Origin of the sequence: Bradyrhizobium sp. G127 (assembly GCF_021502575.1) — a bacterium.
In the GTDB taxonomy this organism is placed as follows: domain Bacteria; phylum Pseudomonadota; class Alphaproteobacteria; order Rhizobiales; family Xanthobacteraceae; genus Afipia.
This window is the reverse complement of sequence record NZ_JAKFGN010000003.1, coordinates 490,172-604,578: the sequence shown is the minus strand read 5'-3', so window position 1 is coordinate 604,578 and position 114,407 is coordinate 490,172. Positions and strand designations below refer to the sequence as shown.

The window sequence follows — 114,407 nt, the reverse complement described above, 5'->3', positions numbered from 1 at the left end:
CCGCCGGCGTCCGCACCCGGGAACTGTCCTACTTCTCAAAGCGTGGGAAACCGATCTGGACCGAGCCGCGGGGGCTCGATGCCGGATACAAGTGGCCGCAGGTCTCGATCCATCGCGGCGTGCTGCAACAGATTCTGCTCGACGCGGTGATCGAGCGTCTCGGCCGTGACAGCCTGCTGAACAGCCATCACCTTGCCAACTACACCGATACACCGGACGGCGTGTCCGCGCGCTTTGTCGACAAGGCAACCGGTGACGACGCTGGCACCTACGACGGCACCCTGCTGATCGCCGCCGACGGCATTCATTCCGCGGTACGCAACAAGCTCTATCCCCACGAAGGCGCGCCAATCTGGAACGGGCGCATTCTCTGGCGTGGCATCTCCGAGAGCGACGCGTTTCTTTCTGGCCGCACCATGATCATGGCGGGCCACGAAAGCCTGAAGTTCGTCTGCTATCCGATCTCGGCTCAGCTGCCGAACGGAAAATTCCGCATCAACTGGATCGCCGAACGCTACTTTCCGCCGAACCACCAGTGGCGGCGCGAGGATTATAATCGGGCGGCGAAACTCGACGAATTCCTGCCATGGTTCGAGGACTGGCGCTTCGACTGGCTGGACGTGCCCAGGCTGATCCGCAATTGCGATCATGCCTACGAGTATCCACTGGTGGATCGCGACCCGCTCGACCGCTGGACCTTCGGCAACGTGACGCTGCTCGGCGATGCCGCCCATCCGATGTACCCGATCGGGTCCAACGGCGCATCGCAGGCGATCCTCGACGCGCGGGTGCTGACGCGGGAAATTCTCGCCCACGGCGAAACGCCCGCAGCGCTTGCCGCCTATGAGGCCGAACGCCGCCCGGCGACAACTGAACTTGTGAAGCTCAACCGCCGCAACGGTCCCGAGCAGGTGATGCAGTTGGTCGAGGAGCGTGCGCCGAACGGTTTCAACGTCGTCACCGACGTTCTCTCGCATCAGGAACTGCAGGACGTCGCCAATAACTACAAGCGCGTCGCCGGTTTCCAGGTGGAGGCCCTGAACGCCAAGCCGCCGATCGTGCCTCGGCCGGAAAACGCGATGCTGTCGAGCGCGGGTTAGTCGCCCAGCCCGTGCGCGATCACCTTGCGCATGACGTTGGGCAACGCTTCGTCTTTCAACGTGGCAATCGGCACCCAGCGCATGCCGTCGGGCGCACGCGTCCGAGCGGCAACAATCGCGGTATAGACCACAAGCTCGAGCGGGAAATGCGTGAATACATGCGTCACGACTCCCGCCTTGCGATGCCAGCGCGACACCTTCAGCGCGGGCGATTGTTTCAGTGCAGCCTTGTCGTCATGGCCCGCGAGCCATTCGGAAGTCGGCACCTCCGTCATGCCCCCGAGCAGGCCTTTCTCGGTGCGGGTGCGAACCAGCAAATCGCCGCCGCGCGTAACGACAAAGGCAGCGCCGCGCCGCAGCGCCCCCGTCTTTTTCGGTGCCTTGCGAGGAAACGTCTCCTGATCGCCCCGGGTGCGCGCTGCGCAATTGTCGTTGAGCGGACACAGCCCGCAGGCCGGCTTCTTCGGCGTGCAGATCGTCGCGCCGAGATCCATAAGCGCCTGTGCGCTGTCGCCCGCACGCGATAAACCGAGCAATGTCGTGGCCAGTTGCCGGATTAGCGGCTTTGATTTCGGCAGCCGCTCTTCCACCGCGAACAACCGCGACACCACGCGCTCGATATTGCCGTCCACCGGCATGGTCTGCCGGCTGAACGCAATGGCGGCGATTGCCGCTGCGGTATAAGGACCAATGCCCGGCAGCGCGCGCAGGCCGTCTTCGCTGTCGGGAAATGCGCCCCCATGGTCGCGCAGCACCGCAACGGCACAGGCGTGAAGGTTGCGCGCCCGCGAATAGTAGCCGAGCCCCGCCCACATTCTCAAGACGTCGTCGAGCGAGGCCGAGCCGAGCGCCGTAACCGTCGGCCATCGCGCGGTGAACTTCTCGAAATACGGGCCGACCGCCTTCACTGTGGTCTGCTGCAGCATGATTTCCGACAGCCAGACGCGATACGGGTCGCTGACATGGCCCGGCAGCGCGCGCCACGGCAACCGGCGGCGGTAGCGATCGTACCAATCGAGCAGCGCAGAGGCGCGATCGGCTTCGACATGATCGGGAGATTTCTTTCGCCGCGCCGCGGCGCCTGATAGGGTCATGGGACACTATGTACCGACGACAACCACCCATGAACAAGCCCGGGCCCATCTCCGCGAAGCCGTTATCCGCATTGCTCGGCAGTGCGATCAACGACGTGTTCGCGAAGCAGGGCTTTGCCTCGCGCGAACTGGTGACGCGATGGGCCGAGATCGTCGGGGCCAATGTGGCGGCCCATTCGGAACCGCTCAAGATCCAGTGGCCGCGCCCGGTCGAAAACCAGCCGATCGAACCGGCGACCCTGGTGCTGCGGGTCGAGGGACCGATGGCGCTGGAAATCCAGCATACGTCGGACGTCATTCTGGAGCGGGTCAACCGCTTCCTGGGCTGGAAGGCGGTCGGCCGGATTGCGCTGCGCCAGGCGCCGCTGTCGCGAAGGCCGACGCCCAAACCCCGAAAAAAGCTGGACGCTGCGGAGGTTGCCAGGATCGAAGCCGATCTGACCACCGTGGAAGACAGCGATCTGCGTGCCGCATTGGCGCGGCTGGGTGCGTCGATCAAGCGAAATTGACGGTCCCGCAAGGCAGAGCTTGCGGCCCGGCATTGCCACAATTGTCGTTTCAAGCTAGCGAAACCCCTCGACAGGCGTGACCGACGCCATCTCGCACGTATTCCGGAGCAGACCGTTGAACATCACGCGCCGCGCCTTTAATGCCGCCCTCTCCCTTGCCGGCCTTGCCGCAGTTGCCGGCGTCTCGCCGTGGCAACTCATTGGCGACGCGAACGCCCAGACCCTCGAAGAAATCAACCAGGCCGGCGCGCTCGGCGATATGGCGCTGGGCTCCAAGGATGCGTCCGTCACCATTATCGAATACGCTTCGATGACCTGCCCGCATTGTGCGGCGTTCACCAAGGACGTCTTCCCGGAACTCAAGAAGACATACATCGATACCGGCAAGGTGCGCTTCATCTTCCGCGAGTTTCCGCTCGATCAGGTGGCGCTGGCCGCCTCCGCGCTTGCGCGCTGCGTCGCCAAGGACGATGCGCCGAAGTTCTTCGCCATCATCGACATCCTGTTCAAGCAGCAGAACGATCTTGCTTCCGATGCGCTCGGCACCATCAACCGGGTCGGCAAGCAGGCCGGGTTCAGCGAGCAGATGATCAAGGATTGCGTGCAGGGCGATCCGGCGATCCAGAAGGGCATCCTGGACGTGCGCGAGCACGCCTATAAAACCCTCAAGGTCAACTCGACGCCGTTCTTCTTCGTCAACGGAACGCCGGTGAAGGGCGAGACCTCGTTCGACGCCTTCGAGAAGCTCATCAAGCCGCTGCTCAAGAGCTGAGACTATCAGCTCACCTCCGAATCCGGGAACTTTTGGCTGAAACACACTGAGATTCCTCGGAAATCTCGTCTAAATCCCTTGGGAAAAGCCCAGCAGGCCGGTTGCCCTCGTGGGCGTGCCTCGCCATTGTGCGAACAGTCTGAGGCGCATCCCGCGACTCAGCTATACTGGCACAGGGCCGCTATGACCTTGCCCCGGCTTGATAATTTCGGCCCGGCCAACAGAGCACCGATTGCATGAAACTCACGCGTCTTCGCCTTCACGGATTCAAATCGTTCGTCGAGCCGACCGATTTCCTGATCGAGCCGGGCCTGACCGGCGTTGTCGGTCCGAACGGCTGCGGTAAATCCAATCTGGTCGAAGCGCTGCGCTGGGCGATGGGCGAAACCTCGCACAAGTCGCTGCGCGCCGCCGATATGGACGCGGTGATCTTCGCGGGCTCTGGCAACCGCCCCGCGCGCAACCACGCCGAAGTGGCGATGACCATCGACAATTCCGATCGTTCGGCTCCCGCCGCCGTGAACGATCAGGAGGTTCTGGAAATCTCGCGCCGGATCGAGCGCGAAGCGGGCTCGGTCTATCGCATCAACGGCAAGGATGTGCGCGCACGCGACGTCCAGATTCTGTTCGCGGATGCCGCCACCGGCGCACGGTCGCCTGCCCTCGTCCACCAGGGCAAGATCGGCGAAATTATTCAGGCGCGTCCCGACCAGCGCCGCCGCGTGCTGGAAGATGCCGCCGGCGTCGCAGGACTTCACGCGCGCCGTCACGAAGCTGAATTGCGCCTCAAGGCTGCCGAAACCAACCTCACCCGCGTCGAGGACGTGATCGGCCAGTTGGCCGGGCAGATCGACGGCCTAAAGAAACAAGCGCGGCAGGCAATCCGCTATCGCGAAGTCGCGGCCAAAGTGCGCAAGGCAGAAGCACTGCTGTTTCACCTGCGCTGGCTGCAGGCCCATGCCGACGTCGCCGAGGCCGGCCAGACCCACGACCTGAACGTCCGCGAGCAGGCCGAACGTGTTCAGCAGCAGGCGGAAGCGGCGCGCATTCAGGCGATCCGCGCCTCCGAACTGCCGGGCCTGCGCGAGGCCGAAGCCCGCGCCGCCGCCGGATTGCAGCGGCTGACCAACGCCCGCGAAATGCTCGACCGCGAGGAAGCCCGCGCCAGGGATCGCGTCACCGAACTCGACCGCCGCCTCACCCAGTTCGCCGCCGACATCGAGCGCGAGCAGCGGCAACTGTCGGACGCCAACGTCGCGCTGGCGCGGCTGGAATCCGAAGACGCCGAGCTAAAAGAAGAGATCAAGTCGCGCGTCGAGAAGCGCAGCGGCGCGGACGAACGCGTGGCCGAAGCGGAAGCGACGCTCGCCGCCGCCGAGCGCACCTTCTCCGAACTGACCACGGCGCTGGCCGATCTCACCGCCAAGCGCAACCAGTTCGAAGCCAATGTCCGCACCCATCGCGACCGCCTCGCACGGCTCGATCAGGACATCGCCAATGTCCAGGGCGAAGTCGCAAAACTTACGGCGGAGACCAGCGGCCTTGGCGATCTCAGCGAACTCGTTGAGAGCATGGAAACCGCGCAGGGCATGCTGCTCGAATCCGAGATGAACACTCAGGCCAGCGAGGAGGCGCATCTCGCCGCCCGCGCCAGGCTGGAAGCCTCTCGCTCGCCTCTCGCCGATGCCGACAAGCGCGTGCAGCGGCTGGAGACCGAAGCCAAGACCATTTCCAAGCTCGTGAACGGCGAGACCAAGAACCTCTGGCCGCCGATCATTGACGGCGTCAATGTCGCCAAGGGTTTCGAGAAGGCGCTGGGCGCAGCACTTGGCGACGATCTCGATGCGCCGGTCGATCCGACGGCGCCGATGCGCTGGTCGAATCTCGGCGTCATCGAAGGCGACCCGGCACTACCGCAAGGAATCGAAGCGCTGGCGGCGCATGTCACCGCACCGCCGGAACTGGCGCGGCGTCTGGCGCAGATCGGCGTTGTCAGCCGTGAACGCGGCGCGCAGTTCGCCTCGCAGTTGAAGACCGGCCAGCGGCTGGTGTCGCGCGAAGGCGATCTCTGGCGCTGGGACGGCTTCGTCGCCGCAGCTCATGCGCCGACCGGCGCCGCACGGCGGCTGGCCGAGCGCGCGCGTCTCGTCGACATTGAAGCCGAACTGGAACAGGCGCGCGCCGATGCCGTCGCCAAGCGCCAGGCGCTGGAGACGGCCGAAACCGAGTTGAAGGCGGCATCAGCCGCGGAAAGCGCAGCGCGCGAAGCCGCGCGTAACGCCCAGCGTGAAGCCAACGCGGCGCGTGAACGCCATGCCGCCGCAGAACGCGAAATCAATCGCCACGCCTCACACCGGTCCGCGCTTGACGAACGCGGCACTCGTCTTGCCGCCGACCGCACCGAAGCCCAGAGCGCGCATGAAAGTGCCGTCGCGGCCTTGAACGAACTGCCGGGCAGCGCGGAGAACGAGGAACGTCTCGCCGCCGTGCGCGCCGACATGGACGGTCATCGCCGTCTCGCCGCGCAGGTCCGCGCCGAAGCGCAGGCGCTGGCTCGCGAAGCTGAGCTCGCCGACCGCCGCGTGCAGGCGATCGTCGCCGAACGCAACGAATGGCAGAGCCGCAAGCAGAACGCGGCATCGCAGGTCGCCACCGTCGAAACCCGTATCGTCGAAGTGAAGACCGAACGCGCCGAGCTTGAAAATGCTCCGGAGGTCTTTGCCGAGAAGCGCAGCGCGCTAATCAGCGAGATCGAGTTTTCGGAGGCCGAGCGGCGCACGGCAGCCGATGCGCTGGCCGCCGCCGAGGCTGCCATGGCGGAAACCGACCGCGCGGCGCGCGCCTCGCTCGATGCGCTGTCTGCGTCTCGTGAAGCCTGTGCCCGCTCCGAGGAGCGCATGGAAGGCACCAGACGGCGTCTGGACGACATCGAACGCGAAATCCGCGACATGCTCGAGGTCGAACCGCATGGGGTCGCCGCGCTCGCGGAGATCACGCCGGAAACCGAACTTCCGGCGGTCACGGACATCGAAACCGATCTGGAAAAGCTGCGGCGTGATCGCGAACGTCTCGGCGCGGTCAATCTGCGCGCCGAGGAAGAACTGCGCGAGGTCGAAGCCCAGCACCTCAACCTCACCACCGAGCGCGACGATCTGGTGGAAGCCATCAAGAAGCTGCGCACCGGCATCCAGAGCCTCAACAAGGAAGCCCGCGAACGTCTGCTGACCTCGTTCGAGACAGTGAACGCGCACTTCAAGCGGCTGTTCACCGAGCTGTTCGGTGGCGGTCAGGCCGAACTTCACCTGATCGAAAGCGACGATCCGCTCGAAGCCGGCCTTGAAATCATCGCCAAGCCCCCCGGCAAGAAGCCGCAGACGCTCTCGCTGCTGTCCGGCGGCGAGCAGGCGCTGACCGCGCTGGCGCTGATCTTCGCGGTGTTCCTGACCAACCCGTCGCCGATCTGCGTGCTGGACGAAGTCGACGCACCGCTCGACGACCACAATGTCGAACGGTTCTGCAACCTGCTGCATGAAATGACGGCCACCACCGAGACGCGCTTCATCATCATCACCCACAATCCGATCACCATGGCGCGCATGAACCGGCTGTTCGGCGTCACCATGGCGGAACGCGGCGTGTCGCAGCTTGTCTCCGTCGATCTCGACGGCGCGATGAAGGTGCTCGACCAGAACGTGGCGTGATGTTTCCTTACCCCCTCCCCGTTTGGGAGGCGTCATCCAGAGCTGCGAGCCACATTGATGGCGAGCCTCGAAGGATGGGCAGCACGTCACGCCGTCACCCTTCGAGGCTCGCAAGCGCTCGCACCTCAGGATGATGGGAAGCCGGGTCGAGAGGCCACACCCAAGCCATGATTCCTAACCTCCCCGCCGAGCTACAGGCCGCGCTCGCACGCAAGGCCGAAGGCCTGTCGCGCAACGATGCCGCGCAGCGGGCGGCTGCGATCTCGCAGACCTATCGCAGCGGCGGCGGCTCGGGCCGCATCAGGACCGGCGATGACGCGCTGACCTATGCGCTGGCGCGGATGCCCGCGACCTATGCCGCCATCGCGGCGAGCCTGAATGCGCTCACGGAAATCAACCCGGGTTTTGCGCCGCAGAGCCTGCTCGATATCGGCGCGGGACCGGGGACGGCGACATGGGCGGCGGCGGAGACTTTTGCATCGCTCGGCAGTTTCAACCTTCTCGATGCCAACACGGCGCTGCGCGATCTCGCCCTCGCGCTCGCCCAGTCGAACCCGCGCCTCACCCCGATCCACTATCAGTCCGGCGACGCACGCAAACTGCTCGCCACCGCGCCGGAAGCGGATCTCGTGGTCGCAAGTTACGTCATCAATGAACTAAGCGAGAGCGAACGCGCGGCATTCGCTGACGCGATGTGGGCCAGGACGCGCGATACATTGCTCGTCGTCGATCCGGGTACGCCGGCCGGATATGCGCGGATCATCGACCTGCGCACGCGACTGCTTGCAGTTGGCGCGCATGTGATCGCGCCCTGCCCCCACGATGCAGCATGTCCGCTGATCGCGCCGGACTGGTGTCATTTTTCCCAGCGCCTGCAACGGTCCCGCGCGCATAAACACCTCAAGGACGCCGAACTTCCCTATGAGGATGAAAAATTCAGTTACATCATCCTGTCGCGCAAACCAGCCTCGCAACGCGCTGTTCGCGTACTGGCCCAGCCGCAGACCACCAAGATTGCCGTGACCGCTAAACTCTGCACCGCCAAGGGTGTCCAGACGGAGAGCGTGCCGCACCGGGACAAGGCCGCATATAAGCGCGCAAAGAAATGGAACTGGGGCGATGCGGTTTTCAATGGCGAACGCATAGTCCCGGAATAATTCTCCCGCGCCGGAGTTTGTCCTGATGACGCGTTTGCGTCCGACGCAGAATTCATCAGGAGTACAACAGCGATGTCCAAAACATTCGCCGCGATGGCGGCTTTGACTCTCATGCTCGCTTCAAGCGCCGCGTTCGCCCAGGCCGCGAAGGTCGCCGATACGCCGAAGGGCAAGGCTTACGTCGATGCCAAAGGCATGACGCTCTACACATTCGACAAGGACAGCGACGGCAAGTCGGCCTGCAACGGTCCCTGCGCCACCAACTGGCCGCCGCTGATGGCAGCCGGCGATGCCAAGCCCGCGGGCGACTGGACCATCGTCACCCGCGATGACGGCAGCAAGATGTGGGCGCTCAAGGGCAAGCCGGTCTACACCTTCGCCAAGGACACCAAGCCCGGCGACACCACAGGCGACGGCTTCCTGAACGGCGCCTGGCACATCGCCAAGCCCTGAGCGGAGAAATCTGCCATCAAACGCGCTCGTTCATAAATCCCGCCCCCGCATCGGGGCGGGATTTTTCATGAATTTCGTCAAATCATTGAACCCATTCGCCTTGCGGACAATCTAATCGTGACGAAGCCGCCATGTGGCCCTGCCGCGCGCCGGCATTTTCGGCTAGGTTCGGTCATTCGTTGTCCTCAAGGAGCTTTCCCTCATGTCGTCCGGCTGGATTTTACTCGGTGTCATCGTCGTCATCGCCCTGTTCGCGTTCGGCGCCTACAACCGGCTTGTGGCGCTGGCACAGCGCGTCTCGCAGGCCTTCGCCGACATCGACGTGCAGCTCAAGCAGCGCCACGATCTGATCCCGAACCTCGTCGAGACGGTCAAAGGCTACGCCACGCACGAGAAGGGCACGCTGGAAGACGTGGTGAAAGCGCGCAACACGGCGATCTCCGCGCAGGGACCCGCGCAGGTATCTGCGGCCGAAGGCCAGCTCAGCGCCGCGCTCGGCCGGCTGATCGCACTGTCGGAGGCCTATCCAGACCTCAAGGCCAACGCGAATTTCCAGCAGTTGCAGTCCGAACTGTCGGACATCGAAAACAAGATCGCCGCCAGCCGCCGCTTCTTCAACAACGCTGTTCAGGAATACAACACCGGCATCCAGCAATTGCCGGCGGCTTTGTTCGCGGGTGCGCTCGGCTTTACGAAGAAGGATTTCTTCGATCTCGGCGAGCAGCGCGGACAACTCGAACAGGCGCCGTCGGTCAAGTTCTGACCGCCTGAAATTCCGGCAACGGCGAGCAGCGCATCATGGCCGCGTACGGTCTTTACACGCATATCGCATCGAACAAGTTTCGTTCGATGCTGCTGCTCGGCGGCCTGTTCCTGCTCGTCTATGTCATGGTGTTCGCCGGCGCGCTGATCGCGGAAGCGGTCATGAACAGCCAACGGCCGTTCGACGATTACATCGTTCTCGCGACCCGCGACCTGATCCGGGCCTTTCCCTACGCCACCATTGGGTCCGCGCTCTGGATCGTGATCGCCTATTTCTTCAACCAGTCGATCATCGATGCCGTCACCGGCGGCCATGAGGTGACGCGGCAGGAGCAGCCACGGCTCTACAACCTGCTCGAAAATCTCTGCATCTCCCGCGGCATCCCGATGCCGAAACTCAAGATCGTCGATGACAGTGCGCTCAATGCCTTCGCCTCCGGCCTCAACCGCCGCCAGTATTCGATCTCGGTCACCAGCGGCTTGCTGAATGCGCTCAACGACCGGGAGATGGAAGCGGTTCTCGGCCATGAGCTGACCCATATCCGCAACGGCGACGTGCAGCTGATGGTGGTCGCCGTGATCATCGCCGGCGTGATCGGCTTCGTCGCCGAACTGGTTTTCCGGATGGTCTTCAATTCAAACTGGAGATTCAGCGGCGGACGATCCTCGTCGGACAGCGACAGGAAAGGCGGCGGCGCGTTCGGAATTATCCTGCTGGCCATAGCACTGATCGGCCTGGCATGGGGGCTGTCGCTGGTGGTGCGCTTTGCGCTGTCGCGCTCGCGCGAACTGCTGGCGGATGCAGGCTCGGTCGAACTGACCAAGGACCCCGATGCCATGATCATGGCGCTGCGCAAGATCGAGGGCCGCGGCGAACTGCCGGGCGCAACCTCAGCCGTCATGGAAATGTGCATCGACAATCCGCGCGAAGGCTTTGCCGACCTGTTCGCCACCCATCCTTCGGTCGATTCTCGCGTCAAAGCGCTGGTGCAATATGCCGGCGGCCGCGATCCCGGCCCATTGCCGTTGCCCGGCGGGGAAACCATCGATGAGAGCGGTCATGGTGAACCACAATATGACGGGACGCGGCCCCAGGCGCCGCCCGAGGCTCCCCGCAGGGGCCCGTGGGATAGTTCCCCCGCGCCAACTCCGTCGCCCAGCGGCTCCATCCTTGGCCCCTGGGGCCGCCGATAACCCCTCAGCCCAAGAAGCCGGTGGTTATTAAGTATAACCGTCCCGTCAAGAATTGAATTATCTCTCGTTTCTGCCATGTTCCGCCAGAAAGCAGGCTAAGCTGCCGTCGTCAGGCGGGCGTGTTTGGTGCGTAAAAGGGGTCTTATGGCGAAACCGGCAGTGATCGTAGTGGGCGCGGACAAGGGCGGGGTCGGCAAGACCACGGTTTCCCGCACCGTTCTCGACTATTTCAGCGCAAATAACATCCCGACCCGCGCTTTCGATACCGAAGCGCCGCGCGGGACCCTGAAACGGTTTCATCCGGACATCACCGAGATCGTCGATGTGACCTCCACATCCGATCAGATGAAAATCTTCGATACGCTGAACACCTCGGGCACCAGCGTCACCGTGATCGACGTCCGCGCAGGACTTCTATCGCCGACGCTGGCCGCGTTGCGTGACATCGGCTTCCTCGATGCCGCCAAATCCGGCCAGATCACATTCGCCGTGTTCCACATCCTCGGACCGTCCATCGCATCGCTCGATGAAATCGCCGAGACGGCGAATTTCATGGACGGAGCGAAGTACTTTCTGGTGAAAAACTTCATCAACAACACCAGCTTCTTCGAATGGGATCAGGCAACCTACAACTCCTATTTCCACCGCATCAAGAACGCGACCGAACTGACGATCCCGAAACTGAACGAAATGGCCTACGAGCAAGTCGAAGTCGCCTCGGTGCCGTTCCTGAAATTCGTCGCCAATAAGGGCGTGAAAGACGAGCCCGCAAACTATTCGTTCGTGCTGCGCGGCTATGTCCGCCACTGGCTCGGCAACGTCTGGGGCGAATTTGACCGCATCAAGCTGACGGAAATCGTGGGCTCGAAGGACAAGCCGCGGACACATACAGGCGAGATTTGACCGCCGGACATCGCGGATGCGCCGCACGCCCGTTTATATCGTCTGCTCTCCCCGACCTGCGGTCGGCAAGACGCTGATCGCCCGGGTGCTGACGGAGTTTCTGCTGTTGAAGAACGGCGCAGTATCGGCCTTCGACATCAACCTGCGCGAGCCCTCGCTCCTCGACTACCTTCCCGGTGTCACAGAAACCGCCCTCATCAGCGACACGTTCGGCCAGATGGCGCTGATGGACCGGCTGATCGTCAATGACGGTGTGCCCAAAGTCATCGATCTCGGATTTCACGCCTTCGACGAGTTTTTCAAGGTTATCGCGGAAATCGGCTTCATCAAGGAAGCCGAACGCCGCGGCATCGACCCCATCATCCTCTTCATCCCCGACCGCGACCGTGCTTCGACCGTTGCCTGGCAGATGCTGCGCGCGACATTTCCCAATGCCGCGCTGGTGCCGGTCGAAAACGAACATGTCCTTTGGGGCGCGCTGCCTCAGGCTTTCGCAGGCGCTCGGCCGTTCAGGATCGCAGCACTGCCCGCGTTCCTCAAGTCGATCATCGGCCGGCTGAACTTCTCGTTCTCGCACTATCTGCGCGCCAACCACGACCAGTCATCGGAACTGCATCAGTGGGTGCGCAACAATTACACCCGCTTTCGCGAGCTGGAATTGAATCTGATCCTGCACAAGTTGTGAGGGATCAGTAGTAGATGCTGCCGGGGATGCCGCCGCCGGCAGCGATGACGTCGCCGTTGATGGCGATCGACTTCGGCGAGGCGAGAAACGCGACGATATAGCCGATTTCCTCGGCGGTAACGAGGCGGCGGATCGTATTGAGATCGTTCATCGCCTTCTCGACCTCCTCCTTCGTCTTTTTCTGGATGCCGGCGCGCCACTCGATCACGCCCGGCGTTTTCTCCGTTCGCGTGAGACCGGGATGAACACAGGTCACATTGATGCCCTTCGGCCCCAGTTCATCCGCAAGGTTCTTGGTCAGCGCCGCCACGCCGACATTGCGGATGCTGCCGACCGTGGTGCCGGTCTGCCGCGCGCCGAGTCCGCTAATGTTGATAATGCGGCCCCAGCCCTGCGCCGTCATCAAGGGGGCCACCTCACGCGCCATGCGCAAGTATCCCATCACCTTGACGTTAACGTCGCTCCAGAAAATCTCGTCGGTGATTTCGCTCAAGGATGGCGGCTTGGCCTGTCCACTTGGCTGCGCCGCGCTGTTCACCAGCACATCAATCCGGCCGAAGTCGTTGCGGATCGCGGCGACCGCGGCGCGCACCGCGTCATCCTTGCCGGTGTCCGCCGAATAGGCGCGCACGGTCCGGCCGGTTTCGCCGGCAATTTCCGACGCCGTCGCCTTTGCCGCTTCCAGATCACGCCCGACGATGGCGACGTCCATGCCTTCGCCCGCGAGCGAGCGGGCAATGGCCTTGCCGATGCCCCGCGTTCCGCCGGTGACGACGGCGATCTTGCCCTTAAGCTCCAGATCCATTTGCCGCCCTCGTTGTTGTCAGTGCCCGTCGAACGTCATCAGCGTGCGCACCGGCACGTCCATCGCGCGCAGCTTGGCCGCGCCGCCGAGATCCGGGAGATCGATGATGAAACATGCCGCGACAACATTGGCGCCGATCTGGCGCAGCAGCTTGACCGCGCCCTCGGCCGTGCCGCCGGTCGCGATCAGATCGTCGATCAGGATGACGCGCTCGCCGGGCTGGATGGCATCGGCATGCATTTCCATTTCATCAAGGCCGTATTCCAGCGAGTAAGCGATCCGCACCGTGGTGTGCGGCAGCTTGCCCTTCTTGCGGATTGGCACGAAGCCCGCGGAGACCTGATGCGCGACCGCGCCGCCGAGGATGAACCCGCGCGCTTCCATGCCTGCGACCTTGTCGATCTTGGAGCCGGCCCACGGCTGCACCAGTTCATCGACCGCGCGGCGAAAGGCCCATGCATTCCCCAGCAGCGTTGTGATGTCGCGGAAGATGATGCCGGGTTTCGGATAGTCCGGAATGGCGCGGACCGTGGCCTTCAAATCGTCTGCAAGAGTCATATGGCGTCTTTCAAAATCTCAAGAAAATGGCTGCTCAGGCATTGGCCTTCTGGCCAAGGCGAAATGCATTCTCCACGATCCGCAGTCCGACGTTGCCTTCCAGCGACATCAGCGACTCTGGATGAAACTGCACGCCGCCGACCGGCAGCGTCTTGTGCTCGATGGCCATCGCGATTCCATCCTCCGTCGTCGCGGTGACCTGCAGCACGTCCGGCATGCCGTCGCGCTCGACATAGAGCGAGTGATAGCGGCCGATGGTGACTTCGTTCGGCAGGTTACCCATCAGCGTGCCGCCGCGCACCTGAACACGCGAAGGCCGCCCGTGCGCCGGCAACGGCAGTTGTCCGAGCTTGCCGCCGAAATATTCGCCGATCGCCTGCACGCCGAGACAGACACCGAACACCGGCAGCTTCTTCTCAAGCGCCGCGCCGATGAATTTCGAAACGCCGAAATCCTGCGGCCGGCCCGGACCCGGAGACAGCACCAGCAGATCGTATTTTTCCGTCTTCAGCAGTGCGAGCGCGTGATTGTGCCGGGTGACGGTGACGGTGGCGCCGACCTGACGGAAATAATCCGCCAGCATGTGCACGAACGAATCCTCGTGATCGATCAGCAGCACCCGCTTGCCGGATCCTGACGCATCGGGCTGGAAGGCTGACAGCGGCTTCGGCGGATCGCCGCGCAGCGCCTGAAACAGCGCCGCCGCCTTGGTCTGGCATTCCTTCTCCTCGGCGACGGGATCGCTATCGAACAACAGCGTCGCGCCGACGCGCACTTCGGCGAGGCCGTCCTTCATGCGGATGGTGCGGATGGTGAGGCCGGTGTTGATGCTGCCGTCGAAGCCGATGAAGCCGAGAGCGCCGGCATACCAGCGACGCGACGACCGTTCGTGATCTTCCACGAACTGCATCGCCCACAGCTTCGGCGCGCCGGTGACGGTGACAGCCCAGGCGTGGGTGAGGAAACCGTCCAGTGCATCAAACCCCGGACGCAGCATGCCTTCGACATGATCGACGGTGTGAAACAGCTTGGAATAGGTCTCGATCTGCCGCCGCGCCAGCACCTTGATCGACCCCGGCACACAGACCCGCGCCTTGTCGTTGCGATCGACGTCGGTGCACATGTTGAGCTCGAATTCGTCCTTCTGCGAATTGAGCAGCTCCTGAATCTGCTTGGCGTCGCTGATGGCGTCCACGCCGCGCGCGATGGTGCCCGAGATCGGACAGGTCTCGATCCGCCGTCCGTCGGAACGCACGAACATTTCCGGCGACGCCGCCACCAGGAATTCGCCCTCGCCGAGATTGATCAGCGCGCCATAAGGAGAAGGGTTGATCCTGCACAGCCGCTGGAACACTTCGGCCGGGGTGCGCTCGCACGGTTCGGCGAACAACTGTCCCGGCACCGCCTCGAAAAGGTCGCCGCGCGCGAATGCCTTGCGCGCGGTTTCGACGGTTTCCTGATAGACGCCGGGCGCGTGATCGGCAAAGCCCTCGCGCTTGGTCTTGGCGTAAACGCTCTGCGGCGTTTCGCGATCGAGGCCTTTGGTCGATTGCCCGTCCCACGCAAAATCGTAGCTCAGGATCACGCCACGTCCCGTGGCGCGGTCATAGGCCAGAATGCGGTCGGGAATGTAGAGAACGATGTCGCGCTGATCCTTCTCGCGCGTGCGCTTCTGCTTCAGGTCTTCGAACTGGAACACGAGATCGTAGGCGAAGGCGCCGAACAGGCCGAGCAGCCCATCATTCGGCGAACTGAACGCCGCGATGATATCGCGCACCAGCGACACGACGGATGCGCGCCGCGTGCGCTGGTCCTCGTCCACCGGAGCGTCGCCGCGCACGATATGGCCTGCAAGGCGTGTCGCGCTCTTCTCGGTGATGACCGCGCAAGGCTCCTTCAGGGTCTGGCTCAGAAACGCGACCAGCACCTTGCCGCGCGCGTTCAGCGCCTCGATGAAGAAATCCGTTCCGGTGGATTCCAGCCGCAGCGGCGGATCGGCAAAGCCGAGATCGAAGCTCTCATAGCGGCCCGGTACCGTGGTGCCCGACGACAGAACCACGCCGCGGCGGGTGTCGAGTTGCTCGATCAGCCGGTCGAGCGCCGCTCCGCCGGTAAAATGCTCGACGGAACGCGTCACGTCCAGGCCGCGGGCGGCCCGGTATTCACTCTGCGCGGGAAGCGAGAAAACTGTCCTGTTCATCTGGTCCTCTTACGAGACTTGCTGGAGGAACGCCACACAGGACAAACGAAAAAGGCCGTCGCTCTGCGATGACGGCCTCGACGATTGAAATTCACGGGAATCGCACCGGCCACCTTTAGAAGGTGCGCCACCAAAGACGGGCTGGGCAGGATGCGGTGTTCATGGCGGGCAAAACATCATTGGCGCGAGGCGATGTCAAGGGGAGCAATGCAGGATCCAGGCCGCCCCATTCACAATTCGTCATAGCCGGGCGCCATCTCTCTCCATGTCGTCCCCGCGCCATTCCCGAATTCCAGATTCGATTGTCATACAGCCACGCGCCATTATTCCCGCGCCGCGCGCGAGTTTTGCTTTCAGTCTCGCCCCTCAACAACGAGGGGCATGGAGCGCCGCAAGGCGCAAATGTCTTGTTTCGCTTCCTCTGCGAAAAGGAAGCGCGTCGCCTCACGGCGCTCCATTCGCGGCGATTTGTGTCCGGGGGACCGTGCTTCCGGGACAGGACGAGCGCGTATCGCGCCTCCGATCCGGCAGGCTTTCGCCCGCCTTCATCCTGTCCTCGTCCAGCCATTGAAGGCAGAGCCACGTAGTTGGCCCGGACGGTGACCCCCGGCCTCCCGGACGTGTGGGTGCGAATCCACATCGCGCAGGCGCCGCATCCTGTTCCGCTTCAAAAGCGCCCTCGAGAAGCGCCCCTCACGAACAGGACGCTTCGAACTTAAGAGAGGTTTGAAGCGCGGGGATTGGTATCCCCATCACAAAATGTTTCGACTCCTCGTCATTCCGGGGCGCGCGTCTTGGCGCGAACCCGAAATCCACCTTCGCGGTCGCAGCCCATCCCCTCGCGGGACGACATCCGGATTTACCGCGAGCCGTCCGGAACGCGCACGAACACGGTAACTTTCCGCTCCCCGACATTCTCCTCGACCGGGGTCCAGCCTTGGCGAGTGTAGAACCGGCGTCTTTCCTTCGGGGCACAGAGGTAGACCCTCCGGAAATTAAGCGCGAAGGCGCCCTCTGCCGCGCGCCCGACCAGCGCAGAGCCAACCTGCTGCATCCGGTATTTCGGATCGACCCAGACCGCAGCAACCCAGGGCGCGTATTGAGGACGATCCTCAAGGTCGGCAGCGATCACCGACGACGTGCCCATGAACGTGTCGCCGCGATGCGCCACCAGCGCGAACGGAATCGGCGACGGAGACATGTTCTCGCGCAGGCGGCCGACGATATAGTCGGCCGGAAAGCCCCGCTCCTTCCACCATCCCCGCCAGATGCGGTCGGCAACCGCGTCGAAAAACGCCGGTTGCTGACGCAAATCGGAGATGGTGAACGTCACCCCAAATGCTTCTTGAAGAAGTCCGTGGCCCGGCCCCAGGCGAGTTCCGCGGCTTCGCGGTCATGCACCGCCGCCCGCTCCTCGTTGACGAAGGCGTGATCGGCATCATAGCGGAAAAACTCCGCGGTCTTGCCGGCGGCCTTCAGACCCTTCTCGAAAGCGTCCACCACCTGCGGTGTGCACCAGTCGTCGCGGTTTGCGAAATGGCCCTGCAACGGAATCTTGACGTCGGCGGGCTTCGCCGCCTGTTCCGGCGGAATGCCGTAGAAGGCAACGGCCGCGGCCAGTTCTGAAATGCGCGTCGAGCCGATGATCGTCACCGCGCCGCCGAGGCAGAAGCCGGTGAGGCCGACCTTTGCGCCGTTGCGCGCGAGATACTGCGCAGCGCCGCGCACCGTCTGGGTGGTGGCGTCCATGAAATCGAGCGACCCCATCTGCTTGTTGGCTTCGTCGGTGTCGTGATAGGGCACGACCACGCCGTTGTAGAGATCGGGTGCCAGAGCATCGAATCCGGCGAGCGCAAAGCGATCGGTCAGCGCCCTGATGTTTGCCGACAGACCCCACCACTCCTGGATGACGACGACGCCCGGCGCATTGCCGCGCGCGGCATTGGCGAGATAGCCCTTGGCTTCCTTGCCGTCGGGACGCTTGAAAGTGATGGTCGTACCCATGAAGTCCTCCGATAATTCCAGGCTGGTTATACCGCGGGCGAAGGAACGCTCAAGCTCGCGATGGCTTTCTGAAGATCACGTTTGTATTGCAGGAAGTCGACGAAAATACCGTGGTCGCCGCGATCCTTGCCCGGAGGCCGAGCATGAAAGGCGGCGATCTTGTCGCGAAAATCCGCCGTGGTATCGGCGCTTTCCTTTTGCGCCCTGATATAGGCCGCAATCAGATCGGCCTGCAGCGCGCGGCCCGGCCAGCCGACGCCTGCCCCTTCAAGCAAACCCGCGACATAGAGGCCATTCGGACGCGACGGGAAGATATTGAGATAGAGCCGCGGCGCATGGCGCTCCGGCAGCCAGTTCAGTTCGGAGAGATCTTCGAGAAACGGAAACGTGATCTCGTAGCCGGTCGCGAGCAGAACAAGATCGACCTCGTCTTCCTGTCCGTCGGCGAAGACAACGGTATCCCCGCGAAATTCCCGGATCGGCTTGCGCAGGGTCACATCGCCCTGCCCCAGATGCTGCAGCACCAGCGAATTGACGATGGGCGTCCTGTCGTAAAGCCGATGCTGCGGCTTCGGCAGGCCGAAGCGCTCGGGCGGCCCGACCAGAAACCGCAGGATCGGTTCATGCAGCATCGAGCGCAGCCGCTTCGGGATGATAAAACGCCTGGGCTTGTGGTTGCCCTCGTCGGCCGGCTTGCCGGCGAGGAACTTCGGTACGAAATGATTGCCGCCGCGCACGCTCCACAGCACCTTGCTGGCGCGGTGAATCGCATCGACCACGATGTCGCAGCCGGTGTTGCCCATGCCGACCACCAGAACGCGCTTGCCTTCGAAAATGTCGGCGGTTTTGTAATCTTTCGCGTGCATCAGCTTGCCGCTGAACTCGCCCGCAATCTTCGGCGTCAGGGGATCGCTGAGATGGCCATTGGCGAAAATGACGCTCTCGTAATCGTCGCTCGTGCCGTCGCTGAATGTTGCGCGCCAGCTGCCGTCACGCTGCTCGATCTTGTGAACATCGGTATTGAAGCTGATCGAGGGATAGAGATCGAAATGCTTCGCAAACGATTTGAAATATTCCGAGACCTGCGCATGGCCGGGATAGGCCGGCCAGTCCTCCGGCATCGGGAAATCCGCATAGGCCGTGGTGCGCTTCGAGGAAATCAGATGGGTCGAGGCATACACCGCGCTGGCGGGTGAGCCATAGAGCCATTGCCCTCCGACGTCGGCGTTTTTCTCCACGCAGCGCACCGGCAGGCCGGCTTCCTTCAGGCTTTTGACGGCGGCAAGCCCCGCCGGGCCAGCGCCGATGACGAGCGTCGTCATGTCGCGTTCTCCGGACGCCCGTCACGATAGCGCTCGAACACCTCGCGTGCGTTGTAGCGCGGCGCGAATCCGAACTCGGATTTCAGCTTGTCATTGGCCAGCACCGGCCGGTACTGCACGAACTTGACCGCCGCGGGGCCGAGCTTGGTGACGCGGAGGAATTTCAGCAGCCACAGCAGAAATTTCAGCGGACCCGCCGGAATCGCAACATAGAATTTTTGATTGAGCGCCGCGATTTCGCGCAGGCTCAGCACGCCGTCGCCCGAAAGATTATAGGTCCCCGGCCTCGGATCACGAACGGCCTGCACCAGCGCCGCGACCACGTCGCTGTCTGCGATCAGCGAGAACGGCGTCGAGGTGCCACTGAGGCCGACCACCACCGGCCGCTCGAACATCGCCGTGATCTGATTGCTGGTCGTGGGTCCGAGCACCGTGCAGGGACGGAACACGGTCTGCTCCAGATGCGGATGGAGGTCGTGCCATTCGGTCAGCATTTCCTCAACCTCGCGCTTGTTGCGCGCGTAGGGAAAATCCGCGTTGCCGCGCAGCGGATCATCCTCGTGCAACGGCACCGGGTTGTCGGCGTAGTAGCCGTAAGCCGCGCCGCTCGACGTCACGATCAGATGTTCGACAGCGGTCTCGACGCAGCATTGCAGCACGTTCTTGGTGCCGAGCACGTCGATTTCCCAGTCAAGCTGCGGATCGCCGCCGACAGCGACCACCGATGCGAGATGCACGATGGTTTGCGGCCGGTGCTGTTGGAAAATATCCTTCAACGCGGGATCGCGAATGTCGCCGGCAAGATAGATGACGTTTGCCAGCCGCTCCTGTTCGGGGACCTCGCGCAGATCGAGCGCAATGATCTCGGAATTGACATTGCCGCGCGCGAGTTCGGCGATCAGCGAGCGGCCGATGAACCCCGCCGCGCCGGTGACCAGCACACCGCCGTTCCGCGCGTAATGTCCGTGCGCCTCGCTCATGCGGCCACGTCCGTCTGTTGCGCCCGAGCCGCGTCCTGCGGATGCGGGTCGCGGCGCTTCCACCACGCCGCCAGCGCCCAGCCCGACACCAGATGCCAGACGCCCCACCCTGCCGCGACCAGCGCCGCGCCGCCAATGCCATCGAACTGGTTGAGGATCAGCGCCAGGCCAAGCCCCGAATTGTGCATGCTGACTTCGATGGTCATCGCGCGGGTGTCGTAGTTGCTGAGGCGCAGCAGCCGCGCGGTACCCCAGCCGAGCCCGATGGCGATGGCGTTGTGAAGCACGACGAACGGCAGGATCGATTGCACGAAGGTCGTGAGGTAGCGCGCATTGCTGAAAATTGCGCCGCCGATGAACACGATCAGAAAGAGGAACGACAATATCTGCAACGGGCGGCGCAGCAGATGGCCGAGGCGCGGCCAGTAATGCACCGTCGCAAGACCCAGCGCCATCGGGATGCCCAGGATCGCCATGGTCGAACCGAGGAACGACAGCGGCTCGATGCTGACCTGCCGCAGCAGCGCGGCGGTGTCGGGATTGAGCGCGGCCCAGAACAGGATGTTGAGCGGCGTCGTCACGATGGCAAGCAGGCTCGACACGCCGGTCATGCTGATGGACAGCGCGGTGTTGCCGCGCGCCATGTGGGTGATGAGGTTCGAGATGTTGCCGCCCGGGCACGCGGCCACCACCATCATGCCGAGCGCGATACTGGGCTGAGGCTTGAGCAGCATGGTGATCGCCCACGTCACCGCCGGGAGCACCGCGAGCTGCGCCAGCAGTCCCGCCAGCGGCGCGATCGGCCTGCGAAACACTTCGATGAAATCGTCGATCCGCAGATCGAGCGCGACGCCGTAGATAATCAGCGCAAGCACGCCGCCGAGGACCAGTTGTCCCGTCGGATTGATATTCAGCAGAATGTCGTCAATCGGCGCGCCCGTCATTTGCTCCTCAGCATGGAGCGCCAACGTTAGTTGAGCGGACCACAGGACGCCAGCCTTGCGGAAATATGCTGCATCGAAGCATTGGCGCAGCAAAAAGGCCCCGCGCGGGGGCCTTTCGCGGTTCGAATAAGGGGACGCTTAGTGCGCGTCGGCCCAGACCTTCTTCTTGGTGAAATACAGCAGGCCCGACAGCACGATCAGGAAAATGAAGACCTGCAGGCCGGTCCGCTTGCGCGCCTCGAGGTGCGGCTCGGCGGCCCACATCAGGAACGCGGAAACGTCCTTGGCATACTGCTGCACGGTGGCCGGCGAGCCATCGTCGAACGTCACCTGACCGTCGTTGAGCGGCTTCGGCATCTTGATCGAATGGCCGGGGAAATACTTGTTGTAGTAAGATCCCTCCGGCAGCGCGAAGCCGGCCGGTGCCTTCTCCTCATAGCCCTGCATGAGTGCGTCGATGTAGTTCGGTCCCTTCTCCTGGAACTGGATGAAGGCGTCGAACACGAACTGCGGGAAACCACGCTCGTAACCGCGGGCCTTGGCGATCAGCGACAGGTCCGGCGGATAGGCGCCGCCGTTGGCGGCACGCGCGGCCTGCTCGTTCGGGAATGGCGACGGGAAATAGTCGGCCGGACGGCCGGGGCGCTCGAACATATCGCCCGCATCATTCGGCCCATCCTTGACCTTGTAGTCGGAGGCAAAAGCGGCGGCCTGCGCCGGCGAATAGCCCGGTCCACCCGGATCGCTCAGGTTGCGGAACGCCACGTAGGACAGTCCGTGACAGGACGAGCAGACTTCCTTGTAGACCTTGAGGCCACGCTGCAACTGCCCCTGGTCGAACTTGCCAAGAGGACCGGCGAACGACCACTTCAGCGACGGCGGCGTCAGCCCGTGGGAGTCATCGGCCGCACTGGCCTTGCCGGCAGCGCCAAGCATCAGCGCGCCGCCGACCGCAAGCGCGATCATGGTCGAAACCATCGGCGTCTTGGTCGAGCCGGTTTTCCTCAGCACGTCTTCAGCGATCGAGTTCGGCAGCGGACGCGCGGTCTCGATGCGGCTCAGGATCGGCAGCACGATCAGGAAGTACGCGAAGTAGGCAACCGTCAGCACGCGGCCGGCGATCACGTAGATGCCTTCAGGCGGCTGAGCGCCGAGATAACCGAGGCCGATGCACACCACCACGAAGATCCAGAAGAACTGCTTGGCGAGCGGGCGATACTTCGACGAGCGGGTCCGGGCCGAGTCGAGCCACGGCAGGAACGCCAGCACGATGATCGCCGCGAACATCGCAATGACGCCCGCCAGCTTGTTCGGGATCGAACGCAGGATCGCGTAGAACGGCAGGTAATACCATTCCGGCACGATGTGCGCGGGCGTCACGGCCGGATTGGCCGGAATGTAGTTGTCGGGATCGCCGAGATAGTTCGGGATGTAGAAGATGAACCAGGCGAAGAACAGCAGGAAGCAGGACATGCCGAACGCGTCCTTGACGGTCGCGTAAGGCGTGAACGGCACCGTATCCTTCTCGGTCTTCGGCTCGACGCCGGCCGGATTGTTCTGACCGGACACATGCAGCGCCCAGACGTGCAGCACGACGACGCCGGCGATCACGAATGGCAGCAGGTAGTGCAGCGAGAAGAAACGGTTCAGCGTCGGATTGCCGACCGAATAGCCGCCCCACAGCAGCGTCACGATGCTGTCGCCGACGTAAGGAATGGCGCCGAACAGGTTGGTGATGACGGTGGCGCCCCAGAAGCTCATCTGGCCCCACGGCAGCACGTAGCCCATGAAGCCTGTCGCCATCATCAAGAGGTAGATGATGACACCGAGGATCCACAGCACCTCGCGCGGCTCCTTGTACGACCCGTAGTAGAGGCCGCGGAACATATGGATGTAGACGGCGATGAAGAACATCGACGCGCCGTTGGAGTGCAGGTAGCGCAGCAGCCAGCCGTAGTTGACATCGCGGACGATCAGTTCAACCGACTTGAAGGCCAGATCGACATGCGGCGTGTAGTGCATCGCCAGGATGATGCCGGTGATGATCTGCACGCCGAGCATCATCGAAAGGATCGCGCCGAACGTCCACCAGTAGTTCAGGTTGCGCGGCGTCGGATAAGCCACGAATGACGAGTGGATCAGCCCCCCGATCGGGAGACGCCGCTCGACCCATTTCAACACTGGATTTTGCGGGTTGTAGTTGGATGGTCCGCTCATGATGCGATCCTGACAAAGAAGAAGCGACGCAATCGGGTCAGATGAAAATCAGCCGATCTTGATTTTGGTGTCGGAGACGAAGGCGTAGGGCGGCACCGCGAGGTTGAGCGGCGCGGGCCCCTGACGGATGCGGCCGGAGCTGTCGTAGACAGAGCCGTGGCAGGGGCAGAAGAAGCCGTCATACGCGCCTTCATGCGCGATCGGAATGCAGCCGAGATGCGTGCAGATGCCGATCACGACGAGCCACTGGTCATGGCCCTCCTTGACGCGGGACTGGTCGCTCTGCGGATCGGGCAGGCTCGACACCGGCACCGAGCGCGCCTCGTCGATCTGCTTCTTGGTGCGGTTCATGATGTAGATCGGCTTGCCGCGCCAGAACACCTTGATGTCCTGTCCGGTGGCGATGGGAGCCAGATCGACTTCGATCGGAGCGCCGGCCGCGATGGTCGAGGCATCCGGATTCATCTGGGAGATCAGCGGCCAGGCAACGGCCGCAGCGCCTACGGCGCCGACGGCTCCCGTCGCTACATAAAGAAAATCACGGCGTGTCGGCTCGGCCGAGGTGGAAGACGTCACGATTGCAAACCCTTTCCGAACTGCAACCGGCGAAACCATCCCTTTCGACGCAATGCACACGCCGGGACAGAAGCCGGTGCCCGCGGCCCCCCGCGGTGGCAGAATGACCAGTTGTCCTACTCAACCGGGCAGAACACACGATCTAGAATCGATCTATTGGCACCCTTGCCGGGAGAGCGCAAGCCCGCTATCGGCAATTTAGTGCGACGCACTAAAACCGCCCGTCACAAAGAATTTCCTCGAATTGTCCACCGGGTCCAGGGACCGTTTCCGAATGCGCGTCGTCCTTTTCCAACCCGATATTCCGCAAAACACCGGAACGATTCTGCGGCTTTGTGCCTGTCTCGGCGTAGAAGCCCACATTATCGAGCCGGCGGGATTCCCTGTTTCCGACCGGCATTTCCGCCGCGCCGGCATGGATTATCTGGATCAGGTCACCATCGTGCGGCATGATTCCTGGACGGCATTCGAGGCGTGGCGTGCCCAATCCGGCGGCCGGCTGGTGCTTTTTTCGACAAAGGCGGCGACGCCCTATCTCGATCATGGCTACCGGGACGACGACCTCCTGCTGTTCGGCCGTGAATCCGCCGGTGTGCCGGACGACGTGGTAAGCGCCGCCGACGCGCGGCTGGTTATCCCCATCGCGCCGGGAATGCGTTCGCTGAATGTGGCTATGACGGTGGCGATGGCGCTCGGTGAGGCGCTGCGGCAGACACGAGGGTCAAAAGGGTGAGCTACGCGGTCAAGGAAATCTTCCTGACTTTGCAAGGCGAAGGCGCTCATGCCGGGCGCACCGCCGTGTTCTGCCGATTCAGCGGCTGCAACCTGTGGACAGGCCGCGAGCAGGACCGCGCCACCGCGGTCTGCCAGTTCTGCGACACCGATTTCGTCGGCACCGACGGCACGCTCGGCGGCCGCTATGCGAACGCCGACGAGCTGGCCGCAGCCATTGCCGCCCAGTGGCAGGGCCCGCAGAACCACCGCTATACCGTGCTGACCGGCGGTGAGCCGCTGCTGCAAGTGGATACCGCGCTGATCGACGCCCTGCATGCCCACGGTTTCACCATCGCGATCGAGACCAACGGCACCATCGCGCCGCCGCCCGGCCTGGACTGGATCTGCGTCAGTCCCAAAGCCGGATCGGAGCTTGTGGTCCGCAAGGGCCACGAGTTGAAGCTGGTCTATCCGCAGGCGGACAACAGCCCGGAGGATTTCGCGGGTCTGGAATTCGAGCGGTTCTCGTTGCAGCCGCTGGACGGACCTGACATAGCGCAAAGCACGCAGGCGGCGATCGCCTATTGCCTGCGCCATCCGCAGTGGCGGCTCAGCGTCCAGACGCATAAGACGCTCGGGATCAGATAGCTTAACAAGACCGGACAGACCTATGTGGGAATTGACCAAATCGTTCCGTTTCGAGGCCGCGCATTCGCTGTCCGGCACGACGCTGGGCGACGCCAGCGCCGAGATTCACGGCCACTCGTTCCGCGCCGAGGTCACCATCCGCGGCACGCCCGATCCGGCGACCGGAATGGTGATGGATCTGGGTCTGCTCGACCAGCGGATGGCCGAGGTGCAGAAAACGCTCGACCACAAATTCCTCAACAAGATCGAGGCGCTCGGAATACCGACGCTTGAGAACCTCACGCGCTTCATCTGGGAGCAGGTCCAGCATGCCGGCAAGGTGACCCGCGTCAGCGTTCACCGTGACAGTTGCAACGAGAGCTGCACTTACTTCGGCCCGCAGAAATAGACTGAGCCAGACGGAGACCTCGATTGGAAAAGCCCGTCACGACGATCGAACAGCGCAAGCAGCGCGCCCGCGCATGGTTCGAACACCTGCGCGACGATATTTGTCTGGCGCTGGAAAAACTTGAGGCGGACGCCCCGGCGGCGCTCTATGCCGGTGAGGCGACGCGTTTCGTGCGCACCCCTTGGGAGCGCACCGATCATACCGGCAAGCCCGGTGGCGGCGGCGTGATGTCGATCCTGCGCGGACGGCTGTTCGAGAAAGCCGGGGTCCATTGCTCCACGGTGCATGGCGAGTTCGCCCCGGAATTCCGTGCGCAGATTCCCGGCGCGGCTGACGATCCGCGCTTCTGGGCGTCGGGAATTTCGCTGATCATTCATCCACGCAATCCCAGCGTGCCCGCGGTGCACATGAACACCCGCTTCGTGGTGACGACCAAGGAATGGTTCGGGGGCGGCGCGGACCTCACGCCGGTGCTCGACCGCAGGCGTACCCAGGACGACGCCGACACGGTGGCCTTCCACGCCGCCATGAAGGCCGCCTGCGACGCCCACGCGGCGATCGCGCCTTACGACAAGTACAAAAAGTGGTGCGACGAGTACTTCTATCTGCCCCACCGCAAGGAGCCGCGGGGCATCGGCGGCATCTTCTACGACTGGCACGATTCGGGAGACTGGGACGCCGATCTGGCGTTCACCCAGGACGTCGGCCGGGCCTTCGCCGGGATCTATCCGGAACTGGTGCGGCGGAATTTCGCGGAGGCATGGACCGGAAAAGACCGGGAAGAGCAACTCGTCCGCCGTGGCCGCTATGTCGAATTCAACCTGCTCTATGACCGGGGGACGATCTTCGGCCTGAAAACAGGAGGCAACGTCGATTCCATCCTGTCGTCGATGCCTCCCGAGGTGAAATGGCCATAAGTCCCTTCCCTGCGCCGGAATGCGGAAAAAGATTAATAAAAAGGCACTTTTGGGCGCCTTTGACGTGTCACCGAGACAGCACACTCGCCAACTAACGCGGCCCCAAATCGTCCTCCGGGCCGGAAACCATTTGAGCCCACGCCGTACGCAAAGTATTTCTAGGCTCATAGGTGTGGCGGAATCGCGCCGCCATCAAAGTTCTTAAGGGGCTCACATGCGCAAGATTGCTGTTCTTCTTCTCGCTGCCGCAGGCGTCAGCCTGGCAGGCGCGGCGTCCGCTGCCGACCTCGGCACCGCACCGATCTATCGCAAGGCCCCTCCCGTGCAGGTGTTCTCCTGGACCGGCGGTTACATCGGCGGTTACGTCGGCGGTGCCTTCGCAGCCAAGGACACCGTGAGCGGCGTTCCTTTTGACGGCGCTGGCATCCCGGCCTTCGGCGGACCTGCAGCAACCTACAAATACGACTCCAGCTTCATCGGCGGCTACACCGACGGTTACAACTGGCAGGTCTCCCCGAACTGGGTGATCGGCTACGAAGGTGAAACCGGCTACATCGGCCTCAAGGGTTCGGCTGCCTTCGCCGGTTCGCCGACAACTCTCGGAACGGCTCGCACCGACGGTCTCTACAGCCTCTGGAGCGCACGTCTCGGATACGCCTTCGATCGCTCGCTGATTTACGTCAAGGGCGGCGCGGCTCTTGCCCAGTTCAACGTCGGCGTGACCGACGGGGCGGTTGGCACCCACACCGACACCATTCATCGCCGCTACGCTGTCGGTTACGCGGTCGGCGGCGGCTGGGAATACGCTCTCGACAACAAGTGGAGCGTGAAAGCCGAATACCTCTATCTCGGCTTCGACAAGGACATCACCACCACCGGCAACCGCAACGGCGCGCAGGTCTGGACCACGACCTCCATCCCTGGCGTTCACACCGTCAAGGCCGGCGTGAACTACAAGTTCGACCTGCTCGGTTACGTCCTCGGCGCGGTTCGCTAAACAGCCTGAGTTCTCAAAGATAGAAGCCCCGGACATGGTCCGGGGCTTTTTCGTTTTGTCGGCCGCTCTTTGTCGCCCTGTCATGACCTGCAGCTAGGCTGAAAGCTCCTCACACCCTCAAGGAGCGGATCATGGGACTGAAAGCAGGCGACGTCGTTGTTCTGAAATCTGGCGGTCAGGCCCTGACCGTCGCCGAGGTGACCGACGACATGATCTCATGCGTCTGGATCGGCGAAGAAGGCGACCTTTTCCGCGAATCGCTTCCCTCGGCGGTCCTCGAACTCGCCCCCATCGATCTGTCCGATGATGAGGACGAAGAAGATCATCACGAAGACGACAGCGATGACGACGAGGACGAAGATCATCACGAGAAGGAAAAGGCGGAGGTCGCCTGACGTCTTCTCTACATCAAAGCCGATGATCCCGCGTGAACCGCGCGACGGTGTCATCGGCGATGGCTTTCAGCGCCGCTGCATCGAGCGGAAACTGCATGGCCAGCCAGGCGTCCTCGGCCAGCGTCAGGACATGGCCAAGCGCCGGACCTTCCGCGATCCCGCGCGAGATGAAGTCCGCTGCCTTGAGCGGGAAAACCGGCGACGTCCACCGATCCGGCAGCGTCGCAAGCTCGCGCCATTGCGACGAAGAAAAATCGCTCCCTGCGCGCGCCCATGCCAGCATCATCCGGTCGCGATACCGGTCCGCACCCAGCCGATAAAGTCTGCGCTGCGCGGTCGCCTCGTCCATGCCGGTCGCACGCCACCAGCGATGCCCCATCGAATCCAGCCGCTTGGTCTCGGCATTCGACAACCGCCAGCGCTGCGACAATCGCTTCGCATCCTCAGTGACCGCAACCGCCAATGCGCCGAGGCGAAGGATCGCATTCGGCTCAACCCCAAGTTCACGCTCCGCGGCAATCATGTTGGCGAAGGCGCCGTGATAGACGACTCCCGCCGTCAGCCGCAGCAACAGTCCGGCATCGTCCATCGCCACCAATGCCGGCGCTGCGCCCTTCGCGACCATGAGTTTCAGCATTTCCATGCGGATACGTTCGGCGGAAAGTCCGGCCAGGCCCTCGCGCCCGGCGATGCAGGCAATATAGCCGGCGCGATCCGGCGGGCCCTCGCCATAAGCTGCGTGGATGCGGAAAAACCGCAGGATACGCAGGTAATCCTCCGCGATGCGCTGCGCCGGTTCGCCGATGAAGCGTACACGCCGCGCCGCGATGTCCGCGAGGCCGCCGACATCGTCATGAACCACGCCGTCCGGCGTCACGGACAATCCGTTGATGGTGAAATCGCGGCGCAGCGCGTCGCGCTTCCAGTCGCGCCCGAATGCAACTGTCGCCTTGCGCCCGAAGGTCTCGACATCCTCGCGCAGCGTGGTGACTTCAAAAGGCTGCCCCTCGATTACCAGCGTCACCGTGCCGTGATCGATGCCGGTGGGGACCGCCTTGATATGAGCGAGCTTGGCGCGGCGCATCACGTCTTCGGGCAGCGCCGTGGTGGCGATGTCGATCTCGCCCACCGGCAATCCAAACAGCGCGTTGCGCACCGCGCCGCCAACCACGCGGGCTTCCTCGCCGTCCGTATTGAGCAGCCCGAGCACGCGCGCCGTCGGGCCTGATGTCAGCCATGCGGCATCGCGCAGCGAACGCGGTGCGCTCATTTCTCGCTCCCCTGGATCAGCTTGCCATTCTCGATGTGCGCGGGGGTGTAGGTCGAGCCCGGAGGCGCGCCGGAAAACTGCGCCAGCAGCAAGAGACTGACGATCACGAGGACAAACGCGGCCACCGCCAGTTTGCCAATAATGTGCAGCGGCCATGACGACCTGGCCCAGACGCCGGAACGGCTTGCCAGCAGAAACACAGCGTAGACCGCGAAGGGAATCAGGAAGATTCCGATCTCGGTGAGGACTGGACGGATCATGAAAGACAGATCCGCTCGTAGAGCGCGCGCAGCATGCCGGCGGTCGCGCCCCAGATGTAACGCTGCTCGAACGGCATCTCGTAGAAGGAGCGCTGCATGCCGCGAAACTCCTTGCTGCCGAGCTTGTGATTGACCGGGTCCATCAGGAACGCCAGCGGCACTTCGAACGCGTCATCGACTTCATTGCGGCTGATCGCAAGATCGAAACCCGGCCGCACCCGCGCCAGCGTCGGCAGGATCCGGAATCCAAACCCCGTGGCGTAGACATCGAGATAACCGATCGGATCGATGAAGGGACGCTTGAGGCCGATTTCCTCGTCGGCTTCGCGCAGCGCCGCGTCCATCGGCGTTGCATCCGCCGGATCGATCTTGCCACCCGGAAACGAAATTTGCCCGGGGTGCTCGTTGAGATGTTCGGCGCGCTTGGTCAGCAGCACCGTTGGCACTTCACGCTCCACGATCGGAATCAGCACAGCCGCAGGACGCACCGGCCGCTCCTTTGCGATGATCTGCAGCATGGCATCGGTGCCGAAATCGCCCGTCGGCGCCAGCACATTGGGGTCGGTCAATCCCTGCGGCACATCGAAGTTCAGTCGTTGGCGCGCCCGGCGGAAAAATTCGCCGGAACTGATATCGACCGGCGCCGCGATGCCGGCAGATTCCGCGTTCTTTAAAATACTATTCGTCAACCCAAACCTCTTCCGTCAAACAGCTTCTCTGGCCTGCGCCGCATCCGCCATCGCAAAGAATACGCCGCCGGACATGACCCCGAACATCTCGCGGCCATCGACGACTCGAATTTCGCCCATCTCGACCAGATCATAGTAGAGCGCGCGCGTGACCTTTGCCCACAAATCCGCCCGCACGTGAAGATAGGGCGTCAGGCCGCCATCGGCAGCGGCCTCGAACCGCAGCCGGTGATCCCCGTTGCATGGCACCCAGTCGTCCACATTGGTGCGGAAGCGGAGCTTGCGGGCCGCTCCCTCGCCGTCCTGCTCCATTTCGACGGCAAGAAACGGCACGTCGTCGACCCGGATGCCGACCTTCTCCACCGGCGTCACCAGAAAATACTTGCCGTCTTCGCGCTTCAGGATTGTGGAAAACAGCTTCACCAGCGCCGGCCGGCCGATCGGCGTACCGAGATAGAACCATGTGCCGTCGCTTGCGATCCGCATGTCGAGATCGCCGCAGAACGGCGGATTCCACAGATGGACCGGCGGCAGACCTTTTGCCGCAGCGCCGCCCGCCGCCTGGGTCAGGCTGTCGAGACGCTGGGCCGGATTCGGTTCCTGCTTCTGCCCTTGGTTCGCCATTGTTTACCCTGACCGTTGACGCCTGTGTCTGGCACGTTTGCTGCTGTTTGGCACGGATGGTGCAAGCCCGGAAATGACAAGGAATGATGAAGATAACCGGCGAAATCTCAACTCTGACCCGCGGGATTACTCGCCACATCGTGATGAGTTTCAAGCCCCCCAGCCGGTAATGTGGGGACAGCTTGAATCCGGGAATACATAAGAGAATACATGGCCTTTGCGTCGGTTTAGCATGGGTCTTCCCAACAAGGAGCGATCGATATGGCTGGCGCAGACGGTGTCGAGAAACTTGAAGACGTGATCGTGCGCTCGGCCGAGCAGATCGCAGGCAACATTCGCGCCGCCCGGGAAGCGATCTCCACCGTCATCTTCGGACAGGAACGCGTCATCGAGAATGCGCTGGTGACAATCCTGTCCGGCGGACATGCATTGCTGATCGGCGTTCCCGGTCTGGCCAAGACCAAGCTGGTCGAGACGCTGGGAACCACACTTGGCCTCGACGCCAAGCGCGTGCAGTTCACCCCGGACCTGATGCCATCGGATATTCTGGGCGCGGAAGTGCTCGACGAAAGCGCCACCGGCAAACGCTCGTTCCGCTTCATCGCCGGACCCGTATTCGCGCAACTGCTGATGGCGGACGAAATCAACCGCGCCAGCCCGCGCACCCAGTCGGCTCTGTTGCAGGCGATGCAGGAGCAGCACATCACGGTCGCAGGCGCACGGCACGATCTGCCGAAGCCTTTCCATGTGCTCGCCACGCAGAACCCGCTGGAGCAGGAAGGTACCTATCCGCTGCCGGAAGCCCAGCTCGACCGCTTCCTGATGGAAATCGATGTCGAATATCCGGATCGCGACGCCGAGCGCCGCATCCTGTTTGAAACCACCGGCGCAGACGAAGCCATCGCCAAAGCCGCGATGACGGCGGAGACGCTGCTCACCGCACAGCGGCTGGTGCGCCGCCTGCCGGTCGGGGATTCCGTGGTCGAAGCCATCCTGTCTCTGGTGCGCTCCGCACGTCCGGGTGACGACAGCGGAGAGATCGGCAAATCGATCGCATGGGGCCCCGGCCCGCGCGCCAGCCAATCATTGATGCTCGCCGTTCGCGCCCGCGCGCTGCTCGACGGACGGCTCGCGCCGTCGATCGATGACGTGCTGGATCTGGCGGAGCCTGTATTGAAGCACCGCATGGCGCTGACCTTCGCGGCGCGCGCCGAAGGCCGCACCATCCCCGACATCATCAAGCAGTTGAAGTCACGGATCGGCTGATGGCAGCACGGCCGCAACCCGCACTCCAGGAGATCGAAGCAGTCCGACGCGCCGATGGTGAAAGCCGTTCGCTCGCCGCGTCGCTGCCGCGTCTCGTGCTGGAAGCGCGGCGCATCGCGGCCAACGTCATTCACGGCCTGCACGGTCGACGCCGCGCCGGCACCGGCGAGAACTTCTGGCAGTATCGCCGCTTCGTCTCCGGCGAGGCCTCGCAGAATATCGACTGGCGGCGTTCGGCGCGCGACGATCATCTCTATGTCCGCGAGCAGGAATGGGAAGCCGCGCACACCATATGGCTGTGGCCGGACCGTTCCAAATCGATGGCGTTCGCCTCGAAAACCGCGCGCGACAGCAAGCTCGAACGCGCGCTGGTGGTGACATTTGCCTTGGCTGATCTGCTGGTTGCCGGCGGCGAGCGCGTCGGCGTTCCCGGCCTGCTGAATCCGAGTTCGAGCCGCAACATCGTCGACAAGATGGCGCAGGCGGTTCTGCATGACACGGTGACACGGTCGAGCCTGCCTCCGGCGTTCGTTCCTTCGCCGTTGTCGGAGATCGTGGTGCTGTCGGATTTCTGGTCGCCGCTCGGCGAGATCCGCACCATGCTCGGCGGCCTCTCCTCGTCGGGCGCGCACGGCACGCTGCTGCAGATCGTCGATCCCGCCGAGGAGACATTCCCCTATTCCGGCCGCATCGAATTCGTCGAGCCCGAAGGCGGTGAGGTCATCACCGCGGGCCGCGCCGAAACCTGGGCGAAGGATTACACCGCGCGCCTCGCCGCGCATCGCGACGCCATTCGCGAGGAAACCAACAAGCTCGGCTGGCTGTTCTCGACCCACACCACGGATCGCTCGGCCGCCGAACTGCTGCTCTATCTCCACAGCGGCATGATGGTGTCGAAAGGCGGCGCGGGACGCGTCGCCGCAGGACGCAGCTCATGATGGGACTGCCGCTCTCCTTCGCCGAACCGTGGCTGCTGATGGGTCTGCTGAGCCTTCCGGCGCTGTGGTGGCTGCTGCGCGTGATGCCGCCACGCCCGCGCCGCGTCGATTTTCCGCCGACCCGGCTGCTGTTCGAGATCGCACCGAAGGAAGAGACACCCTCGCGCACGCCGTGGTGGCTGACGCTGCTGCGCCTGCTGGCCGCGGCGCTGGTGATCCTTGCCGCCGCCGGTCCGATCTGGAATCCGAGCGAAGGCATCACCCGCTCCAGCGCGCCACTGGTGCTGCTGCTCGATGACGGCTGGAGCGCCGCCTCAAGCTGGGAAGCGCGCATTCGGACTGCCGACGAACTGATCGCCAACGCGGACTCCGATCGCCGCGCCGTCGCCATCGTGCCGCTGTCGGAAAACACCCGCGACCTCACGCTGGTGCCGGCCGGCACCGCGCGCGTCGCGGTGCGCCAGTTGGCGCCGAAACCCTATGCGGTCGAGCGCGTCGAAACCCTGCCGGCGCTGGCGCGCTTCCTCGCCAAGACCGGCGATGCCGAGATCGCGTGGCTCAGCGACGGCATCGATACCGGCCGCGGCGGCGAATTTGTCGAAGGACTGACCAGAACCATTCAGGATCGCACCCTGACGATCTTCGAAGGCGGCACCGCACCGGCGCACGCGCTGGTCGCCGCCGAGAATGCCGCGGCAAAGATGACGGTGAAGGTGCTGCGCGCCAATGGCGGCGGCGCGGACGTTGGCTTGGTGCGCGCGCTCGACCAGAAGGGCTCGCCCATCGGCGAAGCGAAGTTTGCCTTCGGCGCGCAGGACCGCGAGGTGGATGCAAGCTTCGAGCTGCCGGTGGAATTGCGCAACGACATCGCTCGCCTTGAAGTGAGCGGCGAACGCTCGGCCGGCGCGGTGCAGCTGCTCGACAAGCGCTGGCGCCGTCGCGCCATCGGCATCGTTTCCGGTGCCACCAGCGACACCGCGCAGCCGCTGCTGGCTTCGACATTCTATCTCACCCGCGCGCTGGCGCCGTTCGCCGACGTGCGGCTCGGCGAGCGTGGCGCGCCTGCGGTCGCGATCGGACAGTTCCTCGACCAGAAACTGCCGATGATCGTGCTCGCGGATGTCGGCACGCTGTCGCCGGAGATTCGCGACCGGCTCAACACATGGATTGCGCAGGGCGGCGTGCTGGTGCGTTTCGCCGGGCCGCGTCTTGCCGCCGGAGACGACGATCTGGTGCCGGTGAAACTGCGCCGCGGCGGACGCAGCCTCGGCGGCAGCCTGACCTGGGAGAAGCCCCAACCGCTGGCCTCTTTCGCAGCGGACGGGCCGTTCGCCGGTCTCGCCGTGCCGAAGGACATCACCGTCACCCGTCAGGTGCTGGCCGAACCCGATCCCGCGCTCGCATCGCGAAGCTGGGTCTCGCTGGCCGACGGCACGCCGCTGGTCACGGGCGAACACCGCGACAAGGGCATGGTGGTGCTGTTCCACATCAGCGCGGATATGCGGTGGTCGGACCTGCCGATGTCTGGCACCTTTGTCGAAATGCTGCGGCGAGTCGTCGATATGTCCGGCTATACAGCCAACGCGGGCGCAGGTGTCGCCGCCGAGGCCGGTGTGGAGACTGTTGCGCCGATCCGCACCCTCGACGGTTTCGGCGCATTCGGGCCGCCACCGTCGACCGCGAAGCCGCTGCGCGCGGACTATCGCGACCGCGCTACCATCGATCATCCGCCCGGGCTTTATGGACCTGCCGACGGCCCGCTCGCGGTGAATGCGCTCGCCGCCGCCGACCGGCTTGCGCCGCTCGACACGTCAGGACTGAGGGCGCAGCGCGCGACCTATACCAATGCCGAGCCGCGCGACCTGCGCGGCATCCTGCTCTCGACCGCGCTGGCGCTGTTCCTGATCGACGCCATCATCGTTGCCATTCTCGGCGGCGGACTGGCGGCGCTGCTGAGACGCCGCGCCGCGACCGCAGCCCTCGCGCTTGTCGTCGCATTGGCTTCCCTCGCTGGCGAGCCTTCGCCGTCGTATGCGCAGGCTCCGAAAGCGCCAGCCAAAAGCGCACCTGCGGCGCCGCCTGTCAGCAATCCCGCGGCGGACGACTTCGCGATCAAGGCGGTCTCGCAGACGCGTCTCGCCTATGTGCTCACCGGCAACTCCGACGTGGACTCCATCGTCAAGGCCGGCCTGTCGGGACTGACACTATTTCTCGCGCAACGCACCGCGCTGGAAGCCGGCGAGCCCGTGGGCGTCGATCCCGCCCGCGACGAGCTCGCTTTCTTCCCGCTGATCTACTGGCCGGTGATCTCCGGTTCGGCGAAGCCGTCGCAGGACGCGATCAACAAGCTCGACGCCTATATGAAGCAGGGCGGCACCGTGCTGTTCGACACCCGCGACGCCGTCGAAGCACCCCCCGGTCCCGGCGGTGAATCGCAGACGCCCGGGATGCTGACGCTGCGCGAGATTCTGTCGTCGCTCGATATTCCCGAACTCGAGCCGGTGCCGCGCGAACACGTTCTGACCAAGACGTTTTATCTGCTCCGCGACTTCCCCGGCCGCTTCAACTCGGGTCAGACCTGGGTCGAGACACTGCCGCGCGTCGACGACGAAGACGCAGCCGACCGGCCCGCGCGCGGCGGCGACGGTGTGTCGCCGATCATCATCACCTCGAACGATCTTGCCGGCGCTTGGGCCATGCGCACCGACGGCCAGCCGATGCTGCCGCTGACGCCCGGCGATCCGCGCCAGCGCGAACTCGCGTTCCGCGCCGGCGTCAACATCGTGATGTACACGCTGACGGGCAACTACAAGGCCGACCAGGTGCATGCCCCTGCGCTGATCGAACGGCTGGGGCAGTAACATGCAATACGGCATCGCATTCGCACCGCTTGTTCCCACCCTCGTGCTGTGGCTCGGCCTCGCCGCGATCATCGTGATCGCGGCGGTGCTGCTGTTCGCGCGGGCGCGGGGCGCTGCGGTACGTGTCGCAGCGCTGGCGCTGATCCTGCTGGCGCTGGCCAATCCATCCTTCACCCGCGAGGAGCGTGAGCCGCTTTCCTCGGTTGCCGCCGTCGTTATCGACAAAAGCCCGAGCCAGAATTTCGGCGAACGCACGCGCGAGACCAATGAGGCACGCGATGCGCTGGTGGCCCGCCTGAAGGACATCAAGGGCCTTGAGGTGCGGGTGGTCGAGGCCGGACAGGCCGACGGTGAGACCGACGGCACCAAACTGTTCTCTGCTGTCACGTCGGCGCTGTCCGACGTGCCGACCGACCGCGTCGCAGGTGCATTTCTGATTACCGACGGCCGTGTCCACGACATTCCCGCCAACGCAGGAGCCATCGGCTTCAATGCGCCGGTGCATGCGCTGATCACCGGGCGCAGCAACGAGCGCGACCGCCGCATCGCCATCGTTGCCGCTCCGCGCTTCGGCATTGTCGGCCAGAACCAGACCATCACCTATCGTCTCGACGACCAGGGCGTCACCAACGAGAGCGCCCGCGTGACCGTGCGCCGCGACGGCGACGTGCTCAGCGAACGCGCGGTGCGCAGCGGCGAACAGGTCAGCGTGACGCTCGACATTCCCCATGCCGGTCCGAACATCATCGAGATCGAAGCCTCGAAGCTGGACGGCGAACTGACGCCGGTGAACAACCGCGCCGTGGTTTCCATCGACGGCGTGCGTGACAAGCTGCGCGTGCTGCTGGTCTCCGGCGAACCGCATTCCGGCGAGCGCACCTGGCGTAACCTGTTGAAGTCGGATGCCAGCGTCGATCTGGTGCATTTCACCATTCTGCGCCCGCCTGAGAAGCAGGACGGCACGCCGATCAATGAACTGTCGCTGATCGCATTCCCTACCCGCGAACTGTTCCAGCAGAAGATCCATGAGTTCCAGCTCATCATCTTCGACCGCTACGCGCGGCAAGGCGTGCTGCCGATTTCCTACTTCGACAACATCACGCGCTATGTGCGCGCCGGCGGCGCGGTGCTGGTCTCTGCGGGACCTGACTACGCCAGCCCGACCAGCATCTGGCGGACGCCGCTGGATGCGATCCTTCCAGCCGAGCCAACCGGCGTGAGCGAAAAGGCGTTCACGGCGCGGCTGAGCGACCTCGGCAAGCGCCATCCGGTAACGCGGGGACTGGAAGGCGCGAACAGCGAGCCGCCGCACTGGAGCCGTTTTTTCCGCCTCGTCGACACCCGCAATCCGACCAATCCGCCGATCATGGAAGGCGCCGACGGCAAGCCGCTGCTGCTGCTGTCGCGGCAGGGCGAAGGACGCGTCGCGCTGCTGCTCTCCGATCACATCTGGCTGTGGGCGCGCGGCTATGAAGGCGGCGGCCCGCATCTCGACCTGTTGCGACGCATGTCGCACTGGCTGATGAAGCAGCCCGACCTCGACGAGGAAGCGCTACGTCTCAAGGTCGAAGGCCACGATCTCGTCGTGACACGGCAGACCATGGCCGACACGGTGCAGCCCGTCACGATTACATCGCCCTCAGGCACGACGCGCCAGGTGACGCTGACGGCGAGCGAGCCCGGCGAATGGCGCGCCTCGACGGGCGCCGATGAACTCGGCCTATGGCAGGCCACCGACGGCGACCTCAAGGCGCTGATCAATGTCGGCCCGATCAATCCGAAGGAATTCGCGGAAGTCACATCAACCACGGAAGCATTGCGCCCGCTGTTGCAGACAACCGGCGGCGACGTGCGCCGCGTGGCGGATGGCGGCAGCATCGATCTGCCGCGCGTGCTGCCGGTCCGCGCCTCCACGGTGTTCCGCGGCGAAGGCTGGCTCGGCGTCAAGATGCGCGACGCCAGCGTGGTGCGCGGCATCGGTGTGCTGCCGATCTTCGCAGGACTGATCGGCCTGCTGCTGCTGCTCGGCGCGTTCGCCAGCACATGGCTGCGCGAAGGCCGTTGATAGCCTCGATCGGCGCGGCGAACGGGACGCGGCGAGCCACAAGCCGGAACAATACGCAGGCTTTCGTCCTCCCGAGGTGCGAGCGCTTGCGAGCCTCGCAGGATGACGGCTGTGATGCGCCGTCGCCCTTCGAGGCTCGCTGAACCGGCCGACGTGTCGATCGGGCCACACCGGCGCAGCAACTCGGCACCAGCCGTTGGTCCCGTGTTGACACCCTCGCCCCGACCGGCAATGTTACATTATAACATCCGGAACCAGCCTCGTTGCGGGACCGGATGGATGTGGGGCGTACCCGGCAATGAACTGGCTGCGATCGAAGGCAAAAAGGCTGTCGCTGCTGGCGCTGTTCGCGCTGGCGTTGCAGCTCGGCCTGTCGTTCGGGCATTTCCACAACGATCTGGCCGGTGCCAGCATCTCGGCCGGCCATCCGCAAGCTTCCACACCCGACAGCGGCGACACTCACGGCGCCCATCACGATCTCTGCGCCATCTGCTCCAGCGCGGCGATGACGAGCCATGCCGTTGCGGCGGACGCTCCGTCCCTGCTGCTGCCGCTGACCTTCGGTACCTTTCAAGCCGCCCTCGATCTTGAGTCCGTCGCACCGGACAGCCGGCGCGGCTCATTCCAGTCCCGCGCCCCTCCGCAATCCTGACTCGAACTGTTGTCCGATCCCGGTTTTTGCCGCCTGCGGCGATGACGGGACATTCGAGGTGAACCGCCCGCTCCCGCACCAGGGAATCGGCGCGGTGTCAGGATCAAAGCATCATGTCGTACAAACTTCTTCGCGCTTCACTTGCCGGTGGCTCCGCCGTCGCGATGGCGCTTCTCGTCAGCGCCGCCGCACGCTCGCAACAGGCCGATCAGCCTGCAGCGGCCGAGACCGCATTGCCGGAAATCGTGGTTCAGGCTCCGAGCCCGATCCAGCGGCCGCATCGGCATCGGGGCGAACCCGGTCGCACCACGGCCGCAGCGCCGTCCGCCGCCCCCGCGCCGAATCCGGACACCTATCCGGGTACGCTGCCGATCGTCACGGACCAGTTCGCCACCGTTACCGTGGTCCCGAACGAGGAGATCCGCCGCAGCGGCGCTGCCACCCTCGGCGACCTGCTGAACAACAAGCCCGGGATCACCGGTTCATCCTTCGCGCCCGGCGCATCAAGCCGCCCGATCATCCGCGGCCTTGATGTGAATCGCGTCGGCATTGTCGAGAACGGCATCGGCAGCAATGGCGCGTCAGATCTGGGCGAAGACCATTTCGTGCCGATCGATCCGCTGGCGACCAGTCAGGTGGAGGTCATTCGGGGACCGGCAACGTTGCGCTACGGATCGCAATCGATCGGCGGCGTGGTCAGCGCCAGCAACAACCGCATTCCGGAAACGTTGCCGTGCAGCGCGGTGCCGTCGATCCAGACCTATGGCTACAACGTCAAGGCACCGGTGCTTTCGCCCTCCAATCCCTGCGCCAGTTTCGAGACACGGAGCGCCCTGTCGAGCGTGGATCTCGGCCGCGAAGGCGGTGTGCTGCTCGATGCCGCGGGCAACAACGTCGCCATCCACGCCGACGCCTACGCCCGCAAGACCGAGGACTACAGCACACCTCACGGCATCCAGAGGAATACGGCGACGCAATCGATCGGCGGATCGGTCGGCGGCTCCTACTTCTTCGAGGGCGGCTTCATTGGCGCGGCGGTGACACAGACCAACAGCCTCTACCGAATCCCGGGCACCGAAGGCGAAGAGGTCGGTACCCGCATCGATGCGAAGCAGACCAAGGTTTCGCTGAAGGGTGACTATCATCCGGATTCCGCGGCCATCGAGGTGATCCGGTTCTGGGCCGGCGTGACCGACTACAAGCACAACGAACTCGGCCGCACCGATCCGGCGGATTTCTCCACCGATGGCGTGCGGCAGACCTTCACCAACAAGGAGCAGGAAGGCCGCGTCGAGGTGCAGTTCGCGCCGCTCGATGTCCGCTTCGCGGCGTTGACCACCGCCGTCGGCGTCCAGGCGTCGCACCAGGAACTGACGGCGCCGAGTCCCGACGATCCAGGCAGTCCGCTGAACGGATTGTGGGACCCGAACAAGAACACCAAGGTCGCCGGATATGTCTTCAACGAATTCAAATTCAGCGACGTAACCAAGGCGCAGATCGCGGGACGTATCGAGCATGTCGATCTCAGCGGCACCACGCCGGCATTCGTGCCGGACCTGTTCGATCTCAATGTCGATCCGACCGCCATCGGCGCACCCACCGCGCGCAATCTCAACTTCACGCCAAAGAGCGGAAGCATCGGCCTGATTCAGAACCTGCCGTGGAATCTGGCGGCGAGTATTACCGGGCAGTACACCGAACGCGCGCCCAAGCCGGCCGAACTGTTTTCACGCGGCGGCCACGACGCCACGACGACGTTCGATATCGGCAATCCGAATCTCGGAATCGAATCCGCGAAGTCGGTCGAAGCCGGGCTGCGTCGCGCCACCGGGCCGTTCCGCTTCGAACTGACCGGTTACTACACACGCTTCAATGGCTTCATCTACCGGCGGCTGACCGGCAATACCTGCGAGGACGTCACTTGCCAGTTCGGCGGCGGCCTCGAACTCAACCAAGCGATCTACTCCCAGCGCGACGCGATCTTCCGCGGCGGTGAATTCCAGTTCCAATACGACGTGTTGCCGGTCTGGGCCGGGCAATTCGGCGTCGAGGGACAATATGACATCGTCCGCGCCACCTTCACCGACGGCACCAACGTGCCGCGCATTCCGCCGCAGCGCCTCGGCGGCGGCATCTACTACCGGGACGCCAATTGGCTCGCGCGCGTCAACCTGTTGCATGCCTTCGCACAGAACGACGTCAGCGGAGTCGAAACGCCCACAGCCGGCTACAACAACCTGCGGGCGGAGGTGAGTTACACCACGAAACTCGCAAAGGACAGCTGGCTCGGACCGAGAGAGTTCACCTTCGGTCTGGTCGGCAACAACCTGCTCAATGACGATATTCGCAATGCCGTCGCTTACAACAAGGATCAGGTGTTGCAGCCCGGCCTCGGCGTGCGCATGTTCGCGAACGTGAAGTATTGATCTCTCTTCGCAATCCGACCTCTCCCCGCGTGCGGGGAGAGGGAGAGAAGATGTCTCCTTAGTCGGTCGTCCGCGCGAAGGTCCAGTCCGGACGGATCGCGCCGCTGACACCTGCAAACGCGTCATCGGTCAGTTCGCAAACCAGCAGCCGCGCGGGATCGACAGGCCCCGGCATGGTCGCGTGTCCCTTAGGAATGCGCTTGAAGCCGGCGCGGCTGTAATACGCTTCATCTCCGACCAGCAGCACCAGACCATGGCCCCTCGCCTTGGCATCCTTCAGCGCACGGTCGAGCAGCGCCCGTCCGACGCCCCGGTCGCGGAACGGCGGCTCCACCGTGAGCGGCCCGAGCAGCAATGCGGGCGTATTGCCGATGCAGATCGGCAGTTGCCGCACCGAGCCGACCAGCAGCGTGCCGATCCGCGCGGTGAACGACAGATCGAGCAGATGATCGACATGCTCGCGCAGCCGATAGGCGCTGAGCGCGTAGCGGCCCGGTCCGAAGGTGCGTTCGTGCAGGCGCTCGATGGCCTGCGCGTCATTGGCCGTTTCGGCCAGTATGGTCAGGGAAAGGTCGGACATGATGGACCGCAAATTAGCATCTGGCGCGGGCATGGTCCATCGGCATGAGGCGGCAATCGCGCCCGGTTGCAGGCCTTTCCGAGAACAATCTTAAAACCAGTCCTCCGTGAGCGGCCTGTTTTCCAGCACTTCCGCAATTCGTTGTCGAGTCCCCCGGGTGGTGTCCGGCGGAAGCTCCGCAATGCCGAAGAAGCCGCAGGCGACAATCTCGCGGTTCGGGTCGGGCATCCGGTCCTGCCGATACTGGCGCACGACATAGACCGCAACGTGGTCGCGCCGCGATATCCGGCGGTTGAAAAACAGGCCGTGCAGAAGAGGCTCGCCGATCATCTCGATCCGGCCTTCCTCGATGAGTTCGCGCCTGAGCGACTCCAGGAAGGTCTCGCCGGTTTCGACGCCGCCGCCGGGCAGGTGCCAGCCGGACACGTAGCTGTGCTTGACCAGAAACACGCGGTTCTCGCTGTCGAGGACGACCGCGCGTACACCAAGCGTCATGCCCCGGGCAAAGCGCCAATAGACATGAAAAACGCGCCGCAGCGCGGGCTCGAACCTCATCCGGAGACTCTGAGTGTTCATCGTGCGAGATTCCGTGCGGCCATTGTGCTATGCAGTCGCCCCACCAAAAGAAGCGATGAAAGCGTGATAACATTCCAGCCACCGACGGTCACGTTTCGATGACAGCCTTTGTGCTTGCCCACCTGTCCGATCCGCACCTCGGCCCCCTGCCGCGCCCGCGTCTGCGCGAACTCGCAGGCAAGCGCGCGATCGGTTATCTCAACTGGGAGCGCAAGCGGCACATGATTCATCGCCGCGACGTGCTCGGCGAACTGGTCGCCGACATGCACGCACAGCGGCCCGACCACATCGCCGTGACCGGCGACCTCGTCAACATCGCGCTGCCGCTGGAATTCACCGAGGCGCGCGTGTGGCTGGAAAGCGTCGGCGCTCCGGAGAACGTGTCGCTGGTGCCGGGCAATCACGACGCCTATGTGCGCGGCATCCGGGATCATTTTCCGCAGGCTTGGGCGGAGTATCTGCGCGGCGATGGTGCCGCGTCCGACAGCGACGCAGTGTTTCCCTATCTGCGGCGCAGGGGGCCGCTGGCGCTGATCGGCGTCTCAACCGCCATTCCCACCGCGCCCTTCATGGCGACCGGCCGCCTCGGACGCAAACAGCGCGACGATCTCGAACGGCTGCTGCCGCAACTGGCTGCGGAGAAACTGTTTCGCGTGCTGCTAATTCATCATCCGCCCAAGACGTCGCCCGGACGATGGGCCGCGCGGCTGCACGACTCCAACGCACTGCTGGACCTGATCGCCAGTCACGGCGTTGAACTGATCCTGCACGGCCACGACCATCGTCACGCCACGGTGTGGCTGGACGGGCCACGCGGACGCATTCCGGCGATCGGCGTGCCGTCGGCGTCCGCCATGGCGCACGGGCACAACCATCCCGCGGCGTACAATCTGTTTTCGGTGACGCGCGACGGCGATGCCTGGCGCTGCGATCATCGCGTGCGCGGTTTTGCCGACAGAACGCTCGGCGAGATCAAGGATGAACGATTGATCTAGAGCGGCTCGATCTCATCCTTCGAGGCTTGCAAGTGCTCGCACCTCAGGATGACGTTTCCTGTTTCCGTCACCCTCAGGTTCCGTAGCGAAGCGAAGGCCTCGAAGGGCGGCGGACAGAATTTGCGATCTAGATCTGCCGCAGCGCCATCACCAGCGCGAAGCCGAACAAAGCTGCAAGTCCGGCGGCGAAGCCGAACGCAAACGTCCAAAGCCCGCTATGGCGTTTCACCGGGGCCGGAGCGACAGGGGCGGCAGCCGCAGGCGCCAGCGTCACTGTCATTGCATGCTCGCGCTCGATCATGCGGCGCGCGATATAGTCGGTCACAGCATCGACCATCACCGGCACGTCATGGGATTCGGCCAGCACGATACGGCCGAAGCGGGTGTCCTGCGTGAAGCGATAGATGCGCTTGTCGCGGCCCATAGCGATATGCGCGACCGAATCGATCCACAGCCTCGGCGTGTCGCCCTGGCTGAGACCGCGATCGAACAGATCGACTCCTGCCGGAATTTCGGCGAACAGCGAATCGAGCGCCTCGTTGAGAATTTCGAGCCGGGCGACTTCGGCATCGCGCAGGTCAACTACCACGCCGGTCCGGTCGGCAGCCTCGATACGCGCCTTCCGTAGGGCGTCCCGCAGCCGGACGGTTTTGCCGCCTGATTCGCTCGAAGCGTTGTGTTCCGCCATGACCTGAAGACCTCGGGATCGATACCTTTGTTCGGACGCCCTTAATCTATCAGTAACCCTATCCCCCGCAAGCGGCGGGAAGCCGCCACTCGGCTGCCCGCAAACAAAAAAACGGCCCTGTCCGAAATCGGAACAGAGCCGCGGTAATGGGCGGGCAACGAACCCGTCCGCGAATCGTGAGATGGTCGTCAGGTGCTCGCGCGGTTCGGTTCTTCCACGATGGAGAATCGCACGCCGGCACGATGACGGTTCTCTTCGGAAACCTTCTTCCAGCAGTCCTCGGCTTCCTTGCGGGTCTTGAACGGACCCTGGACCTGGGCCGATCCTTCCACGAGCTTGTGGAAGTTCATGGATCCGAACTCCCCGCCAATGACCCAGAAGTTGCTGCCGCTCATCGTGAAGTCTCCTGCTAATCGGTCGCGCGCCTCGGCGCGGTGCCGTGGTCCTAAGCCATATCTAGTCGTGACGGCGCCGTTTGTAATGCAAATTCTGCAAGAATCCAGTGTCCCCGGTCAGTCGGACGAAAACCCGAACGGAACGTTGAGCCGCCTGTAGTCATCGGGAAGCAGTTCACGGCCGATCGGAAGCTCCGATCGCGCGGCGCATGTCGGACGATGGCAGACGCGGCATGCAACGCCAATCGGCGTCGGCGCATCGGCGCGGGGGCCGGATTCATCACTGGTATAAATCAGCTTTCCGGCATGTTCGGCGGCGCAGCCGATCGCGATGGCGCGCTCCACGCGCACGGCGCGAAACGAGCCTCCGCCTGCGGTAACCGTGCGGGCGATGGAGAAAAACCGCTGGCCGTCAGGCAGTTCCAGCCACTGCGTCACAATCTGGCGCGGGGTTTTGAAGACGCCATGAACCGACCACAGCGGACAGGCTCCGCCATGCTTTGCAAAGGGAAAGCCCGCGCCGTCGAGCAGCTTGGAAATATTGCCGGCCGGATCGACGCGGATCAAAAAGAACGGGACTTTTTCCGATCCCGGTTTCTGCAACGTCGTGATGCGATGCGCCGTCTGCTCGAAGCTCGTACCGAACTGGCGCGCCAGCGCTTCAACGTCGTAACGACGGGCCTCCGCCGCCTTTGCAAATGCGGAATACGGCATGATCAGCGCCGCCGCGGCGTAGTTCGCAAGCGACCGGTGCGCCAGCAGTTTGCCGTTCTTGGTGGTGAAGTGGCCGGCTTTCAGCGCAGCACTGATCTCCTCTTCCAATTCGAGATAAGCGACTTGCTGGGCCAACTGGAAATTGAAACTCGCGGTGTCGAGGGAATCGTCGAACAGGACTTCCTTGCGATGACGATCCAGCCGCCTGACCGAGCCAAGCATGACATCGGGCGGCAGGTGGCGAACGCGAAGATTATGGCGAACGCTGAGCCGTTCGATAAACCAGCCTGGCTCCGTTGAGCCTTGCAGAATACGTTCGGCCGCGTCGTCGATATCCGCGAAGTTGTTTCGGCGGGCGGCCAGAAACCGCCGGACTTCTGCAACCGGATCGTTGACGTCCAGGCCGCCCCGGCCCGAACGCGATGTCGTCCCCGTCAGCCCGGGGCCTTTGCGATCGGCCAGCGCGAGCTGCTCCTCACGGTAGGCCGTGTAGAGCCGCAGAAACGCCTCTGCCAGCCCCGGATAGCCGATTGCGATGTCGCTGATTTCAAGCGACGGGATATCGATGTCGGCAAACATCGGCTCCTTGAGAACCGCTTGCATGCGCGCCGTGTAGTCGGCGCCGCCATCGCCGGCGAGATCCGCCAGATCAATCTTGTACGTGCGGGCCAGACGAAGCAGCATGTCCGCCGTCACCGGCCGCTGATTGCGCTCCAGAAGCGCCACGTAGGGCGCAGAGATGTCCAGATCGGCCGCCATATCGGCCTGCGTCAGCCCGAGATCGCGACGCAATCGCCTCAATCGGGGGCCCATAAAAACCGAGCGGATTGCTGCTGTCGCCATGGCTGTCATCCTGCCAAATCGTCCGGATTTGTAAGATTATTACAGCATTACAACGAATGTTTGTAAAGTCTGACAAGCTATCTTCGTAACCTCTGGCGGTTGGCCCCGCAGTGCGTTCAAACATTGGCAACTTCACAAGGGACCACCACCATGAATTATCAAACGCGCAATATCACCGACCAAGCGATCCTGGGGCCCTCCTCCTATCAGAGCGAGATCGAGGCGGCTGAAGCCCTCCTTAAGGACAAGTCCACCTGGAACGGCGTTTCCGCCGAAGCCGTGGCGCGCATGCGCCTGCAGAACCGCTTCAAGACTGGCCTGGACGTCGCCCGCTACACCGCGGCGCTGATGCGCGCCGACATGGCCGCCTACGATGCGGACCCCACCAAGTACACCCAGTCGCTGGGTTGCTGGCATGGCTTCGTCGCGCAGCAGAAGCTGATCTCGATCAAGAAGCACTTCGGCGGCAAGACCGACCGCCGCTACCTCTATCTGTCGGGCTGGATGATCGCAGCACTGCGCTCCGAGTTCGGTCCGCTTCCGGACCAGTCCATGCACGAGAAGACCTCGGTGCCTGCGCTGATCGAAGAGCTCTATACGTTCCTGCGTCAGGCCGACCAACGCGAACTCAACGACATCTTCCGCGAACTCGACGCCGCGCGTAAGGCCGGCGACAAGGCCAAGGAAACCGCGCTGATCGAGAAGATCGACAATTTCCAGACCCACGTTGTGCCGGTGATCGCCGACATCGACGCAGGCTTCGGTAATGCTGAAGCGACCTATCTGCTCGCCAAGAAGATGATCGAGGCGGGCGCATGCGCCCTGCAGATCGAAAACCAGGTGTCCGACGAAAAGCAGTGCGGCCATCAGGACGGCAAGGTGACTGTGCCGCACGAAGTGTTCCTGGCCAAGATCCGCGCCTGCCGCCACGCGTTCCTCGAACTCGGCGTGGAAGACGGCGTCATCGTGACCCGCACCGATTCGCTCGGCGCCGGCCTCACGCAGCAGATCGCTGTCAGCCATCAGCCGGGCGATCTCGGCGACCAGTACAACAGCTTCCTCGACTGCGACGAAGTCGATGCGTCGAAGATCGGCAACGGTGACGTCATCATCAGCCGCAACGGCAAGCTGCTGCGTCCGAAGCGCCTGGCGAGCAATCTGTATCAGTTCCGCGCTGGCACGGGTGAAGATCGCTGCGTGCTCGACAGCATCACTTCGTTGCAGAACGGCGCCGACCTGCTCTGGATCGAAACCGAGAAGCCGAATATCGCGCAGATCGCCGGAATGGTCGACAGGATCCGCGAGGTGATCCCGAACGCCAAGCTGGCCTACAACAACTCGCCGTCGTTCAACTGGACGCTGAACTTCCGCTGGCAGGTCTATGATGCCTGGAAGGCTGAAGGTAAGGACGTGAGCAAGTACAATCGCGCCGAACTGATGAAGGTGGAATACGACGATACCCCGCTGGCGAAGGAAGCCGACGAGTTGATCCGCACCTTCCAGGCGGATTCGGCCAAGCGCGCCGGCATCTTCCACCACCTGATCACATTGCCGACCTATCACACCGCGGCTTTGTCGACCGACAACCTCGCGCGGGAATACTTCGGCGAACAGGGCATGCTTGGATATGTGAAGAATGTTCAACGCGCGGAAATCCGCCAGGGCATCGCCTGCGTTCGGCATCAGAACATGGCCGGCTCTGACATCGGCGACGATCACAAGGAATACTTCGCCGGCGAGGCAGCGCTGAAGGCGGGCGGCGCTCACAACACGATGAACCAGTTCGGCTAACGAACGGGCACGACACAATCACGAAAACGGAATGCCCGGCCTCAAGCCGGGCATTTTCGTTTGCGGCGGTAAACCTCATGCATCGTTCTGGCGAAAACCGTCCACTTATGTTGGAGTAAGGACGGGGTTATGCCGTCTGTCTTCCGTATGACCTGCTTGCCTTCTCAACACGTGGTCCCGATGCCGCTTTCCTCGCTCCTGCGCTCCGTCTCCGCTCTTTTCATCGCCCTTGGTCTTTTCACAGCGCCGGCCTTTGCCCAAAGTGGCGCGCGCTGCCACGGCGGCCAGAGCTTCGATCAGTTCCTCGCAACGCTGAAGCAGGACGCGGTCGCCGCCGGCGTATCGCAACGCGCCATCGCGGCAGCCTCGCCCTACATGGTCTACGATCAGGGCATCGTGAACCGCGACCGCGGCCAGCGCGTGTTCGGCCAGATCTTCACCGAGTTCTCAGGCCGCATGGCGTCGGAAGGCCGGAGGGTTCGCGGCCAGCAACTCATCCAGACCCACGCGCAGGCTTTCGCGCGCGCCGAGAAGGAGTACGGCGTTCCGCCCGCCGTCATCACTGCGTTCTGGGCGCTGGAAAGCGACTTTGGCGCAGTGCAGGGCAAGCTGCCGACGCTACGCTCGCTGGTATCGCTGGCTTACGACTGCCGGCGCTCGCAGATGTTTCACGACGAGACCATCGCTGCGCTGAAGATCATCGACCGCGGCGACCTGTCCGCCGCAGAGATGATCGGCTCATGGGCCGGTGAACTCGGCCAGACGCAATTTCTGCCGCGGCATTATTACGATTATGCCGTCGACTACGACGGCAACGGGCATCGCGATCTACTTCACAGCGCGCCCGACGTGATCGGCTCGACCGCCAACTACATCGCGACCGGACTGAAATGGCGGCGCGGCGAACCCTGGCTGCAGGAAATTCGCGTGCCGGCAAACCTGCCATGGGACCAGGCCGATCTCACCGTCAAACATCCGCGCTCGAAATGGGCCGCCTGGGGCGTGACCTATGCCGACGGCCGGCCGCTTCCGAACGATAATCTGCCTGCTTCGGTACTTCTGCCGATGGGACGCACCGGACCGGCGTTCCTCGCCTATCCGAACTTTGCGGCTTACACCGAATGGAATAACTCGCTGATCTACTCGACGACGGCTGCGTATCTCGCCACGAGAATCGCAGGCGCCGCTCCGATGCGAAAGCCCGCGGCACCGGTCGCGCAATTGCCGTTCAACGAAATCAAGGAATTGCAGCAACTGCTGGCACGGCAGGGGTTCAACGTCGGCAAGATCGACGGCATTCTCGGCCAGCAAAGCCGCATTGCGGTCAAGACCATGCAGATAAAATACGGCCTGCCCGCCGATTCATGGCCGACCGCCGAACTGCTGGCGCACATGCGCGGCGTGCCGCGCTGATTTTCACGTCCGCTCGTCCTTGCAAGCGGACGGAGAACAGTTACATCGGGCCAGCCTGTTTCACGGCAAGATTTTTCCCTGAAAGGTTACCCATGTCATTTTACGACGGTTCGGCTCCGGTCTTCATCCATACGCTGACGGCACTCTCAGCCATTCTCGCCAAGGCAGAGGCCCACGCAAAAGAAAAAGCGATCGATCCGGACGTGCTGCTGAACGCGCGGCTGTATCCGACGATGTATCCCTTCAAACGGCAGGTGCAGGCCGCCTGCGACGCTGCGGGCCGAGGCTGTGCCCGCTTTGCTCAGCTCGACGTGCCGTCATTTCCCGACACCGAAACGACCTTCGCAGAATTGCATGCCCGGATCGAAAAGGTCGTGAGCAATATCAAGGCTATCGAACCTTCGAAATTCGAAGGCGGGGAAAAGCGCGAGATCACATTTCCCAGTGGCCCGAACCAGACCAAAACCGTCACCGGCCAGCAGTATCTCAACCATATGGCGCTGCCGAATTTCTTTTTTCATTGCACAACCGCCTATGACATCCTGCGTCACAACGGTGTCGAACTGGGCAAGCGTGATTTTCTCGGTGCATGACGCAAGTTGCCCGGCTTCAGTGCAACTGGACGATCGGCAGCAGCCTTCAACTCTCAAGGGTTGGGATGAAAGGCGGTTTGTGCCGTCTTTCATCCAATGCCAAATGAATTATCCTGCGCAGCTTCGTAAAGCCGCCGGACAACCGAGGCATGTCAGCCATTCAGCACGGCTAAATCGGGAACATTCAATCGGCTGTGACTTGCGTTTTCCGGAACGCGGTACTTACATGCATCTGCATTAAAACCGTTTTTCAGGAAAGAGCTGCCATGTCCGCTTCCAAACTTTTCGAGCCGTACAAACTCGGTGCCGTCACGCTGACCAATCGCGCCGTCATGGCCCCGCTGACGCGCAACCGCGCCGTCGCTGGCTTCGTCCCCAATCCGCTCGCCGTCGAATATTACGGCCAGCGTGCGTCGGCCGGCCTTCTCATCACCGAAGCGAGCCAGGTCTCGCAGCAAGGTCAAGGTTATCAGGACACACCCGGCATCTATACCAAGGAACAGATCGCGGGCTGGCGCAAGGTCACGGACCGCGTTCACGAACGCGGCGGCCACATCTACATTCAGCTCTGGCATGTCGGACGCATTTCTCATACGTCGCTGCAGCCCAACGGCGGCGCGCCTGTCGCGCCTTCCGCTATCCGCGCCAACGGCAAGACCTTCGTCGGCGGCACCTTTGCCGATGTGTCCGAACCGCGCGCGCTTGAACTCGGCGAAATTCCCGGCATCATCGACAGCTTCAAGCGTGCATCGGCCAATGCGCTGGAAGCCGGCTTCGACGGCGTCGAAATTCACGGCGCGAACGGCTATCTGCTCGACCAGTTCGCCAAGGACGGCGCCAACAAGCGCACCGATGCCTACGGCGGATCGATCGAGAACCGCGCGCGGCTGATGGTGGAGGTCTCGAAAGCCGTCGTCGCCGAGGCCGGCGCCAACCGCACCGGCATCCGCATTTCGCCGGTGACGCCCGCCAACGATGTGTCAGACAGCAACCCGCAGCCGCTGTTCGATCACATCGTCGATCAGCTCAATGCGCTGAAGCTTGTGTATATCCACGTCATCGAAGGTGCGACCGGCGGCCCGCGCGACAACGCGCCCTTCGATTACGACAGCCTGCGCAAGCGCTTCAGCGGCACCTACATCGCCAACAACGGTTACGACTTCAAGCTTGCCACCGACGTGCTGGAGAAGAACAAGGCCGACCTGATCGCGTTCGGCAAGCTGTTCATCTCCAACCCCGATCTCGTCGAACGGCTGAAGCTCGGCGCACCGCTGAATGCCTTCGACAAGGCGACGTTCTATGGCGGCGGCGCCAAGGGCTATACGGATTATCCGGCGCTCGGCCAACAGGCCGCAGCCGAATAAGAATTTGATCGCTGGAATCAAAAGGCCGGGAGCGATCCCGGCCTTGTTCGTTACGGCGGCTGTTTATGCGGGAAGCGGCTCAAGCTGCCCGGCCAGAAACCGCGTGGCAGCGCGCTCTGCGTCCCGCGCGTTCTTGAAAACCCTGCCATCGAGCGGATTGAACTTGTGCACGGCTGCGAAGAAACGAAAGCCGGACTTCTCACGCACAACGATACCGGCGGCTTCAGAACTGACTTCGATGATGTAGGTGTCCGACATGCTTCTTATCCCGTGCCCGTCCTATGGGTTCCTTACGCGCACTAACTCCGCAAGGCTGAAAAAGTTTCAGCCTGCCTACACCCGTCTCTCTAATTGATATGCACATCCCGGGCCAACGCCGAACGCCTGTATTCCGGTCGAGATGATCCGAAAACGAACGTTCGCTGACTCCTGCATGTGCAACCCGCCGAACCTGTAGGCGCTTCACGCGACAGTTTTATAACCAGAATGGAAATGCTGGAAGACGAGCACCCGCACTCCGGCAAAATAGCAATGCCGGTTGTGCAAAACGCCATAAATCGGGACGAAAGAACTCGCGCAGCCGCCGCGCTTGCGAAAAATAGCCTAGCGGTCTGGAAGAAAAGCAGCGTTCAGGCGCTAACTGGGGGCGAGCCCTGGCCAATTGGCTGTGGGTGACCATGATCATCCACCGCGACATAGGTGTAGTTCCCGTCGGTCACCAAAATCGTCTGTGATTCGTTGCGCCGCTGCACCCAGGCTTCAATATGCACGGTGATCGAGGTGCGGCCGACGCGCACAGTGCTGGCGTAAACCGATACCACATCGCCGACATAGACCGGTTTGCGGAACGTCATCGCGTCGATCGCCACCGTGACGTTGCGGCTTTGCGTCGTCTTGTACGCGAAGATGCTTCCGGCGAGATCCATCTGGCTGAGCAGCCAGCCGCCGAAGATGTCGCCGCTCTGGTTGGTGTCGGCGGGCATCGCCAGTGTGCGGATCGATAGCTCGCCCTGCGGCCCGTCGGGCGCAGGTACAGCGTGAACGGGCGCATCAGCCATCGATAAAGTCCATCAAAAAAATCTTGTTCACGCGAACGTATCCCAACCGGCATCCGATTTGAAGCGGTCGCCGAACTTGGCTTCCAGCGCCTTCAGCGCCGCGACGACATTCGCGGCACCGCGCGTGCGCGCATAGTTCAGCGGCCCGCCGCGAAACGGCGCGTAGCCGGTGCCGAAGATCATGGCCCCGTCGACGACGTCGCCGTTCTCGACAATGCCTTCGCGCAGGCAGGCGACGCAGACATTCGACATCGGCAGCACGAGGCGGTCGATCATCTCGTCGGTCGGCTGCACCGGTGACGGCGTCTTGACGGCACGGCCATCCTTCCATTCGTAGAAACCCTTGCCGGTCTTGCGGCCGAGTTCGCCCTTCTTGACCTTGTCGCGCAGCCAGTCCGGCGCAGGCGGCAGCGCCGCTTCGCCGAATTTCGCGCGCAGCATATCGCCGACGGCCAGGCAAATATCGAGCCCGACCTGATCGGCCAACTCAATTGGTCCCATCGGCATGCCGAATTTCTCGGCGGCGGCGTCGATCACAGCCTTGTCCACCTTCTCGTCCAGCATCACCATCGCTTCAAGCATGTACGGCGTCAGCGCGCGGTTCACGAGGAAACCCGGCGAACTTTTCACCGGCAGCGGCAGGCGGTCGATGGCGCCGACGAATTTCAACGCCGTCGCCAGCGCCTGCGGATCGACGCCATCGTGGCTCACGACCTCGACAAGCTGCAACCGCGACACCGGATTGAAGAAATGCAAGCCCAGCAGCCGCTGCGGATTTTTCAGCGTGGTGCGCAGATCCTGCAAGGGAATGCTGGATGTGTTGGTAGCAAGAATCGCGCCCGGCTTCATGATCGGCTCGAGGCCCGCATAAACCTTCTGCTTGAGTCCGAGATTTTCCGGCACCGCCTCGATGATGAGATCGGCGTTGCGCACGCCGTCGCCGTTCAGGTCCGGGATCAGCCGGTCCAGCGCATCGCGCAAATCGGTCTTCCTGCGAATGATCTTGCCGAACAGATCCGCCGCCCGCTTGATCGCGCCGGCAATCGCCTCCGGCTTCATGTCCGCCAGCGTCACGCGCAGGCCCTGATTGGCGCACCACGCCGCGATGTCGCCACCCATCGCGCCCGCGCCGATGACATGAACCTGTTTCACGGTATTCCGTCCGTCGGCGAGTTTCTTCATCTGCTCGCGCAGAAAGAACACGCGGATCAGGTTCTGCGCCGTCGGCGTCACCATCAGACTGGCGAATGACGGCTTTTCAGCGCTGAGCATCGCCGCGCGGTCGCCGCCGTGATTCTCCCACAGATCGACCAGCGCATAAGGCGCGGGATAATGCTCCTTTGGCGCGGTCTTTGCCGCCTCGCCGCGCATGCGGTTGGCCAGCAGCCCGCGCACCGGGCCGAAGTTCATTGCCTTTGCCAGCAGGCCCTGCTTGTGGCGTCGCAGCCGGCCAAAGATCGCGTCCTTCACAGCACCGCGCACATGGCGTTCCTGCGTCACCGCGTCCACAAGCCCCAGCGACTTCGCCTTGCGGGCATCGATGGTCTTGCCGGTCAGCATCAGGGTCATCGCCTCTAACGGATTGACCAGATGCGTGAAACGCGCGGTGCCACCGAGGCCCGGGTGCAGGCCGAGCATCACTTCAGGGAATCCGAACCGGGCGTTGTCGATGGCGATGCGCGTATTGCAGGCCAACGCAATCTCGAGGCCGCCCCCAAGGCAGAAGCCGTGGATCACGGCAACGCTCGGAATCTTCAGCGCTTCGAGCCGATCTACCACCGCATGGGCCTTGGCCATTTCGGTCTCGACCATCTGCGCGTCGGTCGCGCCGCGAAACTCGTTGACGTCTGCGCCTGCGATGAAGCCGGACTTCTTTGCGGAGCGCACCACGAGACCCGCCGGGCGCTCGATTTCCAGCGTGCCGACGATCTGGCCGAGTTCCTCGATCACATCGCCCGACAGCGTATTGGCGCTGGCTCCTGCACGGTCGAACAGCAGCCACGCGATGCCCTCGGCGTCACGGGTCAGCTTGAAATGCTTGTAAGGCCCAGCGGCGGGCTCCGGCCCGAGTTCGAGCACGCGATCCTTGAGAACGTCCATGATCCGTGAGTCCATGTCCGTTCCCTCACACTGTCTCGATCAGCATCGCGCCGCCAAGCCCGCCGCCGATGCATTCGGTGGCGATGCCGCGCTTGGTGCCGAGCCGTTTCATGGCGTTCACCAGATGCAGCACGATGCGGTTGCCGCTGGTGCCGACCGGGTGGCCGAGACTGATCGCGCCGCCATCGACATTGAGCTTTGTCTGGTCGATTGCGCCCGCCGCGCCGTCAAGACCGAGCACCTCGCGGCAGAACTTGTCGTCGTTCCAGGCGGCAAGGCATCCGAGCAATTGCGAGGCGAAGGCCTCGTTGATTTCCCATGTGTCGATGTCCTGCAAACTGAGCTTGTTGCGTTTCAGCAATTCTGTTGAAGACAGCACCGGCCCAAACCCCATGATGGCGGGATCGAGACCCGCCCACTGGCTGTCGACAATGATCGCCTTCGGCTTGAGGCCATATTTGTTGACGGCATCTTCCGAGGCAAGAATCGTCCAGCACGCGCCATCGGTGATCTGCGACGAGTTGCCCGGCGTCACCTGTCCCCACGGCCGCTCGAATGCCGGCTTCAGTCTGGCGAGCTTGTCCACGGACGAATCCGGCCGCACGCCGTCGTCGTGATCGTAGAATTTGCCGTCGCGGGCAAACGCGGTTTCGACCTCGCCTTTCAGATAGCCGTGCTCCTGTGCGTAAGCCAGCCGCCGATGGCTTTCCACCGAATAGGCATCGGCCTGCTCGCGCGTCACGCCCATCAGATGCGCGACGACCTCTGCCGTCTGCCCCATGTTCAGATCGGTAATCGGATCGGTCAGCCCACGCTCAAGGCCGATGATCGGCTTGAAGTAGGACGGCCGCGCTTTCAGGAATGCCGCAATCCGCGTCAGCGAATCCCTGGCACCGGCGAATTTCGCAAACCAGCGCACACCGGATTGCGGAAACACCAGCGGCGCGTAGCTCAACGCCTCCGCGCCGCCTGCCAATATCATGTCGGCCTTGCCCGCTTCGATATAACGGTAAGCCGTGTCGATCGACTGCATGCCTGAGCCGCAATTGATCTGTACGGTAAACGCCACCATGCGCTCACCCATACCAAGGCGCAGCGCCGCAACGCGCGCCGGATTCATTTCGTCGGCGATGACATTGACGCAGCCGAGGATGACCTGATCGAACGCGCCCGGCGCGAACGGCTGCCGCGCCAATAATGGCCGCCCGGCCTGAACCGCAAGATCGACCGGGGTGAACGGCCCCGGCCCGCCTTGGGCTTTCAGAAACGGCGTGCGCGCTCCGTCGATAATATAAACCGGACGCGCCATCAGCTTGCAGCCCGATCCGGCGAGGTCTGTTTGAGATCAGGCTGCTTGAGGTCTTGCCGCTTCCTGTAGATCGGCGACAGCGCCTCCGGCGCGAAGTCGTCGACCTCGATCACCAAGGCGACCGCCTCGTGCGCCGCCTTGATCTTCTCGCCTTCCTCGGCGGTGATGACGCCCTTCTTCAGGGCCTCGCTCCAGTTTCGGATGCGCGCTGAGTGCATTTTCTTCTCGATCGGGGCATTGGCCGTGACCAGCAGGAACGCCCGCTCCAGCCGCGCCAGCGGACCATCGTCGTTGGCGTGATAGAGTCCTTCCGTCAGACGATCGCGTACCGCGCCCGGCTCAAGGATTAGTTGCGCACAGCGTTGCACCACCTTGTCCGAGGGGCCGAGCGGATTGGCGCCGAGCGGCTGGATCAGGAATTTCAGGATCACGCCGACGAAGCGGTTCGGCAGGTTCGCCATCACTTCGGCCAGCCTGTTCTCGATGGTGCGGATGCCATTCGCCATCACCCACTCAAGTGCGGCAAAATCCGCCTCCTGACGGCCTTCGTCCTCCCAGCGCTTCAGCGCGGCCGAGAGCAGATAAAGTTCGGAGAGAATGTCGCCCAGCCGCGCCGACAGCATTTCCTTGCGCTTCAGCGCGCCGCCCAGCGTCAGCAGCGCCATGTCGGAGCAGAGCGCGAACGCGGCCGAGTAGCGCGACAACTGGCGATAGTAACCGGTCGCGGCCCCGGCATCCGGCGCAGGCGCGAACGCGCCGCCTGTCCAGCTTCGGCCCCAGGCGCGGAAGACGTTGCCGACGGCGTGGCCGACGTGCTTCCAGAATGCGGTATCGAAATCAGCCAGACCCTTCTTCCGGTCAGGTTCGCTGATCGCGTTCATCTCCTGCAACAGATAGGGATGCGCCCGAACCGATCCTTGCCCGAACACGATCAGGTTACGGGTGAGGATGTTCGCACCTTCCACTGTTATCGCCACCGGCACCGATCGATAGAGACTGCCCATGTAGTTCTGCGGGCCGTCGATCACGGCCTTGCCGCCGTGAATGTCCATCGCGTCATCGACCACAATGCGCAGACGCTCGGTGGCATGCAGCTTCATGATTCCGGAAATCACCGCCGGATGGATGTGCTGATTGAGCGCAGCGCAGGTCAGCCGCCGCGCGGCGTCGAGTTGATAAGCCGTGCCGGCGATCCGCGCCAGCGGCTCCTCAATGCCTTCGAACTTCGCAATCGGCACGTGGAATTGCTCGCGGATGCGCGCATAGGCCCCGGTGGCGCGCGCGCAATAGGCCGCGCCTGCCGACGATTGCGACGGCAATGAGATGCCGCGGCCCGCCGCCAGTGCCGTCATCAGCATCTTCCAGCCCTGACCGATGCGCTCCTGTCCGCCGATGATGTAGTCCATCGGAATGAAAACGTCCTTGCCCCAGTTCGGGCCATTCTGGAACACCTGCATCGCGGGAAGATGGCGATGGCCGATGGTGACGCCCGGCAGATCGGTTGGGATCAGCGCGACCGTGATGCCGAGTTCTTCTTCATTGCCGATCAGGTGATCCGGATCGTAGGCCTTGAAGGCGAGGCCAAGCAGTGTCGCCACCGGACCGAGCGTGATGTAACGCTTGTGCCAGTTCAGCCGCAGGCCAAGCGTTTCCCTGCCGTTGAACGTGCCTTTGCAAATGATGCCGGTGTCGATCATCGACGCGGCGTCGGAGCCCGCTTCAGGACTGGTCAGGCCGAAGCACGGAATTTCACGGCCTTCGGCGAGGCCCGGCAGCCACCTGTTGCGCTGCTCGTCAGTGCCAAACTGCATCAGCAGTTCGCCCGGCCCGAGCGAATTTGGCACCATCACTGTGACCGCAGCCGTCACCGAGCGCGACGAGATTTTCCGCACCACTTCGGAATGGGCATACGGCGAGAAGCCGAGACCGCCATAGTCCTTCGGAATAATCATGCCCATGAATTTGTTGCGCTTGATGAAGTCCCAGACGTCCGGCGGCAAATCGCGCCACTCCCAGTTGACCTTCCACTCGTCAACCATGGCGCAGAGCTCTTCAACGGGCCCATTCAGGAACGCCATCTCCTCATCGGTCAGCCTGGCCGGCGCGACCGCCAGCAGCTTTGACCAGTCGGGCGTGCCCGTGAACAGATCGGCGTCCCACCAGACGTCGCCGGCCTCTAGCGCCTCGCGCTCGGTGTCGGACATCGGCGGCAGCGCCTTGTGCGCCCACGCATAGATGGGACGGGTGATGAGGTCGCGGCGGAGGGAAAAGCTCATGAGAGGATCCTTTTGCCGGGTTCAGAACAGCCAGCGATGACAGCAACCAAAATGCTAGCTGTTCGGATTTGGAAAACAACTTCGATGTTATGCCGCGTTTGACGCGAAAGTCCCCGAAAACAATTACGGTTCAATAACCTGAAGCCCGGCGCAACGTTCCCGCCAACTGCCTGAACAACCAGGCGGATCACCGAGACTTGAGGCTGCGACACGCGACCCCACGCCGTTACCGGGGCCGCACCATTTCAAACATCATCTCGGGCGTAACCTGCAAATAGTCGCCCATCCGCCCGGCGCGCAGGATCGGATAGGCTTCGGCGGTCTGGTAGACGCCGTCCTTGATCAGGCTCTTGTCGATGTAGACCGCGACAACCTCGCCAAAGGTCACCCAGGCATCGGCCTTTTTGCCGTCCGCGCCCTGAAGCTGGATCATCTGGGTGAACTTGCACTCGAACGAAACGAGGCTCTCGCCGACTCGCGGCACGCCGACCTTGCGCGATGGCGCCTTGGTCAATCCCGAAAGGGTGAACTCGTCCGTCTCGTGCGGCACGGTCGCCGACGTCATGTTCATCTGCCCGGCGACATGCTTGGTCACCAGATTCCAGGTGAACTCCCCGGTTTCCTGGATATTGGACACGCTGTCCTTCCAGCCGGTCGAGGAAAACCCGATGATCGGCGGTACATAGCAGAACGCGTTGAAGAAGCTGTAGGGAGCGAGATTGACGTGACCCTTGGCGTCTTGGGACGCGATCCAGCCGATCGGCCGGGGGCCAACAATGGCATTGAACGGATCGTGCCTTAGGCCATGGCCCTGGGAAGGTTCGTAATAGTAGAAATCGCCTGAAGAACTATCCAAAGAACTAGTCATGAGTAACTTTGCCCGCACCGCTGTTGTCCGGCACCGTACCGGATGCGCTCAAGGTAAGCGCCGCGAGGACAAAGTCTATCATTTGATCGAGGGTCGGCCCCGGCTTGTTGGCACACTGCTCGATCAACTGAGGGTGAAAGAAACGAATCATCCCGGTGCAGGTGCTTTTCGCCGCGAGTTCGATGTCGGCCACCTTGAACACACCGGTCTTTACCCCTTCCGCGATGACAGCCGCGATGGCCACGGTAATGCGCTCGATATGGGCCTCACAAACATCCCAGCTTTCTTCCATGGCGACGGCGACCATCTCGTGGATCTTGGCATCGCCGACGAAGCGCTCGGCGTTCATCCGGCTGACGGTCGCCAGCAGCTCGCGCATCCGCGTCACCGGATGCGTCGTCTTGCTCGCAATCGCCTCGGCTTCAGCCTCCACTTCACCCATCAGCCGACGGGCGACGCCCTCATGAATCGCCTTCTTTGAATGGAAGAAACGATAGACGTTGGCCGGCGACATCTTCAGCGTCTTGGCGATATCCGCGACCGTGGTCTTGAGATAGCCGATCTCGCGAAACAGCCGTTCGGCTGTCTCGAGAATACACCTTCGCCTTTCCGAATCCGTGTCTTCGTGCAGCAGTGTCATAATCGCGATCTTTGTCTCTTACTCGGCAGCGTGAGCAAGCGGGGGCGCATGTCGAAGCTGCTCCGGCTCGGTGGACGCGGCGGGCTGCGCCTCACCCGGGCCGCGTTCGTCGAGACTCTTTCTGAACCATAGCGCATAGAGGCCGGGCAAGAACAGCAGGGTCAGGAATGTTGCAACGAACAATCCACCCATGATGGTGATGGCCATCGGGCCCCAGAAGGCCGACCGCGACAGCGGAATCATCGCCAGAATCGCCGCCAGCGCGGTCAGAACCACCGGCCGGGCGCGGCGCACCGTGGCCTCGACGATGGCCTCGCGCCGGGTCAGACCGTGGGAGACGTCGGTTTCGATCTGATCAACCAGAATCACCGAATTGCGCATGATCATGCCGGCCAGCGCGATCAGGCCCAGCAGAGCCACGAAACCGAATGGACTGTTGGCGACGTTGAGACCCAGCGACGCACCGACAATGCCGAGCGGCGCCGTCAGGAAAACCAGGACCAGCCGCGAGAAGCTCTGCAGCTGGATCATCAGCAGCGTCAGCATGCCGATCACCATCAGCGGGAACAGCTTGTTGATCGAAGCATTGCCCTTCTCGGATTCCTCGATCGCACCGCCGATCTCGATGCGATAGGCCGGCTGCAGGCTGTTGCGGATGCCTTGCAGCTTCGGCCAGATCGCATTGGTGACGTCGGGTGCCTGCACGCCGTCGACAATATCCGCACGCACGGTGATCGCCATGTCGCGGTTGCGCCGCCACAGGATCGGCTCTTCGTGGGCGTATTCGATCTTGGCGATCTGCGCCAGCGGCACGGCAACGCCGCCCCGCGAATAGATCGTGAGATCGCCGACGCGGCCGAGATCGAGGCGCTCCGATGGAACGGCGCGAGCGACCACGCCGACCTTTTCGATGCCGTCGCGCAGCGTGGTCACCTGCACGCCGGAAATCAGCATCGCCAGCGATTGCGAGATGTCCTGCGGCGTCAGACCCAGCGCTCGCGCGCGGTCCTGATCGACGGCGAGCTTGAGGTAAGGCGTCTGCTCGTTCCAGTCGAGATGCGGATCGACAGCGCGCTTCTCGGTGCGCATGACCTCACGCACCTTGTAGGCGATGTCGCGGACGGTCGTGGTATCGGGACCGACCACACGGAACTGCACCGGGAAGCCGACCGGCGGACCAAAATTGAACCGGTCGACGCGCACTCGCGCTTCGGACAGCGCGCCGTCGGCCACGGCCTTTTCGATCTTGGTCTTGATGCGCTCGCGCGCTGCGACGTCCTTCGACACGATCACCGTTTCCGAGAACGCCTCGTTCGGCAGTTGCGGGTTGAGGCCGAGCCAGAAACGCGGCGAACCCTGGCCGACATAGGTCGTATAGGTCACGATATCCTTGTCGTCCTTGAGCAGCGCTTCCGCCTTCTTCACGCTTTCCTTGGTGACGTTGAACGCGGTGCCTTCCGGCAACCGCAACTGCAGGAACAGTTCAGGCCGCTCCGACAGCGGGAAAAACTGCTGCTGCACATGACCGAAGCCGACGATTGAAATTACGAACACGCCGATGGTCGCCAGCACCACCGTGCCGCGGCGGCGCACACACCATTCGATCACGCGGCGCAGACCGCGGTACATCCGCGTCTCGTAGATCGCATGCGGATCGTGGTTATGCTTGCCCTTGGCGAAGTCCGGCAGCAGCTTGACGCCGATATAGGGCGTGAAAATCACCGCGACGAACCACGACGCCACCAGCGCAATCGCCACCACCCAGAAAATGCCGCCGGCATATTCACCGACGGACGAATTGGCAAAGCCGATGGGGAGGAAGCCAACGGCCGTGACCAGCGTCCCCGTGAGCATCGGAAACGCAGTTGATTCCCAGGCAAAGGATGCCGCCTTCACGCGGTCCCATCCCTGCTCCATCTTCACCACCATCATCTCGACCGCGATAATGGCATCGTCCACCAGAAGGCCGAGCGCGATGATGAGCGCGCCAAGCGTGATGCGATGCAGGTCCATGCCCATCGCGTTCATGACGATGAAGACGATCGCCAGCACCAGCGGCACCGACAGCGCCACCACGATGCCGGTGCGCCAGCCGAGCGCGAGAAAACTCACAAACAGAACGATGGCCAATGCTTCGACAAAAGAGCGAACGAACTCGCCCACTGCATGCTCGACCACCTGCGGCTGATCGGCGATCTGGTCGATGTTGAATCCCTGCGGCACCGCCGCCATGAACTGCGCGGTGGCCTTCTTGATGGATTCGCCAAGCTCCAGAATATTGGCGCCCTTCGCCATCACCACGCCGATGCCGATAGCGGGCTTGCCTTCCTGACGGACCTGATAGTCCGGCGGATCGACGAAACCGTGCGTCACGGTGGCGATGTCGCCGAGGCGGAATACGCGGCCGTTGCCTTCCACCGGCGTTTCCGCCACCGCCTTGACGCTGTCATAGGCGCCGGTGACGCGCAGTGGCACCCGCTGCGACGAGGTCTCGACGGTGCCAGCGGGCACCACGGCATTCTGCTTGGCGAGCGAATCGAACAGCGCCTGCGTGGTGATGCCGAGCGTCGCGAGCTTGGCGTGGGAAAACTCGACGAACACGCGTTCGTCCTGCGTGCCGTAGAGATTGACCTTGGTCACGTCCGGCGTTTTCAAGAGATGCTGGCGCAGGCCCTCAGCCACTTTCTTGAGCTGGGCATAGTCCGCGCCGTCGCCGGTCAGCATATAAAGAATGGAATCGACGTCGCCGTATTCGTCGTTGATATTCGGCCCGATCAGACTTGAAGGCAGGTCGCTACGAATATCGCTCAGCTTCTTGCGCAACTGATAGAAAAGCTGCGGTACTTCCTTCGCGGGCGTGTTGTCCTTGAACGCGAGCTGCATCGCCGTGAATGAAGGCTTGGTGTAGGTCGTCACCTTGTCGAAGTAAGGCAGTTCCTGCAGCTTCTTCTCGATCCGGTCAGCGACCTGCGCCTGCATTTCAGCCGCGGTAGCGCCGGGCCAGATCGCATTGATGATGACGACCTTGATGGTGAAGGACGGGTCTTCCGCGCGGCCGAGCCGCTCATAAGAGAAGAAACCCGCGATGCCGAGCATCACGATGAAGAACAGGATCAGGGTGGGATGCGCCACCGCCCATGCGGAGAGATTGAATCGCTTCATCGGTCTCTCCTCGAAATCAGAATGACAACGACGAGACGACCCGGACCTTCTGGGCCGGATCGAGCTTCTGCACGCCCAGCACGACCACGTTCGCGCCTTCCTCGACGCCGCTGGTGACGAGGACATCCGCGGTCTCGTAGGCCTTGACCGTCACGGGCTTCAGCACAACGTCGCCGGTCTTCGAATCCGCGACATACAGCGACGGCCCGCCGCCCTGACTGAACAGCGCCGACAGCGGCAGCCGCGCCACCCGCTCGGTCGCCGGATCGGCGAGCGTCAATGTGGCGGTCATGCCCAGCGAAACGGCGTCGTCTGCGCCGGGGAGCGAGAATTTCGCAAGATAAGTCCGCGTCGCGGGATCGGCAGCCGGCGCGATCTCGCGCAGCTTTGCCATATATTTCTTGCCCGGCTCCGACCACAGCGTGACGCTGGCTTCGCCGGTCTTGGCAAAGCCGACCAGCGTTTCGGGAATCGCAACTACGGCTTCCTTTTCCGCAGACCGCGCCACCCGGACTGCGGTCTGACCGGAGGCGACCACCTGCCCCGGCTCGACCAATGTCGCCGTGACGACGCCACGCGTGTCGGCGACCAGATTGGCGTAGGACAGGCTGTTCTTGGTCAGTTCGACCGAGCGCTCCGCGCGGTTGAGCCGCGCCCGCGCCTCGTCGCCGGCGGCTTTCACCTGATCGAGTTGTGCTTCGGTGGACCAGCCCTTGGCGCGCAATTCCCTGGCGCGGCCTTCGGCGGCGGTCGCCTGTGCCAGCACGCCGGTCGCGGCGCGGAATTCGGCTTCGGCCTGCTCAGCCTGCAATTTCAGATCGACTTCATCGAGCGTCGCCAGCGGCTGGCCGACATCGACCACCTGCCCGACCTCGACCAGACGCTTGGCCACCTTGCCCGGAACGCGGAAGCCCATATCGGTTTCGATGCGGGGGCGGATGGTGCCGACGAAGCTGCGCTCCGGAGACTGCGAGGTGTAATGGACCGCCGCGACCAGAACCGGGCGGCCCTTCTCACTCTCCGCAGCCTCCTGCTTGCTGCAAGCGCCGAGTGCCAGCGCGGGGAGGATCAGGGCCAAAGCAGCCAACCTATTGCGTTGGCTGATAAATTTCTGAATACGGTGCATCGGACGCTCCCTTCGGATACGCCGAGAGCGTCTTACAACAACTGACGATTGTCAATAATCGTCAGAAGTCAATATGACGCAGTGCAACCGTTTGATCTTCAAGCATGATTCAGTTCCAATCGAACCGCCTCACAGGACTGTGTTTGGCCTAGACCTTCTTTTCCGCCGGGTCGCGGTGGATCGGATCCACCCACAGCACGGTCTCCGGCTTTTCGACCGGCTCGATGTCCAGATTGATCGCGACCGCCTCGCCGTCGCTGCGCACCAGCACGCATTCCAGCACCTCGTCGGGGCTGGCGTTGATTTCCTGATGGGGCACGTAAGGCGGCACGAAGATAAAATCGCCCGGACCGGCTTCGGCAGTGAACTGGAGATGTTCGCCCCAGCGCATGCGCGCCTTGCCGCGCACGACATAAATGACGCTTTCGAGATGGCCGTGATGATGCGCGCCGGTCTTGGCGTCGGGCCGAATCGTCACCGTGCCTGCCCAGAGCTTCTGCGCGCCGACGCGGGCGAAATTGATCGCGGCCTTGCGGTCCATGCCGGCGGTCGACGGCACATTCGGATCGAGCTGGTTGCCCGGAATGACGCGCACGCCATCATGCTTCCAGCGCTCGTCGTCGTGCGCGTGAGAATGATCGTGCGAATGATGAGGGTCGTGCGACATGATTGTTCTCTTGTTGTTGGGGACGGGCTGACATGATCGCAGCGCCGTGTTCGGTCCTACGTCACCAGATATGGATTATGCGGTCAACGCCCGCGGCGTACCACCAGCGCTGCACCGGCCTCAATACGACTTCGGCAATCCAAGCACCTTCTCGCCGATGAAGCTGAGAATGAGTTGCGGGCTGATCGGCGCGATGCGCGGGATCATCACTTCGCGCAGATAACGCTCGACGTGATATTCCTTGGCGTAGCCGAAGCCGCCGTGAGTCATGACCGCCTGCTCGCAGGCATGGAAACCTGCTTCCCCCGCGAGATATTTCGCGGCGTTGGCCGCCGGTCCGCACGGCAATCCCTGATCGTATTGCCACGCCGCCGACAGCGTCATCAGCCACGCCGCTTCGAGATCGATCCAGTTTTTCGCCAGCGGATGCTGGATCGCCTGATTCTGTCCGATCGGACGATTGAACACGATGCGCTGCTTCGCATAGTCCGCCGCGCGCGACAGCGCGAGCTTGCCGAGGCCGACCGCTTCCGCCGCGATCAGCACACGCTCGGGATTCATGCCGTGCAAGATATATTCAAAGCCGCGGCCTTCGTCGCCAATGCGATCCTCCACCGGAATCTCGAAATCGGTGATGAAGAGTTCGTTGGAGTCGACGGCCTTGCGGCCCATCTTCTCGATCTCATGCACCGCGATGCGCGAGCGATCCATATCCGCATAAAAAAGACTGAGGCCGTGGGTCGGGTTCTTCACCTCTTCCAGCGGCGTGGTGCGCGCGAGCAAGAGGATCTTGTGCGCCACCTGCGCGGTGGAGATCCACACCTTCTGGCCGTTGACGACATATCTATCGCCCCTGCGCACGGCGCGGGTCTTCAACTGCGTGGTGTTGAGGCCGGTGTTCGGTTCGGTCACGCCGAAACAGGCCTTCTCGCGGCCCTCAACGATACCCGGCAGCATCCGCGCACGCTGTTCGTCCGTCCCGAATACCACCACCGGATTGAGTCCGAACACGTTCATGTGGACGGCCGACGCGCCCGACATGCCCGCACCGGACTCCGAGATCGCGCGCATCATGATCGCGGCTTCCATGATGCCGAGGCCCGAGCCGCCGAACTGTTCGGGAATGCAGATGCCGAGCCAACCGGCCTGCGCCATAGCCTCATAGAACTCGTGCGGAAAGCCGCCGCCGCGATCTTTCGCCAGCCAGTAATCGTCGCCGAACCGGCTACAGATTTTCAGGATCGCATCGCGGATGGAATCCTGTTGGGCACTGAGAGCGAAGTCCATTGCGATCGATCCGCTTGACTGAGTGTGGCGCAGCTCACGCCGGCACAGATGATAATGACAAAGACATACGTGACCGCGACGGATTCAGCAAAAAGATTGGCGCTCCGTTTTGCAGCGAAACGCACCGACTGGCCAGATCACGCCCGCCGCCAGGTCCCGCGTTCGACCGCGCTCAGAAAGCTCTCCACCTGCGCGTTGAAGGCGGCGGGCTCTTCAAGATTGATGGCGTGGCCGGTGTTGGGACACATCCAGAGGCCGGCGGTCGGAATCGCCGCCTTCAGCATCAGGTTGGTTTCAATGCAGGGCGCGTCCTCGTCGCCGACCGCGAGCAGAACCGGCATCGTCAGCCTGGCGAACTGGTCCTGAAAATCATGCAGCGACGGCCGCAGCGTCTGATAGCGCGCCATCGTGTTCGACATCCCCTGCGCGGAATGCCCACGCAGATGATCCATGAAGTCCTGCCAGCCGCGCGGGTCCTTGTGCTTGAGCTGGATGCGGGTCGGGCTGTGACCCATCTCCTCGGCCATCACCGCCATGCCGCGTTCGAGAAATCCGCGCGCGGTCGCGGGCGCTTCCTTCAGCCAGGCTTCGCGCAGCGACGGCGGCGATCCGGTCCCCGCTCCGGCAGCGACGATCGCTGAGGCTTGTTCTGGATAGCGTAAGCCGAACTGAAGCGCCGCATAGCCGCCCATGCTGAGACCGACGATGTGGGCGCGCGCGATCCCGACACCGCGCATCACCGCAGCGATGTCATCGACAGCAAATTCCCAGCCATATTGGTTGAGATCATCGGGCACGTCGCTAGGCGGATAGCCGCGCGCATTGTAGGCGATGCAGCGATAGGCGCGCGAGAAATAGCGGACCTGGGTTTCCCATTCGCGCAGGTCCGATCCGAACTCGTGAACGAACACGATCGGATAGCCGCTGCCGGTTTCCTCATAGTAGAGCTTCGCGCCGGCCGCATCGACATAAGGCATCAGTGCCCTCCCTGTTTTTGGAGCGCACTATAGGCATTTCGCTCGCAACCTCGCCAGCATGGTCCGCGCGTGACCGCTTGCGCGATACGCATTGCTGACCGCGAACGCCTCAACGCGCCGTGGCGAACTTCGCCTCCATCGCGCGGCGGTAGACGACGGTCTCATCCCTGGCGTCGATCTCCACGTCCGACCACCGCACCACATCGCCATGCGCGATGTCCTTCGTCAACTTGACCCGATGGGCGAGACCGATCGGCAGCGCGCCGACCTTGAGACTGTCGGCCGCAGGCATCAGCTTGCCCCACACCGTATATCCGCCCTCGCCGTCGAGCATCTCGCCCGCACGCAGATTCTTCTTGGCTACGGCGACGGCATCGCCGCGGAAACCATTGGGCTGGCCAGTCGGCTCATTGCGCAGCGCCGCCGACAGCACCGAGATGTTCAGTTCAAGCCCGATCAGGTGATACGGCTTGTACATCGCCGCATAGCGCCCGGACGAGTCGGTCTTCAGGCCATACTGACGGAAGCAATCCGCGGCGTAGTCATTCGGCGCCTCCAGCACGACATAGACACCCCAGCGCAGGTCGCGAAACACCGGACGTCCGTCGCGCTCGAGCGACGAGACCACCTCGACCACGCCGGATTTCTCCAGCACGCCGCCCTTGTCGTGCGGCCGCATGATATGCGGCAGGTCATCGACGCCGCATGGCGGAAACAACAGACCGGCCGAAGGGACATCGAGCCCGGTCGCGTTGGCAATCGCCGCCATCTCGATGGCCGATTTGGTGCCGTCGAGAAAAGAATTGAACATCTGCGGGTTCATGCCGGCGGACTGCGCCTCGGCGGCGGTCAGGCCATAATGACTCCAGACGCCCGCGGGTGTCACATCGTGATAGATCGGCAGATATTTCGTGCCCTTGCCCGCAGCGACAACCTTGAACCCGGTGGCGCGCGCCCAGTCCACCATTTCGGCGGTGAGCGCGGGCTGATCGCCATAGGCCAGCGAATAGACCACGCCCGCCTTGCGCGCCTCGTCCGCCAGCAGCGGGCCGGCCAGTACGTCGGCTTCGACATTGACCATGACGATATGTTTGCCCGCGGCGATCGCCGCGCGCGCATGGCGAATGCCGACGGATGGATTGCCGGTCGCCTCCACGATCACTTCAATGTTGCCGCCGGTGGCAGCGCCGCCATCTTTGGTGAATGTCGTAGCGGCGATCCGCGCGGCGTCCCATCCCACGGTGCGGCAGGCCTCGCGCGCACGATCCGGATCGAGATCGACGATCACCGGCACTTCAAGGCCCGGCGTGTGCGGCACCTGAGACAGGAACATCGAGCCAAACTTGCCGGCGCCGATCAGCGCCACGCGAACCGGCTGGCCCGCCGCGCGGCGCTTTTCGAGAAGGTGATGGAGGTTCATTTCAATCCAGTCTGATAAATTTTATTTGCGAGCTGCCATTCAACATCACGTTCGTCATGGCCGGGCTTGTCCCGGCCATCCACGTTTTGTTTGTCTTCTGATTCTTAAAGACGTGGATGCCCGGGACAAGCCCGGGCATGACACGCTTTGAAGACAATCTTCGCTATTCTGCCGCCTGACGATGGCTGCGGGCGTAACGCACCAGCGCGTCGTCATCGACTGGCACGATCGGTGCGAAGTCCTGATGCGCGATGAACTCCGGCCGGGTCGGCGTGCGGATGTAGTTCGAGACCGCGTTGAGCGTGAGATAGACGATCTTGCGCGGATAGGGCGTGATGTTGCCGGCCGAGCCGTGCACCAGGTTGCCGTGGAACATCAGCATACTTCCTGGCTTGCCGGTGGGCGCGACAATGCCGCCCTCCTTGACCAGCCGGGTCACCGTCTCTTCGTCGAGCGTCCACAAGGGATATGACGTGGTCTGGAGATCGTGGGAGGCCTTGAGGTCGCCGGCGTTGTGGCTCTTCGGCACCAGCATCAGCGGACCGTTGATCGGCATCACTTCGTCGAGAAACACCGAGATGTTCATCGCCCTCGGCTCCGGCATGCCGTCGTCGCGCTTCCAGGTGCCGTAGTCCTGATGCCACTGCCAGACCTCGCCGGTGAAGGCCGACTTGGCGTTGATCTTGTACTGATGCATGTAGACGTGTTCGCCGAACACCTGCTCCACCGGCTCGATCATGCGCGGATGCGCGCCGAGCAGCCGGAACGCTTCGTTATATGTGTGAGCGGCGAAGGCCGTGCGCGGCGCGCCGTTCTTCTCGCGCCACACCTCGGGCCGATGCTGGTCGTAGATCGCCACGGCCTCGCGGCGCAGCACATCGACCTCCTCGGGCGTGAACAACTCGGGCAGCAGCAGCCAGCCTTCGGTCCGGAATTGCTCCATCTGCTCGGCGGTGAGACGCATAACATATCCTCCCGTTTTGATTTCTTGATTGCCGAAGTCAGGCCGCGTGTTCGCGTGCCCTCGTCGCCGCGGCACTCCATTCTTGCATTCTGAATTCAGTATTCTAAGATTGCTTTGCAAGATAATTCCTGTCAAGCACCAACGATATTGCTCTGCGGCATGCATCTGGAGGAACCGTGCTGGAATCCCTTGCCCCGCCCAAAAGCCTGGTCGATCAGGTGTACGAGGTGATCCTCGACGCGCTGTGTGATGGCACATTCAAACCCGGCGAGCGTCTCACCCAGGAAGACATCGCCGCGCGGCTGAATGTGTCGCGGCAGCCGGTCACTCATGCGCTCGCAATCTTGAAGGCGCAGGGCTTTCTCGCGCAGGGCCGTCAGGGATTGACCGTCACTCCGGTCGATCCTGCTTTTTTTGAGGCGATCTACCAGATCCGCTCCGCGGTCGAACCGTTGGCGGTAACGCTCGCGACGCCGCGTCTCACCAAAGACGCCATCGCAAAGGGCCGCGCGCTGGTCGAACACGGCCGCGAGCTGGTCGATACCGGCGATGAACGCGCCAGTCTGCAAGCCGATATGGACTTCCACTCGTTTATCTATGAGCTGTCGGGCAATCCGCTGATCGCCGAGACGATGCGGCTGCACTGGCGTCACCTGCGCCGCGCGATGGGAAAGGTTTTGCGTCATCCCGGCATGTCGGTCAGCGTCTGGAAAGAGCATGGCCGCATCCTCGAGCGGATGATCCGCGGTGACGCCGAGGGCGCCGCCGAACTGATGCGCCGTCATCTCGTCGAGGCGTACGCCCGCGCCGGCAAGATGGATGAAGCCGAAACGAAATCGGCCTGAGCGCGGCGCGCTCAGGCCCTGAATTTAAATACGCCTGGTTGCCTTCAGCCGATCCGCTGAACCTTCGCTGGCAGACCGGTCAGCGGCACCGCGCCACGCTCGTCGACTGTGATGGGATATTCGAGCCGCATCCCGCCGACGCCCGGCTGATAGAAGTGCGACCCCAGCGCAATCACCATTCCCGGCGTAATGATGTCGTCGCTGTTGGCGTTCATGAACGGGCGCGACCGGGCGCATGTTCCGAGTCCATGCCCGAACAGTGGCAGACCGAACTCCTGAAGACCGTGGCGCTCATAGGCCGCGACGCCATCGGCAACGCAATCCTTGACCGGACGTCCAGGCCGGATCGATTTCAGCATGGTCGAAGCGACATCCTCCCAGCACGCAATCGCGCGTTCCTGCTGTTCGTTAGGCTTGCCGAAAAACACCGGGATGGAAAGATCGGACATATAAAGCTCGATGAGCGGATGCAGATCGATCACGACGAATTCGTCGCGCTTGATCACACGCTCGGTGCTCTGCTGCGTCACGCCCTTAGCAAACGCGGTTCGCTCGCCGGCTCCCACTTCGGTGCCGCCGGTGACCGACCACGACCAGATGCTGCCGTGATCGCGAATCGCGGCCTCGACGACCCCCGCAACATGGTTCTCGGTGACGCCTTCCTTGACCGCCGCAAGACCTGCCCGAAAACCGGCCTCACCCGCGCTGGCCGCCATCCGCAACCGCTCGATCTCCGCGCCGGACTTGATCAGCATGCAGTCGTCGATCCAGCGCACGCCGTTAACGAACTCGGTCGACGGCATCTTGGCGACAATATCGATGTACTCGCCGGCGGTCAGCATGCCCGGCGCGATCTGCGCCGCGCCGGGATGGCTGAGATCGAGACCGACCGGCCCCGTTACGCCGCGAGCCTTCAGCCGCGCAGCGATTTCCGCGATCAGATTGGAGCCGGTGAACGGAAACAGGGTACCGTGGCATCCCTCGGCCCTGACCCGTTCGATGTCCATCGCCCAGTAGACGACATCGCAATCGCCGTTCGCGGTGACGATGACCGCTCCCCGCCAGCACATGAAGACACCGCAGAGATAGTGAAGCGACGCCTGACGCGTGCCCACATAGGCTCCGATGTTGTTCGCTTTCAGTTTTGCCGCGAGCTGAGAGACGCGAGCGTTAAAATCGATCGGTTGCATATCGTTCTTTCCGGCAAGACCAGTTTTTTTTCAGCGGATTGGTTTTTCGGAGCGGTCTTACTCGACCTGGATCTTCGCATCCTTGACGATGCGGGCCCACTTGTCGGTCTCCGACCGGATGAAGGCTGCGAACTCCGCCGGTGACGATCCGACCGGCTCCGCGGCCTGTTTGGCCATCGCGCTCTGGACATCCGGCGACTTGAGAGCGGTCTTGATGGCTGCGTTCAGCTTGGCGACCACGTCGGGCGGCGTCTTCGCGGGAACGACGACGCCGGTCCAGCCGTTCGCCTCATAATCAGGCAGCCCGCTTTCGGCGACGGTCGGCACGTTCGGCAGCAGGGGCGAGCGGACCTTTCCGGTGATTGCCAGTGCGCGGACTTTCCCGGACTCCACCAGCGGCAATGCGGTCAGGATCGAATCGAACATCAACTGCACATGACCGCCGAGCAGATCGTTCAATGCAGGCGCGCTGCCCTTGTAGGGAATATGCGGCGCATCGATGCCGGCCTGCTTGACGAACAGCTCGCCCGACAGATGCATGGACGTGCCGTTGCCGCCGGACGCCCGGTTCAGCTTGCCGGGATTGGCCTTCGCATAGGCGATCAGTTCCTTGACGTCCTTCGCCGGCACATCGGAATTGACCACCAGCAGCAGCGGATACTTCACCACCAGCGAGACCGGCTCGAAGTCCTTGATCGGATCGAACGGCAGGTGCTTGAAAAGAGTCTGGTTGATCGCGTGGGTGCCGATGGTCGCGAGCAGGATCGTGTAGCCGTCAGGCGCACTCTTCGCGACGAATTCCGCGCCGAGATTATTGCCGGCGCCGGGGCGCGGCTCAACCACGACCGGCTGCCCGAGCGCGGTCTGCATCTTGTCCGCAAGCAACTGCGCGGTGATGTGCGTCGGCCCGCCGGCGGCGGCCGGGACGACGAATTTGATCGGCCGGTCGGGATAGGTCTGCGCCAGCGCCGGCGCGCACGAACCGAGCAAAACCGCGAGAGCGAACATCTTTTTGAAGGACAGGGTCATGATTTTCCTTGTTCGACTATCGAACATATGATCAACTGTCGAACAACCTAACCAAGCTCCGGGGCTTTGGCAACGATGAACGGGCTGACCGATCAATGGATGCAGCACGAGCAATGGCCGGAAGGCAGCGATGTCTTCGTGGAAGCCTTCGCCAAGGGGCTGCTCGTCATCGCCGCCTTCAATCAGGATCGCTCGCTTTCCCTGTCCGACGTCGCCCGGCGCACCCGGCTGCCGAGAGCAGGCGTCAGGCGGCTGCTGCACACGCTCGTCAGTCTGGGCATGGCGCGGCAAAGCGGCGATCAGTTCATGCTGACGCCGCGCGTTCTCCAGCTTGGCTTTGCGTTCGTCTCGTCGCTGTCGTTGCGGGAAGTCGCGCAGCCGGTGATCGAGACGCTCTCGCGCGAATCCAACGAAGTGGTGGCCATCACCGTGCTCGACGGCCCCCATGTGGTTTATGTGGCGCGCGCCGAAGTCACCAGCGTGCTGCGCCGCAGCCTGACGATCGGAAGCCGCCTTCCCGCGTTCTGCACATCAATGGGCCGCGTCCTGCTCGCGGGAATATCCGCCGAAGAGCGCGGGAGAATCCTTCAGGAGTCAGATCGACGACAGTTCGCTCCGGCAACCGTGACCAGCATCAAAAAACTGGAAAAGGAAATCGAGAAAGTCGGGCAACAGGGCTGGAGCATCGTCAGCGAAGAACTGGAGATGGGAGCCTCCGGCATCGGCGCGCCGATCAAGGATGAGAAAGGCAACGTTGTCGCAGCGATCAACCTGTCGACCAATCTCGCGCGACATTCTCCCGCGGAACTGAAACGCAAATTCCTCCCGGCCCTGCTCGAGGCGGCGGAACAGATCAGCCATCACCTCACGCTCAGGTAAGCGATCAGGATATTGCCATTCGAAGACCAGCGCCGCCTGTTGGCGTGCTGATCTTCGTCAGTTATTGCCAATGTGAGGCGTCCCGAAAATTCAAATGGCGCTGTCATCACGATGGAAGACATTCAGCTCGCACTCGGCACCGATTCCGGCCGCGGATGCCTTGCACTGTTCGAAGCTGGTAAATCCGCAGTCGGAGCCGCCTTTATTATACTGCAGGCAGTATGTTCCTTGATGACTGGCTGATTTTACCGTGGCCGCAGAGCCCGGAGTCACGGCAAACGCCATTGCGGAAAACATCACGGCCGCCGCAGCGGCATATTTGGAAGCTGTCTTCATAACTGTCTCCTGTCGAAAGCCCCGGCCCTGAAAATATCGGGTGCCTGCACGCGGAAAACGACTAAAAAATTCTTCATCATGCTGGCGGCAGCTTCACTTTCCTCTGACAACTGACACTCGCTTGATGCCGGGACGCTCACGTTTCCGGGAGCGTGCTGGCCGCTACGAATTAGTCACATGTACGGCTGACTACAGCGCGTCGGCGGAGTGCCGCTCGCAGAATGCGCGATTAGAATTTTGCTGTCAGCGTGAGCGGAAAGAACGCGCGCTCCAAACTGGCAGGGACGCTTTTTCTCGCGCGCGCGGCGCGTCAGATTTCGATGGCCGCGGCTGGAGCTGTTGGGCGGATTGTGCGGGAAGTGGTAGCGAGAGAGGGACTCGAACCCCCGACCCCAGGATTATGATTCCCGTGCTCTAACCAGCTGAGCTACCTCGCCACAGGCCGGACCGCCTTCGCGGTCGCGAACGGCGGCATATAAGAAGTCACCCAAATGCCTGTCAAGCAATGACCGCCCATGCGGGCAACTGATTGGCCTTGCATGCGCAATTGCCCGTTAAAGAGCACTGAAAACCTTACTTTGGCCGCACAGCGGGATCGCCGCCGGGGCTGCCGGGGGGCGGAATCACCGGCGTGGTGCCCCCTTGTGGGGTCGGCGCATGCATTTCGGGATCGACGCCTGGCGGCGGGCACAGCACGCCATCCGATTTTGCCAGCTTGTCACCAAGGGATTCCGCCCGCCCGGTGGTCGTTCCGCGCGGGGCCACAGTGCCTTCATGCGGAACAGCTTCGGTCGGCGTGCAGTTCGTTCCTGCACGATCGGGATTCGGCGGGGCGGTTTGCGCCGGCGGTGTTGCTGGCGCCGGCGGCGCCTGGGCAAAGGCGACAACGGGCAGCAGCGCAAGCGCAGCGACGGCAGCGATGAGTTTCATTGTCATGGAAGAGAAACGACGGCGTCGCGCCGATGTTCCGACCGAAATGGATCGATTCAGCTCTTGCGGTAGCGGATCAGCGAAAAATGGCCCATCGGCGGCATCGGGCGGCGTTCCACCAGCGTCACGCCGCCATGTTTTGCGGCCCAGTTTACCAGCCGCGCCCACGGAAATTCCGGCCGCCAGCCGAGCCGCCGCGCCAGCGGCGCAAAGCACAGTTCGAAGATCTTGCGCGGGCCGCTTTCCGCGCCGATGTGGTTGACCAGAATGAGTTCGCCGCCGGGCTTCAGCACACGCATGAAATCGTCGAGGGTGGCTTCGGGATCAGGCACTGCTGTAATGACATATTGCGCCACCACGGCGTCGAACGCGTTATCGGGAAACGCGAGATTCTTCGCATCCATCACCGACAGCGTTTCGACATTGGTGAGGTTCTGCGCGCGGACGCGCTCCTGCGCCTTGCGCAGCATCGGCTCTGAAATATCCACGCCATGCAGCTTCGTGGTGCGCGAATAGTCCGACAGCGACAGGCCGGTGCCGACGCCGACATCGAGCACGCGACCTCCAATCGCATCGGCCACTGCGATGGTGGACTTGCGGCCTTCGTCGAACACCTTGCCGAACACCATGTCGTAGACCGGCGCCCACGCAGCATAGGCCTTCGCCACTCCGGCACGATCGATGTCGTTGGTCATGTTCCCGCCCCGCACCGCAACACTTGTTCTTGTTCCGGCACGATCCGCACCGGAAAACGCCGCCATTCTTGAAGGGTCAAAGGTTATCCGGCAAGGGCTTCGCGAAGGCTGGCCGCTGGCCGGACAATGCGCGGTGCGGCACTGATGAAGCCGCCACCGAGCACGCGGGCCTGCCCCGCAGGCGCATCGTAGAACACGCAGGCCTGTCCGGGCGACACGCCCTCCTCGCCATCGGCGAGTTCGACTTCGTAAGCAGCGCCGACCCGCCGCAGCCATGCCGGCTGCGGCGCGCGGGTGGACCGCACCTTGACGAAAATCTCGAGGCCGTCGCCGACCGCGCGATCAAGCTCGCCGTCGCCGATCCAGTTGATGTCGCGCAGCAAGATCCGGCGGACGTTCAGCGCCTCACGTGGACCGACCACGACGCGGCGCGTGTCCGCGTCGAGATGCACCACATACAGCGGCGCATGCGCCGCAATGCCGAGACCGCGGCGCTGGCCGATGGTGAAACCGACGATGCCCTGATGGCGGCCGAGCACGCGGCCGTTGAGATCGACGATGTCACCGGGCTCCATCGCATTCGGCTTCAGCCGTTCGATCACGTCGGTATAGCGGCCGGTCGGCACGAAACAGATGTCCTGGCTGTCGTGCTTGTCGGCCACCGACAGTCCGAACCGGCGCGCGAGTTCGCGGGTCTGCGCCTTGGTCATGTCGCCGAGCGGAAAGCGCACGTCGGCCAATTGATCCTGCGTGGTCGCGAACAGGAAATAGCTCTGGTCGCGCTCGGCATCTGCGGCACAGACCAGCGCGCGCGATCCGTCATCGAGTCTGCGTGACGAGACATAATGTCCGGTGGCGAGCGCCTTGGCGCCAAGTTCACGCGCGGTGGTCAGCAGATCGCGAAACTTGATTGATCGGTTGCACTCGATGCACGGCACCGGCGTCTCGCCATGCACGTAGCTTTCGGCGAAGCTCTCGATGACCGACTCGCGGAAACGGCTCTCATAATCGAGCACGTAATGTGGAATGCCGATCCGCGCCGCGACATCGCGCGCGTCGTGAATGTCCTGTCCCGCGCAGCAGGCGCCCTTGCGATGGGTCGCGGCGCCGTGGTCGTAAAGCTGTAGGGTGATGCCGACCACGTCATAGCCTTCGGCCTTCAAAAGCGCAGCCGTCGCCGAGGAATCGACACCGCCGGACATGGCGACGACGACCCGGGTATCTTCGGGGCGACCTTCGAGGTCGAGGCTGTTGAGCATGAGTAGGCCGATCTTGTTTTGCCGGGCGACCAGGCCGCCCGCACCGGTCGTCGCCGGCTGCACTTTACTTATAGTCCGACCCTAGGCGAGGCAATCGTGGCTGGCCTTGATCTATTCCAATGAAATCCGCCCGCCCGCACGGGGAAAATCTTGCCGCCGGGCAGAAATCCCCTTGCCGGACAGGGGCGTCCGAGACAGTCGGAACCACCTAATATGTTGATATATAACATTTTTTTATTTCATTCCCCGTGGCCCGGTCCTTGCTGAACAGAGCTCAGCAATTCATGAAAGGCCGCCCGTGTTCAGCGTCACTCCGGAACCAGCCGTCTCGAACTCCGCCTTTGCGCCGCAGGCCAAGCAGCCGCGCGCCGATCAGCCGCCTTCGGACGGATTTGCCGCCCTGGTGGAAAGCAACACCACCGCGACCTCGGATTCCCGGTCTGCGCCGGACGCGCCGCTTCCCCCACGCCGCGATCAGCAGGATGCGCGCCGTTCCGACGGCCCTCCGGCCAATAGCGATGCGCCGCGACGGGATACGTCCTCCGCATTGAACGACAAATCATCCTCCGCGCAGCAAGATACCGATCCCTCCGCGCCGAAGGATGCCGCCGCCAGCGGCGACAAGGCGCCCGGCAAGGCCAAGGCCTCCGGCGACAAGACATCCGACGGCGACAAAACCCAGGACGCACAGACGGACGCGACAGCCACCGACCCCGCCGTAGCCGCGACCGTGATCGATGCTGTCGCGGTGGTTGTTGCCGTCGTCACCGCGCCCGTCGCAACACCGGCCACCGGCGATGGCGCTTCTTCAACACCAGCGGCGATTGCTGCGTCGGCCGCCGCCGCGGCAACTGCCGCGATAGCGGCTGCCTCGGCTCCGGCGCCGCAGGACGATGCGGTGCAGGCGAAAACACCAGCCACGGTGCAGACCGCCGCGACAGCCGCAGACGCAGCGGCCGAACCGGTCGCGATGCCGGTAACCGAAGCTGCATCGGAAACAACCGCCGCGCAGATTATTGTCGCGGCCGGCTCACTCAATTCCGCGCCCGGCAAGACCGAAGGGTCCGCAAAACAGGCCGAGACCGCCGCCGCAGCCAAGGAAAGCAAGGACGGCAAGCAGGCCACCGACAAATCCTCCGTCTCGACCGTGACCGATCAGGCGATCAAGCCCGAGACCGGCGCATCGGATGCCGGCGGCAAGCCGGAGCAGCAGGACAAGACGGCAACCGCGGACACCCTTTCCTCCGAACATGCCGTCAAGACGGCACCGCAAGGCGAACACCGCGCTCCGGCACCTGCGCCGCTGGTTGCGTCCCAGCCTGATCCGGGTTCGCAGTCACCAGCCTTCATGCCGCAACAGCCGGTACAAACCCATGCCGCGAACCTGACAGCCATTCCGGTGGCCCCGGCGCAAACGATGCTGGCCGCGGAGACGCCGGTGCCGCTCAACGGCCTTGCCGCCGACATCGCACTGCGCGCGGCGGGCGGCAGCAGCCGTTTCGAAATCCGCCTGGATCCCGCCGAGCTTGGCCGGATCGATGTGCGGCTCGACGTCGACAAGCACGGCAACGTCACCTCGCACCTGACGGTGGAACGGCCGGCGACGCTCGACATGCTGCGGAACGATGCGCCGAGGCTCCAGCAGGCGCTGGAAGACGCAGGCCTGAAGACCGGCGATTCCGGATTGCAGTTCAGCCTGCGCGATCAGTCGTCCTCGGGCCAGAACAGCGACAACGGCTCCGGCCGCAACTCGCAGCGCGTTATTATTACCGACGAAGATACGGTGCCCGCACAGATCGCAGGCCGCACCTACGGCCGCATGCTCGGATCGAGCGGCGGCGTCGACATCAGGATTTGAGGACACCACCATGGCCGTTGATGCAACCACATTGCCGATGCCGACCTCCGCGCCGGCTGCTACAACCGGCACGAACACCAACACCGGCTCAGGTTCGAGCACCAGCACAGGCATTGCGGATAACTTCCAGTCCTTCCTGCTGCTGCTGACCACGCAGCTGCAGAACCAGAATCCGCTCGACCCGCTGGACACCAACCAGTTCACGCAACAGCTCGTGCAGTTCGCGCAGGTCGAACAGCAGCTGAAGTCGAACGATCAACTGGCGTCGCTGGTCGCCATCGAAAAAAGCGCGCAGTCGACGCAGGCGCTGGTGTTCGTCGGCCAGACCGTCGCGGTCGACGGCAGCACCGCGCATTTCGATGGCAACGCCACGTGGAATCTGAATGCGCCGAGCGATACCAGCGCCACGGTCACCATCACCGACAAGACCGGACAAACCGCCTATTCCGGCAATTTCCAGATCGCAAAGGGCAACGCCAGCTTCGTCTGGGACGGCAAGGGCGCCGACGGCAAGCAATGGCCGGCCGGCGATTACAAGATGACGGTGACGGCCAAGGACAGCAACGGCAAGGACGTCGCGATCTCGACCGAGGTTCAGGGCGTGGTGGACTCCGTCGATCTCACGGCCAGTCCGCCCCTGCTGTCAATCGGCGGACAGAACTACACCACCGACCAGATCAAGCGCATCGTGCGGCCAAGCACGACGACTTGAGCGGTTTCGACGGCGCGCACCGCCTCTCAACCTGAACTGCAAGTCCTGAAAAGCCGGTTCCACAAGGAACCGGCTTCCGCCGTTTTTGGCAAATCGAAGGAGAATCGTATTGGAGGCTTGGGCTTAGGCAAATTTTAAGCCGCCAAGGGTAGCTTGTTCCTACGAGTTCAGTTGTTTCGAGTTTGTGAGTACACCATGACAGAACCCCACCGCCCGAGGGTGAAGTACGTCATCGGGCCCGATGGCAGTCCGCTGACGATCGCGGATCTTCCCGCGCCCGGTACCAAACGGTGGGTGATCCGCCGTAAGGCCGAGGTTGTGGCCGCAGTCCGCGGCGGCCTGCTCTCCCTTGAGGAAGCATGCAGCCGTTATACCCTGACGGTTGACGAATTCCTGTCCTGGCAGTTCTCCATCGACCAGCACGGTCTGGCCGGATTGCGCACCACCCGCATCCAGCAGTATCGCCAGTAAGCCCTCGGCTCCTCGCGCTCCATTTCATCGCAATTTTCCGAAAACCGGCCTCTTTCCGAGAGGCCGGTCTTTGGCATTTCCCGCTTTTCTCCTCAGCCGTTAACCGGCGTTAACTATCTGGAAACCATAGATAGGCAAATTCTGCCCAGTCGGCGCGTGGCGTCGAATCGGTGGGGCTGTTCGTTGCAGGGTCTGTTTTCCTTCCTGAAAGGTCTGGGTGCGGCGCGGATGGCGGCTATGGCTGCCGTAACGCTCGCCCTCGTCGGATTCTTCGGCTTCGTCATCATGCGCGTCACCACGCCGCCGATGACCACCCTGTTCACCGACCTCACCTATGAAGACTCCTCGGCGATCATCAAGGATCTGGAACGCCAGGGCATTCCCTACGACATGAAGAACGACGGCTCCGTCATCATGGTGCCGAAAGACAAGGTGACCCGGCTGCGCATGAAGCTGGCCGAGGGCGGCCTGCCCAAGGGCGGCGGTATCGGCTACGAGATTTTCGACAAGTCCGACGCCCTCGGTTCCACCAGCTTCGTCCAGAACATCAATCACTTGCGCGCGCTGGAAGGCGAACTGGCCCGCACCATCAAGGCGATCGACCGCATTCAGGCCGCGCGCGTACATCTGGTGCTGCCGGAACGGCCGCTGTTCTCCCGCGAAACGCCGGAGCCCTCGGCCTCCATCGTCCTGCGTGTCCGCGGCGCGCTGGAGCCGCAGCAAGTCCGCGCCATCCGTCATATCGTGGCTTCCGCCGTCAACGGCATGAAGGCGCAGCGCGTCTCCATCGTCGACGAATCCGGGCAGTTGCTGGCTAACGGCGCGTCGGGCGATACCACCGGCGACGGCAGCGGCGACGAGCGCCGCGCCTCGTTCGAAAAGCGCATGCGCGATCAGGTCGAGGCGATCGTTTCCTCGGTGGTCGGCTCCGGCCGCGCCCGGGTCCAGCTCTCCGCCGACTTCGACTACAACAAGATCACCCAGACCTCGGACAAGTTCGATCCGGAAGGCCGCGTGCTGCGCTCCAGCCAGTCGCGCGAGGAATCCGCGGCCACCGCGAACGCCAATGACGGCCAGGTCACCGTCGCCAACGAACTGCCCGGCGCCCAGGGACAGGGCGGCGCCTCCTCTCCGAAAGACCAGAGCAAGAAGAGCGAGGAAATCAACAATTACGAGATTTCCCGCGTCACCAAGACCGAGGTGACCGAAGCCGGCCGCGTCAACCGCATCTCGGTCGCGGTGCTGGTCGACGGCAGCTATAGCAAGAACGACAAGGGTGAGATCGTTTACGCCGCGCGCCCGAAGGAAGACCTCGACCGCATCGCCACGCTGGTGCGCTCCGCCATCGGCTTCGACCAGAAGCGCGGCGATCAGGTCGAGATCGTGAACCTCAGATTCGCGGAATCGCCGTCGGTGATCCCGACCGAGACGCCCAAAGGCCTGCTCGGCATGTTCCAGTTCACCAAGGACGATATCATGTACTTCGTCGAGCTGGGCGTGATGCTGGTGCTGGGTTTGATTGTGGTCTTCATGGTGGTCCGCCCGCTGCTCAAGCGCGTGCTGGCCGCCGATCCGGCGGCGGCGATCGCCGCTCCGCTCCCCGCCTTGCCGGAAACCACCGCCGCGCCGACCCAGCAGCAGATCAGCAACGCCACCTCGCAGATGATCGACGTCGCGCAGGTCCAGGGCCAGGTCCACGCCCAGTCGGTGCACCGCGTGGGCGAACTCGCCGACCGCAACCCGAACGAGACCGCAACCATCATTCGTCAGTGGCTTTCAGAACCGGCTTGATCCGACATGGCAACGACACCCGCACTCACCGACAACGCGAATGTCAACGTCACGGCCAACACCAACGATATCGCTGGTGTCGTCGCCACATTGGCCAGCCGCCAGAGCGGGCGCGCGAAAAGCAAGCCCCTGTCCGGACCGAAGCGCGCCGCCATTATGATGCTGGCGCTCGGCGAACAGTATGGCGGCAAGGTCTGGTCGATGCTGGACGATGACGAGGTGCGCGAACTGTCGGTGGTGATGTCGTCGCTCGGCACCGTCGAGGCCGATGTGGTCGAAGACCTGATGCTCGAATTCGTATCAAGAATGTCGGCCTCCGGCGCGCTGATGGGCACGTTTGATGCCACCGAGCGGCTGCTGCAGCAGTATCTGCCCTCGGATCGCGTCAACGGCATCATGGACGAAATCCGCGGGCCGGCCGGCCGCAACATGTGGGAAAAGCTTTCCAACGTGCAGGAAGAGGTCCTCGCCAACTATCTCAAGAACGAATATCCGCAGACCATCGCCGTCGTGCTGTCGAAGCTGAAGCCGGAACATGCCGCGCGGGTGCTCGCGATCCTGCCCGAGGACATGGCGCTCGACGTCGTCAACCGCATGCTGAAAATGGAAGCGGTGCAGAAGGAAGTCATCGAGCGCGTCGAGCAGACGCTGCGTGTCGAATTCATGTCGAACCTGTCGCAGACCCGCCGCCGCGACGCCCACGAGGTGATGGCGGAAATCTTCAATAATTTCGACCGTCAGACCGAAACCCGCTTCATCACCTCGCTTGAAGAGGACAATCGCGAAGCCGCCGAGCGGATCAAGGCGCTGATGTTCACCTTCGACGATCTTGTGAAGCTCGATGCCGGTTCGGCGCAGACGCTGATGCGCCACGTCGACAAGGACAAGCTGGGCATCGCCCTGAAGGGCGCCAACGAAACCGTTCGCGACTTCTTCATGGGCAACATGTCGAGCCGCGCCGCCAAGATGCTGCTCGATGACATGGCCGCGGCGGGACCGGTGCGGCTGCGCGACGTCGACGAGGCGCAAGCGCTGCTGGTCAACCTCGCCAAGGATCTCGCGGCCAAGGGCGAAATCATGCTGCAGAAAAATCGCGCCGACGACGAGCTGGTGTACTGATGGGCGCACCCGCTAAATTCCTGTTCGATCTCGACTTCGCGACGCCCGACGCCGCCAAGGAGCGTGCCGCGTCCGCGGTCGAAATCGCCCAGCAGATCGCGGAAGCCGAGGCGCGGGCCTATCGCGCCGGCTACGACGCCGCACAGCGTGAGGCCAAGGCCGAGAGCGACCGGCGCGTGGCGCTGGCGGTCGAGGAAATCGGCACTGCGATCAAGGCGATTGCCGGACGCTTCTCGACCATCGAGGAGCGGATGGAGACCGAGGCGGTAGATGTTGCGCTCGCGGTGGCCCGCAAGCTCTGCACCGAACTGATCGCGGCCGAACCTCTCACCGAGGTGATGGCGCTGGTCAGCGACTGCTTCCGGCACCTGACATCGACCCCGCACATGGTGGTGCGAATCAACGACACGCTCTACGACGCCGCGCGCGACCAGATCGAACAGGCGGCCAAGCGCAACGGCTTCGAGGGACGGCTCGTCATTCTGGCCGAGCCCGACGTCGTCTCCGGCGACTGTAAGATCGAATGGGCCGACGGCGGCGTCACGCTCGACCGCTCCACCATCGAAGCCAAGATCAACGAACTCGTCGGGCGCTATCTGGCGTCCCGCAATCAGGCCGGCATCCCCGGCCATGAGGATCGACCATGAGCGACACAGACAACAACGTCCCACTTCCCGACCTCAACGCCACCGATGCGCCGGTCGCGGACGATCAGGCTTTTTACGATGATGACGATCACGTCGGGCGAATCGCGGCCGATCTTGAAGCGGTGTTCGACGTTCCGGTTCAGGTCTCGGCGGTGCTCGGCCGCTCGAAGATGGACGTCGCCAACCTTCTGAAGCTCGGCCCCGGCACCGTGCTCGAACTGGACCGCCGCGTCGGCGAGGCGATCGACATCTACGTCAACAACCGGCTGGTCGCGCGCGGCGAAGTCGTCCTCGTCGAGGACAAGCTCGGCGTCACCATGACTGAAATCATCAAGGCGGAACGCGCCTGATCCGACAATACGGCGCCGGAAATGGCCCGCACGACGAACACGACAGGATAACAGGAGAACACCATGCGGCTTCTCATCGTTGGCACCCTCAAGGGCCAGCTCACCACCGCCACCAAGATCGCGATGGACAATGGCGCGACGGTGACCCACGCCGAAGACTCGGAGCAGGCGATGCGCGTGGTGCGCGGCGGCAAGGGCGCCGACCTGCTGCTGGTCGATGTCGCCCTCGACATCCGCGACCTGGTGATCCGGCTGGAGGCCGAACACATCCATGTTCCCATCGTCGCCTGCGGCATCACCAGCGATGCGCGGGCCGCGGTCGCCGCCATCCATGCCGGCGCGAAGGAATACATCCCGCTGCCGCCCGATCCGGAACTGATCGCCGCGGTGCTGGCCGCCGTCGCCAACGACTCGCGTGATCTGATCTACCGCGACGACGCGATGGCCAGGGTGGTCAAGCTGGCGCAGCAGATCGCAGGGTCCGACGCTTCGGTGATGATCACCGGCGAATCCGGCACCGGCAAGGAGGTGCTGGCGCGCTACGTCCACACCCGCTCCAATCGCGCCAAAAAGCCGTTCATCTCGATCAACTGCGCCGCGATCCCGGAGCATCTGCTGGAGTCCGAACTGTTCGGCCACGAGAAAGGCTCGTTCACCGGCGCGATCGCCCGGCGCATCGGCAAGTTCGAGGAAGCCACCGGCGGCACGCTGCTGCTGGACGAAGTTTCCGAAATGGACGTGCGGCTGCAATCCAAGCTGCTGCGCGCGATTCAGGAGCGCGTGATCGACCGTGTCGGCGGCACCCGCCCGGTGCCGGTGGACATCCGCATCATCGCGACCTCCAACCGCAACCTTGCCGATGCGGTGAAAGCCGGCACGTTCCGCGAGGACCTGCTGTTCCGGCTCAACGTCGTGAACCTGAAGATTCCGGCGCTGCGCGAACGACCGGCCGACATTCTCGAACTGGCGCAGCATTTCGCGAAGAAATACGCCGACGCCAACGGCGTGCCGCTGCGGCCGATCTCGGCGGATGCGCGCCGCGTGCTCACCACCAACCGCTGGCAGGGCAACGTCCGCGAGCTTGAAAACACCATGCACCGCGCGGTGCTGATGGCGAGCGGCGATGAGATCGGCGCTGAAGCCATCCTTTCGCCCGACGGCGACCGGATGGATATGGCCAAGACGCCGCCCGCCGTGGCGCACGCGACCTTCGCCGCCGAACAGGTGACGCGCGCGCTGGTGGGCCGCACCGTCGCCGACGTCGAGCGCGACCTGATCCTCGAGACGCTGAAGCATTGCCTCGGCAACCGCACCCATGCGGCGAACATTCTCGGTATCTCGATCCGGACGTTGCGCAACAAGCTCAACGAATATGCCGACGACGGTCAGCCGATTCCGCCGCCGGGCTCCGGCGAAATGCGGGGCGTCGCTGCGGCATAGTGTCCGCCGCGCCGCGAGGCTTGTGCCGATAACGGCGATCCGAACGCTTCACGCAGGGCCGGGCTTTTGTCCCGGCCATCTGCATTTTTGCCTCTCGTTTCGAGCAAAGAACGCACAATCAGACCCGCCAGGTGAGCCAAGCGGAGCCGTCATCAAAGCTTCACGAGTTGTATTCTCCATATTTTACAACTAGTTAGGGTTAATCAAATATTGTATACAACGCGACATCCTCTCGTGACGAGGCGACCTGCGCCCCGGTGACGGTTTTATTGCCTCGCTATTTTCTTTTTCAAACGAGAGGTTGGGATGTTTCAATTTCGCAAGAATGCAATCGACGAGACTTCTCTTGCTGCCGCGATTAGCCGATCTCAAGCCGTCATCGAATTTGAAATGGACGGGACCGTCATCACCGCCAACGAAAACTTCCTGAAGACGCTCGGCTACGCGCTGGACGAAATTCAGGGCAAATCCCACAGCATGTTCGTCGAGCCGGCGCTGCGCGACAGCGCCGAATATCGCGAATTCTGGGCGAGCCTCAATCGCGGCCAGTATCAGGCCGCCGAATACAAGCGGATCGGCAAGGGCGGCAAGGAAATCTGGATTCAGGCGTCCTACAATCCCGTTCTCGACAAAACCGGCAAGCCCTTCAAGGTCGTCAAGTTCGCGACCGACATCACCAACCGCAAAACCAAAAGCCTGGAAGACGCCGGACAGATCGCCGCAATCAGCCGCGCGCAGGCGGTCATCTCGTTCAATCTCGACGGCACGATCCTCACGGCCAACGAGAATTTTCTCAAGGTGATGGGCTATTCCCTTGAGGAAATCCAGGGCAAGTCCCACAGCATGTTCGTCGAGCCGGCGCTGCGCGACAGCGCCGAATATCGCGACTTCTGGGCCAACCTCAATCGCGGCCAGTATCAGGCCGCCGAGTACAAGCGGATCGGCAAGGGCGGCAAGGAAATCTGGATTCTGGCCTCCTACAATCCGATCCTCGACGAGAAAGGCAAACCCTTCCGCGTGGTGAAGTTTGCAACCGACGTGACCGCGCAGAAACTGAAGACCGCGGATCTGGCGGGCCAGATCGCCGCGATCGAGAAATCGCAGGCGGTGATCGAATTCAACATGGACGGCACCGTCATCGGCGCGAACGAGAACTTCCTGAAAGCCGTCGGCTACTCGCTCGGCGAAATCGTCGGCAAGCACCACCGCATGTTCGTGGACCCTTCCGAAAGCGAGGGCGCGCCCTATCGCGACTTCTGGGCCAGTCTCAATCGCGGCGAATATCAGGCCGCCGAGTACAAGCGGATCGGCAAGGGCGGCAGGGAAATCTGGATTCAGGCCTCCTACAACCCGATCCTCGATCTCAACGGCAAGCCATTCAAGGTGGTGAAATACGCCACCGACACCACGGCGCAGGTGCTGGTCCGGATCGGCAACGAGCGCGTCCGCAGCATGATGGAGTCGGTCGCGTCCGGCGCCGAGGAACTGAATTCATCGGTCCGTGAAATTTCCGCGGCGATGACGAAGTCGCGGGAGACCGCGACGATGGCGGTGGACCGGGTCGAAGCCGCCGACACCCAGGCCCAGCGCCTGAACGATGCAGCCCAGTCGATGAGCGGCATCGTCGAACTGATCGGCAACATCACCGGGCAGATCAATCTCTTGGCGCTCAATGCAACCATCGAGTCCGCACGCGCCGGCGAGGCGGGCCGCGGATTCGCGGTGGTCGCGTCCGAAGTCAAGAACCTCGCCAGTCAGGCCAAGCAGGCCACCGACAAGATCGGCCAGGAGATCGACAGCCTTAACAACATTTCCGGCGATGTCGTTGGCGCGCTGGAGAGCATCAAGCAGGCGATCCAGAACGTCAGCGAATACGTGACGTCGACAGCGGCCGCGGTCGAGGAGCAAAGCGTGGTAACCAACGAAATGTCATCAAGCATGCAGCGCGCCGCAGCGGAAGCCGCCGCCATTTCGCAACGGCAAGCGGCGTAGCTTTAGCCTAAAGTATCTGCGTCATGGCCGGGCCCGTCCCGGCCATTTGCATTTTACCTGCAACTACGCTCCCGCCGCCCGTTCCACATTGGCGCTGCGGCTCGGCACGCCGAATTCGCGGCGGCACACCTCGGCCAGCGCTGCGACGCCGTCGCGAATCTCCTGCACCGACGGACTGGCGAAACACAGCCGCAAGCGGCTTCTGCTGTGCGCGGCATTGACCGACCATTCGGTGCCGGGATTGATGGCGATGCCGGCGGCCAGCGCCGCCTGATAGAGCTTCAGCGTATCGACATTGTCCGGCAACTTGACCCAGAGAAAGATCCCGCCGCGCGGATCGTCGAACTCCGCCGCCGTGCCGAACTGTTCGGCCAGCGCCTCCATCATCGCCTCCAGCTTGACGCGCAGATCGCGCCTCAGCTTCGGCACGTGATCGTTGAAATGCGCCGCGGAGAATTCCGCCAGCACCATTTGCTCGAGCGCGCCCGATCCCGCATCGGTCTTGATGCTGAGAATGCGCGACAGCACGTTCCAAGGCGCCACGATATAGCCGACGCGCAATGCCGGCGCGACCGACTTCGAGAACGAGCCGATATGAATGACATTGTTCGTCTTGCTCATGGCGTAGAGCGCGGGCGGACGCTGACCGTTCCAGATCAGGTCGGCGTAGCAATCGTCCTCGAAGATCGGCACGCCGTAGTCGTCCGCAAGCTTCAGCAATTCGGCGCGGCGCTGTTCGCTCATGATGGTGCCGGTCGGATTCTGCACCGTCGGAATGGTGTAGATGTATTTCGGGCGGATGCCCTTGGCCTTAAGGTCGGCCAGCGCGGCTGCGACCGCATCGGTTCGCATGCCGTCGTGATCGAGCGGAATGCCGACGATCTTGACCCCGCGCCGCGTCAGCCGCGTGATCGATCCCTGATAGCATTCCTGCTCGATCAGCACGGTGTCGCCCGGCGACAGCAGGATGCCGTTGACGAGATCGAGGCCTTGCAGAGAACCGGACGTGATGAGGATTTCATCGGCGGTGCAGGTGATACCGGCGTCGCGCTTGAGCTTGCCGACCAGAAATTCGCGCAAGGGCCGATAGCCGAGCGGACCACTGTTCAGCCCATAGGTTGCGAGCGTCGCGCCCTCGCGAGTCAGCACAGCAGTGGACGCTTCCAGCAGCTTGGCGACCGGCACCTGATCGGCGTCGTTGTTGCCGCCGACAAAATTATACTTCGGAAAGCCGTTCCATTTCGCCGCGGCCGGCGGCAGCCCCTCGGCCAGCAGCGGCGTGTAGTCGAACGACGTGGCGGTCATGAAGGCGTCTCCCGTTCTTATTGTTCATGAGGGACACCCTCATTGCTTTTTTGTGGGCCGTGCCCGGCCGGCGTGGCGGCACTCTACAGAGACGCGGCGCGCCCGCGCAACCGCTTCGCATCTCAGGCGCGCGACGGCCGGTCGGAGCGCTCATAGATCACCGGCGGTTTCGCGCCGCGATCATCGCCGAATGTCTGGCGGTAGACATTGAATACGAACAGGCCGAACACGGCGACAACGAAGACGATCACAAAGCCGATGGCAGCGCGCTTGAGCACGGACATGGCGGCCCGCATCAATGCGGATGCAGCGCGGCGCGCCGGGCGACATGCCGTTGCAGCAGCCACAGCAGCGGTGCGTAGATCAACTCCATGAACAGTCCGAACAGCGTGCCGATGCTCGGAATGCCGTGGAGCAATACCGAATACAGATGCGCCAGACCGCCCAGCACGATCATGAAGGTCAGAATTCCGAACCGTTCGCGATAGCGCTCGACATGAGGGATCGAGACCAGGAACAGGAGGCCCATCCCGACCAGAATGCCGGAGAGCAGCCGGAAGTAATTGTCGACCGTGATCGTGCCGACGCCGTGCATGAACTGAACGCCGAGCATCACGCCGGCGATGCCAAGCCCGAGCAGCGCCAGCGCGCTAAGCGCCGTGGCGATCTGGAGAAAGAACCGTTCCATGCGAGCCTTGATAAGTCTGCGGTCCTTTGGACCTTACAGCCCAGACCATATATGAGAAGCGGCGCCGATTGCGACGGATGTTTCGTCACAATCGGCCGCATTATTCCTCATCGTGACGGCTGCGAGTCAGCTATGCACGTCTCTTCGCTCAAATCCCGACAGATCGCCGCACGCACCGATGACCACATTCACGCCACACCAGGATCAGGCGCTCCGCGCCGTCGCCGACTGGCTCAAGGCCAGACCCGGCAAGGGCGGCACGCCGCAGGTGTTCCGGCTGTTCGGCTATGCCGGCACCGGCAAGACCACGCTGGCGCGGCACATCGCCGACGACGTCAACGGCAATGTGAAGTTTGCGGCATTCACCGGCAAGGCCGCGCTGGTGATGCGCAACAAGGGCTGCGACAACGCCTCGACCATCCATTCGCTGATCTATCGCACCCGCGAGTCCGGCGAGGAGCAGCCGAGCTTTGAGCTATGGGACGACGCCCCCGCCTCCAAGGCCAAGCTGATCGTGATCGACGAATGCTCGATGGTGGACGCCGAACTCGGCCGCGACCTGATGTCGTTCGACTGTCCGCTGCTGGTGCTGGGCGATCCTGCGCAGTTGCCGCCGATCCAGGGCGGCGGCTTCTTCACTGATGCCGAACCCGACGCAATGCTCACCGAGGTCCACCGTCAGGCGCAGGACGATCCTATCGTGCGGATGTCGATGGCGGTGCGCGAGGGCCGCTCGCTCGATCTCGGCACCTTCGGCGAAAGCGAAGTGGTGCGGCGCGATGCGCTCGATCCCGATCGGGTGATGGCCGCCGACCAGGTTCTGGTCGGCCGCAACAACACCCGCCGCGCCTACAACATGCGCGTGCGGCAGAAGCAGGGAATCGAAGATCCGTTGCCGGTGGCCGGCGACAAGCTGGTCTGCCTGCGCAACAACCGTAAGAAAGCGCTGTTCAACGGCGGGTTGTGGCGGGTGAAATCCCGGGCGCAGTCCAAGTCCAGCATTATCACCATGCGGTTGTCGCCCGACGAGGAGGTCAGCAGCGCCAAGGTGACGAAAGTGTCGGTGCGCGGCGACTGTTTCGGCGGCGGCATCGAGGACATTCCGTGGGAGCAGCGCCGCCCCTATGACGAATTCGACTATGGCTACGTGCTGACAGTCCACAAGTCGCAAGGCTCGCAGTGGAACGACGTCGTGCTGTTCGACGAGAGCTTTGCCTTCCAGGATAGCCGGGCGCGCTGGCTCTACACCGGCATCACCCGGGCCGCGAAACGGTTAACGGTTGTCGTCTAATACTTTTTGCGAATGCCTCCTTTCGCAGCGCAAGATGCAATTTCCTTGAGCAAGTGCCTTTCCCGCACTTATGGTTGTTCCCGAGCCGGCCCGAGGGCCGGCTCCGCCGCGAGGGCACGGCGCAAAAGCTGGGGAACGCCGGGGAATGACCGATTCCGTAAGCGGGGGGCTGGACGTTTCCGGCCGCAATTTCGCTGGCGCCGGGGAACGCATGGGCCTGAAATTCAGGCAACTGGCGCTCTGGCTCGGCACACGCAATGCATTCGATCTTGCCTCCTGCGCCGCCTTGGGCGCGCTGGTCGTCCTCGCGGTCTGGACCTTCCAGGACTACGCGATTTCCAACGACGAAGGCGTCCAGCATCAATACGGCGAACTGATCGTCGCCTACTACAAGAGCGGCTTTACCGACCAGTCGCTGTTCAAGCTCGATAACCTCTATCTCTACGGCGGGCTGTTCGACATCGCAGCCCTCGGCCTCGCGCAGATCCTGCCGGTCGACCAGTACGAGCTGCGTCATCTGCTGTGCGCGCTGATCGGCATCGGCGGCATCGCCGCGGCGGGCGCAACCGCGCGATTGATCGCGGGACCGCGCGCGGCGTTCTTCGCCATCGTGGCGCTGGCGCTGTGCGGCTCGTGGTACGGCGGCATGTACAACCACACCAAGGGCATTCCGCTCGCCTCCTTCATGGCCGGCGCGATGTACTTCCTGATCCGCGCCACGCGCGATCTCCCGACCCCGCGCATGCGCGACGTGATCGGCTTCGGCGCGATGATGGGCGCCGCGCTCGGCATCAAATCGCTCGGCCTGCTACTGGTCGGATATGCCGGCCTCGCCATTCTGATGAACCTGCCGCGTCCCGTGATCGGCCACTGGCGGGAGCGTTCACGCTTTGCGATGCGCGCGGCGCTGTGGTTCCTGCCCGGCTTCATGATCGCCTATCTCATCATGATCGCGGCGTGGCCGTGGGCGGCGCTGTCGCCGCTCAATCCGGTGCGCGGCCTGCTGTCGTTCAGCGACTTTCATTATCACATCCGCACCATCCTGTTCGGCAAGGTCTACGAGATGGCCGATGTGCCGCGCGCCTATGTGCCGACTTACATCGCGATCCGGCTGCCGCTGCTGACGCTCGGCGCGACGCTGCTGTCGCTGGCGCTGCTCGTTCTGCCCGCGCGCATCGGCGGGATCGGCGGTCAACGCCGCCGCGAACTCGGACTGATCGCATTCGCCGCGATCTTCCCGGTGGCTTGCCAGGTCGTGACCGAAGGACCGGCGCTCGACGGCTGCCGCCACTTTCTGTTCGTGTTTCCGGCCATCGCGGTTCTCGCGGGCGTCGGAATGAACGCGTCGATCGGCGCACTGGCGCGGCTGCATCGCAATGCCGTGATCGTCTGGTTCGCCGTCATTGCGACCTGCTTCACCTGGACGGCGGGCAAGCTCTATCACCTGCATCCTTACGAGTATCTCTATTACAACCAGCTGGTCGGCGGGCTGGAAGGCGCATCGCGGCGCTTCGTGACCGACTACTGGGTCAACATCATGCCGGAAGCCGTCGAGGAATTGCACGACTACCTCGACCGCACCGAGCCGGAAACCGCGCAGACCAAATCTTACAAGGTCGCTGTATGCGGCGAGCGCGTTTCTTACGAGGAGTATGCGCGGCCCAACCTGCAGTGGATCAAGATGTACGACTGGCGCCTGGCGGATTTCTATATCGCACCGACGCATATGAACTGCGACCGCACCCTCGCGGGGAAAGTCGTCGCCAGGATCGAGCGCCTCGGCGTCACCATCGGCGTGGTGAAGGACCGCCGCGCTGTGCGCGAATCTGAAGAATGATCTGCATCAAGCGCTGACCGTGCAAAATCGTCATACTTCGACACCGGCCGTTAATCGGAATTCACGATAGCCAGGGCCGTCGTCTTGGCGCTTGGCAGCGCCGAGGGGTATAATCTATCCGGCTGGAAAACATCGTCCAGAAATCTCAAAAAGGAACAGATATGCGAACAGCAAAACTTCTCGCGGCCGCGCTGCTTGCCGGTGCAACGACACTGACTCTTCCGCAGTCCGCGACATCGGCGCCGCTGATGACTGATGCCATGCTGTCGAGCGCCGCTTCTGCCTCGAGCGACATCGAGAACGTTCAGTATTATCACCGCCGCGGCTATTACGGCCATCGTCATCATGGCGGCGGCGGCACCGCAGCGGGCATCGGCATCGGCCTCGCAGCTGGCGCAATCATCGGCGGCGCCATCGCCGCGTCGCAGGCGCAGGCCCAGCAGAACGCCGCCTATTGCGCGCAGCGCTATCGCTCCTACGATCCGCGTTCGGGCACCTATCTCAATCGCGACGGCAACCGTTATCCCTGCCCGTAAGCGATCTGCCTCGCACTGCAAAAGCCGCCGGATTTTTCCGGCGGCTTTTTTGTTGATGCACCGATCACGACATCGCGCACGCGCGGCATCGGACTTTGCGAATTCTGCGCTGGCCTGACCAAAGGTGCTCGGATACGCTCCGCGCAACTTCGGCAACGAAGGCATAAGAAACCGAGGAAACATTCATGCCCTTTCGCATCGCGGCGCGCGTCCCTGCCCTCTGCGCTCTCCTGACGAGTATCGGAATGACACTGCTGCCATCCACCGAACTAGATGCACAGACCGCGCAGCCGCTTCCCACCGCCGCGCAAAGCGACCCGAAAACACTCGGCATGATGCAGGGCTTTCCGCCGCCGCCGGACAAGACCATCCGCTTCATCGACGGATCGAGCCTGAAATTTCCCAACACACGCTGGGCATTCAGCCACATCCGCGAACTGGTGCCGACCGCCAATGTCTCGCGCGGCGAAGGCCCGGTGACACCGCTGCCGCGCGCCGAGCGCGATCTCGGCAACGTCGCGATCACCACAATGGACGGCAAGGCGATCACCTTCAACGACGCGCTGCAACTGACCTACACCGACGGCATTCTGGTGCTGCACAAGGGCAAGGTCGTCTATGAGAAATATTTCGGCGAAGGCAGCGTGCAGCGGCCGCATGTCGCGTTCTCGGTGACGAAGTCCTTCGTCGGCACGCTGGCGGCGATCCTCGCCGCCGACGGCAAGCTCGATCCCGCCGCAGCCGTGACGAAGTACGTGCCGGAGCTGAAGGACTCGGCCTACGGCGACGCCACCGTGCGCCAGGTGATGGACATGACCATCGGCGTGAAGTTCTCGGAAAACTATTCCGACCCGCAGGCCGAAGTGTACGACTATGCGCGCGCCGGCGGCATGGTGCCGCTGACGCCGAACTATCAGGGGCCGCGCACCTTCTTCGACTTCCTCGTCAAGCTGAAGAAGGACGGCGAGCACGGCAACGGCTTCTTCTACAAGACGGCGAACGCCGAGGTGCTGGCGTGGATTGTCAAGCGCGCGAGCGGCCTGTCGATGGCGGAGCTGCTGTCGCAGCGGGTTTGGTCGAAGCTCGGCGCCGAGCACGACGCCTATTTCATGGTCGACAGCATCGGCACCGAATCCGGCGGCGGCGGTCTCAACACCACGCTGCGCGATCTCGCTCGCTTCGGCGAGATGATGCGCAACAAGGGCAAGGTCAGCGGCAAGCAGGTGATTCCGGCGTCGGCCGTCGCCGACATCGAGAAGGGTGGCAGGAAGGAAGACTTCGAGAAGGCCGGCTATTCGCTGCTGAAGGGCTGGTCCTATCGCGACATGTGGTGGATCACCCACAACGAGCACAACGCCTACACGGCGCGCGGCATCTATGGCCAGAGCATCTATATCGACCCGAAGGCCGAGATGGTGGTCGTGCGCTACGCCTCGCATCCGATGGCTGCCAACGCCGCCAACGATCCTGTCTCGCTGCCGATGTACATGGCGGTGGCGAAGACGCTGATGAAGTAACGCCGGGCGCGCCGGAAAGGCCGTGATCTCTCCAACGGTCATTCCGGGATGCGTGCTCCGGACGCGAACCCGGTATCGAAGATCGAAACAAACACAGAAATCGGACTGCCGTCATTCTGAGGTGCACGCTCTTGCGCGCCTCGAAGGGTGATGGCGATCCAACCGGCTGCGTATCCTTCGAGGCTCGCCGCAAACGCGGCTCGCACCTCAGGATGACGCAACATCGATTCGCTTCGCGAATGCGGTCCGCGCATTCGTCAGGACTATGGGAGAAAGGTGTCTAGGCGACGTTTCTTTCGGGTGCCACCTCTGTGGCTGGCACCGCGCAACTCTCAAGCACCTGCCGCAATTCCTCTTCCAGAAACTCATTGGCGATGATGAGCGCCTTGAGCGCGCCGCGAATGTCGCCGCCGCAGGTGGCGATGGCGCTGTCCACGGCGCGGTCGTAACGGTCGATGTCCTTCTGCGTGGCCGGTCTGAACATATGGCTCTCCGATATGGCAGAGATCGCGACAGACCGGTTTGCCTCGCCCGGCGAGTCGGGATGATTTATGTTCTCTATTTGTTCTGATGATTGGCGATCTGTCAATCGGGCGCTTTCGCCGTCCACCGGCGCATCGTTGGGTGTCCGGCGCGGAATCTCCGAAGCACGCGTATCTGCGAATGGGTGCTAGCCGGCGACGATCCCGAGGCCGCGCCCGGGATACCCGCGATGCACATTTCAGCACTCGTCATTCCGGGACGCGTCTTCCTGGACGCGGGCCCGGATGCTTGAACCTGTCATTCCGGGATGCGCGTTCTTCACGCGCAGACCCGGAATCCAGTCCCCTTGTTATGGCTTTGTCAGCAGCGGTGGATTCCGGGTTCACTCGCAAAGATGCTCGCGCCCCCGAATGACGGCGAATGATCCGGCGTGACGACTCCTGCAACATTTCGTGATGGGGATACCAATCCCCGCGCTTCAAACCTCTCTTAAGTTCGAAGCGTCCTGTTCGTGAGGGGCGCTTCTCGAGGGCGCTTTTGAAGCGGAACAGGATGCGGCGCCTGCGCGATGTGGATTCGCACCCACACGTCCGGGAGGCCGGGGGTCACCGTCCGGGCCAACTACGTGGCTCTGCCTTCAATGGCTGGACGAGGACAGGATGAAGGCGGGCGAAAGCCTGCCGGATCGGAGGCGCGGTACGCGCTCGTCCTGTCCCGGAAGCACGGTCCCCCGGACACAAATCGCCGCGAATGGAGCGCCGCAAGGCGATGCGCTTCCGGAGAAATACCGCCTCGCAAGCGGATGCCGGAAGCGAGACAAGACAAGGTGCGCCTCGCGGCGCTCCATGCCCCTCCCTTTTTAAGGGGCGCGAACGAGGCAGGCCTCGCGCGCGCATGTGAGGGGGAAACTACAAACTCACCTCGCGCGATGCGCGGGAACGGTTGCGCGTGGCTGTTTGAAAATTGAATCGGGAGGCGATCTGCGAACGCTCAACATATACGATGTCGTCCCCGCGCAGGCGGGGACCCATACTCCCTGAGTTATCGATTTAACGGAGATGCTGGAGCAACCTTCTCGCAATCACCACGACGTTCAGTGGTTATGGGTCCCCGCCTGCGCGGGGACGACGCGGAGAGATTACGCGCGATACACCAATAGCTGCGATCGTCATCACCGGGCTTAACCTGGTGATCCACGTCTTGCTTGCGAATGTCGAGATAAGTCGTGGATGGCCGGGTCAAGCCCGGCCATGACGAACTGCGGGCCGAATGCCGATACTCGCTCGCCTCACCGCTGCACGCGGACGCCGAGCATCACGATCGTCGCCGACGAGCTTGCACCGGCGATCGAGCTTTCCAGCCAGTCCTGACGGACCTGCGCCTTGATCTGGAACGTGCGCGACAGCTTGTAGACCAGATCGCCTTCAACAAAATAACGCTTGTCGAGACGCGTGCCGTCATAGTCCGTTGTGCCGGTGCCGACCTTCGCGGTGCCGATCAGCCAGCGGCGGAAGGCATGATCGACCTGCAGCGAGTAATCGCGCGAAATGCTGCCGGACACGCCGGGCAGCGTGGTTTCGTCGATCGATGACGTTGCGCCGAAGGTCACCGTGGTGAGGCCGGTCGCGGTCCAGATCAGCGAGGCGCTGGTCAGCAAGCCCTTCATGTCGGTGAGGCGCGGATCCTGATAGGTCCGCAGCGCATAGCCGATCGCGGCCTCGCCGGTCAGCAGCCGCGAGAACTCGAACGTCGAACCGGCCTTGACGTAGCCGCCGTTGGAATCCCGCTGGAAGCCGGAGCGGTCGAACTGCACATCGTGCTTGCGCGTATCGATCTGGAATTCGCCGAACGGTTTGACGCCGGGCATCAGATCGTAGCTGACGCGGGTGAGCGCGCCGAACTGGTTGAAGTTGCGGTCGTCGTTGGTGGTCGACGAACCGTCGGTGAGCTTCGAATACTGGTAAGTCGTACGATCGGCGACACCTGCGACCGACACCTGCAGCCGATTGAAGTCGTGTTCGACGCCGGCCGTGCCGCCGATCGTCGTCGCCAGCGGATATTGCGAAAGCCCCTGCTGAATATTCGGCGAGCCCGGGTTGTCGGTAAAGACCCGCATGCGCAGTTCGGTGTTGATGCGGGTGTCGCGCCGCGCGTCGATGCGGCCGTTGACCTTGCCGTTGAAGCTCGGCGTGTCGATGCTGGTCGGCACCGGCGACGGTCCGCCGTCGAGCGGCGGGAACGTGGTCTTGTAGCCGGTGAAGGAGCCGCGCAGATCGGCGATCAGCGAATGGCGTTCCCAGTCGGAGGCGATCAGCAGCTCCGGCGCCACCGTGTAGAACGCCGAGGCCTTCGGCTGGTTGATGCGGCCGGGATTGGTGCTGTAACCGCCCCAGACCTCGACCGCGGCCTTGGTGAGAAACGTGCCGGTGTGGAAGCCGACATTGGCGAACGGATCATCGTCGGGCTTGAGGCGGCGGCGCGCGGGCTGGCCGGGAAACGTGCCGGCGACCGACGGCGACACCGGTGTCTGGACTTTGGCTTTCGGCGGAGACGGCTGTGGCGTGCCGGGGCCGCGTGCTTTCGCCTTCGGCGCGCCGGGATAGAGCTTCGGCCGCTTGCGCACGCGGTTGAGGGAATCGAAGCCGCTGTCGGACGCGCCGGACGCAGGCGGAATGCCGTAAGTCGGGATCGCCCCGATGCGCGACGGTGCTCTCGCGCTTCTGGAGGCGTCCTGATCGTCGCCGTTCTGCGCCGTCCGGCGCAGCAGCGAGCGGTCGGGTGGCGCAAACCCGCCCTGCGAGGGGTTCAGCATGTCCGGCGTCAGCGACTGCGCGAGTGCGGCCATCGGGTGCCACAGGATCAGCAGGCCGCACACCGGCAGCGCGCGCCACGAAGGCACGCGCCAGCGATGGTCCCACAACCGGACAGGCTGCCGCCGACCTGGCACTTTTCACTCACCTCTCGGTCCCGGAAACCCGCCGGGGCCGCGCCGGAAAAACACAACGAATTCAGGGAACTGCGGGCAAAAACGCCGCCCTCCAGCGCCCGTAGGCGCCGTTAACAGAGTTAAAACAATTATGGTTAACGGGGGGTTAGGCAGGCCGGCGCGTCGCCTCACGCTCTTGGCCGTGCTAAAGGCAGCGCCTAGATAGGGCGAGTCTTCCGCTCCCTCAGGAACCCCACATGGCGATCTCGAAACCGCGGACGGCTTCTCCTTCCATGACCCATTCCACCTCGCCCGCCATCGAATCAGCGCTGCGCACCCTCGACGCCGAGGCCAGCGGCATCACCGCGCTGGCGAACGCGCTGCAATCCGATCTCGGCCCGGCGTTCGACGCCGCCGTGACGCGCATCCGCGACGCCAAGGGCCGCCTGATCGTGACGGGGCTCGGCAAATCCGGCCACATCGGCAAGAAGATGGCCGCCTCCTTCGCCTCCACCGGCACCCCCGCCTTCTTCGTCCATGCGGCGGAAGCCAGCCACGGCGATCTCGGCATGATCACCGCCGACGACGTCATCATGGCGCTGTCGTGGTCCGGCGAGACCGCCGAGCTGAAGAACCTCATCAACTACTCACGCCGCTTTCGCATCACGCTGATCGCGGTGACCTCCGAGGCCGGTTCGACGCTGGGCTCAGCCGCCGACATCGTGCTGACCCTGCCGAAGGCGCGCGAGGCCTGCCCGCACAATCTCGCACCGACCACGTCGTCGCTGATGCAGCTTGCGCTCGGCGACGCGCTGATGGTGGCGCTTTTGGAAAGCCGCGGGTTCACCGCGCTTGATTTCTCCGCGCTGCATCCTTCCGGCAAACTTGGTGCGATGCTGAAGTTCGTGCGCGACCTGATGCACAAGGACGCTGCGGTGCCGGTCAAACCGCTCGGCACCAAAATGTCCGATGCGCTGGTGGAGATGACGTCGAAAGGCTTCGGCTGCGTGGGCATCGTCGATGCGCGCAACGAGATCATCGGGATCGTCACCGACGGTGACCTGCGCCGTCACATGCGTCCGGATCTGATGACCGCGACGGTCGATGACGTCATGACGAAGAATCCGAAGACCATCAGCCCCGACCTGCTCGCCAGCGAGGCTTTGGAAATTCTCAACTCATCGAAGATCACCGCGCTGATCGTCACCGAAGGCAAGAAGCCGATCGGCATCGTGCATCTGCACGACATTTTGCGCGCAGGCGTGGCTTAGGTCTTCACTTAGGCGGGCCCGACCTGAAGGCTCGCCCCGTCCGCGCTCACGATTTTCACGCGGCTGCCGGCCGGCGTATCCGGCCCCGACACGCGCCACACCGTATCGTCGATCTTCACCGTGCCGATGCCATCGACAATCGGCTTCTCCAGCGTGAAGACACGGCCGATCAGGCCTTCCGCGCGCTTGTTGAGGAATGGCTTGTCGGTCGGTCTGGCGTTGCGGCGGGAGAAATTCCGCCACAGCGGCACCATTGCGATCGACAGCACGGCAAACACAAGAATCTGCGCCTGCCACGACCATGCGATGCCGAACGACAACACTCCGACGATCAGCGCCGCAAGCCCGAGCCACAGCATGAAGACGCCGGGTGCGAAGGTTTCGATCCCCATCAGCACGATGCCGATGATCAGCCAGTTCCAGGTCCCGAGTTTCGACAGAAGCTCACCCATGACAATCTCAGGATTTCGGAGTGGTGTTCGGCACGGTCGGCGGACGGCGCGGCGCTGAGGCCGATCCGCCGTCGCCGAACGTGGCCTTCGCAATCTCGGCGATGCCGCCGAGCGACGAAAGAACGCCAGTGGCTTCGATCGGCAGCATGATGATTTTCTGGTTTGGCGACTCCGCGATCTGGCTGAACGCCTTGATGTACTTGTCAGCGATGAAATAGTTCAGCGCGGCAACGTCGCCGCTGGCGATGGAGTTGCTGACCATTTCGGTGGCCTTGGCTTCCGCTTCGGCTGATCGCTCGCGCGCCTCGGCGTCACGGAACGCCGCTTCGCGGCGGCCCTCGGCCTGAAGGATCTGCGACTGCTTGGCGCCCTCCGCACGCAAAATTTCGGACTGCCGCTGCCCTTCGGCTTGCAGGATGTCGGCGCGCTTGACACGCTCCGCCTTCATCTGCCGGCCCATCGCCTCGACCAGATCGTGCGGCGGCACGATGTCCTTGATCTCGATGCGGTTGACCTTGACGCCCCACGGCGAGACGGCGGCATCGACCACACGCAGCAGGCGCTCGTTGATCTCGTCACGATGCGACAGCACCTGATCGAGATCCATCGAACCCATGACGGAGCGGATGTTGGTCATAGTCAGTGTCACGATCGCCTGATTGAGATTGGACACCTCGTAGCTTGCCTTGGCCGCGTCAAACACCTGATAGAACGTCACGCCGTCGACGGTCACGGTCGCATTGTCCTTGGTGATAACCTCCTGCTGGGGAATGTCGATCACCTGCTCCATCATGTTCACCTTGCGGCCGACGCGATCGAAATAGGGAATGATAATGTTGAGGCCCGGACCTAGCGTGCGGGTGTATTTGCCGAACCGCTCGATGGTCCAGTCGTAGCCCTGCGATACCGTTTTCACACCGGCGAACAGTGTGAAGATCACGAGCAGAACGACCGCAATGGCAAAAATATCGAAACCGGACATTGAAAGCTCCCTGCAATAAGCCCGAAAGCGAAAGACAGTGTGTTGCGGTCAGCCTAGCACAAATGCACCGCGGCCGCGCTGCTCTTGGTCGACCCGGGCGGGATTGCGGTTCGAGGGGAAGGAGAATAACGGCCACCGGAACGGCCGCCGGTGCGTTTTGACGCCTGAAATAGGCGTCTTAGATCCAGCCCCGCAGTTCGCGCAGCACGATCTGACGGATCACATCCATGCCCTCGTCGCTGTCGTTGAGGCAAGGGATAAAGGAGAAATGCTCGCCGCCATTGTGATGAAAGATCTCAGCATTTTCCTGGGCAATTTCCTCGAGCGTCTCGAGGCAATCCGCCGAGAAGCCGGGGGTCACGACGGCAATTCGCCGCACGCCATCCTTGGCAAGCTGCTCGATGGTCTTGTCGGTATAGGGCTGCAGCCATTCCTCATAGCCGAAGCGCGACTGAAAGGTCAGCATCAGCTTCCTGTCATCCAGACCCATACGCGCACGCAGAGCATCCACCGTCGCGATACACTGCGCCTGATAGGGATCGCCCTTGGCGATATAGGACTGCGGCATGCCGTGGAAGGACGCCATGATGACTTCAGGCTCGTACGGCAAGGTCGCAAGATGGCGCTCGATCGAGACCGCGAGCGCATCGATATAGCTCGGCTCATCGTAATATGGCGGCGTGAAGCGCACGGTGGGCTGCGCGCGCATGTCTTTCAGAGCCGCAGCAACCTTGTCCACCACCGTGGCCGAGGTCGACGCCGAATATTGCGGATAGAGCGGCATCACCAGAATACGGTCGCAGCCCTGCGCCGTCAGCGCATCGATCCGCGACTTGATCGAGGGATTGCCATAGCGCATGCCCCAGTCGACGACGACATGCTTCTGATCCGCGATCGACGCCGCGAGCTTGTCGGACTGCGCACGGGTGATGGTCTTGAGCGGCGACTCGTTCTTCTCGGTGTTCCAGATTTTCAGGTAATCCTTCGCCTTCTTGGCAGGACGAACCACCAGAACGATGCCGTTGAGAATGATCTGCCAGATCAGCCCCTGATTTTCGATCACGCGCGGATCGGACAGGAACTCACGCAGGTAGACGCGCACGCCGCGGGCATCAGCCGTATCGGGCGTGCCGAGATTGACCAGCAGCACACCGACACGCGGCGGCGCAGCCTGCGTTACCGGCCGATGGGCGTCGAGGGGAACAACCACTGTCATGATGAATTTGGATCGCGCGTTACGGAAACATTGTCAAGGCAAGCAGATTTTAATGACTAGAAACAGGTGACGCGCTCTGCAGCGATATATCCCAGCAGCAGACCGATGCCGAACAGCATCACCAGACCGGCCGCGCCGAACTCGATGCCGCGCAACAGGATCGCACCACCGCCGTCGCGGCCCGCAGCGATGCGGCCAGCGATCCCCTTCGCCGAGACCGCAATGAGAGCAATGGCCGAGACCGTGATCGCGGTTCCGAGCCCCATCAGCAAGGTCGCGGCAACGCCGGCCCAGAACAGACCCTGCGCCAGCGCGAACACCAGAACGAGGATCGCACCGGAACAGGGCCGGATCCCCACCGTCAGCACCGCGCTCAGGCCGCGTGCCCAGCCGCCGGGACCGGCGAGCTCGCTCGGTTCCGGCCCGTGCGAATGGCCGCAATGCGCTTCGTGAACGTGGTCCGCATGATCGTGGTGGTCATGATGATCATGCGCGTGATCGCCGTGAGCATGATGAGCGTGGTCGTCATGAACATGAGCCCCGCGCGCGTGAGCATCACCATGCGAATGTGCATGATCATGGTGGTGCGAATGATCGCGATGACCATGGACATGAGCCATCGCGGGAACGAGTTGCGGGGTGGCGACGCCACGCCATGAACGCAGCGCGCGGAAGAATCCACCGCCTTTGCTCCAGACCAGCCGCGCGCCGAACGCCGCGATCAGGCTGTAGCTCGCGATCTCGATGACACGCTCGGCGCTGCACATCTGGCCGGCGGTGACATTGAGGAGGGCCGCGCCGATGCCGACGATGGCAATCGCCACCAGCGCCTGCATCAGCGCCGAGACGAATGACAAGGCGATGCCGCGCTTTGCGGTTTCCTCGTTAGCGATCAGATAGGACGAGATCACTGCCTTGCCATGCCCCGGGCCAGCCGCATGAAAAATCCCGTAGGCAAAGGAAATGCCGAGCAGCGCCCACACCGCGCTGCCGTCGGTTTTCGCCGCACGAATGGTCGCCGACATCTGCCGGTAGAATTCGGATTGCCTGGCCAACAGCCAGCCGACGATGCCGCCGACCTGCGAGTCCGGCACCGCGCCCTTCGGCGCACCGAACGGGTTTTGCGCGAAAGCCGCATGAACCGCGCAATCCAGAACCAAAACAGCGGCGAGAACCGCAAGGCAGACCGGCGCAACGCGAAGGATCGGGCGAATAGTAGTCACGGCGCGCAACTCACATTGATCTTGTTGGCGAACATCGCGCCGTAGTTGGAATTGTCGCCGTTGAGGAAGGTCTGCTCGTTCATCGTCTGCGCCTGTGCGCTGCCGTCGCTGGGACGCTCCACCGTGAGCTTGCAACCGGCCGGCGCACCGACCAGCGTGACCGGGTCCTTCTCGTTCAACTGAAAGTCGATGAAGTACGACGGGTCGAACACCTCGATGGCGAGAGCATCCGCCTTGAACGGCGTCTTGAACGGCAGCGTAAAGTGCAGCGTCAGCGCGGCGTCCTTGTAGTCGAGATAGTAATCCACCGGATCGGTGAACTTCTCTTTCTTCTGGCTGCCTTTGGCGCCGACCTTGGCGAAGGTGAAGAAGGCATACTCCTTGAGCGACTCCACGTTGGTCTGCGCCAGCGGCTTGAGCTCTTCCCGGGTATAGACGCCCTTGGTCTTGGTCTCGATGCCCTGCAGCGCGTAGGTCGAGAACATGTCGTCGAAGGTCCACGCATGGCGCACGCCGGTGATGGTGCCATCCGGCGCATAGACCAGTTCGCTCTTGGCCGTGATCCAGACATGCGGATGCGCCTGCGCGGCGCTGGCGCCCAGCGCGAACACTACAACAAAGCTCAGGCACTGAATGAGACGGCGCATCGTGCTCGTCATATCGACCTTTGGTTAAGCCGCTTCGGGTTCGTTGAGCAATCCGCGACGGCGCAACAGCGCATCGGGTTCGGGCTTGCGGCCACGGAAGGCAATGTAGGCGTCCTCCGGATCGCGTGATCCGCCCGACGAATAGATATCGTCGTGCAGACGCTTCGCCACCGCCGGATCGAAGATATTGTGGGCTTCCTCGAACGCGCCGAACGCATCCGCGTCCATCACCTCGGACCACATGTAGCTGTAATACCCCGACGCATAGTGATCGCCGGAGAAGATGTGGCCGAACTGCTGAGGCCGGTGGCGCAGCGCGATCTCGGATGGCATGCCGATCTTCTCGAGTTCCTGCTTTTCGAAAGCGCGCACGTCGGTGATCGAGGCCGCGGGCTGGGTATGGAATTCGAGGTCCATCAGCGCGGACGAGACGAACTCCACCGTGGCGAAGCCCTGGTTGAACTTGCGCGCGGCGATGAAGCGCTTGAGCAGGTCTTCCGGCAGAGGCTCACCCGTCTGGTAGTGACGCGCGAACTTTTGCAGCACCTGCGGCTGTTCCTGCCAGTGTTCATAGAGCTGCGACGGCAGTTCGACGAAATCGGTGAATACGCTGGTGCCGGACAGCGACGGGTACACGACGTTCGACAGCATGCCGTGGAGGCCGTGGCCGAACTCGTGGAACAGCGTGCGGGCGTCATCAGGCGACAGCAGCGACGGCTGGCCATCCGTGCCCTTGGAAAAATTGCAGACGTTGATGATCAGCGGCGCCACGTCGCCGTCGAGCTTCTGCTGGTCGCGCAGCGAGGTCATCCACGCGCCGGAGCGCTTGGACGGCCGCGCGAAATAGTCGCCATAGAACAGCGCCTGATGTTTACCGCTGGCATCCTTTACCTCCCACACCCGCACGTCGGGGTGCCAGACCGGCACGTCCTTGCGCTCGGCGAAGGTGACGCCGAACAGCCGGGTGGCGCAGTCGAACGCGGCGTCGATCATGTGATCCAGCGCCAGATAGGGCTTGATCGAGGCGTCGTCGAAATTGGCGCGGCGCTGGCGCAGCTTTTCCGCGTAATAGCGCCAGTCCCATGCGGCAAGCTTGAAGTTGCCGCCCTCCTCGGTGATCAGTTCCTGCAAGGCGTCGCGGTCGGCCATGGCGCGGGCGCGCGCTGGCTTCCAGACCCGCTCAAGGAGACCGCGCACGGCCTCCGGCGTCTTGGCCATCGAATCCTCCAGCCGGTAGGCGGCGAAGCTCGGATAGCCGAGCAGCTTGGCGCGCTCTTCGCGCAGCTTGAGGACTTCGAGGATGATCGCACTGTTGTCGTTGGCGTTCTGGTTGTCGCCGCGGGCAGTGAAGGCCTTGAACACCTTTTCGCGCAGGTCACGGCGGCTCGAATCCTTCAGGAACGGCTCGACGAAGGATCGCGACAGCGTGACCACCATCTTGCCGGGCTTTCCGCGCTCGTCGGCCGCAGCCTTGGCAGAGGCAACAAAGCTGGCCGGAAGTCCCGCCAGATCGTCCTCGCCAAGCTCGAGAGTCCAGTCCTGCTCGTCGCCGAGCAGGTGGTGGCTGAAGTCGGTGGACAGATGCGCCAGCCGCTCGTTGATTTCGGCGGTGCGCGCCTTGGCAGCGTCCGAGAGGCCAGCGCCGGCACGGTGGAAGCCGGTCCAAGTCCTCTCCAACAGCCGCTTCTCTTCCGGCGTCAGCTTGAGCGAGGCGGCCTTGTCGCGGAGCCTGGAGACCCGGGCGAACAGCGCAGCGTCCATGCTGATCGGATTCCAGTGCCGGGCCTGCTTCAGCGCCACTTCGGACTCGATCTTAAGAAGCTCGGGATTGGAGTGGGCCCCAACGAGGTCATAGAACACCGCCGACACCTTGGAGAGCAGCTTGCCGGAGCGCTCCAGCGCCGTAACGGTATTCTCGAAGGTCGGCTCGGCAGGGTTGGTTTTGATCGCCTCGATCTCCGCGGAGTGCTCGGCAAAGGCCTTGTCGAAGGCGGGCAGGAAGTGCTCGGAGCGGATATCGGCGAACGGCGGCGTCTCGAACGGCGTCTGCCACGGCTGGAGCAGCGGGTTGCCCCCCGGCGCTTGCGATGAGGAGGCAACGGCGGCGGACGAGGACGCTTCTGACATGGTGAGGCCTTATTTCCAGCGATTTTCCCGAGCCTCTCTATACCATCGGGTGGGGCTTTTTTGCGCCCTTAACGCTTGATCGGGGCGGCGATTTCGCAGAGATTGCGCCCCGAAACGGGATCACAAAGTCATGAACGCCAAGAAGCTCGAAGCCAATGCCCGCGAAATCGCGTGGCCCAGCGTCATCACCGTCATCAGCGCCGCCATCCTGATCGGCGCCGAGGTGTTCGGCGCGGCCTTCGCCGGCGGCTGGGCGCTGGCGATCCTGTTCGGCCTCAGCGACACGGGCGCTCACATCGTCCAGATCGCGCTCTTCCTGATCGGCGTCGCCATCATGATCGGCTTCGTGCGCGGCGCTCAGCGCGTCGAGCCTTTCACACGCAAGATTTAAGGTCGCACGCGGAAGGTTTGAGAATCCTCCTGCGCCGCAGGCGCTTCTTGCGCTCCGAAACTTAACGCGCGTTCATCTTTCTCGCTGGCTGTTAACTCTCGCGCGACATTTCAGTCACGCGGCGGGGAAAGTTGCCTCGCGAGCAAGAAAATACTTGCGCCACCGAGTCAAAACTCATATTTGCACTCTTGCCCAATTTCGCACGTGCCTGTGGTCGTGTGTCAGTCGGTAGGTATCCGGACAAGAGGCCGGACAGCCGCCAAGGGACGAAGAAGCCGAGGGTCGCTTAAGTCGGTCTAGACTTAAGAGGCCAGCATCTCTCTCCAGGGATGCCGTTGAAGGTGACTTTGCTCCTTGCAACCGTGACTGGCAGCCGGAGGCGAACCGGCGCACCCCGCTCTCAACGGGGGACGCGACTTAAAGCAACGACGGATCGGGCTTTTTTGGTCTCTGTTGGCTTTCCACCAGCCAGCGCGAATACCGAAGAGGCTTGTCCTTCATTGCCAGGTGTGCGGGCGGGAGCTTTCCCAACCAATCCACGGCAGCACAGTCTGATCTGAGTGTCGGCTATCGTCGCGTCTCCATCGTGCGACATAGCCAAGGCGCTCATATCCGACATCATTTTTTGGACGGTCCGTCGCAGGGCCGTTTGGGAGAGTGCTATGACCGATCGTATCCAGGAATTCCTGCGCAACCGCCGCAGCGAGGGCCTCGACACCGAGCCGTGCCTCGTCGTCGACCTCGAAGTCGTGCGCGACAACTACCAGACCTTCGCGAAGGCGCTCCCTGACTCACGCGTTTTTTACGCCGTGAAGGCGAACCCGTCGCCTGAAGTGCTGTCGCTGCTGGCCTCGATGGGCTCGTGCTTCGACACCGCGACCGTCGCCGAAGTTGAGATGGCGCTGGCTGCCGGTGCGACACCCGACCGCATCTCTTATGGCAACACCATCAAGAAGGAGCGCGACATCGCACGCGCCTTCGCGCTCGGCATCCGCCTGTTCGCAGTCGACTGCTCGGCCGAAGTCGAGAAAATCGCCCGCGCCGCCCCCGGCGCCAAGGTGTTCTGCCGCATTCTTTATGACTGCGCAGGTGCCGAGTGGCCGCTGTCGCGCAAGTTCGGCTGCGATCCGGAGATGGCTGTCGACGTCCTCGACCTTGCCAAGCGCCTTGGCCTGGAGCCCGTGGGCATTTCGTTCCACGTCGGCTCGCAGCAGCGCAAGGTGAAAGCGTGGGACCGCGCGTTGGCGATGGCCTCGACGGTGTTCCGTGACTGCGCCGAGCGTGGAATCAACCTGTCCATGGTCAACATGGGCGGCGGATTCCCGACGAAGTACCTGAAGGACGTTCCTCCGGTCGTGCAGTACGGCCGGTCGATCTTCCGCGCGCTTCGCAAGCACTTCGGCAACCAGATCCCGGAGACCATCATCGAGCCGGGCCGCGGCATGGTCGGCAACGCGGGCATCATCGAGACGGAAGTCGTTCTGATCTCGAAGAAGAGCGACGACGACGAGAACCGTTGGGTCTACCTCGACATCGGCAAGTTCGGCGGTCTCGCCGAGACGATGGACGAGTCGATCCGTTATGCGATCCGCACGCCGCACGACGGCGCGGATATGGCTCCGTGCATTCTCGCCGGCCCGACCTGCGACTCGGCCGACGTGCTGTACGAAAAGGCACCGTATCCGCTGCCCGTCACGCTCGAGATCGGCGACAAGCTGCTGATCGAAGGCACGGGTGCGTATACCTCGACCTACTCGTCGGTGGCTTTCAACGGCATCCCGCCGCTGAAGACGTATCACATCTGATCGCCACGCGATCGGGCCACATCTGAACAGCCTCCTCTGAGGCCTGAATAACCGGGAGCCGGTTCGCCGGCTCCCATCCCGTCACATCGCGATTTTGCTGACAACACTCCGGAGCCGGCTGGCTTTTTTGGAGTGGGGACTGACGTGCCATGACTGCTGTTTGGAAAAAGACCGCCGCCCTCACCCTCGATGCCGCTCCGTTCGCGATCCGTGAGGAGCGAGCCTCGGACGTCGTCGCGCGTGAAGCGCTGCTGGATGCGAGCTTCGGCGAAGGCCGGCACGCGCGCACCTGCCAGCGCCTGCGCGACGGACGCGCGCCTGCCGAAGGCCTCGCCTTCACGGCAGTGCATGAGGGCCGCGTGGTCGGCACCGTGCGGTTGTGGCACGTCAGCGCCGGGGGCGTCCCGGCGCTGGTGCTCGGCCCGCTGGCGGTCGACACCTCCTGCCGTTCGCTCGGCATTGGTGCTGCGCTGATGATTCACGCGCTGGCAGCGGCGAAGGCACGCGGCCATGGCGCAGTCATTCTGCGCGGCGACGCGGCTTACTATGCCCGCTTCGGCTTCTCCGCAGAGAAGACCGGCGAACTGGCGCTGCCCGGCCCGTTCGAGCGCGACCGGCTGCTGGCCGTGGAGCTGCGCGACGGCGCGCTGGACGAGGCTTGGGGCATGATCGTGGCGACCGGCATGAAGGCACGGCGCTGCCGCCCGGCCGGAAAAGCCCGCCGGCTTGCGCTCCACGCGGCGTGATCGGTCGCGCCATGAACAAACCATCCCGACAGAGGACCATGCTGATGCTGCTTTTTGCTTTCCGGCTTGCAGCCGATCTGTTCCAGCGCTGGTGGCGTTCGCCCACGCGGCGTCCGATTCTTGATGCGATCCGCGTCTCGACGAGAGCGCCGCGGCACAAGTAAGCCGTGTCGCCTGTTGGTATTGCCAAGCGGGATTCGTCCCCATCGCCGCTTGATTTGAGCGCTAAGACACGGCATTGCGTGGCACCTGCAAGCCACGCCCGCCGCTTTTATGAGGAAAATCCCATGTCCCGCCGACTGATTTCATCTGGATCGCCATTCGAGAAGGTCGCCGGCTACAGCCGCGCCGTTGTCGAGGGCGACATGTGCTTCGTCGCCGGAACCACCGGCTACGATCCGGTCACCAAGGTCCTGCCGGAGGACGTGGCCGAACAGACCCGCAACTGCTTCAAGGTCATTGCCAGCGCACTGAAGGACGGCGGCTTCGAGATGGCCGACGTCGTGCGCGCAACTTACTACGTCACGGACGCGAAGGACTTCGACGCGGTGTTCGCTGTGTGCGGGGAAACGCTTGGCGACATCCGCCCGGCGGCGACGATCGTTGCGGTGTCCGCCCTCTACAAGCCGGAGATGAAAGTCGAGATCGAAGTCACCGCCAAGCGACGTTCCTGAACGCTGTAGCTCGCGAAGCTGCCTGAATTCTTTTACGTTATCCTGCGACATGCTGGCCAACCGGGCCAACATGTCGCACTCGATCTGTTGACTTTCCTGCAATCGGTCATAGCTTCAATTCATCATGTCGAACGTCTGCACCAATCGTCTGTTGCTTCGCGCAGGTCGCCTTCAAACTGGAAGGTGACCCGGGCGGACGCGCAGCCGCGCCGTCCCGGGTCTTTGCAGTCCTTTTCGCCCACAATTAGTCCATGAACCGCTCGGCGCTCCGCGTCGGGCGTTTTGAGATACGTCATGATGAACGAACAGCTTCCGCCCATCCGCATCGGGGCGAATGATTTCCACCTGCTCAAGCTCGCTGCCATGCAGGCGGTGGAAGATAGCAACCCTGTCTGCAGCTTTCTGGTGTCCGAACTGGAGCGCGCGGAACTGGTCGAATCCGCAGCTCCGCTACGCTGTGTTCGCCTCGACAACTGGGTAACGTTCCGGGCGGACGATGGACTGTTGCTGGAAAGCCGTATTCCGGTGCTGCCCGAGAATTTCCGCAGCAACCATCTGCATGTGTCGATTCTGTCGCCTTTGGGAGCCGCCCTGATCGGCGTGCCGGTCGGATCGCGCATGCCTTATGTGGGCATTGATGGCATCAGCCACGTGCTCACCGTTGAGAGCCTCGAACCACCGCTCGGCGTCATCTCGCTGCAGCAACACCGCGCTCTGAGATCTATGCTGCGCAACGATGACAATGAACCCGGCCCGCGCGGCCCTACGGCAGCCTGAAGACCTAGGAAAGAGAACAATCATGAGTCATTTGACCCCTGAATTGCCGCCGATCTCCCTGCGCATGTGCGACGCAGATCGCCTGCGCAACATTGCCGAAGCCGCCTCGGATAAATACCCGCAGACCACCGATTTTCTGGCGCGGGAAATCGAGCGCGCTGAAATCCTGCCGGACTCCCGTCTGCTGCCGGGCCTCGTCGCGATGAACTCGGAAGTGACCTTCCGCGATGACATCAGCACGCAGGAGCGAACCGTGACCCTGGTTTATCCCGAAGCCGCGGACGTCGACGCAGGAAAGATATCGATCCTGACCCCGATCGGCGCGGCGCTGATCGGCCTGTCCGTCGGGCAAACCATCGAGTTTCAGACGCCCGGCGGGCGCTGGCGCTCACTGACCGTGCTCAAGGCTTACCCGGCACGCGACGGATATCGCTGACAGCGTTTCAAGACGATTTTGTGAAAATGCGGCGGCAAAGCATCGTTGCCGTCATCCTCGAGTTGCCGTAAGTCCTGCGCGGCTGCCCTTCCCTGCTATCCGGAGTTTCAGTAGTGATCACATCCCCCGTTTACGCGCGCATCAGCGGCCCGATCGTGATGGTCGGCTTCGGCTCCATCGGCAAAGGCACGCTGCCGATGATCGAGCGGCATCTCGATTACGACAAGTCGCGCATCACTGTGATCGATCCCAAGGACGAAGGCCGCAAAGCTCATTGCGAGAAGCACAATGTGCGCTTCATCCAGCAGGCCGTGACCAAGGACAATTACCGCGAACTACTGACGCCGCTGCTCACCGAAGGCGGCGGTCAGGGCTTCTGCGTCAATCTCTCGGTCGATACCGGCTCCACCGACATCATGGAGCTCTGCAACGAACTCGGCGCGCTTTATATCGACACGGTCAATGAACCCTGGCTCGGCTTCTATTTCGATGCGTCGAAGGGCCCGGAAGCGCGCTCCAACTATGCCCTGCGCGAGAACACGCTGGCCGCCAAGCGGGCCCGTCCCGCGGGCTCCACCACGGCCGTGTCCTGCTGTGGCGCCAATCCCGGCATGGTCTCGTTCTTCGTCAAGCAGGCCCTGCTGAATGTGGCCACAGATCTCAAGCTCAATGCCCCAAAGCCGAAGACCAAGGGCGAATGGGCGGACCTGATGCGCCAGGCCGGCATCAAGGGCATCCACATCGCCGAACGCGACACCCAGCGTTCGAAGAAGCCCAAGGAGCCGGATGTCTTCGTGAACACGTGGTCGGTGGAAGGCTTTCTGTCGGAAGGCGTGCAGCCGTCCGAACTCGGCTGGGGCACCCATGAAAAATGGATGCCCGAAAACGCGCACACGCACGAGGCTGGCTGCGGCGCGGCAATTTACCTGATGCAGCCCGGCGCCAACACGCGCGTGCGAACCTGGTGTCCCACTCGCGGCGCGCAATACGGCTTCCTTGTCACCCACAACGAGTCGATCTCGATCTCCGACTATTTCACGGTGCGCGACGCATCCGGTGCCGTGGTCTATCGACCGACTTGCCACTATGCCTATCACCCTGCAGATGATGCCGTGCTCTCGCTGCACGAAATGTTCGGCCGGGCAGCCAAGATGCAGGAGAAGCATCACATTCTCGACGAGAACGAGATTGTCGACGGCATCGACGAGCTCGGCGTGCTGCTATTCGGCCACGACAACAACGCCTACTGGTATGGCTCGCAACTCTCCATCGAGGAGACGCGAAAACTTGCGCCCTATCAGAACGCCACTGGCCTGCAGGTGACCTCCGCCGTCCTCGGCGGCATGGTGTGGGCGCTGGAAAATCCGAACGAAGGCATCGTCGAAGCCGACGAGATGGATTTCGATCGCCTGCTGGAAATCCAGTTGCCGTATCTCGGTCCGGTGAAGGGTTACTACACCGACTGGACGCCGCTGACCGACCGTCCGGGCCTTTTCCCGGAAGACATCGACACCAGCGATCCCTGGCAATTCAAGAACGTTCTGGTGCGCTGACCGCTGCATCATATCGCAAAGCAAAGCCGGGCCACATGCCCGGCTTTTTCGCTTTCACGCGTGGGTTATCGCCTGATTGGCTCGCCCATTTTCTCGGCCGGCGCGGGCGGCAGCGCCGGCTTCGCGCCCGCCTTCTGCGCATCGGCATCGGGACGCGCCGGCTCAGGCGCCGGCGTTGTCGGCCGCGTACCGCCGGGCATCGACTCCGCCGGGCCATCGGTTTTACCTGCTGGAACAGATGGCGTCGTCTCCGCCGGCTGTGTTGTCTGCGCCATGTGGATTTCACCGCGGGAAGACAACTGCATCAGCGAGACTCCCGACAGCGCCAGACCTGCTGCAATCAGCAGTGCTGACAACAAAAATTTGGCCCGGCTGCCGCGGCGCTTGTGATTTGGAGTCATCTCGACACCCGTTGCTTGCCCAATAGGACTTCAACGGGTGGCCGAAGTGAAGGTTCCGACATTCATGGGCGCCTGATACCGCAATCCATGATTGAAAAATACGGAACCCGAATGTCTCAGAGGGTCAGCAACCCGGCGTCGCCGTCTTCGGTGGCGAAGGCGAGCAGCGAGCCTTTCGCATTCCAGGCCAGCGCGGCGACCGGCTCGCCGGCATTGCGCCGAACGAGGATTTCAGCGCCGTCCGCGATGCGCACCATCAGGATGGTGCCGTCGCTGTAGCCCACCGCAAAGACGTCGTCCTTCGGATGGCACGCGACTACTGTCGCCTTGGCCTGCAGCGGTGCCAGCATCAAAGGCTCCTTGCCCATCGGGCCGTCCTTGCTGGCGAAGGGCCACAAGATCACGCTATCGGAGCCTGATGTCGCGAGAAACTTTCCGCCGGCGCTCCACGACATCGAGCGTACGCGGGCGGGATAGCCGGTCATCCGCATGTGGCGCGAGTCAGCCAGCCGCCAGCCATGCAGCGCGGACTCGTGCATCGAGGTGACGAGGAAACGGTTGTCGGCACTGAAGGTCACACCGAGATGCGAGCCCTTCCACTCCAGGAATTCCGGTTTCGCCCCCATGTTGGGAAACCACAGCGTCACGCCGTTGTAGTGCGCGACCGCGAGCCGCACGCCTTTGGGCGCGAAGGCCAGCCCGCCGACCGTGGACGGCACGTCGAGGAATTTCTCCTCGCCCTTCGGCGCGCGGACATAGGCCGTCTTGCCGGCGGACCATGCAACCGCACCATCGGTGTGCAGAGCGACATTGTCGATCCACCGCCGCTTGGCGTCGGTGGCCAGCGTCTCAACGTGGGATTTGACATCGACAGACACCAGCTTGCCGTCGTCGCCGCCCATCACGACGCGCTTGCCGTCCGATGCCGAACACAGAATGCCACCGCCATGCACGGGGATCTCGTTCGTCGCCTCTCCGCTTGCGAACGTGACATGTTCTTCCGCGCCGACAAATACCGCGACATCGCCGAGAAAATGTATCGCGGTCGCAGCAGCGCCGAGCGCGACCGGCGCAACGCGATCGGTGACCGACACGATGGAGGCCGTCTCTGGAGCCGGATTGAACTCTTTCATCACGCGATGGTTTTCGCAAAGCCGTCGCGGATGGCCTGCTCGGGCAATTCACGGCCGATGAACACGAGACGGCTCTCGCGCGCTTCGTCCGCCTTCCATTTCCGCTGATGGTCGCCTTCCAGCATCATGTGCACGCCCTGAAAGACATAACGATCGTCGTCACCCTTGAAGGAGAGGATGCCCTTCGAACGCAGGATCTTCTCGCCATCCTTCGCGACCAGTTCCTGCAGCCACGGCATGAACTTGGTCGGATCGATCGGCTTGTCGGTGCGCAGCGACAGCGACTGCATGTCTTCGTCGTGATAGTGCTTCATGCCGCCGTGGGAATGATCGTGGTGATGGTCATGGCCGTGATGATCGTGGTCATGGTCATGACCGCCGTCATCGAGAAACTCCGGCTCGATTTCCAGAATGCGGTCGAGATCGAACGCTCCGCGCCCCAGCACATCTGACAACTTGACCTGTGCGCGCTCCGTCTTGTGCAGCGTCGCATAGGGATTGATCGCGCGGATGCGGGCCTCGACTTCGGCCAGTTCCGCCTTGGTCACCAGATCGGTCTTGTTCAGCACGATGACGTCAGCGAAAGCGATCTGGTTCTTGGCTTCCGGCGCATCCTTGAGGCGATCGCTCAGCCATTTGGCATCGGCCACGGTCACCACCGCATCAAGCGCGGTTTTCTCGCGCACGTCTTCGTCGACGAAGAAGGTCTGTGCCACCGGGGCCGGATCGGCGAGGCCGGTCGTCTCAAGAATGATGGCGTCGAACTTGCCCTTGCGCTTCATCAGCCCGTCGATGATGCGCACGAGGTCGCCGCGCACGGTGCAGCAGACGCAGCCGTTGTTCATCTCGAACACTTCTTCGTCCGCACCGACGATCAGATCGTTGTCGATGCCGATCTCGCCGAATTCGTTGACGATCACGGCGTACTTCTTGCCATGGTTCTCGGACAGGATGCGATTGAGCAGCGTGGTCTTCCCGGCACCGAGGTAGCCGGTCAGGACGGTCACGGGGATTTTGGCGACAGCGGCTTCCGACATGAAAACTCCAGATAAGTCAAAGGCGCGCCCGGCGGCGGGGTGGCCCCTGCCCTAGCCTGAAAGCGCGCTCGTCAGGGCCTTTATATTGTGCCGGACCATATCAATGTAAGTGGGGGCAGGCCCCTTTTCGTCGGTCAGACTGTCCGAATACAACGTCCCGCCGATCTTTGCCGCGGTCTCCGCGGCCAGCCGGCGCATCAACCGCGGATCGCTGACATTTTCCAGAAAAACCGCCGGAATTTTCTGCTTTTTGATCTGCGTGATGATGGCCGCAATGTCGCGGGCGCTGGGCTCGGATTCGGTCGAGACGCCCTGCGGGGCGATGAATTTGACCCCATAAGCCGCGGCGAAATAGCCAAAGGCATCGTGGGTGGAGATCACGCTGCGCCGCTCCGGCGGGATATTCGCCACCGCCGCGCGGACGTCGGCGTCGAGTCCATCCAGTTTCGCGAGATAAGCCGCCGCATTGGCCTTGTAGACCTCCGCACCGGCCGGATCTGCGGTAATCAGCGCATCGCGAATATTGGCGACATAGGTCTTTGCGTTGAGCACCGACTG

106 protein-coding genes and 1 tRNA gene (2 of these 107 running past the window's edge) are annotated in these 114,407 nt (G+C 63.1%); 51 read left to right on the top strand and 56 right to left on the bottom strand.

Translation table 11 applies throughout. The features are described 5' to 3' along the window. Positions 1–1,100 carry the 3' portion of a flavin-dependent oxidoreductase gene (locus LVY71_RS22440; RefSeq protein ID WP_235102137.1) on the top strand. The gene continues 187 nt to the left of window position 1, outside the view, so only the last 1,100 of its 1,287 coding nucleotides appear in the window; the start codon falls outside the window, past its left edge; it ends in the stop codon at positions 1,098–1,100. Here the strand turns inward: LVY71_RS22440 and mutY are convergent. Further along, positions 1,097–2,194 (bottom strand): A/G-specific adenine glycosylase, encoded by a 1,098-nt coding sequence (gene mutY, locus LVY71_RS22435; protein ID WP_235102136.1) that lies wholly within the window; start codon positions 2,192–2,194, stop codon positions 1,097–1,099. The two genes, LVY71_RS22440 and mutY, sit on opposite strands and share 4 nt — an antisense overlap. A 29-nt stretch (positions 2,195–2,223) precedes the next feature. Between mutY and LVY71_RS22430 the strand changes: the two genes are divergently transcribed. From LVY71_RS22430 to LVY71_RS22390, 9 genes are all read left to right on the top strand, one after another. Next, positions 2,224–2,703, top strand: a complete 480-nt coding sequence (locus LVY71_RS22430; RefSeq protein WP_235102135.1) for a DUF721 domain-containing protein — start codon at positions 2,224–2,226, stop codon at positions 2,701–2,703. A gap of 115 nt (positions 2,704–2,818) precedes the next feature. Continuing rightward, on the top strand, positions 2,819–3,475 hold the full coding sequence (locus LVY71_RS22425) for a DsbA family protein (protein WP_235102134.1): 657 nt from the start codon (positions 2,819–2,821) through the stop codon (positions 3,473–3,475). A 236-nt stretch (positions 3,476–3,711) separates the two neighbouring features. Continuing rightward, positions 3,712–7,176, top strand: coding sequence for a chromosome segregation protein SMC (smc, locus tag LVY71_RS22420; protein WP_235102133.1), 3,465 nt, complete (start codon positions 3,712–3,714; stop codon positions 7,174–7,176). A gap of 167 nt (positions 7,177–7,343) precedes the next feature. After that, positions 7,344–8,333 (top strand): small ribosomal subunit Rsm22 family protein, encoded by a 990-nt coding sequence (locus LVY71_RS22415; RefSeq protein ID WP_235102132.1) that lies wholly within the window; start codon positions 7,344–7,346, stop codon positions 8,331–8,333. A gap of 72 nt (positions 8,334–8,405) precedes the next feature. After that, positions 8,406–8,786, top strand: coding sequence for a COG4315 family predicted lipoprotein (locus LVY71_RS22410; protein ID WP_235102131.1), 381 nt, complete (start codon positions 8,406–8,408; stop codon positions 8,784–8,786). A 202-nt stretch (positions 8,787–8,988) separates the two neighbouring features. Beyond that, a complete protein-coding gene (locus LVY71_RS22405; protein WP_235102130.1) occupies positions 8,989–9,549 on the top strand; it encodes a LemA family protein in 561 nt (186 codons plus the stop codon). Between the two features lie 35 nt (positions 9,550–9,584). Next, a complete protein-coding gene (locus LVY71_RS22400; RefSeq protein WP_235102129.1) occupies positions 9,585–10,742 on the top strand; it encodes a M48 family metallopeptidase in 1,158 nt (385 codons plus the stop codon). A 144-nt stretch (positions 10,743–10,886) separates the two neighbouring features. Further along, a complete protein-coding gene (locus tag LVY71_RS22395; RefSeq protein WP_235102128.1) occupies positions 10,887–11,645 on the top strand; it encodes a P-loop NTPase family protein in 759 nt (252 codons plus the stop codon). Positions 11,646–11,661: 16 nt separating this feature from the next. Then, positions 11,662–12,330, top strand: coding sequence for a P-loop NTPase family protein (locus LVY71_RS22390; protein WP_235102127.1), 669 nt, complete (start codon positions 11,662–11,664; stop codon positions 12,328–12,330). A 4-nt stretch (positions 12,331–12,334) separates the two neighbouring features. Here the strand turns inward: LVY71_RS22390 and LVY71_RS22385 are convergent, their stop codons facing one another. The 10 genes from LVY71_RS22385 to petA all read right to left on the bottom strand — a co-directional run bounded on the left by LVY71_RS22385 (position 12,335) and on the right by petA (position 23,975). Beyond that, the gene (locus LVY71_RS22385) at positions 12,335–13,135 is read right to left on the bottom strand and encodes an SDR family NAD(P)-dependent oxidoreductase (RefSeq protein WP_235102126.1); all 801 of its coding nucleotides are present in this window, start codon (positions 13,133–13,135) and stop codon (positions 12,335–12,337) included. 18 nt (positions 13,136–13,153) lie between these two features. Then, positions 13,154–13,693: an adenine phosphoribosyltransferase gene (locus LVY71_RS22380; protein WP_235102125.1), complete on the bottom strand. Its 540-nt coding sequence runs from the start codon at positions 13,691–13,693 to the stop codon at positions 13,154–13,156. A 34-nt stretch (positions 13,694–13,727) separates the two neighbouring features. After that, positions 13,728–15,893 (bottom strand): anthranilate synthase component I, encoded by a 2,166-nt coding sequence (locus LVY71_RS22375; protein ID WP_235102124.1) that lies wholly within the window; start codon positions 15,891–15,893, stop codon positions 13,728–13,730. An 859-nt stretch (positions 15,894–16,752) separates the two neighbouring features. After that, positions 16,753–17,226, bottom strand: coding sequence for a GNAT family N-acetyltransferase (locus tag LVY71_RS22370; RefSeq protein WP_235102123.1), 474 nt, complete (start codon positions 17,224–17,226; stop codon positions 16,753–16,755). Next, a complete protein-coding gene (locus LVY71_RS22365; protein WP_235102122.1) occupies positions 17,223–17,897 on the bottom strand; it encodes a dienelactone hydrolase family protein in 675 nt (224 codons plus the stop codon). The genes LVY71_RS22370 and LVY71_RS22365 overlap by 4 nt, the downstream gene beginning before the upstream one ends. 26 nt (positions 17,898–17,923) lie before the next feature. Beyond that, positions 17,924–19,219: a flavin-containing monooxygenase gene (locus tag LVY71_RS22360; RefSeq protein ID WP_235102121.1), complete on the bottom strand. Its 1,296-nt coding sequence runs from the start codon at positions 19,217–19,219 to the stop codon at positions 17,924–17,926. Then, a complete protein-coding gene (locus LVY71_RS22355; RefSeq protein ID WP_235102120.1) occupies positions 19,216–20,199 on the bottom strand; it encodes an SDR family oxidoreductase in 984 nt (327 codons plus the stop codon). The genes LVY71_RS22360 and LVY71_RS22355 overlap by 4 nt, the downstream gene beginning before the upstream one ends. After that, positions 20,196–21,143 carry a bile acid:sodium symporter family protein gene (locus tag LVY71_RS22350; RefSeq protein ID WP_235102119.1) on the bottom strand — a complete coding sequence of 316 codons (948 nt, stop codon included), beginning with the start codon at positions 21,141–21,143 and terminating at the stop codon, positions 20,196–20,198. Before LVY71_RS22350 ends, LVY71_RS22355 begins: the two co-directional genes overlap by 4 nt. Before the next feature lie 138 nt (positions 21,144–21,281). Beyond that, a complete protein-coding gene (locus tag LVY71_RS22345; RefSeq protein WP_235102118.1) occupies positions 21,282–23,360 on the bottom strand; it encodes a cytochrome c1 in 2,079 nt (692 codons plus the stop codon). 48 nt (positions 23,361–23,408) lie between these two features. After that, positions 23,409–23,975 (bottom strand): ubiquinol-cytochrome c reductase iron-sulfur subunit, encoded by a 567-nt coding sequence (gene petA / locus LVY71_RS22340; RefSeq protein ID WP_249788629.1) that lies wholly within the window; start codon positions 23,973–23,975, stop codon positions 23,409–23,411. Between the two features lie 235 nt (positions 23,976–24,210). Here petA and LVY71_RS22335 point away from each other — a divergent pair, with 235 nt between their 5' ends. The 6 genes from LVY71_RS22335 to LVY71_RS22310 all read left to right on the top strand — a co-directional run bounded on the left by LVY71_RS22335 (position 24,211) and on the right by LVY71_RS22310 (position 27,995). Next, positions 24,211–24,669 carry a tRNA (cytidine(34)-2'-O)-methyltransferase gene (locus tag LVY71_RS22335; RefSeq protein WP_235102116.1) on the top strand — a complete coding sequence of 153 codons (459 nt, stop codon included), beginning with the start codon at positions 24,211–24,213 and terminating at the stop codon, positions 24,667–24,669. Continuing rightward, positions 24,666–25,298, top strand: a complete 633-nt coding sequence (queE, locus tag LVY71_RS22330; protein WP_235102115.1) for a 7-carboxy-7-deazaguanine synthase — start codon at positions 24,666–24,668, stop codon at positions 25,296–25,298. Before LVY71_RS22335 ends, queE begins: the two co-directional genes overlap by 4 nt. Positions 25,299–25,320: 22 nt before the next feature. After that, on the top strand, positions 25,321–25,686 hold the full coding sequence (locus LVY71_RS22325; protein ID WP_235102114.1) for a 6-pyruvoyl trahydropterin synthase family protein: 366 nt from the start codon (positions 25,321–25,323) through the stop codon (positions 25,684–25,686). 23 nt (positions 25,687–25,709) lie between these two features. Next, a complete protein-coding gene (gene hemF, locus LVY71_RS22320) occupies positions 25,710–26,603 on the top strand; it encodes an oxygen-dependent coproporphyrinogen oxidase (RefSeq protein WP_235102113.1) in 894 nt (297 codons plus the stop codon). A gap of 214 nt (positions 26,604–26,817) precedes the next feature. Then, complete coding sequence (locus tag LVY71_RS22315; RefSeq protein WP_235102112.1) at positions 26,818–27,600, top strand: outer membrane protein; 783 nt, start codon at positions 26,818–26,820, stop codon at positions 27,598–27,600. A gap of 131 nt (positions 27,601–27,731) precedes the next feature. Beyond that, on the top strand, positions 27,732–27,995 hold the full coding sequence (locus LVY71_RS22310) for a YodC family protein (protein WP_235102111.1): 264 nt from the start codon (positions 27,732–27,734) through the stop codon (positions 27,993–27,995). Positions 27,996–28,008: 13 nt separating this feature from the next. Here the strand turns inward: LVY71_RS22310 and LVY71_RS22305 are convergent, their stop codons facing one another. From LVY71_RS22305 to LVY71_RS22290, 4 genes are read right to left on the bottom strand one after another with little or no spacing between them, the layout of a single operon-like run. Beyond that, positions 28,009–29,265, bottom strand: coding sequence for a CCA tRNA nucleotidyltransferase (locus tag LVY71_RS22305; protein ID WP_235102110.1), 1,257 nt, complete (start codon positions 29,263–29,265; stop codon positions 28,009–28,011). Continuing rightward, entirely contained in the window at positions 29,262–29,525 is a 264-nt protein-coding gene (locus LVY71_RS22300; RefSeq protein ID WP_235102109.1) for a DUF6111 family protein, read from the bottom strand. Before LVY71_RS22300 ends, LVY71_RS22305 begins: the two co-directional genes overlap by 4 nt. Continuing rightward, on the bottom strand, positions 29,522–30,214 hold the full coding sequence (locus tag LVY71_RS22295; RefSeq protein WP_235102108.1) for an NUDIX hydrolase: 693 nt from the start codon (positions 30,212–30,214) through the stop codon (positions 29,522–29,524). Before LVY71_RS22295 ends, LVY71_RS22300 begins: the two co-directional genes overlap by 4 nt. Positions 30,215–30,229: 15 nt before the next feature. Next, the gene (locus LVY71_RS22290) at positions 30,230–30,838 is read right to left on the bottom strand and encodes a DUF1285 domain-containing protein (RefSeq protein WP_235102107.1); all 609 of its coding nucleotides are present in this window, start codon (positions 30,836–30,838) and stop codon (positions 30,230–30,232) included. Positions 30,839–31,099: 261 nt separating this feature from the next. Here LVY71_RS22290 and LVY71_RS22285 point away from each other — a divergent pair, with 261 nt between their 5' ends. From LVY71_RS22285 to LVY71_RS22260, 6 genes are all read left to right on the top strand, one after another. After that, a complete protein-coding gene (locus LVY71_RS22285) occupies positions 31,100–32,104 on the top strand; it encodes an AAA family ATPase (RefSeq protein WP_235102106.1) in 1,005 nt (334 codons plus the stop codon). Further along, the gene (locus LVY71_RS22280; protein WP_235102105.1) at positions 32,104–33,042 is read left to right on the top strand and encodes a DUF58 domain-containing protein; all 939 of its coding nucleotides are present in this window, start codon (positions 32,104–32,106) and stop codon (positions 33,040–33,042) included. Before LVY71_RS22285 ends, LVY71_RS22280 begins: the two co-directional genes overlap by 1 nt. Next, the gene (locus tag LVY71_RS22275) at positions 33,039–35,903 is read left to right on the top strand and encodes a DUF4159 domain-containing protein (protein WP_235102104.1); all 2,865 of its coding nucleotides are present in this window, start codon (positions 33,039–33,041) and stop codon (positions 35,901–35,903) included. Before LVY71_RS22280 ends, LVY71_RS22275 begins: the two co-directional genes overlap by 4 nt. A 1-nt stretch (position 35,904) precedes the next feature. Beyond that, positions 35,905–37,968 (top strand): hypothetical protein, encoded by a 2,064-nt coding sequence (locus LVY71_RS22270; RefSeq protein WP_235102103.1) that lies wholly within the window; start codon positions 35,905–35,907, stop codon positions 37,966–37,968. Between the two features lie 298 nt (positions 37,969–38,266). Further along, a complete protein-coding gene (locus LVY71_RS22265; protein WP_235102102.1) occupies positions 38,267–38,620 on the top strand; it encodes a DUF2946 family protein in 354 nt (117 codons plus the stop codon). Between the two features lie 113 nt (positions 38,621–38,733). Further along, a complete protein-coding gene (locus LVY71_RS22260; RefSeq protein ID WP_235102101.1) occupies positions 38,734–41,046 on the top strand; it encodes a TonB-dependent receptor in 2,313 nt (770 codons plus the stop codon). Between the two features lie 58 nt (positions 41,047–41,104). Here the strand turns inward: LVY71_RS22260 and LVY71_RS22255 are convergent, their stop codons facing one another. Next, positions 41,105–41,626: a GNAT family N-acetyltransferase gene (locus LVY71_RS22255; protein WP_235102100.1), complete on the bottom strand. Its 522-nt coding sequence runs from the start codon at positions 41,624–41,626 to the stop codon at positions 41,105–41,107. Between the two features lie 90 nt (positions 41,627–41,716). Continuing rightward, positions 41,717–42,202 carry an NUDIX domain-containing protein gene (locus LVY71_RS22250; RefSeq protein WP_235102099.1) on the bottom strand — a complete coding sequence of 162 codons (486 nt, stop codon included), beginning with the start codon at positions 42,200–42,202 and terminating at the stop codon, positions 41,717–41,719. Between the two features lie 98 nt (positions 42,203–42,300). Between LVY71_RS22250 and LVY71_RS22245 the strand changes: the two genes are divergently transcribed. Next, positions 42,301–43,197: a metallophosphoesterase family protein gene (locus tag LVY71_RS22245; RefSeq protein ID WP_235102098.1), complete on the top strand. Its 897-nt coding sequence runs from the start codon at positions 42,301–42,303 to the stop codon at positions 43,195–43,197. A 127-nt stretch (positions 43,198–43,324) separates the two neighbouring features. On the opposite strand, the gene LVY71_RS22240 is transcribed toward LVY71_RS22245, so the two are convergent. The 3 genes from LVY71_RS22240 to LVY71_RS22230 form a co-directional block, all read right to left on the bottom strand. Continuing rightward, the gene (locus LVY71_RS22240) at positions 43,325–43,885 is read right to left on the bottom strand and encodes a hypothetical protein (protein ID WP_235102097.1); all 561 of its coding nucleotides are present in this window, start codon (positions 43,883–43,885) and stop codon (positions 43,325–43,327) included. Positions 43,886–44,073: 188 nt separating this feature from the next. Beyond that, on the bottom strand, positions 44,074–44,280 hold the full coding sequence (locus LVY71_RS22235; RefSeq protein WP_235102096.1) for a DUF4170 domain-containing protein: 207 nt from the start codon (positions 44,278–44,280) through the stop codon (positions 44,074–44,076). Between the two features lie 117 nt (positions 44,281–44,397). Beyond that, a complete protein-coding gene (locus LVY71_RS22230; RefSeq protein WP_235102095.1) occupies positions 44,398–45,837 on the bottom strand; it encodes a helix-turn-helix domain-containing protein in 1,440 nt (479 codons plus the stop codon). Between the two features lie 150 nt (positions 45,838–45,987). Here LVY71_RS22230 and LVY71_RS22225 point away from each other — a divergent pair, with 150 nt between their 5' ends. From LVY71_RS22225 to LVY71_RS22210, 4 genes are all read left to right on the top strand, one after another. Then, a complete protein-coding gene (locus tag LVY71_RS22225) occupies positions 45,988–47,628 on the top strand; it encodes an isocitrate lyase (RefSeq protein WP_235102094.1) in 1,641 nt (546 codons plus the stop codon). 180 nt (positions 47,629–47,808) lie between these two features. After that, on the top strand, positions 47,809–49,041 hold the full coding sequence (locus tag LVY71_RS22220; protein ID WP_235102093.1) for a lytic murein transglycosylase: 1,233 nt from the start codon (positions 47,809–47,811) through the stop codon (positions 49,039–49,041). A 92-nt stretch (positions 49,042–49,133) separates the two neighbouring features. Next, positions 49,134–49,634: a DUF1993 domain-containing protein gene (locus LVY71_RS22215; RefSeq protein ID WP_235102208.1), complete on the top strand. Its 501-nt coding sequence runs from the start codon at positions 49,134–49,136 to the stop codon at positions 49,632–49,634. A 266-nt stretch (positions 49,635–49,900) separates the two neighbouring features. Beyond that, positions 49,901–50,998, top strand: coding sequence for an alkene reductase (locus LVY71_RS22210; protein WP_235102092.1), 1,098 nt, complete (start codon positions 49,901–49,903; stop codon positions 50,996–50,998). A gap of 63 nt (positions 50,999–51,061) precedes the next feature. On the opposite strand, the gene LVY71_RS22205 is transcribed toward LVY71_RS22210, so the two are convergent. The 14 genes from LVY71_RS22205 to LVY71_RS22140 all read right to left on the bottom strand — a co-directional run bounded on the left by LVY71_RS22205 (position 51,062) and on the right by LVY71_RS22140 (position 68,852). Continuing rightward, positions 51,062–51,256: a hypothetical protein gene (locus LVY71_RS22205; RefSeq protein ID WP_235102091.1), complete on the bottom strand. Its 195-nt coding sequence runs from the start codon at positions 51,254–51,256 to the stop codon at positions 51,062–51,064. Between the two features lie 371 nt (positions 51,257–51,627). Next, positions 51,628–52,056, bottom strand: coding sequence for an acyl-CoA thioesterase (locus tag LVY71_RS22200; RefSeq protein WP_235102090.1), 429 nt, complete (start codon positions 52,054–52,056; stop codon positions 51,628–51,630). A 27-nt stretch (positions 52,057–52,083) separates the two neighbouring features. Continuing rightward, positions 52,084–54,171, bottom strand: a complete 2,088-nt coding sequence (locus LVY71_RS22195) for a 3-hydroxyacyl-CoA dehydrogenase NAD-binding domain-containing protein (RefSeq protein ID WP_235102089.1) — start codon at positions 54,169–54,171, stop codon at positions 52,084–52,086. A 10-nt stretch (positions 54,172–54,181) separates the two neighbouring features. Then, a complete protein-coding gene (locus tag LVY71_RS22190) occupies positions 54,182–55,465 on the bottom strand; it encodes an acetyl-CoA C-acetyltransferase (protein ID WP_235102088.1) in 1,284 nt (427 codons plus the stop codon). Beyond that, the gene (locus LVY71_RS22185) at positions 55,465–57,741 is read right to left on the bottom strand and encodes an acyl-CoA dehydrogenase (protein WP_235102087.1); all 2,277 of its coding nucleotides are present in this window, start codon (positions 57,739–57,741) and stop codon (positions 55,465–55,467) included. The genes LVY71_RS22190 and LVY71_RS22185 overlap by 1 nt, the downstream gene beginning before the upstream one ends. A gap of 226 nt (positions 57,742–57,967) precedes the next feature. After that, on the bottom strand, positions 57,968–58,609 hold the full coding sequence (locus LVY71_RS22180; RefSeq protein ID WP_235102086.1) for a flavin reductase family protein: 642 nt from the start codon (positions 58,607–58,609) through the stop codon (positions 57,968–57,970). Beyond that, positions 58,602–59,249: a TetR/AcrR family transcriptional regulator gene (locus tag LVY71_RS22175; RefSeq protein WP_235102085.1), complete on the bottom strand. Its 648-nt coding sequence runs from the start codon at positions 59,247–59,249 to the stop codon at positions 58,602–58,604. Before LVY71_RS22175 ends, LVY71_RS22180 begins: the two co-directional genes overlap by 8 nt. A gap of 18 nt (positions 59,250–59,267) precedes the next feature. Continuing rightward, the gene (locus tag LVY71_RS22170; protein WP_235102084.1) at positions 59,268–62,411 is read right to left on the bottom strand and encodes an efflux RND transporter permease subunit; all 3,144 of its coding nucleotides are present in this window, start codon (positions 62,409–62,411) and stop codon (positions 59,268–59,270) included. Positions 62,412–62,427: 16 nt separating this feature from the next. Beyond that, complete coding sequence (locus tag LVY71_RS22165) at positions 62,428–63,537, bottom strand: efflux RND transporter periplasmic adaptor subunit (protein ID WP_235102083.1); 1,110 nt, start codon at positions 63,535–63,537, stop codon at positions 62,428–62,430. 148 nt (positions 63,538–63,685) lie between these two features. Beyond that, a complete protein-coding gene (locus tag LVY71_RS22160) occupies positions 63,686–64,204 on the bottom strand; it encodes a cupin domain-containing protein (protein WP_235102082.1) in 519 nt (172 codons plus the stop codon). 120 nt (positions 64,205–64,324) lie between these two features. Beyond that, complete coding sequence (locus LVY71_RS22155; protein WP_235102081.1) at positions 64,325–65,491, bottom strand: acyl-CoA dehydrogenase family protein; 1,167 nt, start codon at positions 65,489–65,491, stop codon at positions 64,325–64,327. A gap of 137 nt (positions 65,492–65,628) precedes the next feature. Continuing rightward, positions 65,629–66,468 (bottom strand): alpha/beta fold hydrolase, encoded by an 840-nt coding sequence (locus LVY71_RS22150; protein ID WP_235102080.1) that lies wholly within the window; start codon positions 66,466–66,468, stop codon positions 65,629–65,631. Between the two features lie 109 nt (positions 66,469–66,577). Beyond that, the gene (locus LVY71_RS22145) at positions 66,578–67,888 is read right to left on the bottom strand and encodes an NAD(P)H-dependent oxidoreductase (protein ID WP_235102079.1); all 1,311 of its coding nucleotides are present in this window, start codon (positions 67,886–67,888) and stop codon (positions 66,578–66,580) included. 163 nt (positions 67,889–68,051) lie between these two features. Continuing rightward, the gene (locus tag LVY71_RS22140; RefSeq protein ID WP_235102078.1) at positions 68,052–68,852 is read right to left on the bottom strand and encodes a phytanoyl-CoA dioxygenase family protein; all 801 of its coding nucleotides are present in this window, start codon (positions 68,850–68,852) and stop codon (positions 68,052–68,054) included. A gap of 176 nt (positions 68,853–69,028) precedes the next feature. On the opposite strand from LVY71_RS22140, the gene LVY71_RS22135 reads away from it, so the two are divergent. Continuing rightward, positions 69,029–69,697: a GntR family transcriptional regulator gene (locus tag LVY71_RS22135; protein ID WP_235102077.1), complete on the top strand. Its 669-nt coding sequence runs from the start codon at positions 69,029–69,031 to the stop codon at positions 69,695–69,697. Positions 69,698–69,741: 44 nt separating this feature from the next. Here LVY71_RS22135 and LVY71_RS22130 read toward each other — a convergent pair whose 3' ends face one another. Beyond that, positions 69,742–70,887 (bottom strand): M24 family metallopeptidase, encoded by a 1,146-nt coding sequence (locus LVY71_RS22130; RefSeq protein WP_235102076.1) that lies wholly within the window; start codon positions 70,885–70,887, stop codon positions 69,742–69,744. A 57-nt stretch (positions 70,888–70,944) separates the two neighbouring features. Beyond that, positions 70,945–71,916, bottom strand: coding sequence for a Bug family tripartite tricarboxylate transporter substrate binding protein (locus tag LVY71_RS22125; protein WP_235102075.1), 972 nt, complete (start codon positions 71,914–71,916; stop codon positions 70,945–70,947). A 75-nt stretch (positions 71,917–71,991) separates the two neighbouring features. Between LVY71_RS22125 and LVY71_RS22120 the strand changes: the two genes are divergently transcribed. Next, positions 71,992–72,795, top strand: a complete 804-nt coding sequence (locus tag LVY71_RS22120; protein WP_235102074.1) for an IclR family transcriptional regulator domain-containing protein — start codon at positions 71,992–71,994, stop codon at positions 72,793–72,795. Positions 72,796–72,885: 90 nt separating this feature from the next. Here the strand turns inward: LVY71_RS22120 and LVY71_RS22115 are convergent, their stop codons facing one another. From LVY71_RS22115 to mnmA, 5 genes are all read right to left on the bottom strand, one after another. Continuing rightward, positions 72,886–73,131: a DUF3551 domain-containing protein gene (locus LVY71_RS22115; protein ID WP_235102073.1), complete on the bottom strand. Its 246-nt coding sequence runs from the start codon at positions 73,129–73,131 to the stop codon at positions 72,886–72,888. 360 nt (positions 73,132–73,491) lie between these two features. Beyond that, positions 73,492–73,568 (bottom strand) — tRNA-Met (locus LVY71_RS22110). 136 nt (positions 73,569–73,704) lie between these two features. Further along, on the bottom strand, positions 73,705–74,067 hold the full coding sequence (locus tag LVY71_RS22105) for a hypothetical protein (RefSeq protein WP_235102072.1): 363 nt from the start codon (positions 74,065–74,067) through the stop codon (positions 73,705–73,707). Between the two features lie 50 nt (positions 74,068–74,117). Then, on the bottom strand, positions 74,118–74,756 hold the full coding sequence (locus LVY71_RS22100) for a class I SAM-dependent methyltransferase (RefSeq protein ID WP_235102071.1): 639 nt from the start codon (positions 74,754–74,756) through the stop codon (positions 74,118–74,120). A gap of 83 nt (positions 74,757–74,839) precedes the next feature. Beyond that, positions 74,840–76,015 carry a tRNA 2-thiouridine(34) synthase MnmA gene (gene mnmA / locus LVY71_RS22095; protein ID WP_235102207.1) on the bottom strand — a complete coding sequence of 392 codons (1,176 nt, stop codon included), beginning with the start codon at positions 76,013–76,015 and terminating at the stop codon, positions 74,840–74,842. 298 nt (positions 76,016–76,313) lie between these two features. On the opposite strand from mnmA, the gene LVY71_RS23000 reads away from it, so the two are divergent. The 9 genes from LVY71_RS23000 (at position 76,314) to LVY71_RS22050 (ending at position 86,395) form a co-directional block, all read left to right on the top strand. Further along, positions 76,314–77,873 (top strand): flagellar hook-length control protein FliK, encoded by a 1,560-nt coding sequence (locus tag LVY71_RS23000; protein ID WP_235102070.1) that lies wholly within the window; start codon positions 76,314–76,316, stop codon positions 77,871–77,873. A gap of 10 nt (positions 77,874–77,883) precedes the next feature. After that, positions 77,884–78,585 carry a flagellar hook capping FlgD N-terminal domain-containing protein gene (locus LVY71_RS22085; protein ID WP_235102069.1) on the top strand — a complete coding sequence of 234 codons (702 nt, stop codon included), beginning with the start codon at positions 77,884–77,886 and terminating at the stop codon, positions 78,583–78,585. Positions 78,586–78,780: 195 nt separating this feature from the next. After that, positions 78,781–79,056 (top strand): CtrA inhibitor SciP, encoded by a 276-nt coding sequence (gene sciP, locus LVY71_RS22080; RefSeq protein WP_002714638.1) that lies wholly within the window; start codon positions 78,781–78,783, stop codon positions 79,054–79,056. Positions 79,057–79,239: 183 nt separating this feature from the next. After that, positions 79,240–80,847, top strand: a complete 1,608-nt coding sequence (gene fliF / locus LVY71_RS22075; protein WP_235102206.1) for a flagellar basal-body MS-ring/collar protein FliF — start codon at positions 79,240–79,242, stop codon at positions 80,845–80,847. Positions 80,848–80,853: 6 nt separating this feature from the next. Next, entirely contained in the window at positions 80,854–81,966 is a 1,113-nt protein-coding gene (fliG, locus tag LVY71_RS22070) for a flagellar motor switch protein FliG (protein WP_235102068.1), read from the top strand. Continuing rightward, positions 81,966–82,613: a FliH/SctL family protein gene (locus tag LVY71_RS22065; protein WP_235102067.1), complete on the top strand. Its 648-nt coding sequence runs from the start codon at positions 81,966–81,968 to the stop codon at positions 82,611–82,613. The genes fliG and LVY71_RS22065 overlap by 1 nt, the downstream gene beginning before the upstream one ends. After that, on the top strand, positions 82,610–82,963 hold the full coding sequence (gene fliN / locus LVY71_RS22060) for a flagellar motor switch protein FliN (RefSeq protein WP_235102066.1): 354 nt from the start codon (positions 82,610–82,612) through the stop codon (positions 82,961–82,963). The genes LVY71_RS22065 and fliN overlap by 4 nt, the downstream gene beginning before the upstream one ends. A gap of 63 nt (positions 82,964–83,026) precedes the next feature. Next, positions 83,027–84,403: a sigma-54-dependent transcriptional regulator FlbD gene (flbD, locus tag LVY71_RS22055; protein ID WP_235102065.1), complete on the top strand. Its 1,377-nt coding sequence runs from the start codon at positions 83,027–83,029 to the stop codon at positions 84,401–84,403. A gap of 306 nt (positions 84,404–84,709) precedes the next feature. After that, positions 84,710–86,395 (top strand): methyl-accepting chemotaxis protein, encoded by a 1,686-nt coding sequence (locus tag LVY71_RS22050; protein WP_235102064.1) that lies wholly within the window; start codon positions 84,710–84,712, stop codon positions 86,393–86,395. Between the two features lie 63 nt (positions 86,396–86,458). Here the strand turns inward: LVY71_RS22050 and LVY71_RS22045 are convergent, their stop codons facing one another. The 3 genes from LVY71_RS22045 to LVY71_RS22035 form a co-directional block, all read right to left on the bottom strand. Then, on the bottom strand, positions 86,459–87,700 hold the full coding sequence (locus LVY71_RS22045; protein ID WP_235102063.1) for an aminotransferase-like domain-containing protein: 1,242 nt from the start codon (positions 87,698–87,700) through the stop codon (positions 86,459–86,461). A 122-nt stretch (positions 87,701–87,822) separates the two neighbouring features. Beyond that, positions 87,823–87,984 carry a hypothetical protein gene (locus tag LVY71_RS22040; protein ID WP_235102062.1) on the bottom strand — a complete coding sequence of 54 codons (162 nt, stop codon included), beginning with the start codon at positions 87,982–87,984 and terminating at the stop codon, positions 87,823–87,825. Between the two features lie 11 nt (positions 87,985–87,995). After that, positions 87,996–88,388, bottom strand: coding sequence for a DUF4345 domain-containing protein (locus LVY71_RS22035; protein WP_235102061.1), 393 nt, complete (start codon positions 88,386–88,388; stop codon positions 87,996–87,998). A gap of 178 nt (positions 88,389–88,566) precedes the next feature. Here LVY71_RS22035 and LVY71_RS22030 point away from each other — a divergent pair, with 178 nt between their 5' ends. From LVY71_RS22030 to LVY71_RS22015, 4 genes are all read left to right on the top strand, one after another. After that, positions 88,567–89,679, top strand: coding sequence for an ATP-dependent DNA helicase (locus LVY71_RS22030; RefSeq protein ID WP_235102060.1), 1,113 nt, complete (start codon positions 88,567–88,569; stop codon positions 89,677–89,679). Positions 89,680–89,824: 145 nt separating this feature from the next. Continuing rightward, on the top strand, positions 89,825–91,516 hold the full coding sequence (locus LVY71_RS22025; RefSeq protein WP_235102059.1) for a glycosyltransferase family 39 protein: 1,692 nt from the start codon (positions 89,825–89,827) through the stop codon (positions 91,514–91,516). A 161-nt stretch (positions 91,517–91,677) separates the two neighbouring features. Next, entirely contained in the window at positions 91,678–92,052 is a 375-nt protein-coding gene (locus LVY71_RS22020; protein ID WP_235102058.1) for a BA14K family protein, read from the top strand. Positions 92,053–92,297: 245 nt separating this feature from the next. Continuing rightward, positions 92,298–93,569, top strand: coding sequence for a serine hydrolase domain-containing protein (locus LVY71_RS22015; RefSeq protein WP_235102057.1), 1,272 nt, complete (start codon positions 92,298–92,300; stop codon positions 93,567–93,569). 280 nt (positions 93,570–93,849) lie between these two features. Here LVY71_RS22015 and LVY71_RS22010 read toward each other — a convergent pair whose 3' ends face one another. Both LVY71_RS22010 and LVY71_RS22005 read right to left on the bottom strand, forming a co-directional pair. Next, entirely contained in the window at positions 93,850–94,053 is a 204-nt protein-coding gene (locus LVY71_RS22010) for a hypothetical protein (protein ID WP_235102056.1), read from the bottom strand. 1,287 nt (positions 94,054–95,340) lie between these two features. Beyond that, on the bottom strand, positions 95,341–96,999 hold the full coding sequence (locus LVY71_RS22005; RefSeq protein WP_502797612.1) for an outer membrane beta-barrel protein: 1,659 nt from the start codon (positions 96,997–96,999) through the stop codon (positions 95,341–95,343). 236 nt (positions 97,000–97,235) lie between these two features. On the opposite strand from LVY71_RS22005, the gene LVY71_RS22000 reads away from it, so the two are divergent. Next, on the top strand, positions 97,236–98,249 hold the full coding sequence (locus LVY71_RS22000; RefSeq protein ID WP_235102055.1) for a KpsF/GutQ family sugar-phosphate isomerase: 1,014 nt from the start codon (positions 97,236–97,238) through the stop codon (positions 98,247–98,249). A gap of 8 nt (positions 98,250–98,257) precedes the next feature. On the opposite strand, the gene LVY71_RS21995 is transcribed toward LVY71_RS22000, so the two are convergent. The 6 genes from LVY71_RS21995 to LVY71_RS21970 all read right to left on the bottom strand — a co-directional run bounded on the left by LVY71_RS21995 (position 98,258) and on the right by LVY71_RS21970 (position 104,896). Further along, on the bottom strand, positions 98,258–98,701 hold the full coding sequence (locus LVY71_RS21995; RefSeq protein ID WP_235102054.1) for an NfeD family protein: 444 nt from the start codon (positions 98,699–98,701) through the stop codon (positions 98,258–98,260). Between the two features lie 7 nt (positions 98,702–98,708). Beyond that, the gene (locus LVY71_RS21990) at positions 98,709–99,683 is read right to left on the bottom strand and encodes an SPFH domain-containing protein (protein WP_235102053.1); all 975 of its coding nucleotides are present in this window, start codon (positions 99,681–99,683) and stop codon (positions 98,709–98,711) included. A gap of 178 nt (positions 99,684–99,861) precedes the next feature. Then, the gene (gene hemH, locus LVY71_RS21985) at positions 99,862–100,899 is read right to left on the bottom strand and encodes a ferrochelatase (protein WP_235102052.1); all 1,038 of its coding nucleotides are present in this window, start codon (positions 100,897–100,899) and stop codon (positions 99,862–99,864) included. Positions 100,900–100,955: 56 nt separating this feature from the next. Continuing rightward, positions 100,956–102,122: a nickel/cobalt transporter gene (locus LVY71_RS21980; protein ID WP_502797611.1), complete on the bottom strand. Its 1,167-nt coding sequence runs from the start codon at positions 102,120–102,122 to the stop codon at positions 100,956–100,958. Continuing rightward, positions 102,119–102,769, bottom strand: coding sequence for a DUF1007 family protein (locus tag LVY71_RS21975; protein ID WP_235102051.1), 651 nt, complete (start codon positions 102,767–102,769; stop codon positions 102,119–102,121). Before LVY71_RS21975 ends, LVY71_RS21980 begins: the two co-directional genes overlap by 4 nt. Before the next feature lie 24 nt (positions 102,770–102,793). Beyond that, the gene (locus LVY71_RS21970; protein WP_235102050.1) at positions 102,794–104,896 is read right to left on the bottom strand and encodes a M3 family metallopeptidase; all 2,103 of its coding nucleotides are present in this window, start codon (positions 104,894–104,896) and stop codon (positions 102,794–102,796) included. Between the two features lie 130 nt (positions 104,897–105,026). Here LVY71_RS21970 and LVY71_RS21965 point away from each other — a divergent pair, with 130 nt between their 5' ends. The 8 genes from LVY71_RS21965 (at position 105,027) to LVY71_RS21935 (ending at position 111,278) form a co-directional block, all read left to right on the top strand. After that, entirely contained in the window at positions 105,027–105,287 is a 261-nt protein-coding gene (locus tag LVY71_RS21965) for a hypothetical protein (protein ID WP_235102049.1), read from the top strand. Positions 105,288–105,949: 662 nt separating this feature from the next. Further along, a complete protein-coding gene (locus tag LVY71_RS21960; RefSeq protein ID WP_235102048.1) occupies positions 105,950–107,092 on the top strand; it encodes a type III PLP-dependent enzyme in 1,143 nt (380 codons plus the stop codon). 149 nt (positions 107,093–107,241) lie between these two features. Further along, the gene (locus tag LVY71_RS21955) at positions 107,242–107,838 is read left to right on the top strand and encodes a GNAT family N-acetyltransferase (protein ID WP_235102047.1); all 597 of its coding nucleotides are present in this window, start codon (positions 107,242–107,244) and stop codon (positions 107,836–107,838) included. A 38-nt stretch (positions 107,839–107,876) separates the two neighbouring features. Next, positions 107,877–108,002 (top strand): hypothetical protein, encoded by a 126-nt coding sequence (locus LVY71_RS22910; protein ID WP_283842560.1) that lies wholly within the window; start codon positions 107,877–107,879, stop codon positions 108,000–108,002. A 123-nt stretch (positions 108,003–108,125) separates the two neighbouring features. Beyond that, entirely contained in the window at positions 108,126–108,512 is a 387-nt protein-coding gene (locus LVY71_RS21950) for a RidA family protein (protein ID WP_235102046.1), read from the top strand. Between the two features lie 294 nt (positions 108,513–108,806). Continuing rightward, complete coding sequence (locus LVY71_RS21945; protein WP_235102045.1) at positions 108,807–109,289, top strand: GreA/GreB family elongation factor; 483 nt, start codon at positions 108,807–108,809, stop codon at positions 109,287–109,289. A 22-nt stretch (positions 109,290–109,311) separates the two neighbouring features. Continuing rightward, the gene (rnk, locus tag LVY71_RS21940) at positions 109,312–109,725 is read left to right on the top strand and encodes a nucleoside diphosphate kinase regulator (protein WP_249788628.1); all 414 of its coding nucleotides are present in this window, start codon (positions 109,312–109,314) and stop codon (positions 109,723–109,725) included. A 158-nt stretch (positions 109,726–109,883) separates the two neighbouring features. Next, the gene (locus LVY71_RS21935) at positions 109,884–111,278 is read left to right on the top strand and encodes a homospermidine synthase (protein WP_235102202.1); all 1,395 of its coding nucleotides are present in this window, start codon (positions 109,884–109,886) and stop codon (positions 111,276–111,278) included. A gap of 65 nt (positions 111,279–111,343) precedes the next feature. On the opposite strand, the gene LVY71_RS21930 is transcribed toward LVY71_RS21935, so the two are convergent. The 4 genes from LVY71_RS21930 to LVY71_RS21915 form a co-directional block, all read right to left on the bottom strand. Then, positions 111,344–111,679: a hypothetical protein gene (locus LVY71_RS21930; RefSeq protein ID WP_235102044.1), complete on the bottom strand. Its 336-nt coding sequence runs from the start codon at positions 111,677–111,679 to the stop codon at positions 111,344–111,346. A gap of 116 nt (positions 111,680–111,795) precedes the next feature. Beyond that, on the bottom strand, positions 111,796–112,812 hold the full coding sequence (locus LVY71_RS21925; protein WP_235102043.1) for a WD40 repeat domain-containing protein: 1,017 nt from the start codon (positions 112,810–112,812) through the stop codon (positions 111,796–111,798). Next, a complete protein-coding gene (locus tag LVY71_RS21920) occupies positions 112,812–113,849 on the bottom strand; it encodes a CobW family GTP-binding protein (protein WP_235102042.1) in 1,038 nt (345 codons plus the stop codon). Before LVY71_RS21920 ends, LVY71_RS21925 begins: the two co-directional genes overlap by 1 nt. Positions 113,850–113,900: 51 nt before the next feature. Beyond that, a protein-coding gene (locus tag LVY71_RS21915) for a metal ABC transporter substrate-binding protein (protein ID WP_235102041.1) crosses the window boundary here: on the bottom strand, positions 113,901–114,407 show its 3' portion. It continues 399 nt past the right edge of the window; only the last 507 of its 906 coding nucleotides appear in the window; its start codon lies beyond the right edge, outside the window — the gene reads right to left on this strand; its stop codon occupies positions 113,901–113,903.

What these genes read in the sequence shown, in the direction of transcription:
- mutY (WP_235102136.1), bottom strand. Translation starts at nt 2,194, where the DNA reads ATGACCCTATCAGGCGCCGCGGCGCGGCGAAAGAAATCTCCCGATCAT.
- LVY71_RS22430 (WP_235102135.1), top strand. Translation starts at nt 2,224, where the DNA reads ATGAACAAGCCCGGGCCCATCTCCGCGAAGCCGTTATCCGCATTGCTC.
- smc (WP_235102133.1), top strand. Translation starts at nt 3,712, where the DNA reads ATGAAACTCACGCGTCTTCGCCTTCACGGATTCAAATCGTTCGTCGAG.
- LVY71_RS22415 (WP_235102132.1), top strand. Translation starts at nt 7,344, where the DNA reads ATGATTCCTAACCTCCCCGCCGAGCTACAGGCCGCGCTCGCACGCAAG.
- LVY71_RS22410 (WP_235102131.1), top strand. Translation starts at nt 8,406, where the DNA reads ATGTCCAAAACATTCGCCGCGATGGCGGCTTTGACTCTCATGCTCGCT.
- LVY71_RS22405 (WP_235102130.1), top strand. Translation starts at nt 8,989, where the DNA reads ATGTCGTCCGGCTGGATTTTACTCGGTGTCATCGTCGTCATCGCCCTG.
- LVY71_RS22400 (WP_235102129.1), top strand. Translation starts at nt 9,585, where the DNA reads ATGGCCGCGTACGGTCTTTACACGCATATCGCATCGAACAAGTTTCGT.
- LVY71_RS22395 (WP_235102128.1), top strand. Translation starts at nt 10,887, where the DNA reads ATGGCGAAACCGGCAGTGATCGTAGTGGGCGCGGACAAGGGCGGGGTC.
- LVY71_RS22390 (WP_235102127.1), top strand. Translation starts at nt 11,662, where the DNA reads ATGCGCCGCACGCCCGTTTATATCGTCTGCTCTCCCCGACCTGCGGTC.
- LVY71_RS22385 (WP_235102126.1), bottom strand. Translation starts at nt 13,135, where the DNA reads ATGGATCTGGAGCTTAAGGGCAAGATCGCCGTCGTCACCGGCGGAACG.
- LVY71_RS22380 (WP_235102125.1), bottom strand. Translation starts at nt 13,693, where the DNA reads ATGACTCTTGCAGACGATTTGAAGGCCACGGTCCGCGCCATTCCGGAC.
- LVY71_RS22375 (WP_235102124.1), bottom strand. Translation starts at nt 15,893, where the DNA reads ATGAACAGGACAGTTTTCTCGCTTCCCGCGCAGAGTGAATACCGGGCC.
- LVY71_RS22365 (WP_235102122.1), bottom strand. Translation starts at nt 17,897, where the DNA reads ATGGGTACGACCATCACTTTCAAGCGTCCCGACGGCAAGGAAGCCAAG.
- LVY71_RS22360 (WP_235102121.1), bottom strand. Translation starts at nt 19,219, where the DNA reads ATGACGACGCTCGTCATCGGCGCTGGCCCGGCGGGGCTTGCCGCCGTC.
- LVY71_RS22355 (WP_235102120.1), bottom strand. Translation starts at nt 20,199, where the DNA reads ATGAGCGAGGCGCACGGACATTACGCGCGGAACGGCGGTGTGCTGGTC.
- LVY71_RS22350 (WP_235102119.1), bottom strand. Translation starts at nt 21,143, where the DNA reads ATGACGGGCGCGCCGATTGACGACATTCTGCTGAATATCAATCCGACG.
- LVY71_RS22345 (WP_235102118.1), bottom strand. Translation starts at nt 23,360, where the DNA reads ATGAGCGGACCATCCAACTACAACCCGCAAAATCCAGTGTTGAAATGG.
- petA (WP_249788629.1), bottom strand. Translation starts at nt 23,975, where the DNA reads ATGGTTTCGCCGGTTGCAGTTCGGAAAGGGTTTGCAATCGTGACGTCT.
- LVY71_RS22335 (WP_235102116.1), top strand. Translation starts at nt 24,211, where the DNA reads ATGCGCGTCGTCCTTTTCCAACCCGATATTCCGCAAAACACCGGAACG.
- LVY71_RS22325 (WP_235102114.1), top strand. Translation starts at nt 25,321, where the DNA reads ATGTGGGAATTGACCAAATCGTTCCGTTTCGAGGCCGCGCATTCGCTG.
- LVY71_RS22315 (WP_235102112.1), top strand. Translation starts at nt 26,818, where the DNA reads ATGCGCAAGATTGCTGTTCTTCTTCTCGCTGCCGCAGGCGTCAGCCTG.
- LVY71_RS22310 (WP_235102111.1), top strand. Translation starts at nt 27,732, where the DNA reads ATGGGACTGAAAGCAGGCGACGTCGTTGTTCTGAAATCTGGCGGTCAG.
- LVY71_RS22305 (WP_235102110.1), bottom strand. Translation starts at nt 29,265, where the DNA reads ATGAGCGCACCGCGTTCGCTGCGCGATGCCGCATGGCTGACATCAGGC.
- LVY71_RS22300 (WP_235102109.1), bottom strand. Translation starts at nt 29,525, where the DNA reads ATGATCCGTCCAGTCCTCACCGAGATCGGAATCTTCCTGATTCCCTTC.
- LVY71_RS22290 (WP_235102107.1), bottom strand. Translation starts at nt 30,838, where the DNA reads ATGGCGAACCAAGGGCAGAAGCAGGAACCGAATCCGGCCCAGCGTCTC.
- LVY71_RS22285 (WP_235102106.1), top strand. Translation starts at nt 31,100, where the DNA reads ATGGCTGGCGCAGACGGTGTCGAGAAACTTGAAGACGTGATCGTGCGC.
- LVY71_RS22280 (WP_235102105.1), top strand. Translation starts at nt 32,104, where the DNA reads ATGGCAGCACGGCCGCAACCCGCACTCCAGGAGATCGAAGCAGTCCGA.
- LVY71_RS22275 (WP_235102104.1), top strand. Translation starts at nt 33,039, where the DNA reads ATGATGGGACTGCCGCTCTCCTTCGCCGAACCGTGGCTGCTGATGGGT.
- LVY71_RS22270 (WP_235102103.1), top strand. Translation starts at nt 35,905, where the DNA reads ATGCAATACGGCATCGCATTCGCACCGCTTGTTCCCACCCTCGTGCTG.
- LVY71_RS22265 (WP_235102102.1), top strand. Translation starts at nt 38,267, where the DNA reads ATGAACTGGCTGCGATCGAAGGCAAAAAGGCTGTCGCTGCTGGCGCTG.
- LVY71_RS22260 (WP_235102101.1), top strand. Translation starts at nt 38,734, where the DNA reads ATGTCGTACAAACTTCTTCGCGCTTCACTTGCCGGTGGCTCCGCCGTC.
- LVY71_RS22255 (WP_235102100.1), bottom strand. Translation starts at nt 41,626, where the DNA reads ATGTCCGACCTTTCCCTGACCATACTGGCCGAAACGGCCAATGACGCG.
- LVY71_RS22250 (WP_235102099.1), bottom strand. Translation starts at nt 42,202, where the DNA reads ATGAACACTCAGAGTCTCCGGATGAGGTTCGAGCCCGCGCTGCGGCGC.
- LVY71_RS22245 (WP_235102098.1), top strand. Translation starts at nt 42,301, where the DNA reads ATGACAGCCTTTGTGCTTGCCCACCTGTCCGATCCGCACCTCGGCCCC.
- LVY71_RS22240 (WP_235102097.1), bottom strand. Translation starts at nt 43,885, where the DNA reads ATGGCGGAACACAACGCTTCGAGCGAATCAGGCGGCAAAACCGTCCGG.
- LVY71_RS22235 (WP_235102096.1), bottom strand. Translation starts at nt 44,280, where the DNA reads ATGAGCGGCAGCAACTTCTGGGTCATTGGCGGGGAGTTCGGATCCATG.
- LVY71_RS22230 (WP_235102095.1), bottom strand. Translation starts at nt 45,837, where the DNA reads ATGGCGACAGCAGCAATCCGCTCGGTTTTTATGGGCCCCCGATTGAGG.
- LVY71_RS22225 (WP_235102094.1), top strand. Translation starts at nt 45,988, where the DNA reads ATGAATTATCAAACGCGCAATATCACCGACCAAGCGATCCTGGGGCCC.
- LVY71_RS22220 (WP_235102093.1), top strand. Translation starts at nt 47,809, where the DNA reads ATGCCGCTTTCCTCGCTCCTGCGCTCCGTCTCCGCTCTTTTCATCGCC.
- LVY71_RS22215 (WP_235102208.1), top strand. Translation starts at nt 49,134, where the DNA reads ATGTCATTTTACGACGGTTCGGCTCCGGTCTTCATCCATACGCTGACG.
- LVY71_RS22210 (WP_235102092.1), top strand. Translation starts at nt 49,901, where the DNA reads ATGTCCGCTTCCAAACTTTTCGAGCCGTACAAACTCGGTGCCGTCACG.
- LVY71_RS22205 (WP_235102091.1), bottom strand. Translation starts at nt 51,256, where the DNA reads ATGTCGGACACCTACATCATCGAAGTCAGTTCTGAAGCCGCCGGTATC.
- LVY71_RS22200 (WP_235102090.1), bottom strand. Translation starts at nt 52,056, where the DNA reads ATGGCTGATGCGCCCGTTCACGCTGTACCTGCGCCCGACGGGCCGCAG.
- LVY71_RS22195 (WP_235102089.1), bottom strand. Translation starts at nt 54,171, where the DNA reads ATGGACTCACGGATCATGGACGTTCTCAAGGATCGCGTGCTCGAACTC.
- LVY71_RS22190 (WP_235102088.1), bottom strand. Translation starts at nt 55,465, where the DNA reads ATGGCGCGTCCGGTTTATATTATCGACGGAGCGCGCACGCCGTTTCTG.
- LVY71_RS22185 (WP_235102087.1), bottom strand. Translation starts at nt 57,741, where the DNA reads ATGAGCTTTTCCCTCCGCCGCGACCTCATCACCCGTCCCATCTATGCG.
- LVY71_RS22180 (WP_235102086.1), bottom strand. Translation starts at nt 58,609, where the DNA reads ATGACTAGTTCTTTGGATAGTTCTTCAGGCGATTTCTACTATTACGAA.
- LVY71_RS22175 (WP_235102085.1), bottom strand. Translation starts at nt 59,249, where the DNA reads ATGACACTGCTGCACGAAGACACGGATTCGGAAAGGCGAAGGTGTATT.
- LVY71_RS22170 (WP_235102084.1), bottom strand. Translation starts at nt 62,411, where the DNA reads ATGAAGCGATTCAATCTCTCCGCATGGGCGGTGGCGCATCCCACCCTG.
- LVY71_RS22165 (WP_235102083.1), bottom strand. Translation starts at nt 63,537, where the DNA reads ATGCACCGTATTCAGAAATTTATCAGCCAACGCAATAGGTTGGCTGCT.
- LVY71_RS22160 (WP_235102082.1), bottom strand. Translation starts at nt 64,204, where the DNA reads ATGTCGCACGACCCTCATCATTCGCACGATCATTCTCACGCGCACGAC.
- LVY71_RS22155 (WP_235102081.1), bottom strand. Translation starts at nt 65,491, where the DNA reads ATGGACTTCGCTCTCAGTGCCCAACAGGATTCCATCCGCGATGCGATC.
- LVY71_RS22150 (WP_235102080.1), bottom strand. Translation starts at nt 66,468, where the DNA reads ATGCCTTATGTCGATGCGGCCGGCGCGAAGCTCTACTATGAGGAAACC.
- LVY71_RS22145 (WP_235102079.1), bottom strand. Translation starts at nt 67,888, where the DNA reads ATGAACCTCCATCACCTTCTCGAAAAGCGCCGCGCGGCGGGCCAGCCG.
- LVY71_RS22140 (WP_235102078.1), bottom strand. Translation starts at nt 68,852, where the DNA reads ATGCGTCTCACCGCCGAGCAGATGGAGCAATTCCGGACCGAAGGCTGG.
- LVY71_RS22130 (WP_235102076.1), bottom strand. Translation starts at nt 70,887, where the DNA reads ATGCAACCGATCGATTTTAACGCTCGCGTCTCTCAGCTCGCGGCAAAA.
- LVY71_RS22125 (WP_235102075.1), bottom strand. Translation starts at nt 71,916, where the DNA reads ATGACCCTGTCCTTCAAAAAGATGTTCGCTCTCGCGGTTTTGCTCGGT.
- LVY71_RS22120 (WP_235102074.1), top strand. Translation starts at nt 71,992, where the DNA reads ATGAACGGGCTGACCGATCAATGGATGCAGCACGAGCAATGGCCGGAA.
- LVY71_RS22115 (WP_235102073.1), bottom strand. Translation starts at nt 73,131, where the DNA reads ATGAAGACAGCTTCCAAATATGCCGCTGCGGCGGCCGTGATGTTTTCC.
- LVY71_RS22105 (WP_235102072.1), bottom strand. Translation starts at nt 74,067, where the DNA reads ATGACAATGAAACTCATCGCTGCCGTCGCTGCGCTTGCGCTGCTGCCC.
- LVY71_RS22100 (WP_235102071.1), bottom strand. Translation starts at nt 74,756, where the DNA reads ATGACCAACGACATCGATCGTGCCGGAGTGGCGAAGGCCTATGCTGCG.
- mnmA (WP_235102207.1), bottom strand. Translation starts at nt 76,015, where the DNA reads ATGCTCAACAGCCTCGACCTCGAAGGTCGCCCCGAAGATACCCGGGTC.
- LVY71_RS22085 (WP_235102069.1), top strand. Translation starts at nt 77,884, where the DNA reads ATGGCCGTTGATGCAACCACATTGCCGATGCCGACCTCCGCGCCGGCT.
- sciP (WP_002714638.1), top strand. Translation starts at nt 78,781, where the DNA reads ATGACAGAACCCCACCGCCCGAGGGTGAAGTACGTCATCGGGCCCGAT.
- fliG (WP_235102068.1), top strand. Translation starts at nt 80,854, where the DNA reads ATGGCAACGACACCCGCACTCACCGACAACGCGAATGTCAACGTCACG.
- LVY71_RS22065 (WP_235102067.1), top strand. Translation starts at nt 81,966, where the DNA reads ATGGGCGCACCCGCTAAATTCCTGTTCGATCTCGACTTCGCGACGCCC.
- fliN (WP_235102066.1), top strand. Translation starts at nt 82,610, where the DNA reads ATGAGCGACACAGACAACAACGTCCCACTTCCCGACCTCAACGCCACC.
- flbD (WP_235102065.1), top strand. Translation starts at nt 83,027, where the DNA reads ATGCGGCTTCTCATCGTTGGCACCCTCAAGGGCCAGCTCACCACCGCC.
- LVY71_RS22050 (WP_235102064.1), top strand. Translation starts at nt 84,710, where the DNA reads ATGTTTCAATTTCGCAAGAATGCAATCGACGAGACTTCTCTTGCTGCC.
- LVY71_RS22045 (WP_235102063.1), bottom strand. Translation starts at nt 87,700, where the DNA reads ATGACCGCCACGTCGTTCGACTACACGCCGCTGCTGGCCGAGGGGCTG.
- LVY71_RS22040 (WP_235102062.1), bottom strand. Translation starts at nt 87,984, where the DNA reads ATGTCCGTGCTCAAGCGCGCTGCCATCGGCTTTGTGATCGTCTTCGTT.
- LVY71_RS22035 (WP_235102061.1), bottom strand. Translation starts at nt 88,388, where the DNA reads ATGGAACGGTTCTTTCTCCAGATCGCCACGGCGCTTAGCGCGCTGGCG.
- LVY71_RS22030 (WP_235102060.1), top strand. Translation starts at nt 88,567, where the DNA reads ATGACCACATTCACGCCACACCAGGATCAGGCGCTCCGCGCCGTCGCC.
- LVY71_RS22025 (WP_235102059.1), top strand. Translation starts at nt 89,825, where the DNA reads ATGACCGATTCCGTAAGCGGGGGGCTGGACGTTTCCGGCCGCAATTTC.
- LVY71_RS22020 (WP_235102058.1), top strand. Translation starts at nt 91,678, where the DNA reads ATGCGAACAGCAAAACTTCTCGCGGCCGCGCTGCTTGCCGGTGCAACG.
- LVY71_RS22015 (WP_235102057.1), top strand. Translation starts at nt 92,298, where the DNA reads ATGACACTGCTGCCATCCACCGAACTAGATGCACAGACCGCGCAGCCG.
- LVY71_RS22010 (WP_235102056.1), bottom strand. Translation starts at nt 94,053, where the DNA reads ATGTTCAGACCGGCCACGCAGAAGGACATCGACCGTTACGACCGCGCC.
- LVY71_RS22000 (WP_235102055.1), top strand. Translation starts at nt 97,236, where the DNA reads ATGGCGATCTCGAAACCGCGGACGGCTTCTCCTTCCATGACCCATTCC.
- LVY71_RS21995 (WP_235102054.1), bottom strand. Translation starts at nt 98,701, where the DNA reads ATGGGTGAGCTTCTGTCGAAACTCGGGACCTGGAACTGGCTGATCATC.
- LVY71_RS21990 (WP_235102053.1), bottom strand. Translation starts at nt 99,683, where the DNA reads ATGTCCGGTTTCGATATTTTTGCCATTGCGGTCGTTCTGCTCGTGATC.
- hemH (WP_235102052.1), bottom strand. Translation starts at nt 100,899, where the DNA reads ATGACAGTGGTTGTTCCCCTCGACGCCCATCGGCCGGTAACGCAGGCT.
- LVY71_RS21975 (WP_235102051.1), bottom strand. Translation starts at nt 102,769, where the DNA reads ATGCGCCGTCTCATTCAGTGCCTGAGCTTTGTTGTAGTGTTCGCGCTG.
- LVY71_RS21970 (WP_235102050.1), bottom strand. Translation starts at nt 104,896, where the DNA reads ATGTCAGAAGCGTCCTCGTCCGCCGCCGTTGCCTCCTCATCGCAAGCG.
- LVY71_RS21965 (WP_235102049.1), top strand. Translation starts at nt 105,027, where the DNA reads ATGAACGCCAAGAAGCTCGAAGCCAATGCCCGCGAAATCGCGTGGCCC.
- LVY71_RS21960 (WP_235102048.1), top strand. Translation starts at nt 105,950, where the DNA reads ATGACCGATCGTATCCAGGAATTCCTGCGCAACCGCCGCAGCGAGGGC.
- LVY71_RS21955 (WP_235102047.1), top strand. Translation starts at nt 107,242, where the DNA reads ATGACTGCTGTTTGGAAAAAGACCGCCGCCCTCACCCTCGATGCCGCT.
- LVY71_RS22910 (WP_283842560.1), top strand. Translation starts at nt 107,877, where the DNA reads ATGCTGATGCTGCTTTTTGCTTTCCGGCTTGCAGCCGATCTGTTCCAG.
- LVY71_RS21950 (WP_235102046.1), top strand. Translation starts at nt 108,126, where the DNA reads ATGTCCCGCCGACTGATTTCATCTGGATCGCCATTCGAGAAGGTCGCC.
- LVY71_RS21945 (WP_235102045.1), top strand. Translation starts at nt 108,807, where the DNA reads ATGATGAACGAACAGCTTCCGCCCATCCGCATCGGGGCGAATGATTTC.
- rnk (WP_249788628.1), top strand. Translation starts at nt 109,312, where the DNA reads ATGAGTCATTTGACCCCTGAATTGCCGCCGATCTCCCTGCGCATGTGC.
- LVY71_RS21935 (WP_235102202.1), top strand. Translation starts at nt 109,884, where the DNA reads ATGGTCGGCTTCGGCTCCATCGGCAAAGGCACGCTGCCGATGATCGAG.
- LVY71_RS21930 (WP_235102044.1), bottom strand. Translation starts at nt 111,679, where the DNA reads ATGACTCCAAATCACAAGCGCCGCGGCAGCCGGGCCAAATTTTTGTTG.
- LVY71_RS21925 (WP_235102043.1), bottom strand. Translation starts at nt 112,812, where the DNA reads ATGAAAGAGTTCAATCCGGCTCCAGAGACGGCCTCCATCGTGTCGGTC.
- LVY71_RS21920 (WP_235102042.1), bottom strand. Translation starts at nt 113,849, where the DNA reads ATGTCGGAAGCCGCTGTCGCCAAAATCCCCGTGACCGTCCTGACCGGC.